Here is a 115,343-nt window from a genome sequence, read left to right on the forward strand (position 1 = left end):
ACCCTTTTAAATACTTCTGGATGATCTTGTAAAGTTTCCATAACTACTATTGACCCAGAACTAGATCCTAGAATGTAGGCTGGCTCTTTTGCAACTTCATTCACTAAAGCTGCAACATCATCGGCATCCTTTTTAATACGATACGTGCTATTCGGATTTTTTGCTTCTACTGGTAGTGGAACTGTTAGTTGACTTAACCCATAGTCTCGACGATCATACGTAATTACTGTGAACGTATCCTTTAATAATTCTGCTGTTTTTCTAAAAATATCCCCTGTCCCATTTGCTCCTGGAACAAATATCAACGCAGGCCCTTTTCCAATAACATTATATGAAAGTTTAGCGCCATTAACTGTCAAAAACGACATAATAAAATCCCCCTTTAAATAAGTTGTCTGATTTATGTCCACATCATAACCCCTTATTTAAAATGAATGAAGCACACTTTTAACATATTATGTCCCGTATCTGGAAAAATTACTTAGGTAAATTAATAACTGAATCAATACCTAATCCAGCTAATAGGCCGTCACGAGTCAGAGCCGTCAGTAGTTCTGCCATTTGTTCAGGAGATCGCGGATTATCCTCTAAAAGCCAGACACGTGTGACATGAACATGGGCACCAACAATATAGGTTGCAAGATCTTTCACAGGAATATTAGACTTATTACCTTTTAATAAACGTTCATAGCTATTAGTGGCAACAAGATACATTCTATCAACCAATGTAGGCCAACTTATTGTATTTACAAAAGCCGTATAAAGATACCTATTTTGATTTAAATAGTTAAAATAGTTTTGAAAGGGATTCTCCACTTCATCTCCAAAGTTAACCCGTGACGCGTTAAGGATTCCCTCTTCTAATTGAACACTTACCCAGCTCAAAAAATCTTCTTTGTTATCAAAGTTTCGATAAAAAGTAGATCGTGAAACCTTAGCTTTTTTTACCAATTGGCTAATAGATACATCGGAAATGTCTTTACCGCCCTTCACTAAATTAGCCAATGCTCCCATTAAGTAATTTGTACTTTTGATTTGCCGTCTGTCCAAGTTTAGCCCTACCAATCATTTTTAATTTCTTCAACCATAGTTTATACTATCCAGCATTTGAGACTCACATATTAATTTTGAATACAATTAAGAGACTGTAAAAATTAGGTATAGTTCCTTATGCAAATGGCACCTATTAGGATGTCTAAAGTTAGCGCCTAATTTGCGTTTTTGAGCGACCTTTCATATCTGCCCTCTAAAAACAGCTAGACTTCACAACATATTCTTATTAAATTTTCTAGGCTCTGTCAATTCAAAATAATTCTTTGTTTAAAGTCCCACAGAAATTTTTAATCACATCACTAAGCGTACAAGATTTTTTAAACAAGTTGGCTAATGTATCTAAGTCTTATTGAAATAACCTTTGAATTGTTTTGCATTATTGATTATTCATAATCGTCTTCTTTTAAACTTAATTCAAAAAAAGTTAATGAATAGTATAATTGATGTATTTAAGTTAGGAAGGGAGTATTTATGGCTGATTTTTATTTAATTGCACTACTATTGGTTGGAGTTATTAGTGCCAACGTTATTAAGCAGTTTATTCCTAAGGTACCCGAAACTTTCATTTTAATTTTAACCGGAGTAGTTCTATCATTCGTACCATTATTTCGTCATTTTGAGCTTGAACCAGAATTTTTTCTAATGATGATTATTGCCCCACTAATGTTTGTTGATGGGCAAAAACAATCCTTTGAAAAAATTCGTTCTAAATTTTCAGGGATTTTTTTACTTTCTGTATTCTTAGCTGTAGTTACTGCGATCGTCGTTGGCGTTACTGCTAATTGGATTGAAAAACAATGGACCTTACCACTCGCGATTGCACTAGCCGCGATTATCACCCCAACTGACGCAGTAGCTGTAAAATCACTAACTAGCGACAGTGAGATGCCCTCAGGCGTTGGCGAAGCACTAGAGCTAGAGTCCTTATTTAATGATGCGACTGGGCTAGTCCTGTTGGACCTTGCTTTATCTGTTTTATCAACTGGAACCTTTTCAATTATAAATGGCATTGTGCACTTTTTATTTGTCGCAGTGGGTGGCATTCTAGTTGGATTGATTGCGGGATTCGCCTTAGTTGCGCTGCGATTCAACCTAAACACTCGTGGTAAAAACCCTGAAATTACCACAATTCCAATCAGTTTATTAACTCCATTTGCCGTCTATCTTTTGGCTGAACATCTCGGAATGTCGGGCATTCTAGCCGTTGTTGCAACCGGAATTGAGCATAATTGGGAAGCAAATCGCTTGCGACTTTCTTCAACTAGCGTTCAACTAACCAATAATACCATTTGGAATGTTATTACCGATGTTCTAAATGACTTCGTATTTCTAATACTAGGTCTAGCTTTACCAACAATCTATGCCGACATCGTGGCTATGGGTTGGTCAGGAACTCTTCATTTACTATTAATTAGCGTTTTAGTTTATGTGATAATGCTTGTCCTTCGATACGTCTGGGCCGTGCGTGAAAAAAACGAAAGCATCGCTGAATTTTTCGGAAAGCCTAGTGATGAGCATCATCAATTTAATTCCGGTTTATTCGCCATTAGTGGAATCCACGGAACTGTGACGTTGGCAATGGCATTATCTTTACCTAATCACATTGGTGGTCATAATTTCCCATACCGTAATGAATTAATCATTATTGCCATGTTTGTGATTTTAATCAGTATGATAGTCAGTGCGGTTGTCTTAAATATCAAATTACCAAAAAAAGTTGTCGACTATGGTGAATTTGATTTAAATCAAGTCCGTAATAAGATGATTGATCAAACAATCTTAAAAATGCGTGTTTCAATTGATGATCGATCTATCCGCGATGCTTTAACCAACCAACTACAATCCCAAAAAACAATGGAAATGGATAATCGAAACAACTTATCGGATAACTACTACCTACTATTATCAGAAACTAAAGGTGTCATTGATAACTATCTTCACAGTCCTGAAGTAAGTCAACAATACAACAAGAAAACCATTGATATCTATGATAGTATGATGAATCGGATGTTAGTTGAAAAACGCCGAGTTAGTTGGAAACATATGCTCCGTCATTTATTCAAGGAAATTCTTTGGCATGCTCGATATCGTCCTAAACTAAATCGTGACAATTATAAAGTAGCGTACCAGCAAAAAATAGCTACTGATCCTAAATTCGCTAAGAAAGCTAAGCAAATTAAACAAGTTCGTCAAGAGCTGTTAGACTTAAATCAGGCCGTAGTTAGCTTAGTTGATCAATATTTAGATGACATTTTGCGGTCCCGTCTCACACAACAACGTGATGATAATAATTATATTTATATAGTTCAACATAACTTAAATCGATTTTTTGACGAAATCAACCATGAATATCGTGCTACTACTCAACCGATTGATGCTAAATATTATGCTGAAGCTTTTCAATATGAATATGATTTTATTCAACAAGGCCTTGCTAACGGAAGCATCTCGCAACCAATTGCCGGTACGTTGTACACCGAAATCAATCAAGCTCAGTTACTTCAATTACAACAGTTGCCAGTAGAATAATTAATAAAGACCAGCAAACTACGAATAGTTTACTGGTCTTTTTGAATGAAATGAGTTAGCCATCAAGTTTGATACTTGTTAATAAGTTCCCAATTAAACTATATTAGTTTACTTAAATCATTAACACACGTGCCTGCCATGGATAAATTTCGGAAAAATTAGTTTTATTATCATAATTATCGATAAGTACTTCCGCGTTTTTAAATTCAGTTGGAATGTTTATTTTTAATTTTTCACTAGTGAAGTTTCCCATAACCAATAGTTTATGTTTCCCAGCTGATCGGACATAACTATACACTTTTGAATTATCCGGCTCTAATAACTCATACGAGCCTGTCGTTATGATTGGCAATGTGTGGCGTAACTTTATCAATCTTTGATAATAGTAAAATACCGAATCTGGATCATTTAATACCTGTTTCACATTAATATCCTTATAATTGGGGTTCAGATCAATCCACGGTTTAGCTTCACTGAACCCAGCATACTTACTATCATTCCACTGCATTGGTGTTCTTGCATTATCACGAGATTTTAAATAAATATAGCGCATTACTGTTTTTGAATCTAAATTATGATGTTCAGTTAATTCCTTATAAATATTCTTAGTTTCCAAATCTTGGTAATCAGTAATATCAGTGAACTTGGCGTTCGACATCCCCAGCTCTTCACCTTCAAAAATATAGGGAGTTCCTTGCAACATATGTAGAATTGTTCCTAACATTTTGGCTGCTTTAATTCGATAATTTTCACTGTCCACTCCAAATCTGGTCACTGCTCTGGGCTGATCATGATTGCTCCAATACAAGCTATTCCAACCATTAGCATTGGCCATTTTTTCTTGCCATTCACTTAAAACTCGCTTTAAATCCTGCAATCTAAATCGCTTATCAGAAAATTTACCATACTTTCCATAATCTAAATGCATATGATCAAAATGAAATACCATATCTAATTCATGAATCCGAGACCCGTTGGCCGCGCCAATATAAAATAACTTCCAAAAGGTTTCCCCTTTGCCTCAAGCACCATTTAAAATCAGCGTTAATAACGATTAGTTCGCTGTATTCCACTAATCACAGCCAAGAAATTAATAATAAGATTGATCAAATTATGTGTACCAGCAAATCCTGTTGCATTTCAATTTATTGAATTTCCTACAAAGTATCACTCCAATAAACTAATTGTAGTCACCATCAAAATGAGTGTTCCATCATTACCTATTAAATATTTTCCGAACACCTTCTTCAAAAGAAGTAACCTTAAATTCTGGGAACTGCTGTTTAAATTTATCAGATGAAAAATTATTATCATCGCGATAGCGTGGTAAAAGTTCCAATAATTCTTTTGACTTCTGGCTAAACAAACTTCCAATTTTAAACACGACCATTTTAACTACCTTATAGCGAATCTTACGTCCTAAAACATCTTCACAAAGTCTAATTAAATTTTGATAAGTGATGCTTTCACTTGGTAGATGCCAAGTTCGACTGTACGCCGATTTGGTATTACCAATTAAAGCCATTGCTCGACTTGCATCTGGTGTCCAAATCAACGTTCTCAAAGCCTTGGCACTGATCGGAACAAATGGAGTTTTACCATTCTTAATTCGGTTAAAAATCATCGTATTAGTAATACTTTGGGTATTGTCAGGTCCATAAAATTCCGGTGCTCGACAAATCACTGCTTCAAGTTCCCCACGTTCCATAGCATTTAATACTTTAGTCGCGACTTTAGCACGAACGGTTGATTTACGACCCGTTGGAACAAATGGGCTGCTCTCCACCTGTAGATCAGAATTCTTTGCATACATGTAGGTATTATCAAAAAACACTAGTTTACTATCACTTACTTCACAGGCACGGATAACATTATCAATAATTGTTGAAAATTGAGACTCCCACATATCCGAATTCATGGGTAATCCGACTGTAAAATATACAATTTCACTACCTGAAATTGCTTGCAGTGTTTCGTCATAATTCAGTAAATTAGCTGGTTTAATTTCATCCGTATCATGAATCTTTTTAGGATTACGACTAACCAATCGCAAATTTTTAGTATAATTTTGATACAGTTCTTCAGCCAATTCATGTCCAATTTGACCGTTACTTCCTAAAATTGTTTGCATCATTTACTCCTTAACTCGTTTCTCAGTTTAATCTTTTAAATCAAATTTTCTAAAAAAATATGTTTATTTCAAATTTTGAATTAGCAATTTAGCTACCGCATGCGCTGAAAAAGGATTTTGACCAGTTATCAGTTGATCATCCTGCAACGCGAACTCTTTATAAGCACGCTTTTCTTTAAAGTTAGCTCCACGCTTTTCTGCCTCAACCTTATTCAAAAATGGTACAACTGAGCGTTTACCTGCCAATATTTCCTCTGACCTAGTAAAACCAGTGATTGTTTTGCCAGCAATTAAGTAATTGCCTTTGTTGTCCTTAATATTTAGCAATCCAGCGATTCCATGACAGACAGAAGTGACGTAGCCGTTGTTTTGGTAAATATCTATTGTAATTTTTTGTAACGCTTCATCTTCCGGAAAATCCCACATTGTGCCGTGACCGCCAGCATAGTATATCGCAACATAATCATCTGGATTAACCTCTGATGGACTAAGTGAATTTGCCAAAGCTCTGTTCTGAAAATCTTTAGTTGCATAAAAGTTCATGATTGATTCATCAACGTACTTCATACTTCGGGGATCAAGTGGCACGAAGCCTCCTTTAGGACTAACATAATCAACTTCAAAACCCGCTTTTTGAACATCTTCAGCAAATTCCGTGGCTTCTCCTAACCATAATCCTGTAGCGTCTTTTGTATCGCCATAACTTGTTACATTGGTTTCAACAATCAAAATTTTTTTCATTTTCGATTACTTCCTTCAATTACTTTATTAACATTTACCAATAAATTTTGTAATTTTTTTATACTACTCAAGTCATGTGATAGATAATAATAGTTTTTGGTGCCTTCACTGCGATACTCGATTAATTTTGCCTGGCGTAACACCTTTAAATGATGTGAAACAGCGGGTCTTGAAAGTCCTGTAACCTCAGTTAAGTCGTTAACTCTGAGACCCTTGCATACGTTTTCAGTTGCCATTAATTCAATGATAATTGATTGTCGCTTTTCATCACCTAAAGCAATCAAAAAATCACTAATGTCATTAAATTCTGCTTGTAATTCTTTTAAGTTTTCCATTTTCGTTTCCTTTGGTTTAATGTTTTAAACCATTAAACCATCATCATGAAAAATTGTCAATTATTAATGTTCAAAAGTCGAATTTCCTATAGATTCCAACTCCAGCCTAGTAAAAATTAATTACTTGTTCATTGTTAGTATTAATCATTTATCCGGGTAAAAAAGGAGAAAAAGAGAGGTTATTCTCCTTTTCTCCTAAATATATTATTGTGTAAATACTAACTCACATTAGCCATTGTAAATGCTATAATCATTAAATTGATATGTTATAGAACTGCATGGTAGCGCCGAAATTTGAAAGTGGAGGTGTTTGCCAATGCAAAAAGAATTTTGTTTTCACTTTTCATCGAATTCTGGGGGATATCAGCGTCCATGTTTTCCGGGTTCGACTGGATCGCCAAGTTTGTCAAAAATTTGAGTTTAATAAACTCACCTTTTGTCCAACTGGTGTGTATCTTTGCGACTGTTGTTATCGTCATAGTAATATGCGTTACTGTAGTTGTAATTTTAGCATGATAAAACAAAAAAACGCTTTGCTTGACCGGCAGCGTTTTTTGAAATAGTAATTCTGTTTTAAAATCATCGGTGCTATTAGGCTGTTTCTATAAGTAGCAAGCCTTATCAACACTGGAAGTCATGAATTCCCGTTCATGGCTTCTTTTCATACCCAATTGTATAACGTTAATTTTTTTTGGCAATATTTTGAGCAAAAAAAAAGAAACATTTCACTTTATTTTCTTCTACTAACCTATTTCTTTTTTCAGCAAAGGTATACCTTTCTTCTTTCATTTCATTATATTTCTCACTTATTGATTCGTTTCTAATAGCTAATTTTAAAATCCTAATTTATTTTTCTATGAACTTCAGCATGCTCTCGGTGCGTTCTAATAAGTGATTTAAAATCCGTAACCTGCATTCCGAGGTAAACTTGAAATTCGAGTAATTTTTGAAGATCACACTTAGCCTTCTCAAAATCTTCAAAATAAAGTTTAAACAATAAAACACTGGTTTTTCTGTAAAGCAAAGCATCAATTGGATCATTTTTTTCCAAATTATCTTTGCCAATTAAATCAAATATATCGTGTGCTTCTTTATAATCTTGATTCACTAATAGGGTCTGCAAACAATTTAAATTAATCTGTTCTCGAAGAATTACAACCTTTTCTCTATCAAAATCCATATATTCATTAAGAACCTTGTACGACTGTTTAAAAACATTTATTAAATCTTGTACGTCGTCCTGAAACAAAAAAATGGTGTGCACAAACAATTGAACATCAACTAATGTCCAATTTTTCATCAAAGTAAGGTGGAATTTAAGAGGAATTAGCGGCTCATATGTCATTTTAAATTTTCTTGAACCAGCAATATAGTAATATAAATATGCCTGAGCACTAAGAAGGCGAACACGCTCATTTTTCGAATTTCTAAATGTTTCATAGAAACTTTTGACAAATTTAATATCACCGGCATAGTAATGCTTAAATAACTCTTTTTGTATCTCAATTGATTGAGGACTTTTATACTCATTTTGAATATATTTAAATTCTTCTAATGAAATTTCTAATCTTTCTAAAAATGTTAAAAAGGCGCTTGCCTTTATTTCATATTTTCCGTGTTCAAATGCTGAATAAAATGACCGTGACACTACCCCATCATATATTTCATACTGTGTAATTCCCTTTAACCGACGAATTTTACGAATAGTTTCTCCTAATTTTTTCATAATTATGTCCAGTATTCAGGACTTTTTCCCTCTTTTCAATCTGTATACTGTATTATATACTTTATTCATTTCAAAAATAACAAAACAATTAAAATTAAATAAGCGTTTATCTAATTTTAAAAAATCAATTTTGAATAAAAGGAAAATTAATGGAACTTTCAACAAATCATTTAACCCAAACAATAAAAGCCGTAAGTTCTGATTTTATTGGATCCATCAGTAGCACCATGCTCTCGTTTATTTTGGGACTATATATTCTGAATCATTATTCATCAGGAATTATTTTTTCCGTATCTCAAATACTTGGGCCATTTATCGGTTTTCTTCTATGGCCTCTAATTGGAACAATTATTGATAGGTTTAATCACAAAAAAATAATTTTACTTTCTCAACTAATCAGCATCTTTGGAATAATTATTTTCGCACAACAAATTGGAAAACAAAATAATCTAGTTAGTTTATTCAGTCTTATTATTCTGATACAAACGAGTCTTTATTTTATCAACATTAGTTATGCTTCCTCTGTTTCATCAATGGTTGAAAAACGTTACATTGGAAGATTAAACTCACTAGAAAATATAGCTAAATCTTTATCCAACATTTTAGGCCCGATTTTAGGTGGAGTTTTATTTTCTAAAGTTTCGATCACATATTTTCTTTGGATTGAATGTTTCTCAGAAATAATCTCTTTACTAATTACTATGTCAATTAATTTCAATATATTTTCTAATAAGTCAATTAATTCTTCCAGACCAGACACCTCTATCTTTTCAGGATTTAGATATTTGAAGTCCAATCGAACCATTCGTCTATTAATATTTGAAAATACATTAAGCAACGTTTTCACACCCGTTATTAGTATTGGAATTCCAATAGTTGCTATTCAATTGTTAAACATCAATAGTTCAAGTTTTGGAAGCATTGAAGGAATATCCGGTTTAGGACTAATTTTAGGTGGAATATTATCTTTTTTATCAAAAAAGAAGATCTCAATTCGCCATATTCAATTTCCTTTACTTTTTCAAAGTTTAACATTTTTAATTCCAACAACTTTGTTCTTTAGCAATTCACATTGGATTAATTTCTTAATCTTAAGCATGACCTATTCATTGTTTGCAGCAAGCATTAACTATTTTAATATTCAATTTAATACCTATCAGCAAACACATGTAAAGACACATTTACAGGGAAGAGTTTTTACTATCTCACTTGTTCTTTCACAACTGTTTTCCCCAATTGGAAAAATTATCTTTGGAATTTTATTTACCCACCCAACGATGTCAAAAACAGTTGCTATTTATATAAGTACTTTCAGTCTTCAGCTTCTAGTTGTATCCATATTTACGATTTTTCTTCTTAAATTCCACACCACACTGGCCCCAAAAGAGTATAAATAAAAAACAAGCCCAAAAACCAAATAAGATTTTTGAGCTTGTTCTACATTATATTTTGAGTTTATCCCAAGTACTAAGGGGCAAATCTTTCTCGAAATTCGATGTTATCAATTAAAAACAGAATATTTTTAAGACTGTTTTCCAGAATCAGGCGTTAACCCTCGCAACAAGAACTCCATAATCTCATCAACTGTTTCTGTAATATCCAATTGAACTTCTGGTGTGGTCAATACAGCCGGTAAAATATATCCTAATAGTGTTGAAAAAATATATCTCAAAATTCGTCCCGGTTGCCACTTAACCAGCTGTCCTTTTGCTTGGTAAAAAGCCAACGTTTGCCCTAATGGTCCTTGAATTAAGTCAATAATTTGTCTATCCAGTCCTTCCAGAACTTTGCGATTCGTAAAAGCCTCTTGCGCCATAATCAGTATTTGCTTTTGATTATCAAGTGCAAACATAAGTCGGTCAGTTACCATATTTCGTAATAAATCGCTAAATTCAGCATAGTCGGTATTGATAACCGATCCAGTAAATTCATTTGCAATCTTAGGAAATACTTGTTCGATGAACGGTTTTAAAATTGCTTGTAAAATTTCATCTTTTGTCTTAAAACGTTTATAAACCGTTCCTTCCGAAACTCCAGCCATTCTAGCAATATCACGAGTACTGGTCTGTGTGAAGCCCTTACTAGAAAACAACTCCAAGCTAGCTAATAGAACACCCTTTTGCTTCTCAGTTACACCCATCTCGTTTAAACTTTCGGCAAATAACACTGAAACATTATTGTTAGCCATCACTACAACCTCCTAAACCTGACGATAACGTCGCATAAACGTTAAGTTAAGAATTAAGAAAATCGCTGCAAAGATTACCAAAGCTAGCAGATCTGGTGCAATCTGACCAATGGTATATCCCTTTTCAATTACGTTAGACATTGCGCCGGCACCGTAGTACAGTGGGAAAATTTTAGCAATTGGTTGAAGCCATCCTGCCATTGAGCTGATTGGAATGATTCCTGAGAAGAAGACTTGTGGAATTACAACAATCGGAATGAACTGTACCATTTGAAATTCTGAGGCCGCAAATGTTGAAATGAATAACCCCAGTGCTAATGCCACAAATGCTAACAGGATGTTAATCAAGAAAACGTTCCAAATACTACCCAGAATTTGAATTTTAAATACAAAGAAACTATAGCCAACAATCAACGTTGTTTGCACCAAAGCAAAGATTCCATAACCCGTTAGGTATCCGGTGATAATTTCGCCACGTTTAATTGGCGTTGCTAACAAACGATATAACGTTCCGGTGGTTCGCTCCCGTAATAGTGCGATTCCTGAAATTAAGAATACAAAGAAGAAAACTACAAATCCAATCATAATTGGTAACAATGTATCAAAGAAAGTTGAATTACTACTACCATATAGATAATGTGTTTTAACAGTATAGTTGGTGTTATTAGTTTTAGGTGCCTTCATCTCCGGCATCTTTGCCATCGCAGTGGAACCAGTTGCTGCACCTGATTTAGCAGACGGGTTTGCTGCTGCCATTGTTTTTTGGAGCTTTTCAATGACGGCTGCTTGGGCTTTTAGCGCCGTTGCTTGAGCCTTAATTGCCTTACTCTGGGTTTTAATCGCCATACCAGCTGCTTCACCCTTTAGCTTAGCTTCTGCACCAGTCAAACTCTGCTTAATAATAGTACTCTTGCTTTGGTCACTATTTGCTAACGTCAAAGTCAATTTGTCGCCGTCTTGTTTTAGATAACCATCATAATTATGTTCCCGAATAACGGTTTTAGCTTTATCATCATTTGAAACTTTATGAAACTTCATATGATCATTTTTCATCGCACCAAAAAAGGTTAGATTCTCACGTGCCGTTAAAGTTGTGTATAAGGCATCATTTTGTGCCATAAATCCAATTTTTGCTAACAACTCCCGATTTGGCATCGTCTTACCCAATACCGTAACGGAACCGTGTTTGGGTTTTAACATCCCCATAATTGTGCTAACTAAAGTTGTTTTACCAGCTCCACTTGGCCCGATTAGTCCTAGGATTTCGCCGCTGTTAACTTTTAAATTAATATTTTTCAAAACAATGGTTTTACCATAACCCTGTTGCAGATCCGTAACCTTAATTGTTTCAGTCATTTTATCCACCCCAAATTCTTTTAGTGAGTATGTGCTCACTCACTATATTAAACAAATAAAAAAGAATTGCAAGTTTAAACTCACAATTCTTAATTAAAATCCCTAGTAAAATATTAGATTAGGCGGTTCGTTGAAGATATACAATCAATGATCTAAACCAACATGTTCCATTCTTCGTCTTACCTTGTCTATGACTGGCACAAGCGGTATTGCTACTAAGCCACCTATAAAGCCTTGAAATAAATTTGTAGGCACTCCAATTAACCCCGTTGCTCGACTGTATAATAAGCTGTCTGCAATAAAATATCCTAATACCATTAGCAACCCACCAGCGATGACACTGAGAATTTTAGCTCTTAAACTATTTCGATTTTGAAACAACCATCCTGTGATAACTCCTTCTAACCCATGAACAATTAGAGAAAAAAACATGTACTGGGCATAGCCCGAGATTAAATCTAGCAAAAATCCACTTAAAGCTCCAATCACGCCACCTTTTTTAGGTCCGAGGCAGAGTGCACCAATAAATACGCCGGCGTCACTCAAGTTCACATTTCCGTGTGTAAGGGGAATTGGAATAATAAAGACTCGACTGATTACTACCGTACAAGCAATCAACATGGCCGTCATCGTTAAATCACGGACTGCCAAACGATTTGCCATGTTATTCATAGAACTTCCTCCTACTCACTTTAAATCTTGTAAGTTTTTTTCTGTAAATTCATACTGGGCACGCTGACCCCCAATTAGTTTAGGTCGTGATGATAGACCAACCACACGCGCTTCTCCAACATCTCGTTTTTCTAAACGAACCGGAATTTGGACAAATTTAACGTGCATTCCAATTTCCGTTCCGCCAATATCAATTCCTCCAGCTGCAACAATGTGCTCCACTTCAACTGGATTCTCAAAGTTCTGATAAGCTGCAACCTGAGTACCACCGCCTGCATGCATAGCCGGAACCACTGAAACTTGTTCAAAATCATGGGATTCTGCAACTTGCCGTTCTAGCAATAAAGCTCGGTTAATATGTTCACAACCTTGAACTGCTAAGTTTAATCTTCTTGGTTTCAAAAAACTTTGCACAGTTTCTACAACTATTTTACCAACTTCAAGGCTTGAACCAGTTCCTTTCCAGCTTCCTAAAATCTCACTAGTACTGCAACCTACTACAAATACTGAACCAACTGGCAATGTTACTTTATTAAAATAATCTTCTAAAACTTCTGACAATTCTTGCTTAATCTGTTCGTTATTCAAGATTTTCACCCAATCCTTCAATTTGTTTTTGTAACTCATTAATCGCACAACCCACGTTTAATCCATAATGAGAGCTTTGATCCTTGCGACTGGTTTTTAAGATTGTACTTCGGACAACTTTAGAAGCCACTTCAATGGATTTTTCCAGTAAACTATTACTAGCTAAACATCCTGTTAAAACGGCCGCAAATAAATCGCCCGTTCCATCAAAATGCCCCGTCACCTTTGGTTGCTCAAACCGCTTAACATGTCCATTTACTAACCAAACTGTACTAATAGTTTCTGTATCATGAACACCAGTTATAATTAATTGGCTATTCGGTTTCATAACTGTCTGTAATGCGTCGAAAAGTTGGATCAGTTCATCATTTGTTGGATAGTGTCCCACTTTAATATCTGCTAGCAATTGTGCTTCCGTGATATTGGGCGTAACAATATTGGCCTTGCCTAATAAACCGCGCATCGCATCAACATAGTTCGCATCAAAACCCGCATATAACTTTCCAGAGTCTGCCATTGCAGGATCTAAAACGACCATTCCAACTAAGTCTCTATCTAAAAACTCTTGCATCACCTTAATCATTTCAACTGATCCAAGATAGCCTAACAAACCAGCGTTTAGTTTAAGATTACCCAGCTTATTCCATGATTGAACAGAATTTTTCCACCAGCAGTGTAAATCTAAGATTTCAGGTTTACCAAACCCCTCTGTTTGTGCCGACAATAACATTGTTGGCACAGGTACTACTGTAAATCCAAATGTAGCTAAAATTGGCAAAGCAATCCCCATCGAAATTGAGCCCAACGAAGATAAGTCCTCCGCTACGATTACTTTTTTTTCTTGATTTTGTTCAACGTGTGCCATTATCATCGACCCTTCATGTGAATTAGCATTTAAAATTATAATCAGACCATTAAAATACTAAATTACAATAAATGGTCAAAACTAAATTTAACACAAATCTTTTAAATAAACGATTGAATTAAATGCTTAAATTAGATTTCAAAATTTAAATTTTCTGTCTTATAGCAATTAATCGTAATTTTAAAAAAATCACTATGCATCATAAAATGAAAAAGCCTCCAATTTGAGATAGTATCCTAAAGACTTTCTGGTTTTCATTCAGGATTTGTCCGTGAAAAGCAGTAATTATCTTAATATTTATTCCAATAAAAAAAAACTCAAAACCACATCAAGGTGAGTTTGAGCTTTTTTACTTTTTAAATCTAAATCATTTTACAAATACTTATTAAAGAATTCAGTTAATTTTTCGACGGCTGGATTAACTGCCTTTGGTTGATCATACAGATCATAGTGTGAAATACCTGGTAGCACCGTTAATTCTTTTTCCTTAGAGCCAGCTCGATTGTACACTTCATAACCTAAACGATATGAACCAAAGCTGCCTGGTTTATCACCAACAATTAATGTCAATGGTTGAGTTAACAACTTTTCAATTAGTAAAGTTGGATCATAGCCTAACATCAGGGGCAAGCTAGTATAACGAACTTTATTTGGTGAAAATTGATCTGCGCCACGCGATGTTCGGTAGTAGTCGACAGCTTCAATAACATCGATATCAGTAATTCCAGCTGCTTTAACTTCTTCAGCATTACTTGGAATCCAGGGAGTAATCATTGGTTCACCGCCGCGAGCCTCAATAGTTCTCTGACGTCCCATTTGTTCCAAAGTTTCAATTAACTTATCGTCTGGTCCAAAAGCCTCGCGATAAGCCTGTCCGGATGAAGCCGCAGCAACCCCAGCAACCGCTTTAATCCGTTTATCTACCTTAGCAGCGTTTATAGTATAACCACCACCCGCACAAATTCCCATTGCGCCAATTCTTTCGGCATCAACGTATGGCAATGTTACTAGATAGTCAATCGCGTACATGATATCCTCAGTTCGATTAGCTGGATCTTCGATATAACGTGGTTCTCCTTCACTTTGTCCTTGATAAGCAGCGTCAAAGGCTAATGCAAGAAATCCATTTTCAGCTAACTTACTAGCGTAAATACTTGAAGTTTGATTCATATCCGCACTTGTTGGGTGTGATACAACTAGCGCTGGATGTTGAGTATTCTCATCAAAATTTTCTGGGAAAAATAAACGGCCAGCTAATTTAAAATGACGGGCATTAAATTTTACATCTTTAGTATTAATCATCTATTAAATCTCCTTATTAACTTTTTGGTATGAAGATAGTATATGGCGATTTAAAATGGAAATTAACACCAACTTGTTAACAAGTGTGTAGTAAGTTACACTTGGGTATAAATTGGGTAGAAACAGGAGTAAATTATTATGGATCGCCGTTCTAAACGAACTATTCAAAATTTAAAAGATGCCTTCGCTAAGCTATTATCGGAAAAAAGCTTTGATGAAATCACGGTCACTGAAATTACCAGCTTAGCCGACGTTTCACGGAAAACTTTTTACATACATTACACAGATAAATATGAATTAATCGATGAATTGTCTGAACAATATTTAAAAGAACTAGATACAGTCAGTCATTCTCCCAAAGAGATATCATCGAAAGAACGCTTAAATCTCTGGCTGAACTACATTACACAAAACAAATTCATCTTTAATCAGCTACTTACAAGCGATAACTCGTATTCATTTCGAAATAAATTTTTACAATATTTATTTAAAGGCCTGCAACGTAACCCTAAAATAAAAAACGAATCTACCGAACTTTACTTCCTGTGCTATGGAATACTAGGCGTGGTTGAGGGTTTTATTACTAATCAAATTAAAGAAACGCCCGCCCAAATTGCTAAGCGGGTGGACGATTTGACTGAGGGTAAATTGGAGCATTAAAAAAGCATCAATCCCAGACCACTTGGAATTGATGCTTTTTATAATTAAAGGTTTAAACTAGTTAAGCTTTGTCTTATTTTGTACTTCAAGCTTGTCGTTGAAGTCATAAACAACTGGTTCACCAGTAGCCATTTCAAGGTTGATGATATCTTCGTCTGAAATGTTTTCGATGTACTTGCTCAAAGCACGAAGTGAGTTACCATGTGCTGCAATGATAACGTTCTTGCCGTCAAGTAACTTAGGAGCGATTTCGTCTTCCCAGAATGGAATAACACGTTCCAAAGTAACCTTAAGATTTTCACCACCAGGGATGATGCGTGGGTCTAAGTTTGCGTAACGACGATCGTTAGCTGCTGATCCTTCGTCACTTGCATCCAACAATGGAGGAAGAACATCGTATGAACGACGCCATATATGTACTTGGTCATCGCCCCATTTTTTAGCTGCTTCAGCCTTGTTTTGGCCTTGAAGCGCACCATAATGACGTTCGTTCAAACGCCATGTCTTTGTTTCAGGGATCCAAAGTTGGTCTGAGCCTTCAAGAGCATAGTGCAATGTTTTGATAGCACGAGTTAATACTGAAGTATAAGCGTAGTCAAATTCAAGTCCTGCATCTTTGATTAACTTTCCAGCGTTTTGTGCTTGTTTTACACCTTCATCACTAAGGTCAACATCAACCCAACCAGTAAATTGGTTAGATAAATTCCATTGACTTTGTCCGTGACGAATCAATACTAATTTTGCCATGTTCAAAAATCCTCTTTTCTTATTTTCGTTCATCATATTATACAATTAATGAAGTATTTTCACAATATAGCATAGCTTGAAATCCATTTACTACTTTGCTTTTTGACTGATCTCACCGCTCGAATTGTCAGCCCTACTATTCTCGATTTTACTATTCTGAGCACGTTGTGATGAACTTGTACTTTGGTTTCCATTATTGGGGGCCGGTTGAACAACTTTTCCATTATCCGGTGGCTGAACTGCTTCTCTCGTACTTTGACTATATCCACCTTGCTCTTGATTTCCAGATGTTCCAGCGGTATCCGAGCTACCAATTGAATTGTTAGAATTTATCATCCCGCTATTATTAGCATCCTGTAATTTGGTTGCCTGATCATAAAGTGTTGAATAATAACTGTCTTTAAAACTACCATCGTTGAACAACAAATCAAGCTGAGCATTGGATTGCATAAACATCTGCGACGCATTCAGCTCTTTAGCAACTTTTAGTTGTTCACTAAAATCTTTAAACTTTTTTTGAACTTTAATAACCAAACTATATTGCTTTTTACCTAATCTAGTCAGAGTTTTAGAGCCCATGGGGTAATCACGGCTAACTACCTTGTATTCTCGCTTGGCGTTGTTGAATTCTTGTCCCTTAAAAGCCGAATCTGCTTTAACAATTCTTTGCGTCTGATGTAATAAATCATTGGCCGCCTTGTCGTTACGTTTTTTTAATAAGGCATCTGAAAAATAATTTTGTGCCGCTGCGTAATTTTTATTTTCAATCGCTAATCTACCACTCACTAAATCTTGATTATATTGTCGATTATTTTCACGATAGTGAGCAATCGAATATCCACTTACGCTACCTGCAACTATAACGATTAAAATAATCCAAATCCATCGTTTCAAGGAATATGTCCCCCTATAAAAATATGCTTCCATTATAACATGCTGTGTTCGTTTAAGTGGACTAAAGAAGAGGTCTAAAGAGAACTCTGCCGCTCAACAGAACTTAACCTAAGCTATACCATTGGGCACATTTTTCATATTACTTTGTTTGAGATGTTTCCAAAATTGGCGTATAACTGAATCTGTGATTCTTATTAATAATATAGAAAGGTATTTATAATGCTTGAAAAACAATTCTATAAACAATTTTTAAAACGTTCCTTCAATATCCCCATAAAAGTTAACTATTGGGATGGTAGCAGTGACGTGTACGGTGATGGAGAACCTGAAATAACAATAACTTTCAATGAGATTATTCCTGTAAAAAGCATCACTAAAAATGCTTCGATCGCCCTGGGAGAAGCTTACATGGATAAAAAAATCGAAATTGACGGTAGCATTCAGGAGCTACTAACGGCAGCGTATGAAAGTGCTGACAGCTTTTTTCACAACAAAAAGTTTATCCACTTTCTTCCTAAGCAAGGTCATGGTGAAAAAGAAAGTCTTAATGATATTCAAACTCACTATGATTTAGGTAATGATTTTTACCAAAAATGGTTAGATCCGACTATGACATATTCATGCGCTTATTTTGAATCACCTAATGATGATTTAGAAACCGCACAAATGAATAAAGTTCGCCATATTTTGCGTAAATTGGACCCTCAACCTGGCAAGCGCCTTCTGGATATTGGTTGTGGTTGGGGCACCCTCATGCTAACTGCAGCTAAAGAATTCAATTTAAAAGTAGTGGGTGTTACGCTCAGCCGTGAACAATATAACATGGTTCAAAAGCGAATTGTCGATCAAGGACTTAGCGGTGTCGCGGAAGTTCGTCTAGAAGACTATCGTGAATTGGGCGACGAAAAATTTGATTATATTACTAGCGTTGGTATGTTTGAACACGTTGGTAAAGAAAATCTTAGTATTTATTTTGATAATGTCGCTAAGTATCTTAAAAAAGATGGTGTTGCCTTGATTCATGGTATCACTCGTCAGCAAGGTGGTGCTAACAACGGTTGGCTAAACAAGTGGATTTTCCCAGGCGGTTATGTTCCTGGCCTCGTAGAAAACACTGAACACATCATTAATGCTGGTCTCCAAATTGACGATTTAGAACCGCTCCGCCGTCACTATCAAAAAACAACTGAGCTCTGGGACCTAAACTTCAATAAGCATCGTAGTGAAATTGCAGAAATGTTTGATGAACGATTTGTTCGCATGTGGGATCTATATCTTCAAGCTAGTGCTGCTTCCTTTGAGTCAGGAAACATTGATGTTATACAGTTCTTATTGACCAAGGGCGCAAGCGGCCGCGTTCTTCCGATGACTCGTGATTATATATACGAGAAATAGGTAAAACATATTTTTTAAACACAATAAACTCTTGTATACAACAAATATCGGCTAGATTCTTTTGAAGTCAGCCGATATTTGTTGTTTTTTATGTGGATCATTAAACCTTTTTTCGATCACTGCTACTACGCTGGTACCACTTTTTTACAATCGGTTCAAACCTACGCCATAATTTTATTGCGCTTTGCATATTCAACGAATATTCAGCCACACCATAGGAACCAGAATTCCCAGTATTAGCTATTACCTCATTGGAATTTTCAAAATAACGGCCACTTACCCCATTTAATAGTGGGGATGTCGCAACAAATATTGTTGTAGCAGCTCCCTGTGACATTGTTTTCCAACCGTTTGATGTATTAATAAGTGTACCCTCTTTTTCAGTAGCTCCCATCTTCTCCAAAACTATTTTAGGCACATAACGCTGCAAATTAGTCATTATTCCACCAGGCATCAATGCATTAGCAGTAATGCCATCTTTTTCCCAAAAATGAGATACTCCAACTGTAAATAAATTAACGGCAGTTTTGGATTGGGCGTAAGCAATTTCTGGCTGATATTCTCTGAGTTTAAAATTGATATCATTCCAATCAATATCGCTGTGTAGATGAGCCGAAGAACTGACTGAAACAATTCGTCCGTGCACACGTGCTAAAGCATTATGCAGTCCGTATGCCAATGCAAAGTGCCCTAAATAATTGGTTGAAAATTGCATTTCATAACCACTGGGACTTAGTTTCAAAGTTGGAACATTCATAACGCCTGCATTATTAATTAAAATATCTAGCGGTTCTTTCCAACTTTTAACAAAATCTACGATACTATTTGGATCATTTAAATCTAATTCAGCAACATATACGTTTTTATTTTTTGTTTCTGAGCTTAACTTTCGGGCCACGACTTGCCCTTTTTCTATGTCTCGAACCGCCAAGGTAACTTTGGCACCATGGAGTAACATAACTCGCGCAGTTTCTGTACCAATTCCAGATGCAGCACCAGTAATAATTACTTGTTTCCCACTTAGATCAATTCCATTTGCAACTTCTTCAGCAGTGGAATCAGCATTAAAATCACTTATAATTCGAGTTGACATTGAATAATCCTCCTAGACTAATTTTCATCACTATCTTTAGGACCCGGCATCAAGGCATTCCAAAGAGTCGTTTGTTCACCAATATTTCGTTTGCTAAATTCTTCCCAAAGCCAGTCTTGTCCAAGCAATTTTTTTGCACGTGGGATTGCCTGTCCGTCTGGGCCACTGTAGTAACGAACCTTAGAAGTATTTCCATCATTAACCATATTAAACATCACATCAGCAGTTAATTGCGGATTAGAACGAACTGTATTTAGTGAATTAAATTTATTCCACGAAGCCATGTAGGATTCTGGCACATTTTCGGCTCGATCAACTTTATCAGGTCTAAAAATCGAAGTATTCATATTTCCTGGAAATAACGCCTTAACAACTATTCCGAATTCTGCAAGTTCAGCATGTAATCCCTCACTAAGCATTGCAACGGCTCCCTTCGATGCTTCGTAGGTCGAAGTATAAGGAAATCCAATTTCGGCGCTAATGGAACTAACGTTAATGATGATTCCTGAGTGTTGTTCTCTAAAAATTGGAATAAATGCTTTATTTAAAGCTATTAATCCAAAAACATTGGTTTGAAATTGCCGATGAATCTGATCCATGGAGCTACCTTCTAATGGCCCGGCCTGAAAATATCCTGCATTGTTAATCAAAGCATCAACATTTCCAAATTGTCTTTTTGCAAGATCTCCAAAAGCCAAATCCGCCTTTTCATCATTTACATCTAGGAGTAATGTTTTAACTCCGTCGATCTCATCATGAACATGTAAATCACTTTCCTTTCGAACTGTTGCCACAACATTCCAACCAGAATTAGCAAACATTTTAACGACTAAATTTCCAAATCCACTTGAAGTTCCAGTAATTACAACCACTTTTTTATTTGTCATGTTTTTATCTCCTCATAAACAATTTTTTAAATTGTTTGTAGTATACTTGGTTAAAGTAACTTTAAGTAAAGCGTTATGCTTTTTATGTTAAGGAGAAATAATGACAATCACAGAATTAGCAAAAAAGTTAAATATTACAACATCAGCTCTGCGTTATTATGAATCAATTGGTTTAACAATTGCCGACAGAGACGAGAAGGGAAATCGAAATTATACCGGCATACAAGTCGAGCGAGCTCAACGCGTGGCATATTTCCGTCATGCTGGAGTTCAAATTAGCGATCTAAAGGTTCTGTTTGCAGATGAAATGAGTGATAAAGAAGCTATTGCAATGATGGAAAAAGCTCATTCTAATTTAGAAGATCAACAAAGGAACATCTCAGAAACTCTAGCTTTTTTAGATTACAAACTTAATTATCATAAAAAACGTCTTAAACAAAATTAATTTGATAATAGTATGGCGATCGGTAGGAATATTAATTCTATATGTTTTCTGACTGTTTATTTTTATGCAAAACACTAATAACATAGCGTGCGATTGGTTGTGCAATAAATGCCTCAACAATTAATGCAATCGTAAAATTGCGTGGCCATTTATAAAAGAATTGCGTGACGGGTTTCATGCTTATGTTGCTTGTTCCTATCCAAGAACCCACGATAGTTAGTACTAAAGACATCAAAAATACGTTACAAATTGCAGTAATTAGCATAGTTGATCGAAAATTAGAATTTTCATCCAAAAACCATGAGCTGAGTTTTGTAGCTGGCCCTTGCGTGAGAGTCGTGAGTATTATTATAACGACCCATAATAAGGGAACCTGATGCAATACAAGTAGCCAATTATGTACCGAAAAGCCAACTTCAAATCCTGTTATAACGGGTGCAATGATGTTGACGGAAAGAATCGAAATAATTAGCATGAATAAAATAGTTTCTCTAAAACTTTGTGGTAAGCGTTGTTCAAATTCCAAAATATAAACCTCTCTTTTTGTTAATCAATAAAAAAACAGCACACCCTTCACGAATACTGAAAGGGTGTGCTGATTTCTTATACGCACTTTATTGATTTGTTTAAGTTTAACATTTTTAAAAATTCGTCGCAAAGACAAAATACAATAAATTAATTATGACCTTTGTTATGTATCCAACTCATAAATAGTAATATCTATCGTGATCAATGCAACCTGCTCTAATAATTCCTTCTTTTAGTACAACATCAAACTAAACTAATAGTAAGTACAAGTCCTTAAATATCCCATTTCTTACTTAATCTGCTACAATTTCTTTGAAGATAATAATCAAGTTGGGGGTTGAGAGTATGGATTTTGACGTTCTATTTATTGGAAGTGGACAAGGTGCCTGGAATGGTGCGATACCGATGGCACAACACGGCTTAAAGGTGGCTGTTATTGAAGAAGGTAAGTTTGGTGGAGTATGTACGAACCGCGGGTGTAATGCAAAAATAACTCTGGATCGACCTGTTGAAATTTTGCGCCAGGTTGAACAATTGCAGGGACGTGGATTTGATACTTTACCAACTTTGAACTGGCACGCTTTAATGATACATAAACACGAGGTGATTGATGGGCTTGCATACGGTAACGAGATGAAATTACAAAATGCAGGTGTCACAAACATTAAAGGGCATGCTAAATTCATAGATGTTCACACTATTGAAGTGAACGGCAAACAATATTCTAGCGATAAAATTGTTATTGATTCTGGACGTCGCCCCCATCGCTTGAACATTCCTGGCAATCAATTGTTCCATGATAGTACCGATTTTTTAGTTTTAGAAAATCTTCCAAAGCGTCTAGCGATAATCGGTGGTGGATACGTTGGAATGGAATTTGCCACAATTGCCAACGCCTTTGGTAGCGACGTAACTGTTATCCTTCGTGGAAACCGAATCCTAAGATCATTTCATAAGCCTTATGTTGACCGACTCGTAACTGATCTAAAACAAAGGGGCATCAAATTTCAATTTGATGAACAACTTGAAAGCGCCGTTCAGGTCGATGATGGTATCCAATTATTAGGAAAAGATGGTTACCAACTCACAACCGACTATGTTTTAGACGCAACCGGTCGAGTTCCAAATGTTGAAAATATGAATTGGGATGGTATTGGATTAAAATATGACACATTGCGCGGAATTCCGGTCAATGATCACTTAGAAACAAACATTCCGGGGATTTACGCATCAGGTGATATTTTAGATAAATCACTTCCTAGGATCACACCAACTGCCATTTTTGAATCGCAATATCTTTCGCGACTTTTCACAGGTATGACAACCGACGCAATTGACTATCCAGCAGTTGCTTATACGGTATTTACCTCTCCAAGAATTGCTTCAGTAGGCGTCACTCCAGAATTTGCCAATGCCCATTCAACCGAATATTCAGTTGAAACCTTTGATTATTATGATGACTGGTTCCGGCAAGTTGGAAACGAAAACAATGGTGGAGTTACAATCATATTTAATAAACAGCATATTATCGTTGGCGCTACAAGTATTGGAAACGACGCCGTTGAAACAATCAACGGATTAACCGACTTAATTGAAAATAAGGTCAGCCACAGTGATGTCGAACGTTTGATTTATATTTTCCCCAGCATTGCTCATAGTTATATGCGTAAAATTTAAGACTCAAAAAGGCTACCAAACAGTATTGTTTGGTAGCCTTTTATGTATATGATTAATCATAGAACAAACGACAATACCAATACAGTAATCAAACCGACAATTACTGACATTGCCATCGAACGAGTCCAGTAAGAGATGATAATTACTACTACTGCCCCAATAATTAAGTCTAGATTTCCATGAATAACAAAAGTATATGTTTTAGAAATAAAAATTCCTTTTACCACCAAAGCCGTGAATAAGGAAATTGGTACATATTTCATCCAATCATTAAACCATTCAGGAATTTCTCGTTTAGAAAAAAATAATAACGGGATATACCGTGGCGCAAGGGCGACACAGAAACCTAATATGATAATCATTAAATGATCCATTGCGTTATATTGCATCGTTATTTCTCCCAACTACCTACAGAATATCCGAATCCTTATCAAATTCCTCGACGACTGGCCCATTACTACGAGATCCAATATCTCTTAACAAGAAACTATTTTTATTCCGCTTTTTCAAGAGTTCCTCAATTGCAAATCCTGTAAACGAAGCCAGCAAAGTTGATGCAACCAGACCTAGCGTGCTCTTTGTGAAAATTAAACAAACCGCTGCTAATACGCCTGACAATATGCAAACTAAGAGTGATAAACGTGACTTAACTTGCATAACAATCATATAGATAAACAATGCTGTTAGAGCAAAATCAACCACTTCTAGATTGATTGACAGTGCACTACCAATCAACGCGCCTATCATGTTAGAAATTGTCCAAAAGAGTAACGACCAGTGTTCAACTTGCCGGGCGTCATTTGGCGTCCAATTTTTATCAGTAGCAAATTTCAAATAGTTTACCGCATAATTTTCGTCATTAAGTGACAAAGCAAACGTGAAAATAAAGCGATGATTTTGACCTTGCAAATACTTTGACAAACTCGATCCCAATAACGCATATCGAAGTTCAAGAAAAAACAACATCAAAATGATGGTTAAAATCGGAGCATTAACGGTTAACATCTGTGCAATTAAAAATTGCGCACCACCTGAAAATACCATCAAAGAAACCATTCCCGTTAATAAAAAGTTAAACCCGCCCGCATGAAGCAAAATTCCACACGCCAAGCCAATTGGTGTATAACTCAAACAAAGTGGCCACGCCACTTTAAAGGTTTCCTTCCAACGTGGTGTATCAACTGTTTCTTTCAAATTTCTTCCTCCAAAGCTAAGAAAAAAAGAAAATATCTCAATCTTAAGAATGTAAATACTGCGAAACTATTTTACCATGTAATTTTAACATTTTATAGGGGTCAGTAAAATTGTCACATTTACGCCCAAATCAACCCTGTTCCAAATAAACCATGAAGCCATCTTAAAAACATTGTAAGATAGCCAGCCTTTTGAACTTTATTTTGTGGTTTAACCTTAACCTGAACGCCATATTTAGTCGTTAAAAAGTGATTTTCCTGCCCGGGTTGGCTTAATTGCAAGGTCGCTATAACTTTATTTTTACTAATCGTGCCACTTATCTTATCATCTTTTACTATCTTAGGATTAAACTTATTTTCACGTAAAATCAAATCGCTATTTTTGCCCGCAAACCAATAGTTAAAATCCGAAGCGGTGCGAACTTGAACATTCTGCACCTTAGCATTTTTTATAGTTACATTTGCATCATCAATTTTAGAATCCTTATCAAAGTGGTGTACTTTATACTTTTTGCTGACCATATTCCATAAAGTTTTCGTGTCTGTGAAACGAGCCACTCCATTGTTTGCCGCGTTAGACCCCAAGACAACACTAATTACTCGTTCATTTTGAATCCAACCGGTTCCAACAAAACACGCACCCGCCTTATTTGATGTTCCGGTTTTTAACCCATCAACCTCTAATCGCTGGTCGTAATCCGACCCACCTTTTAGCAACAAGTTATGATTAGTGATTGGCATCTTATCCTTACCATTATTAAACGTATCTTTGTACTTAGAAGTGATTTGTAAAATCTCCGGAAAATTATTCAACAGTTGTTGAGTTACTACTGCCATGTCTTTAGCTGACATCTCATTTTCAGAGTTGGCTGGTGTATTAGGTAATCCATCGCTGCCAACCTGGTCCTGCAATAAACCTGCTGCATTATATATTTTGGCATTTTTGATTTTCCATGCCGCTAACTGCGCTTTCATCTCACTAACAAACGCCTTCGATGAGCCTGCCTGTGCTACGCCTAAAGCCATAATGGCAGCGTTCGCGGAGTAGATTAATGACGCGTTCATCAATTCCCGAACTGTATACTCCTTTTTATCATCTAATGGAACATTTGTTAATTCAGAATTCTTACTAACTTTCGCTAAATTCGGACTAATCTTTACTTTTTGGTTCCAATTCATTGTTCCATTTTTAATACTTCTATAAATTATGTACGCAGACAATAGCTTACTTGTTGATGCAATTGCCAATGGTTTATTAATGTTTTTTTGGTACAAAATTTGTCCCGTTTCTTGGTCAATCACTAACCCCGCTTTAGCTGAAATAGTCGGTTCCTGCTTTCCGACCGCGGCCTGCGCAATACCAGCCGTACACAGTTGTATGCTTAAAATTAGCATACCTACGATTGCAAATATTTTTTTCATGAAATCCCCCCGCAAAGCATTCTATTTTCTAATATAAGTTAAAATAACTTGTTTAGCAATAACATTTTTAGAACACAAAAAAAGGAACTATGCCATTTAAAATACCTCAATTCAAATGACAAGTTCACTCTAATAAATATCCATTGTCACACTTCTTTATACTGGATTGGAATTCTAACTATAAAACTGGTCAGCTTATCTGTTGAAATCACCTTGATTGATCCACGGTGCATCTCAACAATACTTTGGGCAATCGCTAAGCCAAGTCCAGTTCCTCCAGTTGCTTTAGATCTTGAAGTTTCCACACGATAAAAACGATCAAAGAGTTTATTTATTGCAGATTGTGGAATTGCTTCTCCGTCATTAGAAACCTCAAATACCACTTCACTATCTTCTTTTTTAGCCTTCAAATAAATATTATGTCCGCCATGGCCATATTTTAGCGCATTGGAAATTAAGTTGTTAAATAGCCTACCCAGTTTTTCAGCATCACCAGTAATCTTCAAATTTTCTGGATCACAACTTGAGGAAATCTCCATTCCTTTTTGGCTTGCTTCTAACTCAAAACTAGCCGCTAGCTGTTCCAACATGGGATTAACACTAATAGCATTAATTTTCATATGAGGATCGGATTGGCTCACTTTTGTATATTCAAATAAATCGTCTACTAAGGACTTCATTTGAATCGATTTTAAATATGCTGTATGTGTATATTTAAAAACATCATCCATTTTACGATATTGGTGGTCCTCAATTAATCGTAGATACCCAATAATTGAGGTTAGTGGCGTCCTAATATCGTGTGATACATTGGTAATCAAATCATCCTTGGACTGCTTTAATTGGTGTTCCTCGTTCATCGAACGAATAACACTATCAACCAAAGAATTAACACTATCAACAACCTTTTGATGATCTCCACTTAATTCAAAGGGGATTCGGTGATCAAAATGTCCATCAGCAATGTAATGCAATTCAGAGATAATGTGGCGTAATTGCATTTGCTTATAACGCCTTTCCAGTCGCCAGTACACTACCCACACATCGATAATCCCCATTAATACGATGAAAACATTTTGGTAACTCCATAACTGGAAACGTCCCACATGAACTGAGCTCTTAATAATATACACTGCACTAGATAAACCTGGATTGGACTTTAACGCCCCATTTAATAAAATAAAAATAGACAAATTAAGGAGTAACAACAGAATAACTGTTAATACTCCTTCACCAATTAATTCAGATTTTTCACGACCCGTCAACTTCATATCTAACCATACTCCTAATTAGAGAGCGAAACATAAGTCAGGAAATGACGAGCATTACTAGCTCGTAAACAGCAGATGTTTTGTTACACAAAACTTAATACTCGTACGCTGTCCATTCCTATGGGCACCTATGGGCGAAAAGCGCCTCATAGGAGCTGGCAAGGGCGGAATCATTTGACTTATTTCTCGTATTTTTGCTTTTCAGTTCGGAAAATAAATTCAGATTTTAATTATGTCACAGACCTAATTAATGCTGAACAATTTTGTATCCAACGCCCCAAACAGTTTCGATAACTTGATCTCCACCTGTTGCTTCTTCAATCTTATCTCTTAAATGACTTACATGAACCATAACTGTCTTAGCTGAGATGATACTTTCTTGTTGCCAAACTCGCTCAAAAATTTCATCGGCTGAGAAAACCCGATTGGGGTGACTTGCAAGTAAATAAAGAATTCCAAACTCCAACGCCGTTAACTGAATAGAATCCCCCGTCAAAGTTTTAACTTCATGTGAATCACTATTAATCGTTAATGGTCCAACATCAAGAATCTCTGGTCCCTCGCTAGTTACATCATTTTCACTACGGCGTAGCAAAGACTTAACTCGAGCCATAACCTCCAACGGATTAAAAGGCTTAGCCACATAATCATCAGCACCGCTCAATAATCCTTTAATTTTATCCATATCATCTGTTTTTGCCGATAACATTAAGATTGGTATTTTAGAATCCTTGCGAACTTCTTTAACAACTTCCATTCCGTTCATCTCAGGCATCATCACATCTAGTATCATTAAACTAATATCTGGTTCTGTGTGCAAACGCGTCAATGCTTCCTTACCATCATAAGCCGAAATTGGTTCATAACCTTCGTTCTTAACATAGATATCAAGTAATTCAACAATTTCTTTATCATCATCCACAACTAAAATTTTCATAGGCGCTCCTCTATATAACTATTTTCTATTAGTTTAGCAAAGTCCTCTTAGATTGCGGTAAAAACCAATCTGATTTTAGTAATCTTTAAAGTTTAGTGCCAGATTCCATTGCAAGTAAACGTCGTTTCATAGCTGAACCACCACGATATTCACCCACTGAGCCATCTTTTCGAATAACCCGATGACAAGGAATCACAACCATTAAAGGATTTTTCCCAACTGCAGAAGCTACAGCTCTTACTGCATCCGGATGTCCAACTCGCTTAGCCAGCTCAGTGTACGTAACCGTGGTGCCGCGAGGAATAAGTTGTAAGTTATTCCAAACCTCTTGTTGAAGCTTCGTTCCACTTTCGATGTCTAATTTCAAATTAAAGTTATCCCGTTTACCATTTAAATAATCAATAATTTGAGTCGCAGCATCTTGATTAAATTCATCACTTTCAATTAGATCAATATCCGGATAAAACTTTTCAACTTCTTTAAGATCGGCATTAGGAGATCCCACAAATAGTAATCCCTTTTGAGTTGAAATAAGATAGTACTCACTCTGATTAGCAAAAATTCTTGTGTAATAAGCTTCCATAAGCATTCTCCTCTAACTATTCTTTTTATCCAATTCTATTCCAACAATGAAAGTTAGTCATCTATATTTGCTTCATTATATTTTCAAAATCTAACATTAAAGTGTTAGTGCCTATCAAAAAAACTTACCCATTAAACACTTGTTAAGCGTTATAGATAAGTTTTAGTGAAATTCAGTTTAGCTTATCCACTCATATATCGAGCCAAAGTCCACTGATTTCTTATTTATGGTAATTTGGGGCTTGCTTTGTCATCTGAACATCATGTGGATGGGACTCAACTAATCCTGCATTAGTAATTTGAATAAACTGTGCCTTATCAGCAAGTTCTTTAATTGTTGCAGCACCCACATATCCCATTCCAGAACGCAAGCCACCTAACATCTGGAAAATAATATCAGATACGGGCCCCTTATAAGCAACTCTCGCTTCGATACCTTCTGGTACCAACTTATTGGCCTCATTAACACCACCTTGGAAATAGCGGTCTGCTGATCCTTTTTCCATTGCACCAATTGACCCCATGCCACGGTAGGACTTAAACTTTTGTCCACCATCAGCAATAACATCTCCTGGAGTTTCATCAGTACCAGATAACATGCTACCCAACATAACAGCATTTCCGCCAGCCACCAAAGCTTTCACGATGTCTCCTGAAAATTTAATCCCGCCATCAGCGATAATTGTCTTCCCATATTCACGTGCGATGCCAGCAGCATCATAAATTGCCGTGATTTGCGGAACACCAACACCTGCTACGACTCTAGTTGTACAAATTGAGCCAGGACCAATTCCAACCTTAACAACATCAACTCCGGCATCGAATAAAGCCCGAGTTCCATCAGCAGTAGCAACGTTACCCGCAATCAACGTTTGATCAGGAAATTCTTTGCGAATTTCAGCAATTTTTCTCAAAACACCTGCCGAATGTCCATGAGCTGTATCAATAACAATCGCATCAACCCCAGCATCAATTAACGCATTAGCTCGTTCAAACGTATCGCTTGTTACTCCGACAGCTGCGGCAACAATCAATCGTCCTTGCTGGTCAAGAGCGGCTTGGGGAGTCTGCTTTAAGTCAACTTTGGTTTCTTTAACAGTTTTAACTTCGTTAGCTTGTGCATCGCGGCTCATATTCTTATGCACAACTCCAAGTCCACCTTGTCTAGCCATTGAAATCGCCATAGCAGACTCAGTAACTGAATCCATCCCAGCACTAATAATTGGAATATTAAGTTGTAAATTATCTGTTAACTTAGTTGTAAGATCTACCTCATTGGGAAGCACATGGCTTTCAGCTGGAATTAAAAGTACATCATCAAATGTTAAACCTTGTTTAGTAAATTTATTGTTCCAATTATTCAATGTTAGAATTCTCCTTTTTGTTTTCTTTTATCGTGACGCTTTTTCTTTGGATCAAATTATACAATACTATAGTAAAAACGAGTTATATAAGTTCTTTTTTTCTGGCATGTGCGAGGTTGGAAAGCTTACTAGTCCGCCATCCATAAGCTCTGTTCAAGCCTTATAGTCGAAATGAACCACACAAACCAGTTCCCTCCGTTCAACAGCCTGTGAAAACTTTGACCTAACCCGTCATAAGCTCTGTCCAAGGCCTTATAGCCGAAATGAGCTACATAAGCCAGCCCCTTCCGGTTAGCCTGCAACATGAACCATGACCAAGCCCGTCATAATTCATGTCCCTTGCTAATTCTCAGGGACTAAACGGCTTACTTCACTCTCTCTTTTTTAAATAAATCCCCCGGTAATTCCGTACCTTCTCCTTAAGTACCAACGAGCCCCAAACGTTACTACCGCAATAGCAATATATCCAGCGGGTGGTAATAGTGGGTTAATTGAACTTGGTAGTGCCGCAAACAGTGTGTAACATGAAATCCAAACCAAAACAGCCAAAACCGTCATACCAATTTGTTTCCATAATGAAGGACGTGGTGCCTTCTTATCCGGATAAAGAACTCGGTACACATATCCCATCCCTAATCCACCTACAGCAGAAGTTAAAATAATTGCCAAAAATCCGGCAGGCCCAGGGGTTTTAGCAATAGTTTGTGGCTGAAACATGCTCATAACCGCATACATTGCTGAGAACAACGCAGCAAAAATCAGTGCATTATCTAATGATCTAAACCAATAATTATCATTTTGCGATATCGCTTCTTTTTTGGGGCCCCGAACAATCTCTTCAACGCGCTCGCTAGGCGTTCCAAAAATTTGACGTGCAGTTTGACCGCTTTTTTGTCCATCTAGTAATTGCTTCTCAGTATCATGGATTGCTTCTTCTTGTTTTTCATTATTCAAACCCGAATTGGCGATTTCTTTACGTAACTTAAACATGAAATCAGCATTACGCTTAGTCAATCCCGTTTTGGATGCAGTCACACCTGTATCTTGTTCTTTATTTTCCACTTGTTCCTCTTGTTTATCCGCGTTACGTGGCTTATTATCGCTCATCTTTTAACCTCTCCTTTAAACATTGAAACGGAATTCAATAATGTCCCCATCTTGAACTAAATAATCTTTACCTTCCAAACGAAGTCGTCCCGCTTCTTTAACACCCTGCATGCTTCCATATTTATCCAAATCATCAAATGAAACAGTTTCAGCACGAATAAATCCACGTTCAAAGTCTGAATGAATAACTCCAGCAGTTTGAGGAGCTGTCATTCCCTTTTTAAAAGTCCAAGCGCGGGTTTCTTTTCCACCAGCCGTAAAGAAAGTTTGTAATCCTAGCAAATGGTAAGAAGCGCGAATCAAACGATTCAATCCAGGTTCTTCAATTCCTTCGGCCTCGAGAAAATCGGCTTTATCTTCATCTTCTAATTCAGCAATTTCTTGCTCCGTTTCAGCCGAAATACCCAATACTTCAGCCTCAGGATCTTCTTGTGCAACATAATCCTTAATAGTATTAAAATATTTTGAACTTTCGGGCTCTGCCATATCGTCTTCAGCAATGTTAGCAACATACAACACTGGCTTCGATGTAAGTAAGAACAATCCCTTAACGATTGATTGCTCCATTTCGTCAAACTCAATTGTTCGGACGGCTTTACCCTCTTCTAGAACTGGCTTGATTTTTTCTAAAACAGCCAACTCAGCCACAGCGTCTTTATCTCGTCCTTTTGCCGCTCTTTGCACCTTTGAAATCCGTTTATCAATAGCATCCAAGTCCGCTAGGCTCAGTTCCATATTAATTGTTTGAATATCTTCAATGGGATCTACTTTTCCAGAAACAGTTGTAATATTATCATCATCAAAAGCTCGCACAACGTGGACAATTGCATCTACTTGGCGAATATTTTCAAGGAATTTATTACCTAATCCTTCACCTTTGCTTGCCCCTTTAACAATTCCAGCAATATCGGTAAATTCAAAGGTTGTATGCACAATCTTATCGGCAGGAATAATCTCCTGAATTCTATCCAATCGGGCGTCAGGGACTTCAACCATCCCAACATTAGGATCAATTGTGGCGAACGGATAATTCGCCATTTCAGCCCCAGCCTTCGTAATTGCGTTAAATAGTGTTGACTTACCAACATTAGGTAATCCAACGATACCAGCGGTTAATGCCATTTTTACACACTTTCCTTCCAAAATTAATTCTAACTAATATTCTAGCAAAGAAACGCTCTAATTCCTATGCAATAACCAATTAAAAGTGATAGACATCCTTAAAAAAATACTTTAATCTTAAATATGATTAAGCAATTTTGAGGGGAGAAGTTTTATGAAAAAAGGAGCATGGGGTTCAATTTTTGTTACTTGGATTGTTGCACTCATTGCAGTTATACTGCTCAGCCTAGTAGGTGGATCATCAATTAGGCCAACTTCTTGGATGGTAATTTTAATTCGAGAGTTAATCTTAATAGCTATTGCCTATTGGCTAAATAAAAACTGGGTTGGTGAAAAAGTTTTATTTGATTCCACAGTAAGCATCAAAACAGTATTTGTTTTAAACATCCCCACATGGTTTCTTCTGATTAGTGCAATTAGTAATGTGGTTGCTGGATCTGGTCACATAGATCGCATACCACTTGCGTTAGCCGTCGGTATTGGTGCCGGTGTTTTTGAAGAGTATTTATTCCGTGGAGTCATTCTACGAGGTATACTCAAACTTAGCAGCGGACCCCATCAAGTATGGAATGCCGTACTAATCTCCAGCTTTATGTTTGGCGTCAGCCATATGGTAAACATTGGCCACCAAGCGCTAGAACCAACCGTCGTTCAAGGCGCGAGTGCTATGATACTTGGATTATTTTTGGCAGCTCTTTACCTCCGAACAAAAAATATTATTTGGCCGATGCTGTTCCACGGGCTAAATGACTTTGGAGCTGTATATGTAATTGGATCGGCAAGTTGCACTAGTAATTTAGATCCAACACGTCTAATTGGAGAATTCATTGTTTTAGGTGGATTAGCTATTATTTTCTTAAGAAAATCACAACGATCTAAAATTCTAGATCCTGATTATTTCCATTAGAGTTGTTTGCTATTATTACAACTTCATAAGTGAAAATGGCGACCTTAAGTTAAAAATAACGTAAATTAATTTATACTTGTCTAAAAAATTTATATAATATTTACATAGAGCATGCTTTACAACACTTTTGATTTGGCTTTGTTTACCAACAATTGTAGTGTAAAAGGGTATGCTTTTTTAATTATAAGAGAGGGCACCGAACTACACCAATGAACAGAAAAAAAGACTACTGAATTCAGTAGTCCACAACATTATCATCATAATCTCCACGTTTCATCCATAGTAAAATTAAACTGAAAATTCCAAACAAATAACCTATTACTGAAATTACCAATAGTCCGATATGTTTCGAGCTATCCGCAACAGAAACCAATATCTTACTGCTACCTGCTGGTAACTTTGTCTTCAACTGACCTTCTGATCTCCAAAACACAGTCTTTTTACCATTAACTTTCACAGAAAAATCAACGTTTTTATAGCCAACAACCGGAATTTTAACAACTCTAGCGTGCTTTTGCTTAAATCCAAAAACAGCCTCTTGATCGGTCGCTTTGAGATTTTTGAAACTCTCTGCACCCTTAAAATCAAAATTTGCACGTAAATTGTTAAGATGAATTAACTCAGCCCCGCTTGTTTTATAACTAACTTTTCCAACGCTATTACTTTTTTCTAAATGATATTCATATAACTGCCGATCACCAGTATTGGCTTCATAATTATTAGACGTTAGATAATGCAATTTATCCGTTTTAACCTTAATGCTGGGCTTCGTATGTTTTTTAGCCCATAAATAATTTTCTCTAAACCTTTGATGAAGTTGATATGTACCCATTGTTCCAATAAAAAAGATAAACATCGACATAACTACCATGAAAGGACGCACTGCAGTACTTGTTCGATTAAAGAATAATATCAGTCCAACCGTAAAGCATATTGCAACAAGCACTAAAAAACGCATTAAAAATTGGAAAAGTTGAACCGGAGTTCCAATCAACCTAGACCACGGGAACCAATCTTGTAATAATATCAACATAACCACACTGCTGAGAATCCAAGGACTCCAATTCTCAGGCTTGCTAATCTGGGACATTGAGATCAGCAGAATACCTAACAACATCATAATTGCAAAACCCATGTTTGCTCCGTTACCACTTTGCGTAAAATCATTAGACATCATTTTGGAAAAAGAAATCCCCGGGTCAAGCGCAATCACTGAAGGTGCAGGTGATACCATCTTATTATAGAAAGTAAAAACAATAATATTGTAAATTGAATAAATTGACATCACAATAGCTAGCAAAGCACTATACATCAAAAACCTGACTTCACTCCAACTCGCTTTAATTTGTAAAATACGTATTATTTCAACCACTAAAATAAACATTGCTGCCATAACTAATGACAAAACATGAGAATTAGCAATCAAACTCATTCCGAATGCAACGTATAAAATGCCACTCTTTTCATGATTCCAAATCTTGAATAATCCTAGTAAAACTAACGGTAAAAAAGCATATCCAAATGCCTCTCCCAGAGCTACCCTTGCGTACATAACTTGCAAATGATACGCGTTAAACTGATACGCAAAAACACCCAACCATTGTACCCAGCTATCATCAGATAAATACTTAGCTAACAAATATGTATTAAAAATCGTTATCAAGTTTAAAATAAAAAAGCCTGAAGCAAATGCCAATATCACATTATGTAAAATCACCTTAGGAATCACAAAAATAAGCAAAGTTATCCAAGGATACATGGCATTCAGCGCCAATCCTTGATGACCAAATCCAATAAAATTAATCAGGCTTGGCACTCTAAAGTTTTTTACAGCTTGAAACACAGATTCAATTCTAGCAATATGCACCATACCATCATAACTATTAGCAAAAAAATGGCCGGAAAAAGCTGAATAAACCGATAAAAAAGCTAATATTACAATAAATAATAATGAAAAAAGGGTATGCCCACTAAATCGCACAATATTTCTAGTTGGCACGCTATGTCTACCAACTCTATTCATAAATAACTCCTCCTAATTAAAAAAACAACCCACACAAGCATTAAACAACGCTTATACAATGATACTTTAATTTGAGTTATCGTGGTAGTGTTTTTTAAATTCCTTGTACATGCATCAACGAGGGTAAAATTTCTTTCCCTAATAAAAAAGCTGAGAACCAAGCACTTCAGATTCCCAACATAGCAAGTTAACATTTTATCCAAAAAACAGCGACAGCTTATAGAACATAGCTTATCGATACAGTCAGGTTACCTACTGACTTCAACCACTTTTTATGCCCCCCACTATCTAGTTTAGATCGTCTCATCTCCTATACTATCTTAAAGTAGAACAGCATTTGAGTTATAAAAAAAACAATCTAAGTTTAGATTGTTTTTTTAGCTCGAAGGCACATAGACCATTCGCTTTACTATTCTTCTACATTCTCTTTTAAAATTTTCTTAAGCTTTCGTTCAAAATCTCGCCTCGGCAACATAACAATGTGTCCGCAACCCAAACATTTAAGCTTAATATCCATTCCCATCCGAACGATTTCCCATTCATTCGTACCGCAGGGATGTGGCTTTTTCATTTGTACAATTGTGTGTAGTTGGTATTCTTTATTCATACTATCCACCTCTTAGTCCAACGAGATATTTAAAACCTCTAAAATACGGTCCAAATCCTCCATTGATTCATACTCGATTTCAATTTTACCGTGTTGTCGTGATTTTGTAATAATATTTGCCTTGGCACCCATTTTATCTTGAATTCGTTCTTCTAATTCAACAATAAATGGTGATTTTTTTTCTTGCTTGTTCACTTCAGTGCTAAACGTTTTTTCTTTAACATTTAAATTATTAACAATCTCTTCTAGTTGGCGAACCGTCAATCCATCTCGAATAGTTTTCTCTGCTAATCGCTGAATTTGAGAAAGTTGTTTCAACCCTAACAACGTTCGCGCTTGGCCCATCGAAAGTTCCCCACTTTGAAGCTCCTTTTTTACTTGAAGTGGCAATCCCAACAACCTTAAATAATTTGCAATGTAAGGTCTACTTTTTCCGAGACGTTCTGAAATTTGTGCTTGAGTTAAATGCAAATTTTGGATCAGGCTTTGATATGCTTCCGCTTCTTCCAAAGGTGATAAGTCTTCACGTTGTAAATTTTCAATCACAGCGGCTTCCATCGTATCTTCGTCCGAAAAATTGCGAATAATTGCCGGTACTTTTTTCAATCCTGCGATAATACTAGCACGGTAACGCCGCTCACCAGCGATTATTTCATATCGGTCAATCCCTGGTACAGGTTGTCGTAAAATTAAAGGCTGATAGATCCCAGACTTCTTAATTGAACTTGCTAAATCGTTTAGTTTAGCCGTATCAAAAGTTTGCCTCGGTTGAAAGGGATTCGGACTAATTAGATCAGTATCGATCAACTCATATTGCCCCTGTGACGCATTTTCGATTAATTTGTTAATACTCTTCTGCTCCATTTTAAATATTACCCTCGATTGCTTTAGCTTCCAATTGGTTCCTTATTCGGTGTTCCAGGCTTACGTGGATATTTATTTGGCGTTTGGCGTGTTTTATTAACCACGATCAAATTACGAATATCGCCATCTACTGGTAACTCAAATTGCCGATTTTCGATAACTTTTCCTCCCAAAACAGAGATAGCTTCCTCTCCCTCGGATAGTTCTGTTTCAGAATTAGCAGCCTTCAGTGCAATGAAGTAGCCATCTATCTTGGCCAGTGGAATGCAAAGTTCACTCAACACGCTGAGGCGGGCAACAGCTCGGGCCGTCACAACATCAAATTGTCCACGATACTCTGATCGTTTGTTTCCAAACGTTTCTGCCCGATCATGAATTAGTGCAATATCGGTTAAGTTTAATTTTGCCACTAATTCATTTAGAAATGTAATCCTTTTACTCAATGCGTCTACAATCGTTATTTTTAAATCTGGTCTTAAAATCTTAATGGGTAGAGACGGAAAGCCGGCTCCCGCTCCCACATCACAAATCGAGGCACTATCCGCAAAATAAGTTGGTGTTTCTAATAATGGTGTTACTGAATCGTAAAAATGTTTCAAGTAAACGTCCTTCTTATCAGTAATCGCCGTTAAATTAACATTTTCGTTTGTAGCAATTAGAAATTCAAAATAGACTTCAAACTGTTTCATTTGTTTATCGCTTAAGTCGTAACCAAATTTTTGTAATGCTTTTCTAAATTCTTCTGGACTCATTTTACTCTCCCTGTGAAACATTTTCATTGTTTCATGCTCAATTCCACTCTACCCAATAATTAGTTAGATTTCAAGCCTCATCCTGCTTTTTTAGCTGTAAATTGCAAACAACAAAAACAAACCCTAAATAATGAATAGTCATCATTTAGAGTTTGTCTCGCCATTTTTTATAAACTTTCCGTGACTAGATATCCATAATCTCGGGTATGATTATATAGCTAAAACCCAAATTTGATTTCTGAACCGAATAACGGAAATATGTGAAATAAGTCAGTCTCTTTAGATTAATTTATCTAAAAAGCGATTCAATGCTATTTCACCGCTTTTATTTTGCTTAAAGACACCCGCATCACTCAAGACCCGCTCAAAAACTTCTCCCACACCATTATTAATTACTTCATCAACATTTTGCAACGTGATTTGATTATTTTTCTTTAGTTCCTCAGCCCATTTAACATGATATTTGGCAATTTTATTTGGCTGGTCCAATAACATTTTACGAACCTCTTTTAGTTCGCCTAATAACCGTGGTGGAAGAATGGCTCTTCCCATCACTTCAATTAAACCTATATTTTCCTTCTTTATGTGTTGCACATCAGGGTGCGGATGAAAAATTCCATCAGGGTATTCTTCAGAAACTTGATTATCCCGCAGAACGATATCAATGACGTATTGCTTTCCAATCATATACGCAATAGGTGTCACGGTATGGTGCCGTTCGTCATTTACCTCGGCTCGAACATCTACACTTTCATCTGTATACAGATTCCATTTCTCACGAACCCACTCGGCCGCATCTTCTAACTGTTCAGCGTTTTCACTCTCTAACCGAATATCCGTCATCGGCCACTTCACAACTCCCGCACTAACTCGATTAAATTTGTTTGGCAAATCAATCTTCTTAACCACTGGTGCCTTCATCATTGGGAACTGGTGATGACCGCCTTGATAGTGTTCATGACTTAACATCGATCCACCAACGATTGGCAAATCAGCATTGCTCCCTACAAAATAATTTGGAAATTTTTGAATGATTTCAATTAAATTGGCAAAAGTCTGACGGTTAATTATCATCGGAATATGCTCGTGATCAATAAAAATAGCATGCTCTGAAAAATAGGCATAGGGCGAATATTGAAAACCCCATTCTTTTTTCCCAACTGTTATTTTAACAATACGATGATTGCTACGTGCCGGGTATCCGACCCTTCCTAAATAACCTTCATTTTCAAGACAAAGTTGGCATAGCGGATAACTATTTTCTTTTTCGTGAGCAGCCTGTGCTATTACTTTTGGATCCTTTTCAGGTTTTGATAAATTAATTGTAATCTCTAAACCATTTGCCTCAAACTCAATATTTTTGGCAATGGCTGCCACTTGTATGTCATTTTCGGCTCTACAAAGGTTATAAAAATAATCCGTTGCTTTCGAACTTCCCTTTTGAGCATAAATTTCATTAAATGTTCGGTTAATCACGCTTGGCTGGGGAGTAATTAAATCCATTAATTGACTGACCAGGATTTCTTTTTCAGTAATTGATCCTGATATTTTATTATTTTGAATTGCAATTTCGATAAATGCTTTGCAAATTGCAGTGGGCGTTCCGTCTGTTTCTATCGGCTTTAATCTATCCCCCACTAAAGCACGAACCCTATTTGTTATATATAATTGATCGTCTTCTTCAACCGCTTTAGTTTGCTCTCCAATTTTAAAAAGTCCTTGTAACGCATCAATTTTCATTAGATTCTCCATTATATTTATGTGGTCCATCCACAATTTGGGTTTCATAGAAATCGGCTGCATATCCAAATTGTTCTTTATATTTTGGCCCAATTTGTTTAATCAAACCATCAATTTGATCTTTTTGAACAATTGCAATAGCGCAACCCCCAAAGCCTCCACCAATCATTCTTGCACCGAGCACACCATCAAACTTCCATGCAGAGTCAACAAGAAAATCCAATTCATCAGCACTGACTTCATAATCATACTGAAGCGAAATATGCGACGCATTAACGAGACGACCAAATAATTCTAACTGTTTATTATCAAGAGCCTTTTTTGCCTGAATTGTACGTTGGTTTTCAAAAACTGCGTGACGAGCACGGCTAATTAAAATACGATCGTTAATTAACGATGTGTATTGATCAAATTTGTTTACATCCAATTCACCGAGCGATTTAATATCAAGCTTAGTTTGCAAACGAACAAGTGCTTCTTCACATTCGGACCGACGCTCATTGTATTTTGAGCTTGCTAATTCATGAGGTTTATTGGTGTTCATAATTAATATTCGATAATCTCCCAAATCAATTGGAGAGTATTCATATTCCATTGTATTAGTGTCTAAAAAGATCGCCTGATCCTTTCGCCCCATTTCTACGGCAAACTGATCCATTATTCCAGTGTTTACACCGATATAGTTATTTTCAACCCGTTTACCCGCCTTCACGATTTCCAACGGATCAATGTTTAAGCTATATTCTTCGTTAAGGATTGTACCCATTAACATCTCAATCGAAGCTGACGAGGATAATCCAGCTCCATCAGGCAAATCACCTTCAAGGTAAAGATCAAATCCCGAAAACTTCTTGTCTGTTAACTTGCCAATTTCTAGAATCATTCCTCTCAGATAATTACTCCAACCGTATTTTTTGTCGAAGGATAGATTATCCACATCAAAACTGATCACTCCAGCGTCAGGTAAGTTATTTGAAAAAAGTTTAACGATATTATCTTCACGTTTAGCAAATGCACCATAGGTTCCTAAACCAATTGCACTTGGAAAAACATGACCTCCGTTGTAGTCAGTATGCTCTCCAATTAAGTTAATTCGCCCAGGTGAAAAATATAAAGAGTCATTTTCTTTACTAAACGTTAACTTAAAGCCTTCTAAAATTTGCTTAGTTTCCATTTTGCAATCCGTCCTCATTCTGTTTTATTTTAGAAATCGTTTTCAATGTTTATTTTACAATATTAATAATTCTTTTTAAAGTCTCAAACTGATTGAAATATAACAAACCTCATGGGATAATATTCATAATAAATGGTTAATAAACTTTAAGTAAATAGAGGTGTCATCATGTCATTTCATCAAAACAATTTTTTCTCTTCAATTTTAATGCGAAATGTTCCTGTAAACGTCATTTTACCCACCCCTACTGAAGCCGAACTTCAGTCAGGTTATAAATGGCCTACTATCTGGCTATTGCACGGATTAAGTGATGATGCCTCTGCATGGGCACGAAAAACTAATCTTGAAGCTTTAATTGATGCTGATTATCCTTTTGCAATTGTAATGCCACAAACTGATCGTGGCTTTTATAATAATATTAAGGATGGCCAGCAGTACTTTGACTTCATCTCAACAGAATTAATTGATTATATGCGTTACATATTTCCACTAGATTCCAGCCCAGATAAAAACATTGTTATGGGTAATTCAATGGGGGGATACGGTGCTTTACGACTTGGGTTAACTTTTCCAGACGCTTTTGCTGGGATAGTGGCACTGTCACCGGCTACGGACCTAACCGCATTTGAAAGAGAGCAGTCCGCCTTATTACCTGAATTCAATCTGATATTTAAGGACCAGGACTTAGAACATTCCTCAGTTGCCATACCATATTTACTAGAAAAGACTTCTTCTTCAACCGTTGCTCGCTTAAAAATTTATATGGCAACCGGCACTGCAGACTTTTTGCGTGAGATGGATCTACAAGCTCGAACCCGATTTGAAACAAAATTCAAAGATAATTTCACCTGGCATGAATCTCAGGGTCATCATAATTGGCGTCTTTGGAACAACGAGCTTCCCTCCGTTCTAGACTGGTGTACAGAAATATTTGACCAATAGCAATCACAGGAGGTTTATTCCGTGATATATTTATTTATAATTCTGGTAGGAATAATAGTAATAATCATTATTTTATCATTACTATTAGTTATTAAGGTGCAATTTCGCTCTAAAAACGATGGTAGTGACGAACGTCGTTTGCAACCCGCTATCAGTTCTACCGACTACTTTTTTAAAGAGAAAACATGGTTTAGGAACGTTCCCAAAGAAGTTTGGCACTTAATTTCTGAGGATGGAATCAAGTTGCAAGCTACGTTCATTAATCATAACTCTACTAAAACCGCTATTTTAGCACATGGGTACAGACAAGATGGTGACCAAAACGGTAAAGTTGCCGCCCTTTTCTATAATATGGAATATAACATTCTAATGCCTGATGATCGTGGCCATGGTAATAGTCATGGTAGATATATCGGATTTGGATGGCAAGATCGTAAAGACTACCTTAGTTGGATTACTCAAGTGATCAATCAACTAGGAAGCAATCAAAGTATTATTTTATGGGGCGTTAGTATGGGTGGTGCAACCGTATTGATGACAAGTGGTGACTTAAATCTTCCTACACAAGTTAAAGGGGTAATTGCTGATTGTGGTTTCACCAGTTTAGAAGCTGAATTGAAGTTTCAGTTTAGTCTTCGTCAAATTCCTAGTTTTCCCGTTCTCAATATCGCAAGTTTCTTATCAAAAGTGCTCATTGGATACAGTTATCCTGAAGCAAGTTCCATGACACAGCTTAGTAACAATAAATTGCCTATCTTATTTATTCACGGCGCTAAAGACAAGTTTGTGCCCTTCTCAATGCTCAACGAAGTAATCAATAGCAATGCCGGTACCAGCCAATGGTTAGTAGTTTCAAATGCAACACATGCAAACGCTTTTCGAACCGATCCAATTGCATACACTAGTGCCGTTCGTAAATTTTTATTCAATATCAATATGCTAAAATGACCATTTCCACATAAAAAGCTCTGCACAAGTAGCCAACCTCTTCAGTTTTGACGGACTCGCACAGAGCTTTTTAATTATGTTATTCCTCAATCAACTTAAAATATCGAACCTCTGAAATAAAGTCATCCATTTCCTTGGGATCATTATATAAACCAGCGTTCATTAACTCGTCTCCACCAAAGATTTGCCCGGTTGCCTCTTCTAAGTAGTCTCCATCAGATACGAGTCCCCTCAACTTGGTGATAAATGGTAGTTTTCGGGCATCAGCTAGTGTCTTAAATGTGAAGAGTAATACCTCATTTTGCTCCGAATTCACAAATTCCCAAGCCGCCTCATTAGAATCAAACGGTGATTTCAGGCGAATAAAATTACCATATTGAATTAATCTGCGATGCTTTTTATAAAATTCAATCTGAGTTTTAATGATATCTTGTTCTTCATAAGATAAGGTTGCTGGATCAAGTTCATACCCTAAAACACCACTCATCGCAACATTCCCCCTTGTTTCAATGGTGGAAATTCTGCCGGTTTGTTGGTTAGGTGATTCTGATACATGGGCAGTCATTGATGAAATAGGGTACGCTAGCGATGTTCCGTATTGAATTTTTTGACGAGCAATTGGATCTGTATTATCAGAGGCCCAGCTTTGTGGAGCGTAGTAAAGAATTCCAGCATCAAAACGACCGCCGCCTCCGGAACACCCCTCGAATAAAACTTCGGGATAATTTTCGGTTAGTTTCCTCATTAATTCGTACAGTCCAAGTACGTAGCGATGAAAGATCTCGCCTTCTTGATCTGGTTCAACCCCTAAAGAATATACTTCACTTAAGCTGCGATTCATATCCCATTTAACGTAATCTATATCAACATCATCGAGCACTTTGCTAAATTGTTTATATATATTTTCAACTATATCCGGACGACTAAAGTCTAAAACAAATTGTTCACGCGATGGTGAAAGTCCCCTGTTAGGTTCCTGCAACGCATAATCCGGGTGAGCACGAAATAGATCAGAATTTTCCGAAATCATTTCAGGTTCAATCCATATTCCAAATTGCATGTCATGATCATGCACCATCTTGGACAGCTCCTCCAGTCCGTGCGGTAACTTTTCCTTGTCCACGTGCCAATCGCCTAAGGAAGAATTATCTTTATCGCGATGTCCAAACCATCCGTCGTCCAGAACAAACATCTCAACTCCCAATGGTTGAGCATCTTCAACAATTTTCTGAATCCTTTCCTCGTTGAAATCAAACATAGTTGCTTCCCAATTATTGATTACAATTGGTCGTTCAGTGTATTGATAGCGTCCTCTTGCTACCCGTTCTCTCAAAAGATGATGATACGCCTGTGACATTCCATTTAATCCTTCATTGGAATACGCCAAAATAACTTCTGGTGTTTGAAAATGTTCAGTTGATCCTAGTTTCCAATCAAAATTCAACTCATTGATGCCAGCAACAATTCTTGTCTGTCCAATTTGATCGGATTCAACCGTGATTTGATGATTACCTGAATACACCAGCATAACTCCGATTGCTTCGCCTTTAAATTCATCAGTATTAGGATCAACAACCGCAACAAAGGGATTCATTTGATGCGAGCTAGTTCCCCGTTTACTATCAAACTGTAATATTCCTTGTCGAATTGCTTGTCGTTGTACTTGTCGTTCTGAAACATGAGCGCCTGGTAATGAAATTACCTCACGTTTTTGACTAGCTAAGTCAAGCTGCATTGAGGCAATTTTTTCTATATTAATGTCATATTCAGCTTCATTAATTAATTCAACATTTCTAGTAATAACAGGACGATTTTCATAAATTGTATAACTCATTTTTAAAACTAGTGGCACTGTTGATCCTGTTAACGTAATAATAAGCGTCTGTGCTTCATCATCGTGCACAACATATGAACTAGGGAGTCCATCTAGTTTGGGCTTTCCATTAATAATTTCATAGGACCGGTAGCGAAAATCAGTACTACGTGACCCGTTATTATTTCTAATAATAATAGCAGGTGTTCGGTAATCTCCAGTATTGTTTCCAGAGTATTCTTGTAACAAAGCATCCTTGGAAAAGTTATGGTTTGTAGAAAGTGGCAGATTACCTGAAAAACCCCGATTAACCTGCGGATATTTTCGTTCTCCATGATAATTGCGGATGCGTTCTCCAAAATACAAATGGCTTAATAAGTTTCCTTCCTCGATAGAAAGCAAATATGAAACTTGTTCATTATGTAAATGGAAAACACGTGTTTCAGCATCGAATTCAATCACGATAGTATCCTCCAAAGTATTGTTTAAGTATCATGGTAAACGTTTAGTAATTTAATGTCAACGCTTTCATTTTATTGGTGAAAAAGATGCTTCGCTATTCAGCTTAGCATCTCAATTTTAAATACTTTCCCTTTTATTCAAATCCGATGGAACCATCACCCTGATAGGTATTTCGCGATGGTAGAACAATCGATCCCGGATTAAGCGGATTGCCATTTTCCCCATTTCCTCGCTGCCTGGTTTCACAGTTGATAACGACGGAACCATATATTCAGCAGTTTTTACATCATCAAAACTGAATATTGCAATTTCTTCCGGTATTTTTTTACCTTTTTTTTGCAATCCTCTATAGACCCCGATTGCCAATGGATCACTTGCGACCACAACTGCTGTCACTTCAGGATGGTTTTTAAGCAACTCATCCGCAGCTGTCACACCGCTTTCAGTTGTCCAATTGGAGCTAATGATAATCTCTTGGTGTTTCTTAGACTCCATCCACTCCACGTATGATGTTTCACGAATATCTCGCAATACCTGTGAACTTTGACCATTTTCGTCAACGAGTGTAGCATTTCCACCAATATAAGCAATTTGTTGATGCCCTTTGCTTGCAAGGATGTCCAATTCTTCTTTAATTTGATACTGAAAATCATTCTCAATCACATCATATTTAGGAAGGAAGCGGTGTTCATCTACAACAATCAAATTTTTATTTTGTTCATAGATTTTATTCAACGATTCTTCCGTTAGAGCACCAATCACAACCACTCCGCCGTATGACGCAAGTCTTTCGTAATCAAAGTCAGCCTGTGGAAAGCGGATCAAATCCATAATCCGCACTCCCCACTCGGCAGCCTCCTTTTCAACACCATTTCGAATTGAAATAAAATATGGCTCGTTAATTTCACTATCTTTTGACAGAGTTGTGATAATCACAATACTTAAACGATCAACAGATTTACTTTTAACTGAGTTTTTAGGATTATATTGTAATTCATTTGCGATTTCTAAAATATTATTACGGGTTGCCTCTGAAACTGAAAATTTCTTATCACGATTCAAAACGCGTGACACAGTTGCCTGTGACACGCCAGCAATCTTGGCAATTTCGCGTATACCTGCCATGTGGAGTTCCTCCTTAAATAACCTTCCTTATTTACTCTAAATTGATTAATTTTTCTCTCAACTTATCGTCTTCCGCATAAATGTATAACCCCTTAATTCCACGTTTCATTAATACATTAACTGAATTTAAAACTATTTGTTCCTTTGCTTTATCTAAATTCTGAATATCATTTCTGGATCTAAATGCATCTTTGTCTTTGTACTTTTCTATTCTAACAACAACCTGATCCTTTTTTTCATCAAAGGATAATGCCGAGCCCAGTATTACTCCTACATAATCTAAGTCCGCCCCTTGAACGCTGTAAATTGATCCTGCTTCATTTATAGTCTCACTTCGTTCTGCCCAAGCAATTTTATCGTTAGTAGTATTCCATGGTAGTTCTAAGTCTTCAGTCTTTACACTATAAACGATTTCATTACCATTTTCATCCTTCGTACCAGCCTTGGTGGGAGAAAAATCATAGTCAAACGTAGAAACCATTCTAGATAATTTATTTTCTTTATTCTTATCTTTTATTATTTCATACATCTGCTTGGCTAAAGAAAAAATTCTAAAATCAAATTTATCATCTTTTTGAGGTAAGGAATCAATTTTTTTATTTTCTATAAAATCATTAATCCAATCAACAACTTGACTATTTGCCTTCATTCTAAACTGATCTGTTAAATGAAAAACATCATGATTGGGATGTTTTTTTAATAATCTGTCGATGTCTTTAGAATCCCAGTAACTTTTAAGTTTTAAATACTGATGTTGATCAAAAAACATCACAGTAACCTTACTATGTTTTATTATCTCCTCAAGTTGATTGTCATGGCGAAATCCATTATATGCATCACTTTTTGTTAGTAATAAATGTGCTTCATCTATAAAAGTTACATCAGCCTCTTTTATTTTTCCTTTTTCCATCGAGTTGATGTACTCCGTGGGTTTCTTAATAAACTTTTGTTGCAAATTTGGTAATTGCCGCGCCAAGTTTTTATAAGTTTTTAACATTTCTTTGTGGTTAACTAACAGATAATTATTTGTTTCATTCAACACGTCACTGCTTGTTTCACTTTTTGCTCTATTCTGAATATCTACATATAAAGAACTCAAAACAACACTTTTCCCGACGCCTGCTTCACCAAGTACAATAAAAAGTGCATGCTCTTTTTCATTCGCTGGATTTTTAAGGTGATCTTCAACAAAAGAAATAACCTTGTCTTTCAATTCTAACTGGGCATCCGAAAGTGATTTAAAAGGAGAAATTTTATAAACGTCTGAATTCTTAATTGCGTCTTCATTTTTTTCAAGTATCTGTCTTTTATTTAAACTACGAACAATTTCAGACAGCACCTCAGTTTCATAATAATGTTTATGATAGTAGTCACTAGTTATCGTCATTCTGGTTTGTTTTGTATTTTTCAATGAATAGCCATCACCCAGAAAATAGTTAATCAAGTCCGTCTCAAGATTAACTGTTGCTGACTTATTAAATTTTTCATGCCCTAAAATCGTCATTGTTTTGAATCTTTTAAATAAATCTTTTTCTCTTTTATTATTAAGATGTTGCCTTGTCCTTTTATAAACCGATGTAGTTTCACCAATGTAGGCTTCTTTTCTAAAACGTTTATATAGAATATACAAAACTGGAAAATCTTTTATAAAACGATCTTCACTTTTGTCTAAATAACTTTTAAAATGCTCCGTATACGGAGTATCTAAGATATGAACACTAGGCTCTTTCTTTCCCATTTTTATTGCTAACCTTCATTGTATTTATGTCTTCTGTATTATATCTTAAGATCTACTAATTTACTTAAACCAATCCCCAATAACATCCCTAGACCGCCTCAACTGCTCTGCATTTTTCTCAAAGCCTCTCGTCAAATACGCATAATACAACAAATCCACCACGTACAGTTGTGCCATTAATGAGGTTGTTGCAGCCGTTCTCAATTCCGTGTTTTCTTCACTGTCATCATGCTCCAACACAATATTTGAACGCCGTGCTAATTTACTTTTAGCATTGTGCGTAATCGAAATTACGGGCACTTTAAGGGATCGCGCTGCTTCTGCAAGTTTTTGGCTTTCTATCGTTTCTCCAGAATTCGAAATCAACACCAAGATTGATTGTGGCTGGGTTAATCCCACCGCAATTAAATGGGTGTCCATCGTTTGTACAACTGGTTTCCCAACTCGAATAAACTTTTGTTGTAAATCAGCAGCCACTATATTAGAAGCTCCTAACCCGTATGCGTACACATTGCTTGCCTTTTCAATTAATGCTGCGGCTTTCTGCACCTCATCCACGCCCAGCACAGCATTAGTTTGCTCAATTGTACGTCCGATTCTAAACTCCATCTTTTGTTTAACTACTTTCAAACTGTCATCAGGATCAATTTCCGTATACAAATTATCGTCTACTTTAATTTCAGACGATAATTGAATTTTTAATCCTGGCAAACCATCTTTGCTTAAATTCTTTGCTAGGCGAACAACCGTAGCAGAACTAACGCCCGCCTTATGCGAAATTTCATCCGCACTCATTTTGATCGTTTCTTGCGGGTGATCAATAATAAATTGCGCCACTTTTTTCTCTGACTTTGAAAAATTATTTAATTGACTGTGTAACGCGAACAATACGCTTTTCATGATTACTATCTCCAGTACATATCAACTTATGCTTATTATAGCAAAGTAATCACTTTACCGACTTATGCATTCCCACGTTGGCTTAGTATTATGGATCAAAAAACGATCTATAAACAATGAATAAATCATCATTCATAAATCGTCAACTTTTCATCGCTTTATTAAGCAACTTCGGTATTCATCAATATAGTTCGGTCATTAACTTGGCTAACATTCTTGGCCTTATTCACTTTATAATTGGCACTGTTTGTAATGATCGTAATCGTTACAGGATCCAATCCCGCTTCAGTGATTTCTTTCCAATCAACCGTTCCAATTTTTTGACCACGCGTAACCTGTTCGCCATCTTTAATAGTTAAATGAAATGGCTTTCCACCTAATTTAACGGTATCTATCCCCACGTGTACCAAAACCTCTTCACCAATTTGATCAGTAAATCCAATTGCATGACCCGTATCAGCTATCATACTAACTTTTCCGTCAACCGGTGCATACAATGCCGAATCAGCATTAGGTACAACTGCCATGCTCTTTCCCATTACTTCCTGTGCCATAATTGGATCATGAACTTCACTCAACGCAACTTCTTGTCCATCAACTGGGGCATAGATTGCAGCAACTGTGGCACCATCGAAACTATCAATTGTTTTTTCTGTTTTTGAAAGATCCTCTTTTTGGTCAGTGATTGCATCTTTGGGAATCCCGAAGAAGTACGTTGCTACAAATCCACCGGCATATCCAGCTAATAATCCCAAAACATATGCCATGATGTGACCATTATTAATCAAGGGAATTAATGCCAATCCAGATGGTCCAATCGCAATCGCACCAACGTGACCCAATCCGCCAACTACAGCTCCTCCTATTCCGCCACCAATACATGCAGTAATAAATGGCTTTCCAAGTGGTAACGTAACTCCATAAATTAATGGTTCCCCGATTCCCAAAAAGCCAACCGGCAATGCACCTTTTATCAAATTAGTTAGCTCCTTGTTTTTACGGCAACGAATCCATAGTGCTAATGCAGCACCAACTTGGCCAGCGCCAGCCATTGCTAAAATTGGTAATAATGGCGTTGATCCTGTTTTATCAATCATTTCAATGTGAATTGGCGTTAAAATTTGGTGTAATCCTAACATAACCATCGGTAAGAACAGCGCACCTAGAATAAAGCCAGCAAAGGCACCACCAACGTTTAACACCCAGTTAATCGCGCCAACCAGTGAATTTGAAATTACACCGGCCACAGGCATTACAAGGAAAATTGTAAACAGGCCAATTACTAACAGGGACAGCGTTGGAGTAATGATAATATCAATTGAATCTGGAATGATTTTGTGCAACCTTTTTTCAACGATTGAGAGAACCCAGACTGCAAAGATCACACCGATAATTCCACCCTGGCCAGCTGCCAAAGCTTGTCCATTAAATATGTTATGTAATGGTGCTTCAGGTGTCATACCATTTAACAGTGTAACAGCCCCAATCACACCACCCATCCCGGGTGTAGCACCGAATTCAATCGCACTGTTAATTCCGACATAGACTGAAAGATATGCAAATACACCATTTTTCAGAATATTCAAAACCAGAATTAATTCAGTCCAACTTTTACCAATATCGCCTGCAACCATTAAGTTGGATAAAACAGCTGCAATTCCACCAATCAGCCCTGCTCCAACAAAAACTGGAATCAAAGGGATAAAAATATTCGAGATTGACTTTAAAATTCGTTTAATTGGAGTTTGTTTTTGTTTGGCTTTTTGTTCTGCTTTGACACGCGCTGCCTTAGCTTCAACACGTTCTTTATCTGTCATTTGTGATTCATCAATTGCATCCTCAGGAAATGGCTCGCCCAACTTTACGCCAACTTCTTCCACCATTTTCTCGGCTACCTTATTCACGGTTCCTGGTCCAACAATCACCTGTAAGGTTTCGTCATCAACAACACCCATGACCCCGTCAATTGCTTTAAGTCCATCCATGTTAACCTTAGACATATCGCGGATTGTCATACGAACCCGCGTCATACAATGAATCAACTTATCAACGTTTTCAGCACCACCAACATTTTGATATATTTGATTTGCAATTCTTGTAATTTTATCTTCAGCCATTAGTTCGTTCCTCCATTTTGAACTGAATCTCTAACAAATCCCTTAGAGTGTCTCAATCTTTGTTCCGACTGAATTTTATCTAACCCAGTCAAAATCATTACAATTGCCAATTTCACGTCGTGATTAGCTTGCTCAAAGAAACTTGCAGAGGTTGCGTAATCACAATCGGTTGCCTGCATAATAATTCGTTTTGAACGTTCAACAAGTTTATCGTTAGTTGCTTTTACGTCCACCATCAAGTTTTTATAAACTTTCCCAATCCCAATCATTGAAGCAGTTGATAGCATGTTTAAAACCATCTTTTGGGCAGTCCCCGATTTCAATCGTGTAGATCCAGTCAGAATTTCTGGACCAACTGGTACTTCAATCTTAATTTCGGCATGTTTGCTAATCTCTGCATCCCTGTTACAAGCTAAACTGACAGTATTTGCTCCAACACTAGTTGCATAGTCCAGTCCACCAACTACATACGGAGTTCTGCCACTTGCTGCAATTCCAACAACTGTATCTTCCGAAGACAAATGTTGTTTTTTCAAATCATCCACGCCTAAACTTTTAGAATCCTCTGCGCCTTCAACTGCAACAGTCATCGCTTGCATACCACCTGCAATTAGCCCTTGTACCATTTCTGGATCAGTACCAAACGTCGGAACACATTCAGCAGCATCTAAGACTCCTAATCTGCCACTAGTTCCAGCACCTATATAAAAAAGGCGACCATTGTTTTCAAAACTGTTAATTATTTTTTTTACGGCCTCTTCGATGTTACTTAGCACTGTTGATACACTTTGTGCCACTGTTTGATCTTCTCTGTTCATCAGACTTAATATTTCACCTGTTGTTTGCTGATCTAAATTCATTGTTTTCTGATTTCTTGTTTCTGTTGTAAGTTTTGTTAAGTCGATCATAAATTTCTCCTTAATGTATGCGTTTTCATTTTATAACATTATCATAAGCTTTTAGAAATAATATTTCAAGTATTTTAAATATATTATTGATTTTTTGTAATATAATTTCATTGCATTGAATAAAAAAGTCCAACTTGGACAGTATTGCAACAAAGCTACTGTATAGCTGGAGTTTCTTTTTTATTACTTTCATTTCTCAAACTGGTTTCAGTAGTAATATCAGCTTCAACGATTCTATTCGTTTTCAAAGCTCACTTCACCCAATTCTGAAACCGGAATCGATCCTTGATATAAATTAAATGCTTTATTCACTGCCTCCATATTTTTCAAGCTCCATTCCGTTACATTAGCGACGTCTTTTCTTGAAATGTAGGGATTACCGGGTTTAAGCCCGACCATATTAGTTGGATCTTCATCTGTTAAAATTGCTGGTCGAATAATTGTATATTTCATTCCTGAATTTTCTAACCACTGTTCAGCATAATATTTCGAAACATAATATAGTGGTATATCATAAATATTCCACGTATCACGTGACTCTGCCCCTGCTGCAGAAATCATAATATATCGTTCTATTCCAGCTTTTTTGGCCGCTTCAACGGTTTTTACCATTCCGTCTAAATCAATCCACACTGCTAAATCGGCTCTCTCCTGACTTGCTCCTGCTGCAAACACGACTGCATCTATATTAGTCATTTTTTCAGCTAATTGATTAATAGATTCTTTCATAAGATCCATTTTAAGTATTGTTACACCCATTTTCGTAAGTAAATCTTCCTTATGCTCAGAATGAACACTACCCGACACCCTTACACCACTTTTCAAAAGCCTTTCTGATATATCTAATCCTGTTTTACCATTGGCACCAATAACTAATACACGCATTTCGATTTTCTCCTTATTTAAATGTTAAAAACAGTATATGATGTATAGTAACTATACAGTCAAGGAGTTAGTATGCTAACAATTAGTGATTTTTCTCAAATATCTGGTATTTCGCGCAAAACTCTCATTTACTATGACAAAATCGATCTTTTTAAACCTATTTCTGTAAATGAACATGGCTACCGATTTTACAGTTTTAAACAATTATCCGAAATCTCCTTAATCCAGGAACTAAAACTGTCTAATCTTAGCCTTGCTGAAATAAAACAATTAATTAAATATAATGATCCGCACCATATAAAATCAATTCTTTCGAGCCAAGTAGATCAATTACATCAACAAATCCAACGATTAGAGCGTAATTTAAAGGTCATCGAAGCAAGGTTAGACAACTTTAATGATCAACAGCCAGCTTTGCAGAAAGTTTTCGTATCCCACTTGGACGAATCTTACCAAATTTCACCGGTTAACGAATCCTGTGATGAACGTGATATGCTAAATAGTTTTTTTGAATTTCAGAAACAATCCAATTGGAAAATGCCAGGTATTTCTCTATTTGGTTATCGTGTTAACCTAAATAATCCACTTGATAAATACAAAAATGCTAACTTCAATTTTATTTTAGAATCAAAAGCTGCCGAGTCAACTCAGCGTGTGTATGGCGAATTTTATTCAATCTATTCAATAGACAAAACTTCAGAGATTCAATCAGCAATTTCTAAAATCAATATAACTGCTGAGAACTACCACAAAACATTGATTGGCCCGCTTTGGCAAATCCAAAATTTTGACTACGTTAATTTAAAATCTACTTCTAAATCAATCGTTCGTTTATCTTGGAGGTTCGAATAAACAATATAAAAAGTCGCCAATCCTCAATTGAGAATCAGCGACTTTTATTTAACTTATTAAGCTTGACCTGAAGCTTGTTTTTCTTTTAATTCAGTTACCATTTTATCGTTAAAGCCCCATACCCATGTAACGACGAAGGCCACAACCGTTGTTGCAATACTTGTCCAAAGGAACGTATAGAAGGAACCATCAATTCCTCCCTTAGGGTTAATAAACGAAGCAAAACCAATCCATGATCCGGCAAATCCCCACATCTTTCCATGTAAGAATCCGGTAATTGCACCACCAACAGCGGAACCAATCAAACCAGAGATAAATACCCGACGATACTTCAAGTTAACACCATAAATAGCGGGCTCTGTAACACCAGCAAATCCAGAAATTGCGGCACCAATACCCAATTCCTTAAGTTCTGGATCGCGAGTCTTAAGGGCAACGGCCAACACTGCAGCACCTTGACCAATCATTGTTGGAGAAACAATCGCGTTCCAGAAGGAGTATCCCTTTGTCGAGAATTCTGTAAGAGCAATTGGAGCAAGTCCCCAGTGTAATCCAAAGATAACAAGCACTTGGTAAAAACCACCAATGATCATACCGCCAAAACCACTTGATGTTTGAAGCAACCATTCAACTCCACCAGCAAGTCCCTTTGAAAGTAGCAAAATTGCAGGACCGGTAATGTAAAGTGTAATTGCACTAACAATCAAAATTGTAAACATAGGAACGAAAATCATACGTAGATATGAAGGTAAATGCTTGTGGAACCATTTTTCAACCTTGGCAGCCATCCAAATTGCCAAAATCATTGGGAAAATTGAATAACCGTAACTTTGTACTGGTACATGTAATGAGCCAATACTAAACAAATTAGTACCTTTTGCAACCATAGCTGCAAAAGAAGGATGAACCAAAACACCACCAATGGCAGCAGCAATAATAACATCCGATTTCATATTACGAGCCATTGTGATACCAACCAAGATCGGCAAGAAGACAAATACGGAATCGCCCATTGCGTTGATAACTTGATAAGGAACTGATGCGGTATTTACAAGTGGAAATACCTTACTTCCAGGAATTGTCATACTTACGAAAGCAAGCAAACCTTTAATGATACCCGCAGCAGCTAAAGCACCAATAATCGGTGACATAGCACCCGTAATTGTTCCAACTAGGTCAGAAAATCCTTTTTTTACTTTTCCCCACGGAGAAAGATTTTCTTCCTTTTTAGGCATTGTATCTTTAATTGCCTGTGCTGTTCCTTCAGCGTCCGAGAATTGTGGTCCTAACTGTTCAATCGCTGCGTCGTAAACATCACCTACTTCTTGACCAATAACAACTTGGTACTGTCCCTGAGCACGAGCTACGTCAATAACTCCTTTAATATTACGAACCTTATTATCATCAGGAACATCCTCGTCTTTAAGATAGAATCTTAATCGAGTTATACAATGAATTAAACTATCAACGTTGGCTGAACCACCAACATCTGCAAGAACTTCCCTGGCAATACGGTTATATTTATCCTCGTTGGGATCAACTTCAACTTCTTTAGTTGGCTCCTTACTGTTCAGCTTAATGAGTGCCTTTGCAACTTCTGAACCCGCAACAGCCTCTTTGGTGTCAATTGTTAATTCCGCCAATTTTTCAGCAGTATTAGTGATAACAATCATCACCGTTGCTTGTTTACCAGCATCCCTAATCTGCTTCAAATCCATGGTTCCAATTGTGTCGCCCGCGTTAATCTTTGAATCAGCCTTTACATTGATATCAAATGGTTTCCCGGCTAATTCAACGGTATCGATACCTAAATGAATTAGAATTTCAACGCCATCATCAGTTCTAAATCCCACCGCATGCTTAGTTTCCGCAACTAAGGTAATCGTGCCACTCACAGGTGATACAATCTTACCTTCTGTCGGTTCAATACCAATTCCGTCTCCCATCATTTTCTGTGAAAAAACTGGATCTTGAACTTGATCAATCGGCATTACACTACCAGAAACCGGTGCAATGATTTCTAAAACATGGTTTTCATTTGCCATGTGACTCTCCTCCTAAAGTGCTAAAAAAAGTTTACTTAACATTTACTAACTCTGTTGAACTAAATATAGCGCTTTCATTAAATAAAGTAAACCATTTTATACACTGAATTTAAATATTCTAACTTTTCTCCTGTAACAAGTTAGTTTAAACATTCCATAGCGCCTGTTATATCAACGTTTTTTAGCAATAATTGTTTAATATAATTCATCTATAACTTGTAACATCAACTTGTATTATTTACATATACAAATTTTTTTCATCGCCATTTTTAGCGCAAAACTTAAACACTACCGCAAGTTTATTTAATTAAAGAATGTCGTCTGATGTTCACGTCCTCATAAAAAAAACTTTACCGTTTCTAATTTTTAACATGCTTATTCATTTTTCTTGTTCTAACTCATTATCTCTATTTCCTTGATACTAAAAGAATTACAACTTTCCATTAATCAATTATTGACATCTTGTATAGACAAGTTTAGTATACAAAGTGTGATAGCGGTCACATTTGAAATGTGTGCCTCTTGAACTGAAATAGAAATTATTTTTTTGTTTTTTGTAAGCGCTTATTTAATAAGGAGGTTGTTAATATGGCAGAATTAAATATTCTTTCTCCTGTCAGTGGTAGTGTTTTACCATTGGATCAGGTTAAAGATGATGTTTTTGCTCAAAAATTAATGGGCGATGGATTCGGAGTTGAGCCAACCAATGGTAAAATAGTTGCACCTGTTTCCGGAAAAGTTACTTTAATTGCAGAAACAAAACACGCAATTGGATTCAAAACAGATGACGGTGCCGAAGTATTAATGCATATGGGGATTGATACAGTCGAACTTAAGGGTGCTCCTTTCACAATCTCTGTAACAACAAACGACACTGTTTCCGCAGGGCAAACAATTGCAACCATGGATCTGAATGCCATTAAATCCGCTGGAAAAGAAGCAACCGTTATGCTGGTAATTACCAACTCAAACGATGTTTTGTCTTCCATCAATGTTCACACGGGAAAAATTACTGCTGGAGAACAAGCCGCAACAGCTGAAGTCAAATCCACGGAATCAGCTGTAAGTGGAGCTTCGAAAGTTGACATTTCAAAGGACAGCAAATACGACAAACTTGCACGTGAAATCATTAAAAATGTCGGTGGCAAGGACAACACAAATAGTTTAATTCATTGTATTACGCGTCTCCGTTTTTATTTAAAGGATGAAAAAACTGCTAATGACGACGCCATCAAAAATCTTGATGGTGTTATCGATGTACGACATGCCCAAGGACAATATCAAGTTGTTATAGGACCTGAAGTAACTGACGTATATGATGCTGCAATTAAACAATTAGGTAGCCAGTTTGCTGACGATGATGCTACCGCACAAGCAGTTGCTGAAACTAAAGCAGCTGCAGGTCCAGATAACCGTTCTTTATGGGAAAAAACCAAAGACGGATTTAGCGCATTAATCGGTGTTATTACCGGTTCAATGATGCCTGTTGTTGGACTTTTAGCTGCCAGTGGTATTTTAAAGGGATTACTTCAAATGGCTGTTGATTTTCATTGGACTGAAGTAACTTCGCAAACTTATATTTTAATTTCTGCAATGGGTGACTCGGCGTTTTACTTCTTACCAGTTGTTGTTGGATTTACGGCCGCTCAACGTTTGAAGGCCGACCCAGTAATTATGGGAATTATTGGTGGTGTGCTAGTTTACCCATCTTTAATCGGAATTGCTACTGGCAAAGTAGTTACTGGTCATCTGTTAGGTATGGTTCTTAACACAAACCTATTTGGTATTCCGATTCACATGGTTAACTATACGTACAGTATCTTCCCAATCATTGCTGGAGCATGGATGGCTCATTACATCGAGCGTTGGTTAAAGAGTTGGATTCCAAAGATTCTTCAAATGATTTTTGTACCTCTATTCGAAGTAATGATCGTATCAGCTGTTATTTTAGTAGTTATTGGACCAATTATCACTCTTATCAGTACCGGAATTTCATGGTTACTTAATGCCATCTTAACTGCTAACTATCCAATTGCCGGTCTTATCATCGGTGGCTTCTATCAATGCTTGGTTATTTTCGGTTTACACTGGGCAATTGTGCCACTTATTGCCAATGATATTGCTTCAAAGGGTTACAGTTACTTAAATGCCATTGTTTCAATGACAATGGTTGCTCAAGGTGCTGCCGTTACCGCAATCTTCTTTAAGAGTAAACTAAACAACATTAAAGGTTTAGCAGGTGCTGCCGCAATCTCAGCCTTCTGTGGTATCACAGAACCTTCAATTTATGGTATTAATCTTCGATACGGACGATCATTCATCATGGCAAGTATCGGTGCCGCTGCTGGTGGCCTAGTTACAGGATTACTTCACGTAAATATGTATGGATTCACTGGCGCTTTAATCGGATTCCCATCATTCTTTACACCTGCAAAATTTGGGGGTGGAATGGGAAATGAAATTAATTTCTGGATTGCTTCCATCGTAACAATTGTTGTAGCCTTTGTTTTAACTTGGATGTTTGGATTCAAGGATTCAGACGTCGAAGCAGCAAAGAACGTTACGAAGAGAAAAACCCTTGGCAAGGACTAATCAAATGTGCAACAATTAGTTTCTGACATTAGTGCAGTTGGGTGCTTTGACAATTTTAGTCAGAGCACCCTTTTATTTACAAAAAAATGTTTCGTAAAATAAAACCATTTATATACTACGTATTATTGATCCTGCAAATTAGATTATATTAGATGAAATTAAGTAGACAATGCGAGTCTTTCAAAAAATCATTAACTTGTATATACTAATTTCAGTATGCTAAAATGAAAGCGTTTCAAAAGAGGTGATTGTAATGAAAAGTAAATACGATTTAATTCAGCAGGATATTGCCAACAAAATTATGCACCACATTTATCCTGCTAATTCTTTTCTTCCAAGTGAAAGCCAGCTTTGTGATTTATACGGTGTTTCAAGGGAAACAATTAGAAAAGCATTAGCCCTACTACTGGAACAAGGTTATATCCAGAAAATACAAGGTAAAGGTTCCATTGTTTTAGATTTTTCTCGTTTTACTTTTCCTGTATCCGGAATCGCTTCGTTTAAAGAATTAAATCAGTCTGAACATATGAATTCTAGAACTAAGTTAATTAAGTTAGAGGATATGAATGTCCCAACTGAGGTATTTCAACTTGATAAAGATAATCTCTTTCCAGCAACCTACGTCGAACGGCTACGCATTGTAGACTCTGAACCAATTGTACTTGATCGTGACTATCTTTTAAAAAGCGTTGTTACAACTCTTCCAAAAGTAGCCGCAGAAGATTCACTTTACGAGTACCTTGAAGGAAAATTGGGCCTTGATATTGGTTACGCCACTAAAATGATTACAGTTGAACCACCAACGCCCCATCAACAAGAATTATTGCACGTTCCAGATAATAAGGATGTTGTCATCGTACGAAGTCAGACCTATCTTTCTGACACTACTCTTTTCCAATTTACCGAATCAATTCACCGGGCCGATAAATTTAGTTTTTCTGATTTTGCACGACGAAAAAAAGTGAAGGGAAGTAACAGAAAATGAGTTTCAAAGACAAAGTAATTTATCAAATTTATCCAAAATCATTTTATGATAGTAATAACGACGGAATTGGGGATCTACGGGGAATTATTGATAAGATCCCCTATATTGCAAAGTTAAACATTGATATGATTTGGTTTAACCCGTTCTTCATTTCGCCACAATACGATAACGGTTATGACATTGCAGATTACTACAAGATTGACCCTCGCTTCGGAACAATGGCTGATTTCGAAGAACTTGTTGCCAAATTAAAAGAACACAAAATCGGTATAATGCTTGATATGGTTTTGAATCACACCTCGACGGAACACGAGTGGTTTAAAAAAGCCCTCGCTGGCGATAAACATTATCAAGATTACTACTATATTCGTGAGCCAAAACCGGATGGCAGTTTACCAACCAATTGGGAGTCTAAATTCGGTGGAAATGCATGGGAACCATTTGGAAATACCGGTAAGTACTACTTACATTTATACGAAAAAAGACAAGCTGATCTTGATTGGCATAATCCTGAAGTTCGCCAAGAATTATTTAAAGTTATCAACTTTTGGCGTGATAAGGGAGTAAATGGCTTCCGCTTTGACGTTATTAACGTAACTGGAAAAGATGAAAAATTAGTTGATGCACCGGCTGGAACAGAATCAAAATACCTGTATACAGATACTCCAATTGTTCAAAAGTACCTGCAAGAAATGAACAGGGCTTCATTTGGTAAAGACTCGACATCTATTACGGTGGGTGAAATGTCCTCAACTACCATCCCAAATAGTATTCAGTACACCTTGGAATCAAATCACGAACTTTCAATGGTTTTCACCTTCCACCACTTAAAAGTCGATTACGATCATGGCGAAAAATGGTCTAAAGTTCCCTTTGATTTCAAGGCTCTCAAACAAACTTTGAACGAATGGCAAGTTGGAATGGACGAAGGTAATGGTTGGAACGCCTTATTCTGGAATAACCATGATCAACCACGTGCTATTAACCGATTTGGTGATCCAGTTCACTATCGCAACAAATCAGCTGAAATGTTGGCTACAACCATGCACCTACTCCGAGGGACACCATATATCTACCAGGGTGAAGAGATCGGAATGAGCGATCCAGATTATCAAAGTATGGATGATTATGTTGATATTGAGGCACTTAATGCCTACAAGATGTTGCTGGAAAAGGGCAAATCCGCTGAAGAGGCTTTTGAAATCATTAAATCAAAAGCACGTGACAATAGTAGAACACCGATGCAGTGGGACAACTCCGTAAATGCTGGATTTTCGCAACACACCCCATGGTTGAAACCAACTAATCAGGATGAAGTAAACGTTGAAAATGAATTAGCTAACGGAGAAATTTTTGACTACTATCAAAAATTAATTAGTTTACGTAAGGGTTACCCAATTATCTCTGAAGGAAGTTACGAACCATTCTTAATGGATCACCCATCAGTTTTTGGCTACCTACGCCGATACAATGGACAAACTTTAATAGTTTTAAATAACTTCTATGGTAAGAGTACGACTGTAGCCATTCCAAAAGAACTACAGCAGAAGGCTCAAATACTAATTAATAACTATCCAGAGGACTTAGTTTTAAGTGACAATGTAGAACTGCAGCCTTATCAATCAGTTGCATTCTTGCTCTAATTATTTAGATATCAAAAAATTCAGCTGTACAATATTTAGTGTTGGTGAACGAAGTTCATCGGCACTTTTTTTGTTGTACTTAAAGTGTAAATTCAAGAGATAGCGTAAAATAATCGTTGCTTGTAACGATTAAGTACAAAAACATTCATAAATATCAAATTATGTTTAAAAAGAAAAAGCTCTCGTAATGTGTCTAACGGCATAAATACCGCTAGACACATTCCAAGGGCCGAAGGAATGTACTAGACATATGTAAGACAAACTGTAGGTAGTATTTCTTTTATCGTCTTAGAGACTAATGGCAACCCAAAGTGATTACGTCATAATCAACAGGCAAATACTTTGTTTCATCGGCATCTGGTAATGCATTTAATTGATTTAATGTCATTTTTCTCGTCTCCTTTAAATTGAATTAAAGAACAGTTAGTTAAATTAACATTTGATTAACTTATCTATGAATATTATAATAATCCCAATTCAAAAATTAATTAATGATTTTTTGTGGAGATGTAAGAATGTACATATTACCGGCTAAATATAATTATGTTAAAAAAGAAAATGAAAATATTTTTACTTATTATTTTCTAATAAATTACGAGATACCCAGGGAGGGATGGAAAATACACATTTCATCTAGCCTTGGTGATGCTCAAAACATTATCACAATAATAGCCAATTATTGTTATGCTAATAATATTTCTTTTAAGCATGTACGTGATGAAGCCTTATATTTAGAAAATATTTCTTCAGAAGCAAATTCAGCGGAATCCGGGAAACTAATCACTATCTACCCTCAAAATGAACAACATGCACTCAAAATTATGAGTGATTGTACTAAATTACTGTCTACTATGGCTGGCCCCAATATTTTAAGTGACTATCAATTTAAGAATAGTAAAAATGTTTTTTTTAGGTATGGTCTAAATTATGCATCAAAAAATAGAAATCCAGATACATTTAACCTAATTTCTCCGAAAGGTGAAAAACAACCAGATTCAGTACAACCATTTCCGAAACTTCCAAAGTGGATCCAACTGCCTCAAAATTGGGTATTAAATGTTAGTGATAACGACAATATACTTAAGTATCACCCGTTTGCGATTTTAAAGCGAAATAATGGTGGTAAGGGGCGATGAACATTAACTCATTTTTTAAGAATCGCGCAGTAATTACTCTAACACTTGCGAACGTCTTTGAAGTTCTTGGTATAAGCATTTTTAACATTGTGATACTAACCTACGCAAAAGATTTTCCCAATGCCAACTTATTTGTTTCAATAGCATCAGTTGCAAGCATCTTTCCAGGTATCCTAGGGTTGATACTAGGCCGTTTAGCTGACAATACAAGAAAAAAGTCGGCCGCACTAATACGCATAAAAATCTACCAAGCATTTATATATATTTTATTGGCAAATATAATTACAGCTAAGACTACCAATATTTTTTTCTTAGTTATTCTAATAAATATAACCTCAGACATACTAGGTATGTATAGCAACAATCTTCAAGCTCCGATCGTCCAAAAAAGAGTCCCTAGTAATCTTCAACGTACTACTCTTGGAATTAGTCAAAGTGTTTCAATGCTGGTTCAACCCATTGGACAAAGTATTGGGGTTGTTACACTGAGCCTATGGCATAGCTATGCTATAGCAGGATACATAAATGCGATTGCATTTATTCTATCAGCAATCGTACTATACTTAGGGAAATCTTCCATTAAACTATCCTCAAAATTTTCCTCAAAATCTAATAAGAGGAAAAAAAGTTTTTTGAGCATTTTCAAACAGATTTTCAAAACCTTACGAACGGCCTCTGGAGTAAATGTTCCTCTATTATTGATTTCAATTATGTTAGCTAATACCCTAACAGCTGGATTTAGTGTTATTAATAATTTATTTTTACTTGATCATCCAAATGTTTCAGGTCTACCCTATAGTGTTTCAGTATTGTGTGTAAGCATTGCCAATATTATTGGAGCTATTATTGGCAGTCTATTTCACACTAGGTTAACAGATAAGATTACTTTACAACGTCTAATTTCTTTTGAAATCATTTGTTTAGTTGTTCTATTTATAAATCTATGGGTATTTCATTATTTTTTGTTAATTTTAATTCCTTATTTTCTATTAGGATGGTCAATTGGACAATTCAATCCTAAATTAGACTCTGAAATCCTAAAGATTTCTGATCCCAACATTATCGGATCGGTATTTGGAGCAATTACTTCCATTGCAACCGTGGCCTCACCAATCGGAAGTGTAGGCCTAGTGCTTATCTACAACCTATTTCCAACTTGGATAACTTTTTCAATTGTAATTAGTATCTTGTTAGTTCAATTTATATTTACCACATCAAATTCAATGATTAGCCCGAAGAAAATATAGTTCCAATAAAAAATTTTAAAATTAACGTTTTCACGCAATAAATTACCGCGTGATACTAAAAAAGTTGACCGCTAATTGGACAATTTTTTAATATTTACATTCTATCCAGCTTTTCTTGATTATCTGTTTTTTCTTCTATTATGTTCCTTGATCAAAGTACTTCTAGAAATTCCAATTTTCCTAGCAACAACATTATAAGAATATTTTTCCTTAAGTTCCATTTCAAGATCCAACTGAGCCGTCATGTATTTTACATGGTCTTCCTTCTTTGAAGTTTGAATCATGTTTTTAGCATATTTTTTCCCTACTGAGTAATTGTTACAATTATATCTCGTTCAAATTTCGCAAAAGCACCAAAAATCGTAAAAATCAAATGGCCTGTTGTATCTTCAATAACGAATACGAACCGATATCTTGTCATCAAATAATCGTTTAATTACCTTTTGAATCTCTAACGTCTTTCTAGCAAATCGATCCTATTTTGTTACTACCAACATGTCACCTGACTTTAATTTTTTGAAACCTGATCGAAAACTGGATGATTGGTTGAGGTCCCAGTATATTTTTCATATAGAACATCATCACAACCTGCTTTCTTCAAATCCATGATTTGCGAATGTAAATCTTGACCCACAGTCGAAACGCGCGCATATCCAATTTTCACAATTTATTTTCCTCGACTAACGACCCGAAGTTTTGAAACCATCTACCGATGCTGTTCTATTATGGATCACAGAAGGTGTCAAATCTGTAAATACGAATATTTTGAAAATAAAAAGCCAAAAAGCTTCCTTACTCTAACGGTAGAATCGAAGTTACCAATCGAAAAGCCAAAAAAATAAGTAGAACTGGATACGGATACCGTAATTGGTAAAATTTATGAGACCGAGTAATTATTGAATTTACAATCAAAAAAAAGAAACCCAATTCGTAAATGAATTGAATCCCTTTAAATATTACTCTCAACACTATTTATAAAAGAGCCAAAAATTCAAAGTATAGACACTAACTGTCTACGCTTCGAATTTTTTAACTAAATATTTTAAATAACCAAAGATACAATTTACATGATACTAAGCCTTCATATTACGAACTTCTTCAATAAACCATTTGTTAAAGGCATCTGCATCAATATCAACACAGACTTGTGCATTCGTGCTGCCACCATGGTAAGCGCCACGAATGTCAGCAACCGTTTCACCAATTGCGGGACCGTCGACAACTACATCAATCCAAAGGTCTTCCGTCTTATAAAATTCTGGGTGCAACATAAACGCCAATGTATTAACATCATGCATTGGTATTCCACCTTCGTTGCCTTCATAGTAGTGGCTGAATAGACCGCCCAACATTTCACCGGCCTTACCAAGAGTCTTAATCGTATCCAGTGTTTCCTGAGTTAAAAGGGCCTTCATTGTTACATCTAAACCAACCATTACAATTGGAACGCCACTTTGGTATACAATTTCAGCGGCGTGAGGATCAGTAAACACGTTAAATTCAGCTGCACTGGTCATGTTTCCCATGCCAATTGAGCCACCCATTGCAACGATCTTTCCAATCTTTTCCTTAACATCAGGATGTTGTTTAAACAACAAGGCTACATTCGTATATGAACCAGTTGGTACAAGCGTAATTGGTCCATCGTTTGCCATAATGACGTTATACAAACGCTCAACAGCATTATTAACTGGGATTTCAGTTGGCTCATAATTAAAATCAAAACCTCTCATACCTGATTCGCCATGAACACGAGCAGCATCTTCAAATGGTTTTAAGAGGGGTTGCTCCGCGCCGCCAGCTACTTCAACGTTAGAATCGAAAAAGTGAACTAATTTCAAAGCATTCTTGGTAGTTTTGTCGACTGTAACGTTACCAGCCACCGTTGAAATTAATTCAACTTCAAACTCCGAACTGTTTAATGCAACAGAGATTGCTGCAGCATCATCAATTCCGGGATCGGTATCCAATATTATTTTGGTTGTCATCTGAGATCTTCCTCCTATTGTGAAAGCGTAAACATAATTTTTATATTATTTATTGTGCATAAAAAAAGAGACATTTGCAATGCCTCTTTTTAAGTTTTTAGATTATTTCCAAACAAAGATTCCGACTAAACCAGCCGAAAGTAGTGAAACCAAGATACCTGAAAGCAACATGTATCCAACATTTTTAGAAACAACGTCGTTCTTTTCTTTATTAACCAATCCTTTAAATGCACCAATAATCATACCAGTAGTTGAGAAGTTAGCAAAAGATGTTAAGAATACTGTTAGCATTGCAAGAAAATGTGGTTGGAATGTGTTTTTAATTCCAGCGACTTTCCCCATAACAACGAATTCATTTGTAACTAACTTAGTACCCATGTATTGAGCAAATTGGAATGCATCATGTACATTTAGCCCCATTAGCCATGCAAATGGGAACATAATGATACCCAAAATATTTTCCAGCGTAAGTGCAGGGTTAATCTTCTTCAAAAGAGCATCAATCAGTGCAGCTAAAGCAACAAAGGCAATAACGTTAGCAGTGATGATCAAGATTAAACGACCAGCACCTAAGATTGAATCTCCTAAGAATGAGAAGAATGGTTCGCGTTCATTAACGGCTGTTTCAGCCTTAACTTCTGATTCAGCAACTTCTTCAGAACCAGATTCAAGCGTGTCTGTATTTTCCGCAGGTGCACTTGCACCACCGATTTTAGCAATTGTATCTTCTTCCGGTGTAACGGTAACCGGGTTTAAAATACTTGTAACAATAATCGCGTTAACGATATTAATTGGAACAGCAGCAATAATATATTGACCGGGCATCATAAGCATGTATGCACCTAGAATTGAAGCAGTAACACAACTCATTGACATAAGTGCAATTGTAACTAAACGATCCGACTTCATTTGACGTAATTGTAAACTTGAAACAGCAAGTGCTTCAGTATTGCCAAGAAACATCATCTCAACCGCAAAGAATGATTCAAATTTAGGTTGACGTGTAATAATAGCTAAACCTTTACCTACCCACTTGATAATCCATGGAAGAACACCAATGTAAGTTAAGATATCGAACAATGGAACAATCATCAAGATTGGAAGCAAGGCACTTGTAACAAAGTTCATTTGTTTAACATGAACCCAATCAGGAAGTGCAAATGCAATACCTTGATATGAAATATCAACTAACCATTTGAAACCATCGGCAGCAGCCTTAACTCCATCTACACCAATCTTCGAGTTAGCTAAGAACCAAGCCAAGAATACATTAATCACTAACATAACACCAACTGATTGCCAGTTGATCTTCTTGCGATTTTTAGAAAATAGGATCGCAACTCCTAGAAAAACAAAAATACCCAAGATATTAATTGCCAAATACATGCGTAATCTCCTTTTCCAAAATAAGATTTGTAACAGACGTTATATTAAATATACCGATATAAATTTATTCTGTAAACACAAAATATAAAGATTTTGCAAAGAATTTTAATGGGGATACACTATATATTGTGGTACGTACCAATCTTCAATTAGACCAAAAACTTTGTATTTGTTGCTCAAGTTGCTCAACCGAATAGGCCTTCTTAAAATAATTCCAGTGTCTGGGAAAAAGATCAGTATATCTTCGGGTTGCAAATCTCTGATCCATTAAAACTACATTGCCACGATCCTTGCTAGTTCGAATCAAACGCCCCGCTGCTTGTAATACATGGTTCATCCCCGGAAGTTGGTAGGCATATTCAAATCCACGCCCATTCTTTTCGTCAAAGTATTCTTGTAAAAGTTTGCGTTCTTCACTTAAGCCTGGCAAACCAACACTCACAATTCCAACTCCAATCAACTGCTCTTCGGTTAGATCAATCCCTTCTGAAAAAACACCCCCAAGTACAGCAAATCCAACTAAATTCTTATCGGATTTCACTCGAAACGCATCCAAAAAGTCTTGTCTTTCATTTTCATTCATCCCGCCATTTTGGATCACAACGTCTGTCGCGGGATTGCGGCTTTGAAATTCCATGACAATCTGTTTCATAAATCCATAAGACGGACAAAAAATCAGGTAATTGCCTTGTTTAGCATTCACCAAAGCATTAATTGACGCTACTATATTCGGGATGTTATTAATTCTTGCCGCATATTTTGTATCAACATAAGTTGTCACGATAATATTTTGTTGCTTCATTTCAAATGGTGAACTCAATTGCATCACAAGTCCGTCTGAACTACCAAATGTGTCCTTGTAGTAATCGATTGGCGAAAGAGTTGCTGAAAAGAACAATGCTCCATGCCCCTTTTCTAACGACTTATTTAAATATGGGCTTGGATCTAATATTTTCTCTTGGATCAATAAATTACCATCATCATCTTTACTCATCAATACTCTATAGCTATTATCATAAAACTCGCCAATCTTAATATACTTATTTCCAGCAAAAAAAAGGTCTAACACACTGCTAGTCAAATCACTATCCGGTTGCTTGGGTAACCACTCTCGTGTAACTTCATTGAAGTTCAGAATTGCCTTTTCAATGTCATCTAGAGGTTCAGTAGTTGCAACAAAGTTACCCTGTGCTCTCTCTTCAAAATTATTTTTAATCAATTTAAGTTCATTATTAAGTTGTGTTAGACGTCGTTTCAACTGCTTAGATTCCACTGCTGAAGTTGATTTATCTAACAATGTTCTAACCCTTACTACTAACCCTTCATTCAGATCAGCTGAGTACATATCTCGTGAGCGGGAAACTAAATTGTGAGCTTCATCAATTAAGAAGAAATTATCATCGTCATCCCCAGCAAAAAAACGCTGTAAATACACCATTGGATCAAACAAATAATTATAATCGCCAATTATCACGTCACAAAAAAGCGATAAATCCAGTGAAAACTCAAATGGATCTAAGCTATGTTTTCTTGCATATTTTTGAATAAGATTCTTCGTTAGTTGATTTTCATTTTCAAGAACATCTAATAATCCATCTTTTACCCGGTCATAATACCCCACCATAAATGGATTTTGGTCGGGTTTAACATCAACCTCTTCAGGAAAAATCATTTTTTCCTTAGCAGTCAATGTTATTGATTTTATTTGCAGACCTTTCTCAACCATTAGGTTAATCCCATCTTCTGCAACACCACGTGTACTTTGTTTAGCAGTTAAATAGAATACTCGGTCGATTTTCCCTTCACCTACCGCTTTTATTACAGGAAATAAAGTTGATATTGTTTTTCCAGTACCAGTTGGCGCCTCAATAAATAGTCTTTGACCCGTTAAAACTGTTTTGTAAGCCGCTACAGCTAATTCCCGTTGTCCATTACGATATTCAGGAAACGGAAAATCGGTTTGATGAATACTATTATTTCGTTTATCTCGCCACTCGTTTCTCAACTTTATCCAACGCTCATATTCATGTACTAAGTTATTAAAAAAATCTTGTAGCTCTTCACGAGAATATTCGTGCTCTTCCGTTACTATTTTATCCGTCGGTCTCTGATAATACGTTAGCTGAATCTTCACCGTTTCGTAATCCAAATCCTGTGTCAGAATTGCACCATAAACTTTAGCTTGCCCCCAATATAACGTTTTAGTATTTTCAGACAAATCTTCAAACTTAGGATCTGATGTTTTGATTTCCTCTATCCACAAAGTATCATTGGCGACAACTCCATCTGCACGTCCATCAACTATGTATGGAGTTCCTGCAATATCTACTTCACGTTGAACATAATATTCTTTTTCATAGCTTTCTGGCCTCTCACTTTGCAATTTTCGGTGAATACGTGCACCCTCAAAAGCAGTATTTTGACTATTCATTTGTTCGTTTAAGTCACCTGACCGCAATACAAATTCCACCAACTGTCGAATTCCAATTTTAGGTTGCACTGTCTCACCCCCGTTTTCTTATTTTTTAATTATATGACAACGATTCAATTTTGTAGAAGAAATTCTGAAGCATGATCTGTATTATCACTACTTTCACTATAAAAAGAGGCTGTGACATAATTAAAATTCGAATTTATTTTCCGAACTAAATAGCAAAAGTGCGAGAAATAAGTCAAATTATTCCGCTTAAATACGAAAAACGAACGATGAAGCCCATCATCGTTCGTCTTTCGCCCTTGCCAGTTTCTATGTGGCGCTCTTTGCCCATAAGAATTATGAGTATTAAGTTTTGTGAAACAAAACATCTGCTGTTTACGAGTTAGTAATGCTCGTCATTTATCAATTTATGTCTCGCTCTTTAATTATGTAATTCAGATAGTTTAAAGATATCTTCTGTTGATCACTCTAAACTATTAAGCACTTTTTCAATCATTATTACCCGAAATGACGAGCCCACCAACCCTTTTTTTCGGGAGCTTCTAACATTTTTTTGCTTTGTTCAGCAAGATCATCAATCTTCTTTTCAAGCTTAGTATTTTCCTCTTGGTAAGTTTGATTCTGCTCAACCAGTTTAGTCATTAATGTTTTCATGTCTTGCATATCTTTAGTTTGTGTTTCAATGAAGTTCTTCATGGAAGCATCAATTATCATTGGCTGATTTTTATTTGAATTATCGTTATTTACATCTTTGCCTTCCATCCCCAATGTAACTTGGACAGCCTGCTTAAGAGTATGCCGATCTCCCAATAAACGGTTCATTTCTTCTAAGATTTGCATATCTTCTTCTGAGTAAATACGACGACCACGTCCATCATGTTGGAATGAATGCCCATTTCGTTCCATTTCTTTTGCCCAGTTACCTAATGTTGCCAGGCTTCCAATCCGTTCAATCTTATCAACCACATCAGAGCCAGTAATAAATTCGTCTGCTTTAATATCTTTTGCCATTTTTTCACCCATTCGCTTTATTTAGTTTCATTTTACTACAATTAAAACAAGATTTGAATAACAATTTTGGTTCAGAACCGCACCACATCAACTTCTTTTACGCATTCTAAGAGCGAATATAAACAATATCAGTCCAAGGACTTCGCTTCCAAAAATCAAAAATGCCATTGGTGCATAACTTTGTGCACCCATAATTCCAGAAAGTGGCGATGCTAAGGCCCCAATAATATTCATCAATAATCCAAGAACTGCGGAGGCCGCGCCCGCATTTGAACTTCCTTCGATACTCATTGCCATTGAGGTTGCCATCGTATTGACGATACCAACACAGAACACAACCACGAAAAGTGGAATTATTACTAGAATTGGCATTGGATCAACCAACAAACTACCAACCATTAAACAGCTAGCAAAAGTTCCAACGATCAAACCACCAAGTAATAAATCTCTGTTCTTCACGTAATCCATTAGATAACCCGGTAAGTTATTTCCAAGAATAATTCCTAAACCATTGATAGCATATAAAATACTAAATTGATGTACAGACATATGGAAAAATGACTCAAATACGAAAGAGGACGCAGCTATATAACTAAACAGTGCACCAAACACTAACCCCTGTGTCAGAGCAATTAAAACAAAACGATGGTGGCTAAACATTTTCAGCATGTCAACAAAGCTTTCCTTAATTGGCTGACTTCCACGCTGTCCAGACTTCAAAGTTTCTGGAATTGTAAATATTACACCAATTACTACCAAGATTCCAATAATGAATAGTAAAATAAAAATTCCTTGCCAACCGACAAGTGGAAGTAAAATACCACCAATGATAGGGGCAATAATTGGAAAGGCACCATTTACCGCCATTAACATGGAATAAAACTTCGTAAGTTCTCTTCCATCGTAAATATCACGGGCAACTGCTCGAGATAAAACTTGTCCTGCAGATCCTGCCAGTCCTTGTAACAACCTAATAAAAATAAATAACCATATATTATGTATAAATATTAAACTAAGTGAAGTGATCGCATAGAGTAAAAATCCTCCTATTAATGGAATCTTACGCCCATAATGATCACTAATTGGGCCCACAAACAATTGTCCAACGGCTAACCCAATTAAACAAAATGTAATGCTCAATTGTAGGGCAGAAGCTGATGAATGAAAATAGGACTGCATTTGCGGCAATCCAGGCAGATACATATCAAGTGATAGCGGACCAGTTGCACTAACTAGTCCCATAAAGAATACTAACCACACACGGTCAAACTTTGATAATTTGTGAATATTCATCAACCGCTCCCCCTTTTAATCACAATACTATTTAGTTTACATGAAAAGTTGCCAAATTCAAACATAATACGGGGAGTCATCATATGTGATAAAATTTGTAGATAACGAATAAGGAGTTCTAATGGATAAAAAAAGATCATATAATCAAAAAAATAAATACCAAAATCAAAGACTGCGTGTGGGTGACACGATCCCACTTAAAATAAAACGACTTGGCATAAACGGAGAAGGAATTGGCTATTTTCAACGGACAATTTGTTTTATAAAGGGAGCCCTTCCTGGCGAACAAGTCATTGCCAAAATCACTGATATTAAACCACGTTTTATTATCGGAGAAACTGCAAAAATAAAAATGGTAAGCCCTGATCGAGTTGAACCACGCGACAGCTTTGCAAATAATGTAGGTGGATTCGAACTAGAACATTTATCTTACGCTGCGCAGCTTGAATTTAAACGAGATGTAATCAAGCAATCACTAGCTAAATTTCGTCCAGAAGGCTACAAACAATTTGATCTTCGTCCAACGATTGGAATGGATGATCCTACTGGCTACCGTAATAAGGCCCAGTTCCAGGTTCGTCGCTTAGATGGCAAGGTACTAGCAGGAATGTATACAGAGGGTTCACACGACTTAGTAGACTTGCCCGAAGTAAGTGTACAGCATCCACTTACGATGCAAATCATGCGTTTCATCGTTGATCTTTTAGATAAATACAGTGTAAGCGTCTATAACGAACGGAAGAATATTGGCGACGTCAAGACTATCATAGTTCGTGTAGCAGTTGAAACCAATCAAGCACAAGTTGTGTTTGTAACTAATTCAACAAAACTTCCTTATAGGGACGAGATGGTAGAAGATCTTCAAGCCAAGTTTCCTGAAATCAAATCAATTATGCAAAACATTAATTCTGGGCGGAATTCATTAATTTGGGGTGACAATACTCAAAACATCGCTGGGGATTCATTCATTACAGAAAAAATGGATGGTCTTTCATTTAAGTTATCTGCCCGCGCGTTTTTCCAATTAAACCCTTACCAAACAGTAAAACTTTATAACGAAGCTCGAAAGGCCCTTGAGTTATCTGATAATGATAACCTTGTAGATGCATATTCCGGAGTTGGTACTATCGGTTTATCTCTAGCTAAAAAGGCAAAAGAAGTTCGTGGTATGGATACCATTGCTGAGGCCGTAGAAGATGCTAATGAAAATGCCAAACTGAATGGCATTGATAATGCGCATTATGAAACTGGAGCTGCCGAAAAACTGTTACCAAAATGGTTGCAAGAAGGATTTAAGCCAGACTCACTCGTTGTTGATCCACCACGAGTTGGTTTAGAGGGGCGTCTAATTCAGGCCATTTTAACTTCTCTGCCAAAACACTTCGTCTATATTTCATGTAATCCATCCACACTAGCACGTGACTTGGTACCATTGGTTGAAAAGTATCGTGTTGAATATATTCAATCCATTGATATGTTCCCTGAAACGGCCCGCGTTGAGGCTGTTGTGAAGCTTACTCTTAAATAATTTTAAAAGGAACGTGAAATAAGTATACGTGAGATGAGTATTGCCTCAATAACGCGCTCCAAACTCCTGTCAATTTAGTCCAACATAATAAACGGCGCTGCTTCCCAAAATCCGGGAAACAGCGCCGTTTTCGTTGATACTCGTTGCCAAAACGAAGTTATGTCACAGCTCCTTTTTATTTTCAGGAATAATCTTACCATCTCAAACTCACTGGATGAAATGAAACAACCACAAATTAGTGCTAGAATGAGGTCGTAATTATCTACACATTAGGAGGAATTACTATGTCCATTTCAGAATTAAGTACTTGTACAACCATTCTTGTTGGAAAAAACGCAAGCTTTGACGGTTCAACATTAGTTGCACGTAATGAAGATTCAGGCTCAGCCAACGATCCAAAACGTTTGATCGTGGTTCACCCTGATGTTCAACCACGTCAATACCAAGCAAAAACTAGTCAATTTAAGATTACCCTACCTGATAATCCACTTCGCTATACTGCAATTCCAAATGCTGTTGAGGACCAAGGTATCTGGGGTGAAGCTGGTATTAACTCCGAAAACGTTGCAATGAGCGCCACCGAAACAATCACAACCAACGAACGCGTTATTGGAGCTGACCCACTAACTAAAGAAGGATTAGGAGAAGAAGATCTTCTAACTGTAGTATTACCTTATATTCATTCTGCACGTGAAGGTGTTGAACGCACTGCTGCGATCTTAAAAGAACATGGTACATACGAAACAAACGGGATAATTTTTTCGGATGTAAATGAAATCTGGTATATGGAAACAGCCGGTGGTCATCATTGGGTTGCTCAACGTGTTCCAGATGATGCTTACGTTGTTGCACCTAACCAAACAGGTATTCAAGAAATTGATTTTAGTGACCCAGATAATTTTATGTATCCGGATGATCTTCGAGAATTTGTGGAACAAAACCATTTAAACCTCAACGATGGATTTAACTTCCGTAAGATTTTTGGCTCACATTCACAGTTAGATCACCATTACAACACACCACGTACTTGGTTTGCACAACGCTATTTTAATGCAGAATCAGTTAAGGACATGGATCCGATGAGCGATAATTTTTCATTCATTAGCCATGCGGACCACAAAATAACGATTGAAGATATTAAATATGTTCTAAGCTCACACTACCAAGATACTCCGTATGATCCATTTGCACCAAATACTGATTTCAAAACTGTTCCATTTAGACCAATCGGTATTAACCGTACCCAGGAAATGTGTGTACTTCAAATTAGACCTAACCAACCAAAAGAAACTGCTGCGATTCAATGGGTTGCAATGGCTGCAAATCCATTCAATACTCTCGTCCCATTTTTCACAAATGTTACCAATATTCCATCAAGTTACCGCGATGCTACCGGAGTTGCTGATAGTAACAATGCCTACTGGATTAACCGTATAATTGCCGTTTTAGCTGCTGATCATTATCAAGCGACTATTTCTGCAATTGAAGCTTTCCAAGAAAAGACACTTGGATATGGACATAGTAGGATTAGTGAAATCGACTATAAATATAGCGCCAACAAGGCTAATATAACTGCGCTTTTGGAGAAAGAAAATCAAATCACCGCAGATTTTATCATGACTGAAACAAAGTCGTTACTTACCAAAGTAGTTGGAACCGCTGGAAACCTAGTACCAGGTTCCTTTACACGGGATAATTATTAAAAGAGACTTGAATTAACAAGATAGTTCCTAGCATCACTAGTTCATCTAGTATGGTGGACTTTGTTCAATAAAATTGAATACTCATACGTTGACTATTCCTATGGACCCACCCTGTCTCATAGGAACTGGCAACAAAAAACGAGAATTATGACAGTTTTGAAGTCATAGTTCTCGTTTTAGATTGAGCGGAGGTAGCTAGTTCGTGCAATTCGTTTCAACAAAATAAAGTAGCAAGCATAACAAAACATTTATAATTTGCAAGCTAGGTGATGCTCGCCATGCCCCGCTCTTTTTATCTCAAATCACGAGAAATCAAATCATAATTTTCAATCTTTTTATCAATTACATCAAGTGTCTTCTGTAAAGATTTAATTTTAGCAACCGTCTTAGCACGCTGATTAATTAAAATATTTTTCCGATCAGGTATTGTATTGTCACCATCTTCGGCTAACTCAACATACTCCGCAATGGCACTCAGTGCTACACCCGCATCCTTTAAATTCTTCACAAAAATAATCCATTGGATTGTTTGCTGATCAAAATATCGAATGCCATTTTTATCACGCGGAATTGCGGGCAATGCCCCAATTTTTTCATAATAGCGAATCGTATCAGCTGAAATATTCAGCTCCGCAGCAATAGCTTTGATCCTCTTCAATTTAAATTCCTCAGACTTTCAAATTCATTTGACGTGCAAGTTCCTGAAAAACCTCGTTTGAAGTCGCACGAATGACTAGCTTTGCACCACGATCAAACGAATTCAACTTTGGATTAATATTTACGATAGCTTGATTAGAAGTGTGACTATAGTATCCGTTTGATCCGGTTACAATTGTGAGATCACTTTCCGCCATCCAATCATCAGCCATTTTTCTTTGATCAGGCAAGGTTGCGATGTGCCTAAAAACAGGATCTGGAGAAATTAATCCATTGCAAACTGGACACCTTGGAACATCATTCCTCAATATATTAATATCATAAATTCTCCCGCAGTCAAGGCAATGATTAACGTTTAGGGTGCTCCAAATGTCGGCCACATTTGGAGCACCCGCTAACTCATGAAGATAGTCAACATTGGTCGTAACAATCCCCTTCAGTAAGCCTTCCTTTTCTAAAGAAGCCATTACCTTATGTGTTAAATTGGGACCTGTCTTAAAAATCGGATCAATAAAGTCTTTGTGAAATGCCTTATAAAACTTTTTGGGCTGGCTTTCTAACGTGGATTCTTCAAACAATCCGAAAACGTCATCCATCATTTCCATATCTGGAATATCGCTATCCACTGAAATGCCAGCACCCGTCAAACTTGTAACAAATTGAGCATTATCCATTAAATCTATCAATTCTGCGACTTGTTCAGATAAATCAACTTTTGAATTTTGCATTTTTCTATTCCTCAATTTAAAACCAAGCAGGTTTATCTCCATCCGTACCTGGTTTATCTATACCAACTGAATGGTTCACTTCCAGACTCGGATCTTGAATTATTTTCACAATAAAATCTGCCACACTTTTCCTCGATACTTCTGTTCCCTTAAAAGTTTCACCCTTTTGCGTAAGTTCGTAATCAACTTCATCATTATATGTTAACCACGCCGGCCGAATTAAGGTATATTTAATATTTGATTTTTCAATCACTTCGGCTGCTTCAGCGTACGGTTTAATATAATCATCATAGATTTCTTCATTATTCCATTCACCAAACTTGCCAGGAACTTCGTTGTAAATTCCTAATACGGAAACCCATACCAGCCGCTCAATATGCGCCTCTTCCATAGCTTTGATTACCATTTCAGCCTGTAATTTGCTATCTGTTCCTAATAAGTTAGCATATACAATATCTTGACCTTGAACGGCTTTTAATATTTGTTGATAGTTAGTTACGTCACCCTGGATAATTTTTTCACGACCTTCAATAGGTTCACGTCCCAATTTACTTGGTGTTCTCATAAACAAAGTTACTTGATCGCTCGTATTTTTTAATAACATTTCTTCTACTACTTCAGCTATACTGCCGTTTGCACCTAATATTAATATATTACTCATGACTAATTACTCCTATCCATATTGATATTAGATCTAAAGTAACACTTGGAGTATGCTCTAAGTCAAGAATTTAATACAAAATAAAAAGTGATTTCAATTTAGAAATCACTTTAGCTTCGTGTAAGAATGCTTGAGTAAACTTTGAAAGTCATACTTTTCTAATTAGTCTTTAGTGTAATTACTTATTTTGCTTTTCATTAGTACTGGTACTATTCCCACCAGTTGCTCCACCATTGTTATGGCTATTATCATTAGAAACTTGTGGTTTGCTAGGCTGAGTTGATTCATGGGCCGTCCCACTTTCATTAGTGTTTGACGACTGTGCATTACTATTATGCTCGGTGCTATTTTCGGTTAATTCACTCTGCGTATTCGCACTCTTTTCGTCTGATTTCGCAGATTCTTTTGGAGCAATTGTAGTTGTAGTGGACTTGGAACTATAGTGTTGTTTTGTTTGTGCACCATTGTTAGTTGATGTAGTCGTGTTACTTTTACCCACAGTATCCTGTGTTAATTGGGTATCAATATCATTGCTACCAATATTAGGATTGCCTTCATAATTGGCAACAGTCCTATCCAAGACCAAGTAATCATTTTGAGTTTTAACGTTGGTTATTGTTCCATCGAAGTTAATCAAAAGTTTAACCGGTGATTCTGCCTTCGCTCCAACTTTATTGCCCGTAATGATAACCGTCTTATCACGAATAGTGAAAGTACAATTATCAAGTTTATTTTCATCATCAACCCACGTACCATTAGCACGATGCTTTCCAACAAACGTGTAACCTTGGTCTGTCGTGTGTTCAATATCAATTATTGAAGTCTCAGAGATCTTACTAACCAATGTCTTGTTTGCAAAATATTTATTAAAGATCTGACTGGTTGAAAGCTTTTCAATTTTAGTCTCTTTTTTCTTTGAAGAACTACTATTTTCTTTACTACTTTCAGTTTTAGAGGTTGAAGAATTTGAACTAGTAGTGACTTGTTTGCGACATCCTGCCAAGACAATTCCTGCTAAAAGAACCATTGTTATCACAGCAGATTTAATTTTCATAATTGTTACTCTCCCAATATATTAACTGTCTTTTTAGTATACACTACTTAAGTAGATGCTTCCCATAATTTTTCCTGATAAGTCTGTACTAATTTTCTATTCATGCGTTACAATTTAGTTAAACTAACTGGAGGTTATTTCATGGCTGTTAACGATACCAGAACTAAAATCCTTAATGCTTTTTCAAGATTAGTCGTTGAATATGGCTACACAAGCACAACCACATTGGCAATCGCTAAAGAAGCAGGCGTCAATGAAAGCACCATTTTCCGAAATTTCCACGATAAAGAGGGCTTACTTGATGCCCTTGTATCATTTTACCTAGATGATATCGCTAACGTAAGACAAACATTTGTACCCTCTGACAGTATTGAAGAAGATCTGATTCGGCTTGCCAAATCTTATAATGATTTCGTTAAGGAGCATCGCGCCATCATGTCTATTGGACTTTCAGAACAGGCGCGCTTTCCAGAAATAAACGTGGCATTACAACAATTGCCTAACCGTTTCAAGGAAATTCTAGATAGCTATTTCTCGAAAATGATCCAACTTAGAAAAATAAATCCAGAACTTGACATAGAAACCATTATTCTTGATTTCGTTTGGTTAAATTTTGGACACTTTTGGACACAGGCTCGTTTTGGTTCAAGTTCTATTCAGGTTTCTGATGAAGACTTCTATCAAAAGAACATTCGTAGCTTTGCAAGAGCGTTATTATAAATATCAAAAAATGCTACATAGGAAAACCTAAACGGTGTTTTCCTATGTAGCATTTTTTGATTTGATTTATCTTTCACCGTCTACAATCTGATCCAATACAGACTTAGATGGAATGAAGAACTCTGTTCCTGAAATCGGTGTACTAAAATCTAGGATACGATCGCTCTTAGTAAACATGTTGATTAACATTCGTTTCGTTACCGCAAAATAACGCGAATAACCAATGAAGTATGTACCTGTTTCGTTCTCCGCGGGGTTAGAGAATGGCACATTCATACGAACAATTTTGTGTTCAACGCCACCGTATTCATCCTTTGATGCAATATTATGAGCATTAGGTAGCTTTTCTTCTTCTTTCAGCTCTAAATCCGTATACTTACGGCGTCCAATTGCTTTTTCCTGATCTTCAGTTGAAAGGCCCTTCCAGTTATCCATATTATGCAAATACTTCTGAGCAAAGGCATACGATCCATTAATAAATTCTGGATCTTCATCGCCAATAACGGCATATTCAGATGACTCAATCACTTCTGGGTTTTCAGTTCCATCAATAAATCCGATAATGGCACGGCCTTCTAAATAACGAAAGCCCTTTGTCTCATCCTCAACCGTTGTAAAATCGCGAGCAAATCCCATAATCTGGTCAACAACTTCATAAACAATTCCTTCGTCCGCTGCTCTAACATGGAGAAATAGATCACCCGGCGTTGCAACTGCCGTGTATTTAGGTCCCTTAATTGGTTGAAAATCCTCTAATTCCTTTGGTACATTTGAGTTAGGAAACAAATAAGTCCATGCACTATAGCTGAATCCAAAGGCAATGTTCAAGTTGCCGTCAGCTCTTCGGATTCGCATACTTCGCTTGATTGCTTGAATTCGATCTGACAGTTCGCGAACCCCATCAAGATCCTCTTCATGGTCGTCACGATTTAAATTCAAAATAATAAAATCAACACTTTCACCTGCATCTTTGTAAACATCCTGTGTATCTTTTAAATCAATTGGCATTAACTTGCTCCTCCTATATTAGAATCATTCTATGATGATCATATCATTTTTAGCAGGTTTTTTAAACATAAATATCCCATCTAAAATTCTCTATAGAACCTTTGATAACCACTCAAACACTTTTTGATTGAAGAAGTTTAACGCTCCCAGTTGGCAATGCTCTTCTGCCCCATCTGCTGGTCCAAATTTCATCAAAGTTTTAGGACACTCTAAGGTGCTATACAACATCTCTGGCTGACCCTTAAAAAAGCTATCATTTGTCGCTTCTCCTATTAAAACAGGACAGGTAATTTGGTTGGCAACATTTTTTAGCGTGTAATTTTTAGTTTTATTAAACAATTCTTTAATCGTGTTCGCACCAAAAGTGAATTTTCCATTTTCAATCACCCACCGAACACTTGTACTATGCTGCATCAATTCGTTAAGTTTTACTTCTATTTCCGTGAAATCTCCGCTATTATGTCCACGAGCGGCGAAAGCATCCGCAAAGCTAAATGAAAAAACTCCATCATCCAAAACACATGCTGCTATTCGATGATCAAAAGCAGCAGCACGGGCAGCTAGCAACCCTCCAAAACTGATTCCCATTAAAACGATCTTATCTTTTTTAACTTCTGGACGGCTTTCTAAGTAATCGATTGCTGGACCAACAACCTTTTCCCAATCAGGTCGAAAAGCCAGCCCCTGTTTACGAATCATAGCACCTTGTCCAGGGCCTTCAAAAGTTAAAATATTATAACCGTGCTTCAAAGCATCAAATGCAATCTGGAAGAATAACTCTTCGCCAGTCGAGTCGTAGCCACCGTGCACCAACATCGTGGGGCGTGGCTCATCGTCAATTTTATAGAAATACCCTGACATTGTCGTATTTTCATATGGAATTGCCACTTCTTCGAATTGGTAATCAGACATAACCATTCCTTTAACAAATAAATCCCGGCTCTTCCTCCAAGAATTCATTAAACGAGGATCCTTTGGATCACCATGTAAAAAGAATTCCGCAGAACGATAATAATTTGATGCCTTAACATAATTCTCACTAGCGCTAAGCACTTCACCATTATTTTCAAATTCAGTTGCCCGATCTTCGACGCGTTGTGCCAATTTATTCCATTGTTCAAACCAGCTTTCAAAGTTTCCTTCTTCGATTCCATAAACCGTATTCAAAACTTCACCAATGTCTGCACCACCATAAGGAGCGTATCCCATGGTTCGTAGAGTTTCAAAAGAAAAGGTTTGATCATTAAATACTAATTTCATTATTTTTACCTCTTTTGATTTTAATTAGGTCCCCTAATTAGAACAAATGATAAATCGTTAATTTCAAAAAGTCAATCTATTTAGGTACCCTAATCATTATGGTATAATTTTCATTAAATAAGTATTAAGAGGTACATACAATGAATCAACATTTATCACAACATAAACTAACCGAAAAGTTTTTTTCCTTATCGATGCTATTTAATCTTGAGATGATGGGCAAAGGAGACGTTCCTATGCTGTACCAGGGTCAAGGAAATATACTGATGGCATTGGGGGAACAGGATGGTCTTTCACAAAAACAACTAGCAGATAAATTATCTATTTCCAGCCCCTCTGTAAACGAATTTGTAAATAAATTAGTTAAAAAACAAATGGTCAAAAAAGTCCACTCTAAAAAGGATCGTCGCGTAGTTCAAATTTTTTTAACGGACCAAGGTCGTTTAAGCTTAAAACAGGTTGAAAAAGAAGATTTAAGTGGATGGTCATTTCTATCTGCTGAACAACAGACTGAATTTGGAGAGCTACTTGACGTTTTATTGAAGGGATTAACTGATAGGTACAGTGATCCTAAGAGTAAGCAACAGCTAGCCAGCTTGAGACAACAATTTCTCAAACGTGTACGTGTAAGAGATTAATTACTGCACCTACATAACAACAATCACTCGATTTCATTACTTTAAACAACTATAACCTTAAAACATATGCATATTTAAAATATGAGGTGTAAATCAATACAAACGGCTCCAATTAATCACTCAATTAATTGGAGAAGGAAATGTATGAAAATGAACAAAGCAAAAAAATTCAACGAGATCATCACCGAGTTAGAGCGTACTAACAATCAAATGGCTACTGGACTTTGCTTATGAGGGTGAAAGGCTCTCTGTAGCAATTGCACTAGATAAACGTGTTAAGATCAAAATTACTTAACTGGCAAATCCAACTCTAACCTCCCACACAATTATCACAAAACAAAAAGAGTAGTAAAAAGTAAATTTCACTACTCTTTTCATATACATTTCAAGGTACACTATCTTTTATAATATTCTCCAAACGTCTGATCTAATAGCATAAATGATAAGTCTGAAGTAACTGGAACCACCGTATCAGCTTCATGCAATTCTTGCGCATCTCCAATACCAATTGAGACTGCTCCAGACGCATTAATTGCTTCAACTCCAGCAACTGCGTCTTCAAGGCCAACGCACTCTCTAGGATCAACATTAATCTGTTTAGCAGCTTCAATAAATATATCTGGTGCCGGTTTTCCATTAGATACATTTTCTGGGTTTGCAATCGCATCAAATCGATCAAACAATCCCAATTTTTTTAAAATAAAAGGGGCATTTTTACTAGCAGATGCAACCGAAAGAAGTACATTATTTGCCGCTAACGAATCTAACAGATTCTCAATACCAGGCAAAATATCCTTAGAGGTTAATTTTTCAATTTCTTTTAAATAAACTCCATTTTTCTTGGCTGCCATTATTCCAACTTCATCATCAGAAAAATCATTTGTTTTATTTGCAAATTTTAAAATTCGGTTCATCGAATCAATTCGACTTACCCCTTTTAATTCGGTTTCAAAACTGCTTGGCAACTCAACATCCAACTCCTCCTTTGCTAGCCTACTCCAGGCAGCAAAGTGAAACTTGGCAGTATCTGTGATTACCCCATCCAAATCAAATAGGACACCTTTCATCATCTTTGTTCCTCCACTTATTATTGTAAATTCACGTCTTTACCATCTAGTTGAATTCTAAGTGGTTCACCCTTCAAAAGATCAATTGTTGCACCCTTTTCCTCGACCATAACCTTTAATAAGCGTCCTCTGAAGTTCACATGAAATTGATACGAATCCCATTGCTTTGGCAAGAACGGTTTGAAGGACAATTGACCTTCATCATTAACCCGCATTCCAGCAAATCCTTGCACAATTGCTAACCAGCTTCCAGTCATTGATGTAATGTGTAGTCCATCAACCGTGTCATTATTATAGTTATCCAAGTCGAGACGAGCTGTTCTTGAGTACATTTCAACAGCCTTATCCTCATAATGTAGATCTGCAGCCAAGATAGCATGAACCGCTGGTGACAAGCTTGATTCATGGACCGTTAATGGTTCATAGAAATCAAAATTGCGTTTCTTCTCTTCTGGCGTAAACCGATCTATGAAGTACCAAATTCCTTGCAACACATCTGCCTGCTTGATATATGGAGATCTCAAAATATGATCCCATGACCAATTCTGGTTGATTGGTCGTTGTTCTTCTGGAATTGAAGATACAGGTTTAACATCCTTATCCAAGAAGCCATCTTGCTGCAAGAATATTCCCAGGTCCTTGTCTTCTGGCAAGTACATACGTGTAATAATATCTTGCCACTTTGCTAATTCACTACCATCAACTGCCAAGTCCTTTTTCTTATCGTCGCTAACTTTTGCGAGTGATTCGATTGTATACTGGAGTGTCCATTTCGCTAACAAGTTTGTATACCAGTTGTTATTTATATTGTTTTCATATTCGTTAGGACCCGTGACTCCATGGATCATGTATTTTTGATTACGTTCGGAAAAGTGAACACGATCAGCCCAAAAGCGCGAGATTGCTGTTAAAACATCGATTCCCTTTTCCTTAAGGTATGTTTCATCACCAGTATATCGGGTGTAATTATAGATAGCATATGCAATAGTGCCATTACGATGAATTTCTTCAAATGTGATTTCCCATTCATTATGATTTTCAATCCCATTAAACGTAACCATTGGATACAAGGCACCCTTCAAGCCCTGCTGCCCTGCATTATGAAATGCACCTGGTAATTGATTATGGCGATACTCTAATAAATTAAGTGTAACCTGAGGATCAGCTAATGATAGATAAAGTGGCACAGCAAAACCTTCTGTATCCCAATATGTAGCCCCACCATATTTTTCACCAGTAAATCCCTTTGGTCCAATATTTAGTCGTTTGTCTTCACCGTAGAAAGTTGAAAATAATTGGAAAAGATTGAAACGGATCCCTTGTTGTGCAGCATCATCACCATTAATTTCAACATCTGCCATTTCCCAACGTTCAGCCCATGCTTTTGTTTGAGCATCAACTAGATTCTCAAAGGAAAGAGCTTTGATTTTTGAACTAATCTCAGAAGCTTTTTCCTTCAACTGAACCTCATCAAAATCACGTGAAGTTACAACGATAGCCCTTTTTTCAAAACTTAACGAATCATTTACGGCCAATTCTTCTTCAAAATGATTTGCAACCTCCATCGTTGTTATTTCAGGGGTTCCAGTTTTCATTGTAGTCTGATGATTTATTTGTACACCAATTGTGAACTGAGGAACATCGTAATTATTGGGCTTCGTTTTACCGACTAAGTATGAAGCATCCTCTGTTACACCTTTGTCTTGTACTTGCCAAAATTTTTCATCATAGTTGGAATCTTCATTTTTTACATCAGAATCAATAGCAGAGATAAATTCAACATTTACGCTTTTTTCAGACATATTTTGAACTTCATAACGCAGATCAAATAATTCTTTTTGGGCAATACTAACGAAGCGAGTTATTTTAAAGTGTAGTTTTTTCCCTGACTTTTCGACTATAAACTGCCGAGTTAGAATACCATCCTTCATATCTAAAGATAGTTCAAAATCACTAACAGAATCTGTTGCTAAATCTAACTTCTCACCATCAATCAGTATATGCATTTTGGCGAAATTGATTGCATTAATAACCTTTCCAAAATACAGTGGATACCCATTTTTCCACCACCCAACGACTGTTTTATCAGGATACCAAATGCCTCCGATATAGATACCGTGTAAACTATCTCCGGAATAATCTTCTTCAAACATTCCACGCATTCCCATGTAACCATTACCAATACTGGTCATGCTTTCTTGTAGTCGCTTATTTTTTTGATCTAACTTATGCGTAACTATCTTCCACGGATCAACTTCAAAGATTCGTTGCATAATTTACCTCCTAAGCAAAGGGTCTGGGAGAAAGCTCGGTTTCACTCAGACCCTGATATTTTTTAGAATTAATTTATAGGATTGTTTCTTCTGTATCTTTATCAAAGTAATGTGCTTTTGTCATCTCAAAAGCCATCTTTAATTTATCACCAGGCTCATGGTAATCACGTGAATTTACTTCAGCAATAAAGTCTGTATTCCCAACCTTTGAATAGAGCATTGAATTTGCTCCCATTAACTCAGAAACTTCAACTGTTGCATCAATAACCGCAGATGGAAAAGTCTGAAGTGCTATTTCTTCAGCATGAATGTCTTCAGGACGCACACCTAATGTAACTTCTTTTCCTTCATATCCCTTATCAATCAGGCTCTTCCATTGTCCATCTGGTATTTCAACATTCACTCCATCTGAGTTAACAGCATGCTGGTTTTCAAGTTTTACATTGAAGAAGTTAGTTGATGGTGAACCAATAAACCCAGCAACAAACTTGTTGACTGGAGCATTATATAATTCAGCCGGTGTTCCAACTTGCTGAATCCTACCAGCATTCATAATTACAATCCTGTCAGCCATAGTCATAGCTTCAACTTGATCGTGAGTAACATAAATAAAATTGCGACCCAAACGTTGATGCAATTGTGCAATTTCTGTTCTCATTTGGACACGAAGTTTAGCATCTAAATTTGACAGAGGTTCATCAAGCAGAAACAGTTCTGCATCACGAACTATGGCACGTCCTAGTGCCACACGTTGTCTTTGCCCTCCAGATAGGGCTGCTGGTTTTCTTTGTAAGTATTCGGAAAGGCCTAAAATTTTAGCTGCTTCTTCAACTCTCTTTTTAGTATCTTCTTTGTTATTCTTTCTAATGTTCAAACCAAAAGCCATATTATCAAAAACTGACATATGAGGATAAAGTGCATAGTTTTGAAATACCATCGCAATATTACGATCCTTAGGTGCAACTTCGTTCATTACTTTATCACCCATTTTAAAATCACCTTTTGAAATATCTTCAAGACCTGCAATCATGCGAAGTGTTGTTGATTTACCACATCCTGATGGACCAACAAATACAATAAATTCACCATCTTTAACATGTAAATCAAAATTTGAAACCGAATATTCTTCATTTCCGGAATATTTTTTGTAAACGTGATCTAAATTAATTTCAACCATTGTCTCTTCTCCTTTAATTATCTTAGGTCTAATTTTTAAAGTTTGTTATTTTTGATTTCTTTAGAAGACTATAAGAAATCACTGCCGAAAGAGAAACACTGCATATTAACATGAGGAATGCTAATTTTAAAAAACCATTCACCATGATAAAGATTGTAAATACAATAGCTGCGGCTACTGCTCTTCCCAAGTTTGCAAAGGTAAATTTAATCAAACTTTTCCTCTCATCACCTGTGCCTCTTAAAAATGATTGTGAAATAGTAAAGGAAATTAAAAACAAACCCCAGACCAGCAAAATTGTTTGTAGAACAACATTTCCATCAAGCAATCTAAATAGCAAAATTGCTAATCCTATTAAAATAGCCAGTATGAAATTAATTAACAGGTTCGGTATCTCACTTATCCATGTTTTAAAAACATCAATAAAGTATGACTTACTGCCCATTTTTTTCCAAGAATCCACTGCCTTAAAAACGGCAGCTAAACTTGGTAATGTGAATATTCCAAACATTAATGTGAATATAACAACTACCACAACGAGAATCACACTGATCGGGAGACTCATCATAAATATTGCCGTTAAGATTACTGGAAAATTAATTAGAAACCAAGCCACATTAATTGTAAATAAAGTCCAAATCCAATTTCCGACTTCTATTAAAATTTGCTTTCCTTTAGTCATTTCTCTCCCTCAAATAATTTAAACTTTAATCCTATTTAACAGCTCCATCTGTAACACCCTTAATAATCCATTTTTGTGCAAATAGATAGAAGAGGATAACAGGAATGATAGATAAAGTAATACCAGCAAGAGCCAAATGCCATTGTTTAGTATATTCACCAAAGAAGTTAAACATTTGAAGCGGAATAGTATATTGAACTTGTGGTAAAACTAGTGATGGTAATAGATAATCATTCCAAATCGCGATAATATTCAAAATTGCAACCGTTACTGTCATTGGGCTAAGCATTGGTAAAATAATTTTGAAATAAATTTGCCAACGACTTGCACCCTCCATTTCGGCTGCTTCATCCATCGCAATTGGAATACTTGACAATGTTCCTTGATATAGAAATATTGACAAACTGCAATCGAATCCCAAATACATGAACATTAACCCCCACATATTCAACATGTGTACTCCACCAAAATTAGCTGTCAATGGAATCATTACTGATTGAAATGGGATCAACATTGATGAAATAAATAGTAATAATAGTGCACCACTAAGTTTGGATTTATTACGTTGCAATGCATAAGCGGCCATTGAAGAACAGAGAATTATCAATAAAACACTGCAAATTGTAATAATTAGCGAATTAGTAAGCGATCCAAGAAAACTTAATGCCTTAAAAGAATTAACATAGTTGTCAGTTGTTACGGGGTGCGGCAATGATAAAACAGAAGCAAATATTCCCTTAGGAGTTTTAAAAGAGTTAGTTCCTATCATATAGAAGGGAAAGAGCCAAAGTAGTCCAATCAAAATACCGACAATACCAATAATTGTTTTTTGTCGTGTTTTCATTACAGATCTACCTCCCTCTTACGGTTATAAAATACTTGCACTAATGAAATTGCTGCAACAATAAGGAAGAAGATAATAGCTTTAGCCTCAGCTAACGCGAAGTTATTTGCATTATATGCGGTATTAACAATATCCATCGCTAGCATTTGTGTTGAGTTATATGGTCCACCATTTGTTAATGAAAGGTTTTGGTCATAAATCTTAAACCCATTTGATAGGGTTAAAAACATACATACTGTGAAAGCTGGTGCAATCATTGGAAAAGTGATTCTTGTAAACCTTTGCCAGGCTGAAGCACCATCAATCTCTGCAGCCTCAATGACTTCATTCGGAATATTTTGTAAGTAAGCAATATAGATAATCATAATGTAACCACTCATTTGCCATACTGTTACAATTACAAGACCCCAAAATCCAGTACTTTCATTTGTAAGCCAATTTTGCAGCCAAGTCACATGCAATGCACTTCCCAAAGCATCGAAGCCTTGGGAAAAAATAAACTGCCAAATGAACCCCAAAATTAATCCACCAATCATATTTGGCATAAAGAATACTGCACGTAGGAAACTACTACCTTTAAATTTTTGTGTTACCAGTAAAGCCAAGCCCAGACCAATCACGTTTAGCAAAATCACAGTCACAACTACAAATGCTACTGTAAACCAAAATGCATTTCCAAATGCTTTATCATGGAGAAGCTCTATATAATTCTTAAATCCCACCATTTTAGTAAATGAGAGTCCATCCCAATTCGTAAAAGAATAGAATAGACCCTCAAGCATTGGAATAAAAACTACTAATGCTAACGCAACGAGGGTGGGTGTTAAAAATAGCCAAAAAGACAAACTTCTATTTTTCATCTTGATACCCTCTTTATTTTTTCCAATATTAAATTCAGTTAATCTCCACTACCGTTACCTTCTTGCTGGGTCTTCCAACCAGACTTCATATTAGAAACGGTCTTATCCCAACTCTGATCTCCTGAAAGGTATTTTTGTAAGTTTGGTTGTGCTACATTTGGATCCCAAGGTGTTCCAGTGTATCCTGGGAATGCCCATCCAGTTGTTTTGTTGTCCTTACTATAGTCATAAACAACTTGTGTAAGAGGATCTGGCATCTTTACATTACCGTAGCCCTTATATGCTGGAACAAAGTGAAGTGTGTTAACAACATCTTTTTTACCTGCCTTAGATGTGTACATCCAATCCAAGAAATCTTTTGCAGCCTTTTGTTCTGCTGATGATTTTTGTTTATTAACTGCCCAGAATAACGATGTTCCAACTGGTAATTTATTTTCTTCGCCCTTAACTGGAATAGGAATCATGCCTATATCATTTTTAGCAAACTTACTATCGACTTGTGCAACAGTTGGATAAATCCAATCGCCTTGTTGAATCATTGCTGCTTTACCTTGTGAAAAGTTTTGGTTTACTTGTGCAGCATAATCCATTTGCATTACTGGTTTGATTGAGTATTTGCTTTGTAAATCAATCATTTGTTTCATTTCTTCATTCTTACTGAACGCCATTGTCTTTGAGTTATACAATTTCTGTGCGTTACCATCAAAGTCTTGACCTAAGTATAAATTAAGTAAGTGATCTGATAATACCCACGCTTCCTTACCTGGAAGAGCAAATACACCTTTAATTCCTAATTTACCCTTTTCAGCATCCATCTTTTTGACAGCTGCATCTAATTTAGCATAAGTAGTTAAGCTCTTTGGATCAATTCCTGCCTTTTCAAAAACTTTTTTGTTATAAACAAATCCATATCCCTCAACGTTAAATGGAAGCCCATAAGTTTTCCCATCGGATTTTACTTCATCTAAGGTTCCCCTTTGTGCGTCCTTTGCGGCCTTAGTATCCGATAGATCTGCTGCATGTGACTTGAATTGTTTAACATCAGCTGGACCTGCTAGACTAAAAATTGTTGGTGCATTTCCCGATGAAATTCTAGTTTTCAAAACTGGATCATATTGTGTCCCACCACCAATAGAAGTAACCTCAATTTTTACATTTGGATGTGATTTTTCATATTCCTTTGCGATTTGTTTAAATTGCTTATTTGATTCAACCTTACCTTGTAAAATTGTAATCTTTACATCCTTACCTGAAGATCCATTACTACAAGCTGCTAAAGTTAATGCAGTACCTGCAACAACTGCGACAGCTCCCAAGCCCTTCAATAATTTAGATTTCAAAATAACTACCTCCCAGAACAATTATTTTTGTTTACATCTACTATTGTTAACTCAACCAGCAATCTTTGCAAGCGCTTTCTTTGTGTTATCGGTAACATTTTCCTAAAAAAAAACACGCTCAACAAAAAAGGAAGTGCTTTACACTTCCTTTTCACCATATTCTTCTACATATTGGTACAATATCAATTCCATTATTGCGATACTTGAAATTCGTGAGCTAATATTTTTTGCATTCAATCTTATTGAGTCAGTGAAGATATAAAGATTAGTATCACTTAAATTTTGAATAGTATTATTATCTGGCTCCGTAATTGAAACTATCATTGGTTTAACACGCCTACGATTAAACGTATTAATCATACTTAAAAATTCTTCATCTTCACCCATATACGTTAAAATAAACACAATTGACTTTGAATCCACTTGCTTAGCAGCTAATTCCCTATAATCCTTATCTCTTGGAAAATGTACGTTAAATCCTGCCATTGAATATATGTAATGCACGTATTCCGCAGCATGTTTACTTACACCCTTAGCAAACAGATAGATATTTGAAGATTCTGATAGTTTCGCCGTGATCTCATGTAACCTTTCGTTGGATAAAACCCGAACAGTTTCTTCAATATTTTTTAAATACTCTTCCCGATAATCCTTTTGTTCAACCGTAAAACTAACATCCTTAGTTGGTTCATTTTGATTTAGAATAGTATATTTAATGACTGTGGTAAATTCACCATAACCGGCAAAGCCAATTTTTTTAACAAATCTAAGAAAAGTCGCTGTTGAAACATATGTCGCCGCAGCGATTTCACGAATGCTCATTTTCTTAACTTCATCCATATTTTTAACAACAAAGTTAAATAGTTCCATCTCACTTTTACTCATTGTATTAAGATTTGGTGTAACTATTTCAAAAAAGTTCATTTTTTGCCCCCGCCAATAATTGTCGGTACACTACTAACAACAGTATGAATACCGCCACCACCGTTTAAAAATTCGCGTGCATTAATAGTATGTACTTCAAATTTCGGATACAAATTTTGAAGTAATCTCTTCGCCTTTTTATCTTCTGGATCATCAAAAATAGGCATGATAATTATATTATTTATAGTTAAATAATTAACATAAGTGGCAGTTAGTCGTTGACCAACAAATCTAGGCAACATTCCGTTTATCATATCAACTTGATTAGCTTCTTCTTCTGTAAGTTTAATTATTCTAGGTGTCTGTATCTTATGGATAATAAATTTTCTTCCAGCCGCATCTGTCTGGCTTAATAAGGTTTCATACGCCTCATGACTAATCTTGTACTGCGGATCATTAATATCATCTGTCCATGTTAACACGATCTCACCAGGTCTAACAAAGTTAATCATATTATCAATGTCGCCACCAGTTTCATCCATAAAGTAGCCTTGCTTTAGCCAAATTGTCTTTTTTATTCCAAAGTAGTGAGCAAAAATATTTTCAGCATGGTCTTTTGTCATACCCTTATTTCGCCCTTCAGAAAGTATCACATCATCGGTTGTAATAAGCGTACCCTCACCATCAACCATCACTGCGCATCCCTCTAATACCATGCCACTACGATAATAGTTAGTTTCACTTAGATCTAATATCTTTTGACTTATTTGATTATCTTTATCCCATGGAAAGTACAGCCCGTCAACCAAACCACCCCAAGCATTAAATTCAAAATCAATACCCCTTATTTCTTTTCGGTTAGTAATATAAAATGGGCCTACATCTTTAATCCAAGCATCATTGCTACTCATTTCAACTACTCTAATTTTTTTTGATAGCGACCTTCTTGCATTTTGATATTGAGATTGATTAACTAACATTGTAAGTGGCTGAAATTTAGCAATCATTTCAGCTAGCTTACTAAAAGCATGTTGTGCCGGTTTACCTCCGTTTCTCCAGTTATCGCTTCGTTGTGGCCATATCATATAACTTTGATCTACTGGTTCAAATTCAGCAGGCATTCTAAAACCCTCTTGACTTGGGAATCCATTTATTTCCACTATTTTTTCTCCTTAAGTTTATCTACCGTCCTTACTTATAATTGTACCTTCTCCATCCTTAATAAAATTAATAATGTTTTCTAGAGATGTAACTACTGCTTTTTGATTAGTTTTATCAACAAAATTGATGGCCGCTTCAACTTTCGGTAGCATACTTCCCTTAGCAAACTGATTTTCACTAATATACTGTTTCAACTCTTTTACATTTACATCTGTCAATTTCTTTTGATCTGGTTTGTTAAAATTAATAAAAATATTATCTACGGCAGTTAAAATTATCAATAAGTCTGCATTGACCAACTCTGCCAATTTTTCAGAAGCAAAATCCTTATCAATTACGGCTTCTTTACCTACTAGTTTATTACCATCTTTTATGACCGGAACCCCTCCACCTCCTACTGCGATAGGAATAATGTCATTATCAACCATTGTGTTTACAACCGTTGACTCTTTTACGTCAATTGGTTGTGGTGATGGCACAACCCTCCTGAAGCCACGACCCGCATCTTCGACAAAAGTTAAATTTGGATTTTTAAGCCTAACATCAATTACTTCCTTTTTACTATAAAATGGTCCAATTGGTTTTGTCGGTCTTTTAAATGCTTCATCATATTCATCAACAATTACTTGCGTAACAACTGTGGCAACTTGTTTTTTAATTCCCGCTTCTGCCAAAGCTTCATCCAAAGCATTTTGCATCCAAAATCCAATACTTCCTTGTGTCATAGCAACAGCAGTATCAAGTGGCATTGCCGGATTCTCCTTCGTACTTCCCGCAGCTTGTTGGAGCAATAAATTACCAACTTGAGGTCCGTTACCATGCGAAATAATCAGTTGATCACCATTTTTGACAAACTCAACTAAATATTTTGCTGTCTCTTTAAGCGCCTTCTGCTGAGCTTCCGCACTCGCATCTTTAGACAAGATTGCGTTTCCACCAAGTGCTACCACTATTTTTCTATTCATAATTTATTAACCCTCACTTTTATTAAAAAATGACTGAGGTACGTGCCTCCACGAACAACTCAGTCATTTTAATTTTTAATTCATAGGTACTTGTTGAGTAATACAGTGAATGTTTCCGCCGCCTAATAATATTTCACGCGCTGAAACGCCTACTATTTTTCGATCTGGGTACAAACGTTGCAATGTTTCTTCTGCCTTAACATCCATTGGATCGTTAAACTTAGGAAATACAATTCCACCATTAGCAGTATAGTAATTTACGTAACTTGCTGCCAACCTTTCTCCTTCCGTACGCGGTTGAGATCCATCTATCGAATCAACTCCCATACTTTCCTCCTTAGTGATTAACACTGGTTTAGGAAGGTATAGCTTTTCAACCTTAATTTTTCTTCCCTTAGCGTCAACTGCATTTTCTAAAATTTCCAAATTTTCTTTTGAAATTTCATATTGAGGATCATTCTCATCATCCGTCCAAGCCAAAGCAACAACACCAGGTTTTACAAAATTAGCAATATTATCAACGTGCCCATTAGTTTCATCAAGATATATTCCACGTTTTAACCAAATTATTTTTTCAAGATTTAGGTGTTCTTTTAACACTTCTTCAATTTGTTCTTTAGAAAGCTGTGAATTTCGTCCTTCTGATAATAAGCACTCTTCAGTTGTGATAAGAGTCCCTTCTCCATCAACATGAATTGATCCACCTTCTAAAATAAAATCATCCAACCTATATCGATCTGTTCGTTCCATTTCGGACATTTTTTGAGCAACGCGATCATCCTTATCCCATGGAAAATATAATCCGTCAACTAGTCCTCCCCATGCATTAAATGTCCAATCAACTGCCCGTAATGTACCATCATCATTTGTGACAAATGTTGCCCCACAGTCACGTATCCAAGAATCATCATTTGAAATTTCTACTACCTCAACCTCAGCTGGCAACATGTTTCTAGCATTGGTATATTGGTCATCATTTACTCCAACGGTAACATGTTCAAACTCTGAAATTGCCTTGGCAACCTCAACAAAAGTTTTTTGCGCTGGTTTGCCACCATTTCTCCAATTATCAGGACGTTGTGGCCATAATATATAAACCCCCTTATGAGTCTCAAATTCACCAGGCATCCTAAACCCATCTTTTTTAGGTGTACTTTCTAATGTTTTCATTTTAAAACTCCTTTCACTGATGCTTTCTTTCCGCAAATCTAACTACTACTTCACCAATCGCCGCTGTTAATAATGTGCCTACCAAAATTGGCATCTTAGTTGATATTTCTTCTTTAGATCCGTTCATAGGAACAATTGTCAGAATAATCGTACTTATCAATAATATTTCTGGAACCCACGTCATTAAATTAATTATTAATCCATTGCCTGGAACCTTAAAAGGCCGTTCATGTTCAGGATCATCACGACGTAACTTCCAAAACGCCGGAAACATCATCGTATATGATATTAAAAGAGCGACGACATTTAATGAGAAGAATGCCCAAAATATATCTTGATTAGGTATGATTGGGGCTATTACAACTAGAACCGTTGCTACAATACCATTTAATAATCCTGTTCCAACAGGCATACCGTTTTTATCTTCTTTTCCAAAAATTTTCGGAAGATTATTATCTTTAGCTGCATAATCTGCAACGTAATTTACCCCAAGAGCCCAAGAAACCATTTCTGAAGCAAGTATATACATGAACATAATTCCAATAATGATAACGAACCAATTCATATGTCCAACTAATAAGATAAAACTATCTAATAGTCCACTTGATGCAGACAACTTATTTGTAGGAATTGCGGCGCTCATTCCAAAGGCTGCGATCAGGTAAAAAAATGCTATTAAAATTCCACCATAAATAATTGCTTTAGGGATCTGTTTTTTGGGATCATCCATGTCATCTGCCATTGTTGCGACAACTTCAAATCCTAGAAAGTTAAAAATAATTACTGATAGATTGCTTAAACTAGAAACATTCATTTGAGGCAACAAGTTTTTAAATGAAAAATCATTTGCGACTCCCCGTGTCGTTGCAACATAAATACCCAATACAGCGAGTGCAACAATTGTAAAAATTTTGGCAAAGGCCGCAAGATTCATAATCCACTTACTTTCAGACACCGGTTTATTTCCAATAAATACAACCAACCAAACAAAAATTAATTGAATTAGAATGTTAGCAAACGTTCCTAATTCTAGTTTAAAAATTGTTTCTCCCACTTGAACAAATAAAACTGCTAAACTCGCCATCCAAATGGGATAGTTAATCCAGTAAAACCAAGCTAACCTTCCGCCCCACCTAGGCCCGTACGCTTTCTTTACCCAATCATACAATCCACCATCACCAGCATATGCTGTTCCTAGTTCAGAAGAGATTAGTCCATAAGGTATAAAGAACAGAATCAATAGAAAGATCCACCAAAAAAATTGTGAAGTTCCAATTGCCGCCGCTGGTGCTGCTGATTCAACAACTAGCACAACGACAACGGCCATTAACACAGCGTCAAAGAGTCTAAATTTTTTCTTTTCATTTTTCATTATAAAAACTTCCTAACTCGTTAAACTATTAACTAGTTTGTTTTATTTGCGTTCATCAACGTAATTCTTTAACATGTCAGAAACTTCATTTTCATATTTTTTAGCCACCTCTTTAGAAGCAATCTTCATTTCTGGATTTAAAAGATACACAAAGATTGATCTCATCGCAGTTTTACGATTTTCTGCTTCATCCCAAACGACTGAATAATTAGAATCAATAACTTCATCGGTTACTTCTTCTCCTCGTGTTGCAGGTAGGCAATGCATAAATTTAACGTGATTCGATGCCTTTGCCACCAATTCCTTATTAACTTGATATTTTGGATAGAAAATTTTCATTCTTTCATCCTTAGGAAGTTCTGACTCATATAGTCCATACCAAACATCAGTATATATAAAGTCCGCATCTTTCAATGCTTCATCAGCATCTTCAGTAACTAAAACACTTCCGCCTGAAATTTCAGCATTCTTACGTCCAATTTCAAGGCTTTCATCTTTAATTTGGAACCCTTTTGGTCCAAATTGAACAAAGTCCATTCCCATTTTCGTAGCCATGAACATTGTTGAAACACAAACCTGAGTTGCATCCCCGACAAAAACAATCTTACAATCACTCAATTGCTTACCTTCCGGGAGATGTTCAGTCATTGTAATAATGTCACCTAGTTCTTGAGTTGGGTGGTTGTAATCGCTCATAAAATTAACAACAGGAACTTTAGCAAATTTTCCAACCTCGGCAACTGTATGATGCCGTTCAACACGTGCACCAATAATATCTAAAATCCTCCCAAGCACTTGAGAAGTATCTTCAATGGTTTCATGACCTCCCAATTGAATTTGTCCAGGCGCTAAATATTGTGCATGTCCACCTAATTCTGTCATGGCTGCCTCTGCAGACGTTCGTGTTCTTGTTGAACTTTGTTCAAAAACCATACCTAAAGTCTTATTTTTCAATAATTGTGGATAATATCCATTTTTGATTGACTCTTTAATTTTCAACCCCAAATCAATCATGTATTGAATCTCATCCTTTGTATACGTGTTAGTATCAATAAAATCTCGCTTTGCCATAATAATTACCTCACCTTTTATTTTGTTTACGAACAAATCATAAAAGATATCCAAGATTAATAAAAGCGTTTTCACAGCTTTAAAAACGGAATATTATCTTGCGTAACATGTTTCATTTCGTGAAACATGTTTCAAATTATTATAATAACCACCAAACAAAAAAAGGATTTGAAATATTATTTTCAAATCCCCTTAGTTTTCAATTATTATAGGCTTCCCTGAAACATCAATCGTTCCATCCGTTACTTTAATATCATTATCTAAAAGCATATTTTTATAAGTTCCATCATCAATATCAACTAAAACCTTTTTAGTGGTTCCTTTTAATGGAAAAATTCCGATCCTAACCTTATCCTTAATTCGATACTTTACAGATAAAATATCCTTTCCTAAATCTTCAACGGCATATACACCACTAATTTGAATTTTGTCCTGCATTAATTCATGCAATCTCAAAAATAGCGCAGAAAAATCGAATTCAGAACTAGCCCAATTAATTACATCCTTTTCAAACAAACTTGGGGTGTGTTTTTCCACAAACTCTTGACCATTGTAAATTAGTAGAGATCCACTTTGAAACCCAGAAAAAGCTGTCCAATTAAACAGGTCGCGAATATTAGGTATTAGGCTATAGGCTCTTTCTTGATCATGATTTTCAAGTCCTCTCATTTTAATTGCGTTTGCAGGATAAATTACTGACTGGTTATTTAACGCATCCACATATTGTTGACTAGCTACCTCTCCTCGTATATATGAACGCCAAATTTGATCGATATCATAATCATATGTCATATCAAATGCGTTATATAATTCACCGTCAGAAGAAGCCCAATATCCCTTCCCCCTAATATCACGAATATAATTTGCATCTGTTGATTCTGCAAGCCAGATAAAATCATTTTTCCTTTGTTTGATTTCTTTTCGCGCTGTAACCCAAAAGTCAATTGGTACTTGGGGCGCAACATCACATCTAAATCCGTCAACCAACTCAGCATAATGTTTTAATACTTCTAACAAATAACTCCATAATTCGGGTTGACTAAAATCAAATTCTGCAACATCCGTCCATTCTGGATTTTTATTTTGAAGCATGCCTTTTTCATCATGAAGAAACCATTCCGGCTGTTGTTGTATAAGCAATGAATCTTTAGAAGTATGATTAAAAACAATATCAATCATCACCTTCATCTTTCTTGCGTGGATCGCCTCTATTAATTCTTTAAAGTCCTTCTCATCTCCCAACTCAGGATTAATAGCATAATAATCCTGAATTGCATAGGGAGATCCCAACATTCCCTTCCTATCCTTAACACCAATACTGTTAATCGGCATTAACCAAATAATATCCGTTCCTAAGGACTTTATTCGATCTAAATCCGACAAAACGTCCTTAAATTTTCCATCTTCAGAATAGTTTCTTACAAAAACACTATAAATCGTTTTACTTCGTAAATTTATATCTGTGTCTCTAGCCACTATTTTTCACCAACCTTTTCAAAAACTACACTAGCCCATGGACCTAATACAATTTCACCAGTATTTACAACATATTTTCCACAACTCAAGATAACAGAATACTTTTTACTACTTTGAATATTAACTCTTTGCGTGTGATTTCCTAAATTACTAAGGACAATCCCTTCTTCTTTTTTAAAAAATCTTTTATAACCAAAAACTTCTTCTGGTGTCTCCAGTATTATTTCTGTTCCATTCGTAAATAGTTCCCTTGATTTAACCTTTAACATTTTTCTATACAAATTTAGAATACTATTTTGTTCTTTTTCTTCGGACGCAACATTTATGTTTAAACTTTCCCCCTTAAGCCAACTTTTCGCAATTTTATTTTCTGTCCATTGCATTGGAAACCTCGCTGCCATTTTATGTACCATACTAATTTTTTTCAAAAAAGTCTCTTCGTCAAGAGAAGTTTGTTTTCTTAGTTCAATGACTTTTTGATCATTAAATTCACTAGGATCACTTAACACAGCATTTTTCATACCTAATTCTTCACCATAGTAGATAAGCGGTACGCCCCTCTGAAGATACATTCCAATAGCTAAACTTTTAGCGCTATTTGGATCATTACTATTTCCATATCTCGAAAGCACCCGTGCAATGTCATGATTACTCCAATATAGTACTGGTAAGCTGATACCATCCAACTTAGATTCAATATTTGCCATATTTTGCTTAAATTTAGTTAAATCTAGTTTTACTGGACAAAACTCATTCGGCATTTGATCAACTTTCTGAATTTGATCCGTAAATATTCTAAATGATATAACATGATCACATAAATTGTGATCCCTCACAGAATAATCCACTAATAAACTTGTCGTTGCTGAAGCAGCCTCACCCAATATATATAAATCTGGATTAACCTGTTTTAATTCAGAAACAAAACTTTGTAAATACGTCCTTACTTCATATCTGTTTGCATAGAAATCCTCTGATATCGGATATTTACCTTGACCAATTTCTAAATTTTGCTGTTCAAAATCTGCCTTTGATATGTGGATAAATGCATCCAACCTTAATCCATCTACGCCTTTTAAAACCCAAAACTTAGCAATATCTGTCATTGAACGTTGAACTTCAGGATTTTTCCAATTCAAATCTGGCATATGTTTATCAAAAAGATGAAAATAATATTCATCACTCTTATTTGGATCCTCCTCCCAAACACTTCCTCCAAAAAAAGAGCCCCAATTATTAGGCCTTTCTCTCATGTGACCTTTAGACCATAAATAATAATTACGATAAATTGAATGTGGATTTTTAATTGCATCCTGAAACCACGGATGTTGATCTGAAGTGTGATTCATAACGAAATCAATAATTATTTTCATTTCTTTTAAATGAACTTGTTTAATTAATTCTTCAATGTTGCTCATCTTTCCCATCGATGTATCAACAGCAAAATAATTCGACACATCGTAACCATTGTCTACTTGAGGTGACACATAAAAAGGATTTAGCCAAATTGTATTTGCTCCAAGTTCTTTTATATAATCTAATTTTTCAATTATGCCCCTTATATCTCCGATGCCATCATTATTCGTATCTCTAAAACTTTTTGGATATACCTGATAAATGACTGCACTATCAAACCACTTTTCCATAAAAATACCCCCAAAACTCCGTGCGTTCTTTCCATAATAAGCTTACGAAGATTAGAGGCATATAACAATGCTAATTTATATGTTACCGATAACACTTTATCTAGTTGATTTTGCAATTTCTAACTGTGGTTCAAAAAGTCGTGAACCCTGTGGCAGATTATTTTGATTAACCTTATCAATTACCATTTTTGCAACTTCTATTCCCATTGTTTGTTCCGGTTGTTTGATAGTTGTTAGTTTAGGTGATGCAACCTGATTCAAAAAAACTCCATCAAAGCCAATGATTCCAAAATCATTTGGAACGTCTCCGCCACATTTCTGAATTCCTCGTTCAATTCCTAATGCTAAACGATCACTACCACAAACAAAACATGTATCGATAATTGTATCCTTCCAATTTTTTTCAATGTATTCAGAAGAGCTGTGACTATGATTACTCATTCTATGAATTTCCGGCTTCATTCTGAGTTGTTGCATAGTCTCAATATATCCGGCTTCTCTAGAATATTCAAATGCTTCCTCCCTATCAAGACCAATAAAAACTATTTTTTTATATCCCTTTTGTAGAGCATATTTCGTCGATATCTTAGTTCCACCTTTATTATCTACATCAACCGAGTCTAATCCTTCGTGATTTTCCCCAAATATTACAACTGGTTTTTTAAAAGATTTAATCCATTCAGTATCCTTTTTCCGCATACCTGTCACAATAAACGCATCACAATTTCCAACGTCTATATTATCTCTGGTTACTAATTGTAACGAATACTGCATCTTAGAAAGTTGGGTGGCAATCCCAACCAATAGTTTCATATAGTAAGGTTCAGCAACGTCAATATCCTCCAAAATCAAAAACTTAATAATTTGTGTCCTATTGTTTACTAATGCTTTAGCAGCTATATTGGGATGATAATCTAAATCGCGCATTGCCTCATATACCAATTTCTTTAAATCATCTCTAACTTTATCTGGATGATTAATTACACGCGATACCGTCATCTTAGAAACATTAGCAAGCCTTGCAACATCATTTAAAGTCGGCATTTCACCCTCCGTTTTGTAAGCGCATACTATCTATGTAATATTATACATATATCCTAGACATTTTGGCTACTACTTATTTATCCACAAAATTAAAACGTTTCTTTTAAAATAAAAGTCCGTAAATTACTAACTTTAATAGCTCACATGTTTCAAACAGCTATACCATTTCACCTGTTTCACATCAAAAAACCATAGTCAAAAAATCACTATAGTTTTGTCTTTTATATTAGGTACCATTCATTTTATATTAATTTATAATACATTTTGCACCATTCCAACCACCAAAATTTCCACCTAATGAAACGCCACAAACACCTGATAAATTGAAATTACAGTACACAGAGACACCACAATAATATCACCAAAAAACGTCTGAATTTCCATAATGGAAAATCGTTTCTTATCAGTAATATGCTCACCCTGTCGGTGGAACTTAATACTCAGCCAACATCCATAAGCCACAATTAAACAAGCAAATGGCACTATGAATAGTACATTTTTATTCAGCATAGGTGCTGATGCTGCTAGAGATGCTGGAATCTTATTTTGTAACATTGGAGCGGATAATGCCACTAAGACTAGTGGAATAAATGCAATCCATTGTACCCACATAAATCTTGAATAGGCGGCTCCTTGCATCCATTTAGGTAAGTCAGCAATTGTTAAAGCCGTATGTTGTTGCGCTTTAATTTGCGCAGTTGCTTTTTCAACCTTTTCTTCCGTACTAATATTTTTTCTCTTATGCTTACTCATTTGACTAACTCCTAATTTTTACTACTTCTATCATACCAAATTTCTAACCTGATAAAAAAACCTGCCAGAAAATTCCGACAGATTTTTTCAGATTAACTTATTTTGCAGCTGCTGCATCCTCAGCACGAACTTCTGCTTCTTCGTCCAATGCTTGACGGTCAGCAATCCTGAAGAATGGGTAGTAGATCGCCCCACCAATCAAGAAGTTAACCAATTGTAGGATCGAACCTGAAAGGTGTCCTGTTGCAAGATAACCAGAAATAATTGGAGGAGTTGTCCAAGGAACGGCAACACCAATTGTCTTACCCACCAATCCATATTGCATAGCAAGGTAAGTCGTTACAACGGAAACCAAAGGAACTACAACAAATGGAATAGCCATAATAGGGTTCAAAACGATTGGCATACCAAAGATAATAGGTTCATTAATATTAAACAGAGCTGGTACACCTGCTAAACGACCAATAGCCTTCAAATTATCTGATTTAGCTAAGAACAACATCATTAAAGCAAGTGAAATTGTTTCACCAGAACCACCAGCATGAACGAAATTGTCAAAGAATTGTTGTGTAACAACGTTTGGCAATGTCTTGTGTTCCTTAGCTGCATTAGCATTGGCAGTCATTTGGCCTAACCAGATTGGTGCCATAATACCACCAACAACATTAGCACCATGAATACCGAAGATCCAAAGGAACGATACAAAGAATTCAGCAAGTAAAGCACCCCAGATTGTACCACCAACGGCAGTCAAAGGTTTAGCCAAAATTACAGTGATAACGTTTGGAATTGTATGGAAAGCTGTAAAGCTGATTCCTAAACGAATTGCCCACATTCCTAGAATAATTACAAATCCAGGAATTAAAGCTGAGAAAGCATGTCCAACTGCAGGTGGAACTGTGTCAGGCATCTTAAATTCCCAGTTCTTATGAATCATCCAAACAAAGGCATCAGTTACGAATAAACCGATTAACAATGCTTCAAATAATCCCATTGATCCCAATTGTGATAGCGGAACCCAAGCAGCTCCAGTCTTATCAATGTTCAAAGGAATCGTCAGCATAAATGCTGCAAGTGAAACGATACTTGCGGACAAAGCGTCAATATCATCATAAGAGCGTGCAAGCTGATATGAAATACCAATTACCGCAACCATACCAATGATACTAAACGTAGCATTAGTAGCCCAACCAACAACAGTAGCCCAGTTAGCTCCAAACGTTTTCGTCATGAAGTTAAGGTAGGCAGGAATTGGGAAGGCACTGATAATCAAGAAAACAGAACCAATGATAATCAGTGGCATAACGAGTGCAAATCCGTCACGTAGCGCTACTAAATGACGGGAAGCAGCAACTTTTCCAGCAAGTGGCATTAATTTATCTTGCAAGAAGCTGCCCTTCTTGTTATTATCACTCATCGCAAAAACCTCCTAAATATATTGTATTTCGGTATTTGCAATAAAAATTGCAAAAGCTACAAAGTAAAATAATCACTATCGCAAATACCGATATGTATAAAATTTTGGAAAGTAACTGAATACGTTTCCAAAACTAATTATATCATTTGGTGCATACCTTTGAAACCGATTTCAATAAAAAAAGTATACTTTTAATTATCACTAGTCTATTTTAAAACCATTTTAAAATCGCTCCATGGTGCAATATTATCCAGAATTAATTCTTCACCCTCTGCGATGTGTCCAACAACATTAATCCTTCCGTTGTTATCTAAATCTTGCAAGGCAATTTGGGTTTCAGCTTTATATTGACCATACTTATTATTCATCAATAAAACATCACCTTTTTTAATTGGTACAACATTATTAGCTGGGACATCACTATCCTTGTACCAAACACGCGTCATTGTGCTTCGTAAAACGAAGTCTGACTTGTCTCCACGATATGTGTGTAAACTTTCAAAAATGATCTTCTTTTCCAAATCAGTAGCATTTTTACTTGGTTCAATACGCAATTCTGGCATGGTTGCATTAAATGCATCAGCAGCCTCTTTTAAATCTTCTTCAGATGGAACAGCATTTGCTATTAAAATATCATCAATCAAACCTAGTAATTTATAATGAGTAATTTGTGTTGCTAACGAAGAACCGCGATGTAACTCAAGTGATACCATGCCATCCTGTAATGGCCATGGTCCAAATGTACCAGATGGTGCGTTTACGAATGCTGCCGTATTTAAGTTGTAATGTCTGTATTGACCAGATGTTTCCTTAAAATACTTCATTCCCAATCCGGTAAAACGTTGTGGGTAAAAGTTGTGCGAACCAATTAGGTTAGAACGATCTGGTGAATAATCCATAATTTGGTCAATGTAGTGTGTACCCCGACTCATATTTACTTCTATTTTGAGTCCATAAGGATTATGCGTCATGCGGGCTTCTTCCATACCAGTAAAGCCTTCATCAAGACGGACGCCCCACGCACCAATTTCGTTAAAGAACTTCAAGTCATCGTATGAAACACCCAACTGTTTAAACAAAGCGGGATTAATATCGACCATTGTTTCCATTCCCAGTGAGTTTCCGTATTCGATTGCGGCTTTAAAATCTGCCACTACTGCTTCCTGATCGCCTTTAATTTGTAATAAAGAAGTAAAAATACGTTTAAATCCGTATTTATGTGCCAAATCTAAATAATCCTTTGTCTCCTGTAAGCTCATTTTGTCTGGATAAATCGAAACACCTAATTTTCCCATGTAAAACACTCCTTTTTTGAATTGGACTACACCAATGTATCCGTTTTCATTATAGCACAGCATTCCCTATTTTTAATGAATTAAACTAAATTTGGTATTTTATCCTATTTTTAAAACGGGTACTGGAAAAACTAATGTAAAAGGAAATTCGAGATGAAGTTCCATTCCACTCCACCTTCTATTTCCTATTTACTCCACTTTTCCAAATTTCATACCAACAAAAAACTCGAAAAGCCATTCAGCTTTCCGAGTTTTTTCTATAAATGTTTGATCATTATTTTTCAATATAAGCATTCTTCCAGTTATAAGGAATACCAGCTGTGTTGTAAACTAGTCCCTTAATTTTACTATTCATCATTTGTGGAATCACACCATTAAATAATGGTACAACTCCCTGATTTTTCATCAAAACCTTTTCTGCTTGAACCATGTCATCCCAACGTTTTTCAGGATTATTGGCATCAGCATTATTTGCTGAATTGATTAATTTATCATACTCAGCATTCTTCCACTTACCATTGTTAAAACTATTATCACTTGTAAATAGCCCTAAATCAGTGATTGGATCCGCAAAATCAGCACCCCACAATGTTAATACCATATCAAATTGCCCCTTAACCGAACGCGCCAACCTTGTTTTATATGGCACTGTCTGGATTGAAACCTTTAATCCAGGCAATTTTTCAAGTTCGTTTTGAACAAACTCTGCAGTCTTTGTATCACTATCAGCGTCGTCTGTTAACAGATTAATTGAAATTGACTTCTTTCCTTCTTCTTTAAGACCTTGCTTCCATAATTCTTTAGCTTTACCTAAATCATAGCTAACTCCGTCTTTAATGTACGCTTCTTTGGCAAAATCTTCGCCCGTCTTAGGATTCTTAGCTAATCCATCTGTTACAAATCCCTTGGGGTTCGTTGACCCATCTGCTAAAACATCATTAGCAAGTTGTTTTCGATCAATTGCATATCCAATTGCTTGTCTAATTTTTTCATTTTTAAATTCTGCCTTTGTTTGATTGAACTCAAGGTAAGCATTCCGAGCTTGTTTTCTTGAAATAAAATCCCTGTTATTTTTGAGATTCTTAACTTGTGTTCCTGCCAAAACTGTTTCATCTAATTGTTTGCTCTGGAATTGATTTAAACCAGTTTGGGGATCCTTTACGGCCTGATCATTAATACGATTTAACTTAACTGCTTTCTTATCCCAATACTCATTATTTTTAACCATCGACCATTTCAAATTAGTACCAGTCCAGCCCTCCAATTTAAATGGACCATTGTAAACTTGGTATTTAGAGGCTGTACCATATTTACTCCCGTATTTTTCAACTATTTTTTTGTCTTGTGGGAAAAATGATGGAAATCCTAATAACAATTTAAAGTAACTGATTGGTTTGTCCAATTGAATTATTAATTTATGTTCACCATCAGCTTTGATTCCCAAACTTGAGACAGGTTTTTTTTGAGCCTGAATTTGATCAGCATTTTTAATTCCGCTGAATAAGTATGCATATTGTGCACCCGTTTTTGGATCATTCGTACGTTGCCATGAGTAAACGAAGTCTTGTGCTGTTACAGGATCACCATTACTCCACTTAGCATCTTTCCGAAGATTAAAAGTATATGTTTTACCATCTTTTGATACTTTCATATCCTTAGCAACGCCCATTTCTGCCTTATTATCTTTCCCCAACCGCAATAATCCTTCGTTGGTATTACTCATAGTGGTAAAACTAATTTCATCAGTTCCAGTCGAGATATCCATTGTTGGCAATTCTGATTTTTCTGACCAATTAACAACTTGTTTATCAGCCATCGATTGATTTTTAGATTTGCCACAGGCTGCTAACAAAACTGCTAGTGTAGCCGTAACCATAATTACCATTATTTTTCTCTGTTTCATCTAATCCCCTCCAAGCTTAAATTAAAAACAGTTAAACTATTACTAATTAAAAATTAATATAAATATACATTAATTTTAATTTTAAATCAATGTATTTTAAATTTTCCTTGTTTTCGATGTATATGTGTAGACTTTCATACTATTTATCGGAATAATTAGTTTTAAATAATATTACGTGCCCACACGGAGGTTATGGACATGCAACAACAAATTATGGAACTAATCAATAGCTACGGATATTTCGGGATTGTATTATTAATCGCCCTTGAAAATATTTTTCCCCCAATTCCATCTGAGATCATTCTAACGTTCGCTGGTTTTGTAACACTTTCTTCAAATCTAGGGATCATTGAGAGTGTACTTGCTGCTACTGTAGGCGCCGTCATTGGGGCTATTGCACTATATGCATTCGGTCGTATTTTAACAAGAGAACGCCTCGTTAAATTCGTGGAAAGTCGCATCGGAAAAATGCTACATCTTAAAATCACTGATATAGATAAGGCAGAGGCCTTGTTCAGCAAACATGGTCATAAGACTGTTTTCTTCGGACGCTGCATACCTGTAATCCGAAGCCTAGTCTCCATTCCGGCTGGTATGACAAAAATGCCGTTACACTCTTTCCTACTCTTCACTACACTTGGAACCTTAATTTGGAATACAGTATTAATTATCTTAGGACGCCTAGCAGGACACGCTTGGACCCAAGTTTCTAGTATTGTTGATTCATTTTCAACAGTTATTACAATCGGTATTGCAGGTGGATTGATCGTTGGTGCGTTTTTTTATTATCAAAAGCGGGTTAGAAGTACAAAATAATTAGTTTTCAAATATAAAAAAGGCCCTAAATACTGAAAATTCAGCATTTAGAGCTTTTTAATTTTGAAGAATCGTACGCAACTACTAAACTGCCTATATTAGGCTAATTCATACTTTGTATTTATCGATTTACCAACTTTCAAGATCATCTTTCTCCTTGCTAGAGACTGTGTAACAGTTAACACCTGGCGAAACAATTTCCAAACGATCATCAAATAGTTCAATCTTAATATCAGAATGTAATAAATAATCACGATGTACGAAAGCATTCACTACTGCCTCACGAAAAGCAATGCTAGGGAAATCTAATTCCAAAAATAAGCCCCCCCAAGTTGACTATATTATACATTAATAACTAAAAGTCTAATCGTGTTCATTTTAATTCATTAAATTCCTACGTTTGTAATATAAGTGATAGAATGAAAGCGTATTAATAATTCATTTGGAGGCGATCTTATGCATCAACATCCTACTCATAATCATCATTTATCAAAACATGTAAAGCAAAGAATAGCACCAGTTGTCGCGTTTGAAATTATTGGAACCTTCGTTGCGCTAACAGATATTTTAAAAGCAAAAAAATTCAAACATGGTAGTCGTTTTCTCTGGTTACCAATCATTTTTATTCAGCCAATTGGGCCTTGGCTTTATTTCGTATTAGGACAAGCTAAAGACTAAATTATCATGTTTTCACTTGATTCAAAAAGACGTTTCTTTTGGTTAGTTATTTCTATAATAATTAACTCTGCTGCTAACGCACTAACTGTTTCCACAAATATGGGTAGTGCTGTTTGGACCGCTTCTGCTGTTAACCTATCACACTTGGTGATGCATACTAGTGATCCAGCTATAGCCAACCAGTCACTTGGTCTAGTCTTAGTTGGTTATGGCATTGCCGTAGCATTTCTAGCGATGTTACTAAGCTGGCGTATTGATCTATGGCGCCTTTTTCGTAACATCCTTTTTATTGTGCCATTTAGTTATTTAATTCAGTGGATCGTTCCTTTTTGGTCAAATACGCTTGGAATAAGCCATTTGCATGCATCATTTTCCCATCCTTGGGAACTAGCACTTTTGGTATTTTTAGATATGATCGGTTTATTTGGTATTGCAGTAGCGGTTTCCTTGTATCAACGCGCCAATCTCATCATGCATCCCAACGATGATCTATCATATATCATTCGCTTCAAATATTTAAAAGGGTTAGCGGCCACTGCACAATGGATCAGTTACATACCACCGATTCTAATTACCATCATGTGTGTTCTCTTAAATCATTATATCTGGGCAGTTAATTTTGGAACAGTCTGGGCATTTTTAACCCAAGGATACGTTCAAGGCTGGGCCGACCATCATGTTGTTCCAACTTTCAAGCACCATTTTTCCTACCATTCAAAATAATTTGATGTTCCTTCACATTGAGTGCTAGTATAGTAATGATTTTAATCAGGTGGGGAGCAAAAAATATGAAAAAAATTGCAGTTTACTGCGGAGCTGCTTCTGGAGCAAATCCCGTTTACGAAAGGGCTGCCAAGGAGCTAGGCGAATGGTTGGTAGCAAATAATTATGGTTTAGTGTATGGTGGCGGTCAATTTGGTTTAATGGGTGCCATTGCCAGAGCCGTTTTGGATAACGGTGGACACGTAGATGGGATTATTCCTAAAGAACTAGACGCCAGGGGCGCAACTTTGAAATCCGTTACAAATTTAGAGGTTGTGGAAAACATGACGGTTCGCAAGGGCAGGATGATGGAACTTGCTGATGGTTTTCTTGCACTACCCGGAGGACCTGGAACTTTAGAAGAAATATCTGAAGTCTACTCTTGGTCGATCATTGGTGATAACAAGAAACCATGCGTCCTTTATAATATTAATCATTACTATGATCCGCTAAAAACAATGTATCAACAGATGACCAGCCAGGGATTCTTGACACAACAGGCTCACGACAAATTATTATTTAGTGATTCAATGGATAAAATCAGGGAATTTATGGAAAATTATCAACCACCAAAGATCAGAGAATATTAAAACAATCCATCATCATAAAAGACAGCATCGAAATAACTGCTTACGGAACTGCAACTATTTTTTGCAACAAATAAATAAAAGCAGCTTTCTCTAATTTAGACAATTGATTTTCTGTAATCTACAGAAGATTGGTTATCTAATTTTGTGAATATACGTTTACTATTCCAAAAACTAATGTAGTTTTTCACCATTTCAATTACAATGTTATTGGAACCGATTGGTTCCTAGTGATTGTAGAACGTTTCGACCTTTAGGCAGGAGTGAAACGATTCATTGGTGCGTTATCTGCGGGTGTCCCCTTATGAGACATACTTCGGGTAACGCCTTTTTTGCGTGATAATTCAAAAAATTCCCGTGATTTATAGGTTGAACCTTGACCGCTATGCAAAATAGTACCTTCAGGTAAGTTGTTCTAATGTGTCCAAGGCTAATTTTGTATCAGGATGTTCAGAAATTTGGTAAGCAATGATCTCTGAATTGAAGGTATCCATTATTGTTGATAGATAAGTGATATCAATTGTCAACTCTTGTAGAGGATGGTATGAAATCCAATCACGATCAATTGTATTTTTGAATGTTTTATATAGATTACCCGGTTTATTAAAACGTTTTTGTTTAAAACGACAAACCCAACCATGTCGCGACATGATTTTTTGAATTTTACTGACACTACACTGAATTACAACCCTTCTAATGAGCAGTACGTGAATTTTCCGATACCCATAAAGAAAGTGGCTTTGAGTGCAAAGTTGATGTATTCGACTTTCAACTTCTGTAAGTGTATATTCATTTTTTTATTTAAATGACGATAATACGTTGCTCTAGAAATGTCTAAAATTTCACAAATCCCAGTAATAGAAATATGGTCACTTAATGTTTTAATTAAATGGATCGTCGATCTGTTTAACATAACCTTTCCTTGATTAAATATTTTTTACAATTTTTAATTCTTCTCGCATCTGTTTAATTTCAATGTCATTACGAACTTCAGTCGGTAATTCTAGATCACCTTTATTGTATTTATATTGTTTTTCTGGAGATTGTCTAAGACGATAGTACTCACCATTTTACAGCCAATTCCGCCATTTATAAATGAGTCCATCACTTTTAAGACCCAGCATCTCACATATTTTTCGTCCACTTATACCAGAAATTAGAAGCCTAATGGCTTCTAATTTTGTTTCATACGAATAATGATTATTGCTCATATAAAAAACACCTCCGAATAAACTTTACTTTTTTCAAAAGTGCTTATATATCTGTATCAATTATAACTTCAGTTTCCAACCCTCTGCTTTTTATTTTATAGTCAGTTGTTTTTCAATTTTTAAGAAGTATTCATCATGTTTAACATTGTTATCTGTCCATGAATCTATGAGTTCTTGATGACTATACATATTACGTAAATATAATTCAGATGTTAATAACAATTTTTCTACAGAAGCTAATCCGCCTTGAGCATTGGACCAAGATCTAAGGCTATCCAATAATTTCATATAATTTCCAGTGAAATTTCCAGAAACGTACACAAATCTTAGTAAGTTATGAACATCGATGCTTTTTGGAACAAGTTGCCACCAGGTAGATGTTCTACTAGTATCACGATCACGGACATCGTCTATATATCTTTTTACCTTATCCGTATTCCCAGCAAGTGAATAGCCTTTATTGTATGCCTTAGTATCAAAGATAATAAAGTTACCATCGTTATCCCATGCAATTCCATCAGGCTTATTGGAACCTCCCAGAGGTTTGCCATCAAAGTCAAGGTGCTTAAGGACTAGCTCCATAGTTAACTGCTCAAATTGTGAATACTCAGAGTTCTGATCAGAATCAAGCGCAAGCTCTACCAATTGTAAATATCGATGATCAACGTTTTTTAGCATAGGTCTTAATTCATCTTGTTGTTGCTGTACTTGATCTTTTTGTGGGAGGTCTTTAGCGTTAATCGGTATTTCAAAATCTGCCAACCTATCAACTAATGTATACTTTTTAACTTTACTTGAATCTGAATCAATCTGGAGCCCAATACCATTTAGGCCTGCAATATGATCTTCAATTTCTTCTGGTGATACAGTGATCCCATCAAGAACCTGGTTTTTATTCACACGATTATTATTAACCTTATCGGCTAGTTCTATTGATGTGAGCTTATTCGACTCGCTTAAAGCTTTTAATATAAGTGCCCTAACTGTTCGAATATATGTGATGTTCCCTTTAGTTGCAAGCATGTCCCATGTCACGTTTTTAGTTGAGCGAGAATGACTAGACTTTCCAAGTGCTATTCCAAGTTGCTGGCGACCGATACCGGTAATTTTATAAATTGGAATAGCAAACTCTTCTTTTTCATTAGTTTGCTTATTTGTGTACGGTATTACTTGTGCATCAATGTTTACTAGATTTAGTTTTTTTAACACGTTAGCAAGTCCTCGAATATATTTATCACTGGTTGATTCCCAGTTGCTTCGAATCTGAGAAATTAATTTTTGATCATTGTTTTCATAAGCCTCAATCATGCCGTTGATGTATAATTCTTCACCAAAGCTAGTAAACCCGGCCTCTCCTGCGAAGCCAAACCTTTCTCCTAGCTGAAACTTATTCAGACCTTTTGTCCCTTGGAGCGCTTTTAAGAATCCAACAGCATATGGATAAGAGATAAATGTTTGCTGGAATATTTCAGTCTCTTTTAATGTAAGCTCTTCATCATCATTATGTGGCGCATTGGCAAGTTTTTTACCGATTGTCGTGATTGTTACATTGCCTGTTTTTCTATCCCAGTCCAGTAACCCCAGACCAACAGCTTCTCCAATAAAGTTTCGAATTGGCCATTGTCTCATAGAGCTTTTAAAGCTTTCTCCTTTATTATCTGTAGCCAACGTATTATCTTGATTTCTAGCAGGTTTCTGACCTTTAAGGATAGCAGGTAGAATACTCTTAATTCGCCATGATGCAGGTTTTCCAGGCTCTTTTTTTTGTTCAGCTGAAAGGTCGTCCACCGTTAAAGTGACTGGATTAGTTGTTAGCTTATTAAATAGTTTTTCCTTAAGCACATCGTCATCTATAAAACGCCATTCAAAAGATTCTTTTATTTCTGTTTGTATTTTAGAGTTCACGATAAAAACACAGAGTATATTTATCATAGACCTTAGACTACCCACATCCTGACCTAAGCCAGTAGAAAAGCGCTTTGTTTTGCTAGGATAATAGTTAATACTTATAGTCAATTGAGTTCCTCCTCGATATAGTTAATATTATTTTGTTTCATAATATCAAAAAAACAACTATACGTATAGCTGTTAAGTGACTAATAGTTGGTAATTAGAACTTCTCTGCTGCCAAGTGAAACGGTATTATGAGAGGAGTTTTGATAACCATATTGTAGATCGTGTATGTTATATTGTGTACTCCATTTTTTTAATAGCGTGTTTGTACGTCCTTTATGTTCTATTACGTTACTGAGTGCAAATCTAATGCCACTGCTATTTAATCCATCTAGAACATCATACAGCTCTTTCTCTTGTTTTTCAGTCCAATTCACAAAACCTCTATTCCCGTCGTTGTATGATCCTGTTGTTATCAAATAAGGGGGATCAGCATAAACAAAGGATTTTTTGGTTAACTTGGAAAAATCAAAGTCTGAAAAATATTCATCAGTAAAGTGAGCGTCCGCATGATTTAGCTTGTTTACAAAATTCCTAAGATTTTCTGCCATTCGATCTGAAAAGTGACTTCGATTTCTGCCAAAGGGATTATTATATTGTAGCTTATTATTAAAGCGGAATTGATAATTAAATGAATATGCAACTAAAACATATAAATCAAGTGGATTCGGATTACTATTGTACTGCTTTCTGAATTTAAGAAATCCTTTTTCATTTGTCTTTGATAATTTATACTCATCTATACGTTTTTGAATAAGGTTTAATAATGTCTCCGAGTTCTTATTCTGAAAATATCGAAACATGTCATTAATTCGGTTATTAATATCATTGAAATATATAGTTTTGGCTTCGGAGTTAATACCAACATTACCAGCGCCACTAAATAAATCAACAAAGGTGTCAACTTGCTTTGGAAATAATGGCTCAATTTGTGGCAATAGTTTGTACTTGCCCCCAATGTAGTTTAAAGGGCTTTTTATATATCCAAGACTTGATGGACTTGCTTTCGTAACATTCTTAACATTTTTTTCTCTAGACGCTTTGTTCAAATGGTTTTTTGGTTGAAAATAATATAGTAGTTCAAACAATGAGTCGTCGGGGCTAACAACCTTGGACTTATATTTTCTATACTGGATTCTGTGAACTTCAACGGATCCTTTTACTGCGACCTGTTCTATCATATTGGTAAGTTCTTTTTCTGGTATTATTCCGTCAGTTGAGTAGCTAACAATCACGTGAGAAAACTGGAGATTTTGTAGCAATTGTTTCATAGCCGGAAGAGCCTTCCTCTTGACTGCAAAATCTGATTTCAGTTCCACATAGTCTCTCTGTCCTGTAATACCATGTAGTTCAGGGTTATCATTTCGGGCAATGGTTTCAAGTACGTGATAGTTTGGCGCATATTGGCGATTATTATATGGAGTGTCAATATATAATATGTCGCCACTTATTTTTTTTACTAGTTGCATGGAGTCCATTGAATATGACGTGTTTACGCTATTATTATCAATAATTTTTGTAGCAGTTAATTCCAAGGGATTATAGGTTCTTTTATCCCAATGTTTTAAGAATGCACCATAGGTTCCAGTAATGTTTGAAACGTAGGGGATTGCACGTAATAATACTCCAAGCAGATAATCAAATTCATCTTGGCCTATAATGTTATCTCGTTTCCATCTATCAATGGTGTTTCGTATAAAGTCGATTCTTTTCGCATTTTTTATTTGAAAGTACATACGTTTCTCTGATCCTGCAGGAGAGTATTCTCTAGTAACAAATCCGCCATTGTAATCTGATATATCAACTAATTGTAAGTATTTAAGCGGATCATTAATACCTATTTTTTTTAGTTTATTGAATGATGGTGTTGTGTTCAGTGCTATGCCCCCTAGGGATAAAGCCTGAGAAAACTTCATTAGGTCGTTAGTTGTTACCGCAAATTTGTTCTTAAAGTATTCTGCTACGATATTGGACCCAGCAAATAAATCTACAAAGCTAACCTCGTTTCCACTTAGATGTGGGGTTAGTAAGTTATCAATTTCTTTTAGTAAGTGAGCCTTACTGCCAATAAATCTCATTTTTTCACATCCTCTTACATCCTTATTGAGAAATTATAACATCTTAGTGGAAGAGTACAATACTAAATTTCTTTTCAAATTTATTCGTAGGGGCCATTTCTAATTTATATAAATAAACAGACCTAGTGGAGAGACAAGTTGTATTACCAATTAAAGACTCAAACGTACTAAAAGAAGTCCAAGATACGTTATTAAATAATTTTAAAGCTGGCTCACAAAATTACACAGTTTTTCAAGTTGGCAAAACGACATTATTAAGAGTGCGCGACTTCATGAGCCTAAAACTAACTGATGTATTCGACAACAACATGAACGTTCGTAAGAATGCGTTTATTCACGATAAGAAGACGGGAAAGGCTAACACTCTATATTTAAAACCAGTTGAATCAGATTTACTGAAGTATAAAACATAGTTAAAAAATGAGGCGATTCATTCAAAATGGCTTTATCCGTCAACTACCCATATGGATCAGCATATTACCGAAAAGCAATTTTATAAAATTATGAACAAAGTAGGCGATCTACTGGGTATAAATTACCTGGGTACCCACACCATGCGAAAAACGGGAGCCTATGGAGTTTATGTACAGTCTAACTACAATATTGGATTAGTTATGATGCTGTTAAATCATTCAAGTGAGGCAATGACGCTGGAATACTTAGGACTTGATCAAGCAAGTAGGAAAAGTATTTTAAATCATATTGACTTCGGATAAAGTTAAATCATTATGATATTGATATCATACCCATAAAGTTTATAAGAATGTGAACAGCAATTGGATAAACAATATTTTGATCGGTTCTTTCATACAGTATGGACAAGAACAATAGAGGAAGATAAGTAATTAAACCAATGAAAATGGATTGAAAACTTATATTTCCTGTAATTATATGTGAGAGTATAAATAATAACGTTGGTGAAATTATTGACACATACTTCTGTACAATGATGTTGCGTGAAATATTTAAAGTTGGGAGGAAAACACGTTGAAAAAAATATTGAAAAATAAGTTCTTCTATAATCGGTGAAATTAAGACAACAGTAAGCATAATTGAAAACATTAATAAAAAAGGGGGGCCATTGCTCTTTGAAGTGCGACTTGTGTCCCATATTGAGCGCCTGTTTGCGGTAAGTGTAACATGAAAATGATGATATTGTAGGTAATTGAAATAGCAACACAAATCACAACTTTTAACCAAGATTGTTTTTTTATAAGTTGTTTGAAGCATCTTTGAAGATAATCCCACAAGATGAAAACTAATATTAATAGTTGTACTCAAAATCTAAAAACGGATATTGAATCAATAACTATAGGATTTACCAGTAGATGTGAATCGGTTACATATTTTAGTATAAAATAAAAAAATTATTAATAATCAGGTCAGTTATCGGGAAAAAAATAATCCCCAAAAATATTTTTTTGATATACTCCAATTATCGAACAATGTAAAGACCCCCTTTATTATAAATAAACAGCACTATGTTTTGACATAGTACTGTTCTGGTACTCATGTGTTAAAAATATAAATTGCTAATTAAAAAACGAAATAAAACTTGCAATGGTTAAAAATTGTAATGTGAATTCCACCA

Annotated in this window: 102 protein-coding genes and 3 pseudogenes (1 of these 105 cut by a window edge); 25 read left to right on the forward strand and 80 right to left on the reverse strand. The window is 36.1% G+C overall.

Translation table 11 applies throughout. The features are described 5' to 3' along the window. Nucleotides 1-368, reverse strand: the beginning of a protein-coding gene (locus tag PECL_RS07750; RefSeq protein WP_014216032.1) for an alpha/beta fold hydrolase. Its footprint begins 466 nt before the window's first position; 368 of the gene's 834 nt are visible here — the first part of the coding sequence; the start codon lies at nt 366-368; its stop codon lies beyond the left edge, outside the window. Between the two features lie 109 nt (nt 369-477). Continuing rightward, the gene (locus PECL_RS07755) at nt 478-1,050 is read right to left on the reverse strand and encodes a TetR/AcrR family transcriptional regulator (RefSeq protein ID WP_041534659.1); all 573 of its coding nucleotides are present in this window, start codon (nt 1,048-1,050) and stop codon (nt 478-480) included. A gap of 474 nt (nt 1,051-1,524) precedes the next feature. On the opposite strand from PECL_RS07755, the gene PECL_RS07760 reads away from it, so the two are divergent. Then, a complete protein-coding gene (locus PECL_RS07760) occupies nt 1,525-3,582 on the forward strand; it encodes a cation:proton antiporter (RefSeq protein ID WP_014216034.1) in 2,058 nt (685 codons plus the stop codon). A 175-nt stretch (nt 3,583-3,757) separates the two neighbouring features. Here the strand turns inward: PECL_RS07760 and PECL_RS07765 are convergent. The 5 genes and pseudogenes from PECL_RS07765 to PECL_RS07785 form a co-directional block, all read right to left on the reverse strand. Beyond that, a pseudogene (locus PECL_RS07765) lies at nt 3,758-4,543 on the reverse strand (alpha-amylase family glycosyl hydrolase); the annotation flags it as partial. A gap of 255 nt (nt 4,544-4,798) precedes the next feature. Then, nucleotides 4,799-5,713 (reverse strand): NAD-dependent epimerase/dehydratase family protein, encoded by a 915-nt coding sequence (locus PECL_RS07770; protein ID WP_041534660.1) that lies wholly within the window; start codon nt 5,711-5,713, stop codon nt 4,799-4,801. 63 nt (nt 5,714-5,776) lie between these two features. After that, nucleotides 5,777-6,454 carry a type 1 glutamine amidotransferase domain-containing protein gene (locus tag PECL_RS07775; RefSeq protein ID WP_014216036.1) on the reverse strand — a complete coding sequence of 226 codons (678 nt, stop codon included), beginning with the start codon at nt 6,452-6,454 and terminating at the stop codon, nt 5,777-5,779. Then, entirely contained in the window at nt 6,451-6,789 is a 339-nt protein-coding gene (locus PECL_RS07780; RefSeq protein ID WP_014216037.1) for an ArsR/SmtB family transcription factor, read from the reverse strand. The genes PECL_RS07775 and PECL_RS07780 overlap by 4 nt, the downstream gene beginning before the upstream one ends. 841 nt (nt 6,790-7,630) lie before the next feature. Further along, complete coding sequence (locus tag PECL_RS07785) at nt 7,631-8,515, reverse strand: helix-turn-helix domain-containing protein (protein WP_014216038.1); 885 nt, start codon at nt 8,513-8,515, stop codon at nt 7,631-7,633. A 149-nt stretch (nt 8,516-8,664) separates the two neighbouring features. On the opposite strand from PECL_RS07785, the gene PECL_RS07790 reads away from it, so the two are divergent. After that, entirely contained in the window at nt 8,665-9,912 is a 1,248-nt protein-coding gene (locus PECL_RS07790) for an MFS transporter (RefSeq protein ID WP_014216039.1), read from the forward strand. Between the two features lie 125 nt (nt 9,913-10,037). Here the strand turns inward: PECL_RS07790 and PECL_RS07795 are convergent, their stop codons facing one another. The 6 genes from PECL_RS07795 to PECL_RS07820 form a co-directional block, all read right to left on the reverse strand. Further along, nucleotides 10,038-10,703: a TetR/AcrR family transcriptional regulator gene (locus tag PECL_RS07795; RefSeq protein WP_014216040.1), complete on the reverse strand. Its 666-nt coding sequence runs from the start codon at nt 10,701-10,703 to the stop codon at nt 10,038-10,040. Nucleotides 10,704-10,715: 12 nt separating this feature from the next. Continuing rightward, nucleotides 10,716-12,059 carry an ABC transporter permease gene (locus PECL_RS07800; RefSeq protein ID WP_014216041.1) on the reverse strand — a complete coding sequence of 448 codons (1,344 nt, stop codon included), beginning with the start codon at nt 12,057-12,059 and terminating at the stop codon, nt 10,716-10,718. A gap of 144 nt (nt 12,060-12,203) precedes the next feature. Beyond that, nucleotides 12,204-12,731, reverse strand: a complete 528-nt coding sequence (locus PECL_RS07805) for an ECF transporter S component (RefSeq protein WP_014216042.1) — start codon at nt 12,729-12,731, stop codon at nt 12,204-12,206. Nucleotides 12,732-12,746: 15 nt separating this feature from the next. Beyond that, nucleotides 12,747-13,319: a TIGR01440 family protein gene (locus PECL_RS07810; RefSeq protein WP_014216043.1), complete on the reverse strand. Its 573-nt coding sequence runs from the start codon at nt 13,317-13,319 to the stop codon at nt 12,747-12,749. Further along, complete coding sequence (locus tag PECL_RS07815; protein ID WP_014216044.1) at nt 13,312-14,184, reverse strand: PfkB family carbohydrate kinase; 873 nt, start codon at nt 14,182-14,184, stop codon at nt 13,312-13,314. Before PECL_RS07815 ends, PECL_RS07810 begins: the two co-directional genes overlap by 8 nt. A gap of 372 nt (nt 14,185-14,556) precedes the next feature. After that, the gene (locus tag PECL_RS07820; protein ID WP_014216045.1) at nt 14,557-15,486 is read right to left on the reverse strand and encodes an alpha/beta hydrolase; all 930 of its coding nucleotides are present in this window, start codon (nt 15,484-15,486) and stop codon (nt 14,557-14,559) included. Nucleotides 15,487-15,624: 138 nt separating this feature from the next. Here PECL_RS07820 and PECL_RS07825 point away from each other — a divergent pair, with 138 nt between their 5' ends. Continuing rightward, nucleotides 15,625-16,146 carry a TetR/AcrR family transcriptional regulator gene (locus tag PECL_RS07825; RefSeq protein WP_014216046.1) on the forward strand — a complete coding sequence of 174 codons (522 nt, stop codon included), beginning with the start codon at nt 15,625-15,627 and terminating at the stop codon, nt 16,144-16,146. Between the two features lie 57 nt (nt 16,147-16,203). Here the strand turns inward: PECL_RS07825 and PECL_RS07830 are convergent, their stop codons facing one another. Together PECL_RS07830 and PECL_RS07835 are read right to left on the reverse strand one after the other, a co-directional pair. After that, a complete protein-coding gene (locus tag PECL_RS07830; protein WP_014216047.1) occupies nt 16,204-16,893 on the reverse strand; it encodes a 2,3-diphosphoglycerate-dependent phosphoglycerate mutase in 690 nt (229 codons plus the stop codon). Between the two features lie 90 nt (nt 16,894-16,983). Beyond that, nucleotides 16,984-17,787, reverse strand: coding sequence for a hypothetical protein (locus PECL_RS07835; protein ID WP_014216048.1), 804 nt, complete (start codon nt 17,785-17,787; stop codon nt 16,984-16,986). A 219-nt stretch (nt 17,788-18,006) separates the two neighbouring features. Here PECL_RS07835 and PECL_RS07840 point away from each other — a divergent pair, with 219 nt between their 5' ends. Further along, a complete protein-coding gene (locus tag PECL_RS07840) occupies nt 18,007-19,182 on the forward strand; it encodes an SAM-dependent methyltransferase (protein ID WP_014216049.1) in 1,176 nt (391 codons plus the stop codon). A gap of 100 nt (nt 19,183-19,282) precedes the next feature. Here the strand turns inward: PECL_RS07840 and PECL_RS07845 are convergent, their stop codons facing one another. Both PECL_RS07845 and PECL_RS07850 read right to left on the reverse strand, forming a co-directional pair. Continuing rightward, nucleotides 19,283-20,275, reverse strand: coding sequence for an SDR family NAD(P)-dependent oxidoreductase (locus PECL_RS07845; RefSeq protein ID WP_014216050.1), 993 nt, complete (start codon nt 20,273-20,275; stop codon nt 19,283-19,285). Nucleotides 20,276-20,292: 17 nt separating this feature from the next. Continuing rightward, nucleotides 20,293-21,162, reverse strand: a complete 870-nt coding sequence (locus PECL_RS07850; protein ID WP_014216051.1) for an SDR family oxidoreductase — start codon at nt 21,160-21,162, stop codon at nt 20,293-20,295. 100 nt (nt 21,163-21,262) lie between these two features. Here PECL_RS07850 and PECL_RS07855 point away from each other — a divergent pair, with 100 nt between their 5' ends. Then, nucleotides 21,263-21,607, forward strand: a complete 345-nt coding sequence (locus PECL_RS07855) for a MerR family transcriptional regulator (protein WP_014216052.1) — start codon at nt 21,263-21,265, stop codon at nt 21,605-21,607. 37 nt (nt 21,608-21,644) lie between these two features. On the opposite strand, the gene PECL_RS07860 is transcribed toward PECL_RS07855, so the two are convergent. Further along, nucleotides 21,645-22,133, reverse strand: coding sequence for a hypothetical protein (locus tag PECL_RS07860; RefSeq protein WP_041534661.1), 489 nt, complete (start codon nt 22,131-22,133; stop codon nt 21,645-21,647). Nucleotides 22,134-22,480: 347 nt separating this feature from the next. On the opposite strand from PECL_RS07860, the gene PECL_RS07865 reads away from it, so the two are divergent. Then, on the forward strand, nt 22,481-23,812 hold the full coding sequence (locus tag PECL_RS07865) for a dihydrolipoyl dehydrogenase family protein (protein WP_014216054.1): 1,332 nt from the start codon (nt 22,481-22,483) through the stop codon (nt 23,810-23,812). A 56-nt stretch (nt 23,813-23,868) separates the two neighbouring features. On the opposite strand, the gene PECL_RS07870 is transcribed toward PECL_RS07865, so the two are convergent. From PECL_RS07870 to ychF, 9 genes are all read right to left on the reverse strand, one after another. Next, nucleotides 23,869-24,201, reverse strand: coding sequence for an AzlD domain-containing protein (locus PECL_RS07870; protein ID WP_014216055.1), 333 nt, complete (start codon nt 24,199-24,201; stop codon nt 23,869-23,871). A gap of 19 nt (nt 24,202-24,220) precedes the next feature. Then, nucleotides 24,221-25,006, reverse strand: coding sequence for an AzlC family ABC transporter permease (locus PECL_RS07875; RefSeq protein WP_014216056.1), 786 nt, complete (start codon nt 25,004-25,006; stop codon nt 24,221-24,223). A 119-nt stretch (nt 25,007-25,125) separates the two neighbouring features. Beyond that, nucleotides 25,126-26,427: a D-alanyl-D-alanine carboxypeptidase family protein gene (locus PECL_RS07880; protein ID WP_014216057.1), complete on the reverse strand. Its 1,302-nt coding sequence runs from the start codon at nt 26,425-26,427 to the stop codon at nt 25,126-25,128. 146 nt (nt 26,428-26,573) lie between these two features. Further along, on the reverse strand, nt 26,574-27,698 hold the full coding sequence (locus PECL_RS07885) for a sensor histidine kinase (RefSeq protein ID WP_014216058.1): 1,125 nt from the start codon (nt 27,696-27,698) through the stop codon (nt 26,574-26,576). 247 nt (nt 27,699-27,945) lie between these two features. Continuing rightward, a complete protein-coding gene (locus PECL_RS07890; RefSeq protein ID WP_014216059.1) occupies nt 27,946-28,635 on the reverse strand; it encodes a response regulator transcription factor in 690 nt (229 codons plus the stop codon). Between the two features lie 85 nt (nt 28,636-28,720). Beyond that, on the reverse strand, nt 28,721-29,218 hold the full coding sequence (locus tag PECL_RS07895) for a methylated-DNA--[protein]-cysteine S-methyltransferase (RefSeq protein ID WP_014216060.1): 498 nt from the start codon (nt 29,216-29,218) through the stop codon (nt 28,721-28,723). A gap of 220 nt (nt 29,219-29,438) precedes the next feature. Beyond that, nucleotides 29,439-30,581, reverse strand: a complete 1,143-nt coding sequence (gene guaB / locus PECL_RS07900) for an IMP dehydrogenase (RefSeq protein WP_014216061.1) — start codon at nt 30,579-30,581, stop codon at nt 29,439-29,441. Between the two features lie 384 nt (nt 30,582-30,965). Further along, complete coding sequence (locus tag PECL_RS07905) at nt 30,966-31,688, reverse strand: DUF1129 domain-containing protein (protein WP_014216063.1); 723 nt, start codon at nt 31,686-31,688, stop codon at nt 30,966-30,968. 15 nt (nt 31,689-31,703) lie between these two features. Then, nucleotides 31,704-32,810, reverse strand: a complete 1,107-nt coding sequence (gene ychF, locus PECL_RS07910) for a redox-regulated ATPase YchF (RefSeq protein ID WP_014216064.1) — start codon at nt 32,808-32,810, stop codon at nt 31,704-31,706. A 154-nt stretch (nt 32,811-32,964) separates the two neighbouring features. Between ychF and PECL_RS07915 the strand changes: the two genes are divergently transcribed. Continuing rightward, on the forward strand, nt 32,965-33,717 hold the full coding sequence (locus PECL_RS07915) for a CPBP family intramembrane glutamic endopeptidase (RefSeq protein ID WP_014216065.1): 753 nt from the start codon (nt 32,965-32,967) through the stop codon (nt 33,715-33,717). Between the two features lie 235 nt (nt 33,718-33,952). On the opposite strand, the gene PECL_RS09770 is transcribed toward PECL_RS07915, so the two are convergent. The 6 genes from PECL_RS09770 to PECL_RS07945 form a co-directional block, all read right to left on the reverse strand. Beyond that, on the reverse strand, nt 33,953-35,740 hold the full coding sequence (locus PECL_RS09770) for a glycosyltransferase family protein (protein ID WP_014216066.1): 1,788 nt from the start codon (nt 35,738-35,740) through the stop codon (nt 33,953-33,955). Nucleotides 35,741-36,149: 409 nt separating this feature from the next. After that, a complete protein-coding gene (locus PECL_RS07925; protein WP_014216067.1) occupies nt 36,150-36,347 on the reverse strand; it encodes a DUF951 domain-containing protein in 198 nt (65 codons plus the stop codon). 12 nt (nt 36,348-36,359) lie between these two features. Beyond that, entirely contained in the window at nt 36,360-37,211 is an 852-nt protein-coding gene (locus PECL_RS07930; RefSeq protein ID WP_014216068.1) for a ParB/RepB/Spo0J family partition protein, read from the reverse strand. 23 nt (nt 37,212-37,234) lie between these two features. Continuing rightward, on the reverse strand, nt 37,235-37,963 hold the full coding sequence (rsmG, locus tag PECL_RS07935) for a 16S rRNA (guanine(527)-N(7))-methyltransferase RsmG (RefSeq protein WP_014216069.1): 729 nt from the start codon (nt 37,961-37,963) through the stop codon (nt 37,235-37,237). 279 nt (nt 37,964-38,242) lie between these two features. Next, nucleotides 38,243-39,703: a UDP-glucose--hexose-1-phosphate uridylyltransferase gene (locus tag PECL_RS07940; RefSeq protein WP_014216070.1), complete on the reverse strand. Its 1,461-nt coding sequence runs from the start codon at nt 39,701-39,703 to the stop codon at nt 38,243-38,245. Further along, nucleotides 39,693-40,877: a galactokinase gene (locus PECL_RS07945; protein ID WP_014216071.1), complete on the reverse strand. Its 1,185-nt coding sequence runs from the start codon at nt 40,875-40,877 to the stop codon at nt 39,693-39,695. Before PECL_RS07945 ends, PECL_RS07940 begins: the two co-directional genes overlap by 11 nt. A 168-nt stretch (nt 40,878-41,045) precedes the next feature. Here PECL_RS07945 and PECL_RS07950 point away from each other — a divergent pair, with 168 nt between their 5' ends. Next, nucleotides 41,046-41,819 carry an alpha/beta hydrolase gene (locus PECL_RS07950; RefSeq protein ID WP_014216072.1) on the forward strand — a complete coding sequence of 258 codons (774 nt, stop codon included), beginning with the start codon at nt 41,046-41,048 and terminating at the stop codon, nt 41,817-41,819. Nucleotides 41,820-41,840: 21 nt separating this feature from the next. Next, nucleotides 41,841-42,767, forward strand: a complete 927-nt coding sequence (locus PECL_RS07955; RefSeq protein WP_014216073.1) for an alpha/beta hydrolase — start codon at nt 41,841-41,843, stop codon at nt 42,765-42,767. Nucleotides 42,768-42,846: 79 nt separating this feature from the next. On the opposite strand, the gene PECL_RS07960 is transcribed toward PECL_RS07955, so the two are convergent. The 7 genes from PECL_RS07960 to PECL_RS07990 form a co-directional block, all read right to left on the reverse strand. Further along, complete coding sequence (locus tag PECL_RS07960; protein WP_014216074.1) at nt 42,847-45,042, reverse strand: alpha-galactosidase; 2,196 nt, start codon at nt 45,040-45,042, stop codon at nt 42,847-42,849. A gap of 117 nt (nt 45,043-45,159) precedes the next feature. Further along, nucleotides 45,160-46,167, reverse strand: a complete 1,008-nt coding sequence (locus PECL_RS07965) for a LacI family DNA-binding transcriptional regulator (protein WP_014216075.1) — start codon at nt 46,165-46,167, stop codon at nt 45,160-45,162. A 31-nt stretch (nt 46,168-46,198) separates the two neighbouring features. Further along, nucleotides 46,199-47,905: a DUF2075 domain-containing protein gene (locus PECL_RS07970; protein WP_014216076.1), complete on the reverse strand. Its 1,707-nt coding sequence runs from the start codon at nt 47,903-47,905 to the stop codon at nt 46,199-46,201. Nucleotides 47,906-47,965: 60 nt separating this feature from the next. Further along, on the reverse strand, nt 47,966-48,805 hold the full coding sequence (locus tag PECL_RS07975; protein WP_014216077.1) for a MurR/RpiR family transcriptional regulator: 840 nt from the start codon (nt 48,803-48,805) through the stop codon (nt 47,966-47,968). A gap of 161 nt (nt 48,806-48,966) precedes the next feature. Further along, nucleotides 48,967-50,922, reverse strand: coding sequence for a glucose PTS transporter subunit IIA (locus PECL_RS07980; RefSeq protein WP_014216078.1), 1,956 nt, complete (start codon nt 50,920-50,922; stop codon nt 48,967-48,969). After that, the gene (gene murQ / locus PECL_RS07985) at nt 50,922-51,830 is read right to left on the reverse strand and encodes an N-acetylmuramic acid 6-phosphate etherase (RefSeq protein ID WP_014216079.1); all 909 of its coding nucleotides are present in this window, start codon (nt 51,828-51,830) and stop codon (nt 50,922-50,924) included. The genes PECL_RS07980 and murQ overlap by 1 nt, the downstream gene beginning before the upstream one ends. Nucleotides 51,831-52,064: 234 nt before the next feature. After that, entirely contained in the window at nt 52,065-52,715 is a 651-nt protein-coding gene (locus PECL_RS07990) for an NAD(P)-binding oxidoreductase (protein ID WP_014216080.1), read from the reverse strand. 72 nt (nt 52,716-52,787) lie between these two features. Between PECL_RS07990 and PECL_RS09775 the strand changes: the two genes are divergently transcribed. Next, nucleotides 52,788-53,567: a MerR family transcriptional regulator gene (locus PECL_RS09775; protein WP_014216081.1), complete on the forward strand. Its 780-nt coding sequence runs from the start codon at nt 52,788-52,790 to the stop codon at nt 53,565-53,567. A 56-nt stretch (nt 53,568-53,623) separates the two neighbouring features. Here PECL_RS09775 and PECL_RS08000 read toward each other — a convergent pair whose 3' ends face one another. Further along, entirely contained in the window at nt 53,624-55,612 is a 1,989-nt protein-coding gene (locus PECL_RS08000) for a glucose PTS transporter subunit IIA (protein WP_014216082.1), read from the reverse strand. A 588-nt stretch (nt 55,613-56,200) separates the two neighbouring features. Between PECL_RS08000 and PECL_RS08005 the strand changes: the two genes are divergently transcribed. The 5 genes from PECL_RS08005 to PECL_RS08025 all read left to right on the forward strand — a co-directional run bounded on the left by PECL_RS08005 (nt 56,201) and on the right by PECL_RS08025 (nt 63,215). After that, entirely contained in the window at nt 56,201-58,204 is a 2,004-nt protein-coding gene (locus tag PECL_RS08005; RefSeq protein ID WP_014216083.1) for a glucose PTS transporter subunit IIA, read from the forward strand. A gap of 253 nt (nt 58,205-58,457) precedes the next feature. Continuing rightward, nucleotides 58,458-59,189, forward strand: coding sequence for a trehalose operon repressor (gene treR, locus PECL_RS08010; RefSeq protein ID WP_014216084.1), 732 nt, complete (start codon nt 58,458-58,460; stop codon nt 59,187-59,189). Continuing rightward, nucleotides 59,186-60,832 (forward strand): alpha,alpha-phosphotrehalase, encoded by a 1,647-nt coding sequence (treC, locus tag PECL_RS08015; protein ID WP_014216085.1) that lies wholly within the window; start codon nt 59,186-59,188, stop codon nt 60,830-60,832. The genes treR and treC overlap by 4 nt, the downstream gene beginning before the upstream one ends. A 515-nt stretch (nt 60,833-61,347) precedes the next feature. Further along, nucleotides 61,348-61,968 (forward strand): class III lanthionine synthetase LanKC N-terminal domain-containing protein, encoded by a 621-nt coding sequence (locus PECL_RS08020; protein ID WP_014216086.1) that lies wholly within the window; start codon nt 61,348-61,350, stop codon nt 61,966-61,968. Then, the gene (locus PECL_RS08025) at nt 61,965-63,215 is read left to right on the forward strand and encodes an MFS transporter (RefSeq protein ID WP_014216087.1); all 1,251 of its coding nucleotides are present in this window, start codon (nt 61,965-61,967) and stop codon (nt 63,213-63,215) included. Before PECL_RS08020 ends, PECL_RS08025 begins: the two co-directional genes overlap by 4 nt. Before the next feature lie 508 nt (nt 63,216-63,723). On the opposite strand, the gene PECL_RS10375 is transcribed toward PECL_RS08025, so the two are convergent. Further along, a complete protein-coding gene (locus tag PECL_RS10375) occupies nt 63,724-63,879 on the reverse strand; it encodes a recombinase family protein (protein WP_014216090.1) in 156 nt (51 codons plus the stop codon). Nucleotides 63,880-64,017: 138 nt separating this feature from the next. Between PECL_RS10375 and PECL_RS10035 the strand changes: the two are divergent. Beyond that, nucleotides 64,018-64,089, forward strand: a pseudogene (locus PECL_RS10035) (hypothetical protein); the annotation flags it as partial. A gap of 199 nt (nt 64,090-64,288) precedes the next feature. On the opposite strand, the gene rihC reads toward PECL_RS10035, so the two are convergent. The 5 genes from rihC to PECL_RS08055 form a co-directional block, all read right to left on the reverse strand. Then, the gene (gene rihC / locus PECL_RS08035; RefSeq protein WP_014216091.1) at nt 64,289-65,203 is read right to left on the reverse strand and encodes a ribonucleoside hydrolase RihC; all 915 of its coding nucleotides are present in this window, start codon (nt 65,201-65,203) and stop codon (nt 64,289-64,291) included. A gap of 102 nt (nt 65,204-65,305) precedes the next feature. After that, complete coding sequence (locus PECL_RS08040) at nt 65,306-66,589, reverse strand: NupC/NupG family nucleoside CNT transporter (protein WP_014216092.1); 1,284 nt, start codon at nt 66,587-66,589, stop codon at nt 65,306-65,308. 145 nt (nt 66,590-66,734) lie between these two features. Then, nucleotides 66,735-69,089: an ATP-dependent DNA helicase gene (locus tag PECL_RS08045; RefSeq protein WP_014216093.1), complete on the reverse strand. Its 2,355-nt coding sequence runs from the start codon at nt 69,087-69,089 to the stop codon at nt 66,735-66,737. Between the two features lie 435 nt (nt 69,090-69,524). Continuing rightward, the gene (locus PECL_RS08050; RefSeq protein WP_014216094.1) at nt 69,525-70,037 is read right to left on the reverse strand and encodes a MerR family transcriptional regulator; all 513 of its coding nucleotides are present in this window, start codon (nt 70,035-70,037) and stop codon (nt 69,525-69,527) included. An 87-nt stretch (nt 70,038-70,124) separates the two neighbouring features. Further along, nucleotides 70,125-71,330, reverse strand: coding sequence for a multidrug effflux MFS transporter (locus PECL_RS08055; RefSeq protein WP_014216095.1), 1,206 nt, complete (start codon nt 71,328-71,330; stop codon nt 70,125-70,127). Between the two features lie 121 nt (nt 71,331-71,451). On the opposite strand from PECL_RS08055, the gene rlmD reads away from it, so the two are divergent. Further along, nucleotides 71,452-72,858, forward strand: a complete 1,407-nt coding sequence (gene rlmD, locus PECL_RS08060; RefSeq protein WP_014216096.1) for a 23S rRNA (uracil(1939)-C(5))-methyltransferase RlmD — start codon at nt 71,452-71,454, stop codon at nt 72,856-72,858. Between the two features lie 284 nt (nt 72,859-73,142). Next, the gene (locus PECL_RS08065) at nt 73,143-74,561 is read left to right on the forward strand and encodes a C69 family dipeptidase (RefSeq protein ID WP_014216097.1); all 1,419 of its coding nucleotides are present in this window, start codon (nt 73,143-73,145) and stop codon (nt 74,559-74,561) included. Nucleotides 74,562-74,853: 292 nt separating this feature from the next. Here PECL_RS08065 and PECL_RS08070 read toward each other — a convergent pair whose 3' ends face one another. The 4 genes from PECL_RS08070 to PECL_RS08085 form a co-directional block, all read right to left on the reverse strand. Then, a complete protein-coding gene (locus tag PECL_RS08070; protein WP_014216098.1) occupies nt 74,854-75,219 on the reverse strand; it encodes a MerR family transcriptional regulator in 366 nt (121 codons plus the stop codon). A gap of 10 nt (nt 75,220-75,229) precedes the next feature. Further along, nucleotides 75,230-75,946 carry an SIR2 family NAD-dependent protein deacylase gene (locus tag PECL_RS08075; RefSeq protein ID WP_014216099.1) on the reverse strand — a complete coding sequence of 239 codons (717 nt, stop codon included), beginning with the start codon at nt 75,944-75,946 and terminating at the stop codon, nt 75,230-75,232. 16 nt (nt 75,947-75,962) lie between these two features. After that, nucleotides 75,963-76,607: an SDR family oxidoreductase gene (locus PECL_RS08080; protein ID WP_014216100.1), complete on the reverse strand. Its 645-nt coding sequence runs from the start codon at nt 76,605-76,607 to the stop codon at nt 75,963-75,965. A 178-nt stretch (nt 76,608-76,785) separates the two neighbouring features. Next, entirely contained in the window at nt 76,786-77,661 is an 876-nt protein-coding gene (locus PECL_RS08085; RefSeq protein WP_014216101.1) for a lipoprotein, read from the reverse strand. A 141-nt stretch (nt 77,662-77,802) separates the two neighbouring features. Between PECL_RS08085 and PECL_RS08090 the strand changes: the two genes are divergently transcribed. Further along, nucleotides 77,803-78,381: a TetR/AcrR family transcriptional regulator gene (locus PECL_RS08090; protein ID WP_014216102.1), complete on the forward strand. Its 579-nt coding sequence runs from the start codon at nt 77,803-77,805 to the stop codon at nt 78,379-78,381. A gap of 66 nt (nt 78,382-78,447) precedes the next feature. Here the strand turns inward: PECL_RS08090 and PECL_RS08095 are convergent, their stop codons facing one another. Together PECL_RS08095 and PECL_RS08100 are read right to left on the reverse strand one after the other, a co-directional pair. Continuing rightward, the gene (locus PECL_RS08095) at nt 78,448-79,389 is read right to left on the reverse strand and encodes a Dyp-type peroxidase (protein WP_014216103.1); all 942 of its coding nucleotides are present in this window, start codon (nt 79,387-79,389) and stop codon (nt 78,448-78,450) included. A gap of 90 nt (nt 79,390-79,479) precedes the next feature. After that, entirely contained in the window at nt 79,480-80,649 is a 1,170-nt protein-coding gene (locus PECL_RS08100; RefSeq protein ID WP_014216104.1) for an alpha/beta hydrolase family protein, read from the reverse strand. A gap of 140 nt (nt 80,650-80,789) precedes the next feature. Here PECL_RS08100 and PECL_RS08105 point away from each other — a divergent pair, with 140 nt between their 5' ends. Continuing rightward, the gene (locus PECL_RS08105; RefSeq protein WP_014216105.1) at nt 80,790-81,287 is read left to right on the forward strand and encodes a MarR family winged helix-turn-helix transcriptional regulator; all 498 of its coding nucleotides are present in this window, start codon (nt 80,790-80,792) and stop codon (nt 81,285-81,287) included. A 395-nt stretch (nt 81,288-81,682) separates the two neighbouring features. On the opposite strand, the gene pgmB is transcribed toward PECL_RS08105, so the two are convergent. From pgmB to PECL_RS08205, 20 genes are all read right to left on the reverse strand, one after another. Beyond that, on the reverse strand, nt 81,683-82,354 hold the full coding sequence (pgmB, locus tag PECL_RS08110) for a beta-phosphoglucomutase (protein WP_041534795.1): 672 nt from the start codon (nt 82,352-82,354) through the stop codon (nt 81,683-81,685). 20 nt (nt 82,355-82,374) lie between these two features. Then, on the reverse strand, nt 82,375-84,627 hold the full coding sequence (locus PECL_RS08115; protein ID WP_014216107.1) for a glycoside hydrolase family 65 protein: 2,253 nt from the start codon (nt 84,625-84,627) through the stop codon (nt 82,375-82,377). A 73-nt stretch (nt 84,628-84,700) separates the two neighbouring features. Further along, the gene (locus PECL_RS08120; RefSeq protein ID WP_014216108.1) at nt 84,701-85,804 is read right to left on the reverse strand and encodes an ABC transporter ATP-binding protein; all 1,104 of its coding nucleotides are present in this window, start codon (nt 85,802-85,804) and stop codon (nt 84,701-84,703) included. A gap of 28 nt (nt 85,805-85,832) precedes the next feature. After that, nucleotides 85,833-86,486, reverse strand: a complete 654-nt coding sequence (locus tag PECL_RS08125; RefSeq protein WP_041534662.1) for a hypothetical protein — start codon at nt 86,484-86,486, stop codon at nt 85,833-85,835. A 31-nt stretch (nt 86,487-86,517) separates the two neighbouring features. Beyond that, a complete protein-coding gene (locus PECL_RS08130) occupies nt 86,518-87,330 on the reverse strand; it encodes a carbohydrate ABC transporter permease (RefSeq protein ID WP_014216111.1) in 813 nt (270 codons plus the stop codon). Then, a complete protein-coding gene (locus PECL_RS08135; protein ID WP_014216112.1) occupies nt 87,330-88,190 on the reverse strand; it encodes a carbohydrate ABC transporter permease in 861 nt (286 codons plus the stop codon). The genes PECL_RS08130 and PECL_RS08135 overlap by 1 nt, the downstream gene beginning before the upstream one ends. 38 nt (nt 88,191-88,228) lie before the next feature. After that, entirely contained in the window at nt 88,229-89,530 is a 1,302-nt protein-coding gene (locus PECL_RS08140; protein WP_014216113.1) for an ABC transporter substrate-binding protein, read from the reverse strand. A 138-nt stretch (nt 89,531-89,668) separates the two neighbouring features. Beyond that, entirely contained in the window at nt 89,669-90,454 is a 786-nt protein-coding gene (locus PECL_RS08145; RefSeq protein ID WP_014216114.1) for a MurR/RpiR family transcriptional regulator, read from the reverse strand. Beyond that, the gene (aguA, locus tag PECL_RS08150) at nt 90,451-91,554 is read right to left on the reverse strand and encodes an agmatine deiminase (RefSeq protein ID WP_014216115.1); all 1,104 of its coding nucleotides are present in this window, start codon (nt 91,552-91,554) and stop codon (nt 90,451-90,453) included. The genes PECL_RS08145 and aguA (PECL_RS08150) overlap by 4 nt, the downstream gene beginning before the upstream one ends. An 18-nt stretch (nt 91,555-91,572) precedes the next feature. Further along, entirely contained in the window at nt 91,573-92,520 is a 948-nt protein-coding gene (gene arcC, locus PECL_RS08155; RefSeq protein ID WP_014216116.1) for a carbamate kinase, read from the reverse strand. Nucleotides 92,521-92,595: 75 nt separating this feature from the next. Continuing rightward, complete coding sequence (aguA, locus tag PECL_RS08160) at nt 92,596-93,690, reverse strand: agmatine deiminase (RefSeq protein WP_014216117.1); 1,095 nt, start codon at nt 93,688-93,690, stop codon at nt 92,596-92,598. A 13-nt stretch (nt 93,691-93,703) separates the two neighbouring features. After that, nucleotides 93,704-95,062 (reverse strand): APC family permease, encoded by a 1,359-nt coding sequence (locus PECL_RS08165; protein ID WP_014216118.1) that lies wholly within the window; start codon nt 95,060-95,062, stop codon nt 93,704-93,706. Between the two features lie 42 nt (nt 95,063-95,104). Then, on the reverse strand, nt 95,105-96,133 hold the full coding sequence (gene ptcA, locus PECL_RS08170; RefSeq protein ID WP_014216119.1) for a putrescine carbamoyltransferase: 1,029 nt from the start codon (nt 96,131-96,133) through the stop codon (nt 95,105-95,107). 192 nt (nt 96,134-96,325) lie between these two features. Beyond that, nucleotides 96,326-97,609 (reverse strand): alpha-amylase family glycosyl hydrolase, encoded by a 1,284-nt coding sequence (locus tag PECL_RS08175; protein WP_014216120.1) that lies wholly within the window; start codon nt 97,607-97,609, stop codon nt 96,326-96,328. Further along, nucleotides 97,609-99,255: an alpha-amylase family glycosyl hydrolase gene (locus PECL_RS08180; protein WP_014216121.1), complete on the reverse strand. Its 1,647-nt coding sequence runs from the start codon at nt 99,253-99,255 to the stop codon at nt 97,609-97,611. Before PECL_RS08180 ends, PECL_RS08175 begins: the two co-directional genes overlap by 1 nt. Before the next feature lie 96 nt (nt 99,256-99,351). Next, complete coding sequence (locus PECL_RS08185) at nt 99,352-100,299, reverse strand: LacI family DNA-binding transcriptional regulator (protein ID WP_014216122.1); 948 nt, start codon at nt 100,297-100,299, stop codon at nt 99,352-99,354. Nucleotides 100,300-100,593: 294 nt separating this feature from the next. Beyond that, nucleotides 100,594-101,052, reverse strand: a complete 459-nt coding sequence (locus PECL_RS08190; RefSeq protein ID WP_014216123.1) for a hypothetical protein — start codon at nt 101,050-101,052, stop codon at nt 100,594-100,596. 97 nt (nt 101,053-101,149) lie between these two features. Continuing rightward, nucleotides 101,150-102,469, reverse strand: a complete 1,320-nt coding sequence (gene celB / locus PECL_RS08195; RefSeq protein WP_014216124.1) for a PTS cellobiose transporter subunit IIC — start codon at nt 102,467-102,469, stop codon at nt 101,150-101,152. 206 nt (nt 102,470-102,675) lie between these two features. Next, a complete protein-coding gene (locus PECL_RS08200) occupies nt 102,676-103,764 on the reverse strand; it encodes a DUF871 domain-containing protein (protein ID WP_014216125.1) in 1,089 nt (362 codons plus the stop codon). 274 nt (nt 103,765-104,038) lie between these two features. Continuing rightward, entirely contained in the window at nt 104,039-105,667 is a 1,629-nt protein-coding gene (locus PECL_RS08205; protein WP_014216126.1) for a peptide ABC transporter substrate-binding protein, read from the reverse strand. Between the two features lie 198 nt (nt 105,668-105,865). Here PECL_RS08205 and PECL_RS08210 point away from each other — a divergent pair, with 198 nt between their 5' ends. After that, nucleotides 105,866-106,483, forward strand: a complete 618-nt coding sequence (locus PECL_RS08210) for a DedA family protein (protein WP_041534663.1) — start codon at nt 105,866-105,868, stop codon at nt 106,481-106,483. 129 nt (nt 106,484-106,612) lie between these two features. On the opposite strand, the gene PECL_RS10305 is transcribed toward PECL_RS08210, so the two are convergent. Next, nucleotides 106,613-106,798 (reverse strand): putative DNA binding domain-containing protein, encoded by a 186-nt coding sequence (locus PECL_RS10305; protein WP_041534664.1) that lies wholly within the window; start codon nt 106,796-106,798, stop codon nt 106,613-106,615. A 141-nt stretch (nt 106,799-106,939) separates the two neighbouring features. Here PECL_RS10305 and PECL_RS08220 point away from each other — a divergent pair, with 141 nt between their 5' ends. The 3 genes from PECL_RS08220 (at nt 106,940) to PECL_RS08230 (ending at nt 108,513) form a co-directional block, all read left to right on the forward strand. Then, nucleotides 106,940-107,161 carry a PLDc N-terminal domain-containing protein gene (locus PECL_RS08220; protein WP_014216129.1) on the forward strand — a complete coding sequence of 74 codons (222 nt, stop codon included), beginning with the start codon at nt 106,940-106,942 and terminating at the stop codon, nt 107,159-107,161. Between the two features lie 6 nt (nt 107,162-107,167). Beyond that, on the forward strand, nt 107,168-107,884 hold the full coding sequence (locus PECL_RS08225; protein ID WP_014216130.1) for a hypothetical protein: 717 nt from the start codon (nt 107,168-107,170) through the stop codon (nt 107,882-107,884). 65 nt (nt 107,885-107,949) lie between these two features. Next, the gene (locus PECL_RS08230; protein WP_014216131.1) at nt 107,950-108,513 is read left to right on the forward strand and encodes an LOG family protein; all 564 of its coding nucleotides are present in this window, start codon (nt 107,950-107,952) and stop codon (nt 108,511-108,513) included. 95 nt (nt 108,514-108,608) lie between these two features. On the opposite strand, the gene PECL_RS10400 is transcribed toward PECL_RS08230, so the two are convergent. The 5 genes from PECL_RS10400 to PECL_RS08245 form a co-directional block, all read right to left on the reverse strand. Then, complete coding sequence (locus PECL_RS10400; protein ID WP_148265555.1) at nt 108,609-108,704, reverse strand: IS3 family transposase; 96 nt, start codon at nt 108,702-108,704, stop codon at nt 108,609-108,611. Between the two features lie 207 nt (nt 108,705-108,911). Next, a complete protein-coding gene (locus PECL_RS10405; protein ID WP_081478620.1) occupies nt 108,912-109,271 on the reverse strand; it encodes an IS3 family transposase in 360 nt (119 codons plus the stop codon). Continuing rightward, the gene (locus tag PECL_RS10410) at nt 109,193-109,423 is read right to left on the reverse strand and encodes a helix-turn-helix domain-containing protein (protein ID WP_411431284.1); all 231 of its coding nucleotides are present in this window, start codon (nt 109,421-109,423) and stop codon (nt 109,193-109,195) included. The genes PECL_RS10405 and PECL_RS10410 overlap by 79 nt, the downstream gene beginning before the upstream one ends. A 388-nt stretch (nt 109,424-109,811) precedes the next feature. Further along, nucleotides 109,812-111,737 carry a restriction endonuclease FokI C-terminal domain-containing protein gene (locus PECL_RS08240; protein WP_014216132.1) on the reverse strand — a complete coding sequence of 642 codons (1,926 nt, stop codon included), beginning with the start codon at nt 111,735-111,737 and terminating at the stop codon, nt 109,812-109,814. A gap of 80 nt (nt 111,738-111,817) precedes the next feature. Continuing rightward, on the reverse strand, nt 111,818-113,752 hold the full coding sequence (locus tag PECL_RS08245) for a Dam family site-specific DNA-(adenine-N6)-methyltransferase (protein ID WP_014216133.1): 1,935 nt from the start codon (nt 113,750-113,752) through the stop codon (nt 111,818-111,820). A 125-nt stretch (nt 113,753-113,877) separates the two neighbouring features. Between PECL_RS08245 and PECL_RS08250 the strand changes: the two are divergent. Beyond that, nucleotides 113,878-114,468, forward strand: a pseudogene (locus PECL_RS08250) (tyrosine-type recombinase/integrase). A 10-nt stretch (nt 114,469-114,478) separates the two neighbouring features. Here PECL_RS08250 and PECL_RS10415 read toward each other — a convergent pair. Continuing rightward, nucleotides 114,479-114,982 (reverse strand): CPBP family intramembrane glutamic endopeptidase, encoded by a 504-nt coding sequence (locus tag PECL_RS10415; RefSeq protein WP_081478621.1) that lies wholly within the window; start codon nt 114,980-114,982, stop codon nt 114,479-114,481. Nucleotides 114,983-115,343: the final 361 nt, after the last annotated feature.

Source organism: Pediococcus claussenii ATCC BAA-344, assembly GCF_000237995.1.
Taxonomy (GTDB): domain Bacteria; phylum Bacillota; class Bacilli; order Lactobacillales; family Lactobacillaceae; genus Pediococcus; species Pediococcus claussenii.

Coding starts and splice junctions, on each gene's coding strand:
- PECL_RS07760 (WP_014216034.1), top strand. CDS start 1,525: ATGGCTGATTTTTATTTAATTGCACTACTATTGGTTGGAGTTATTAGT.
- PECL_RS07770 (WP_041534660.1), bottom strand. CDS start 5,713: ATGCAAACAATTTTAGGAAGTAACGGTCAAATTGGACATGAATTGGCT.
- PECL_RS07775 (WP_014216036.1), bottom strand. CDS start 6,454: ATGAAAAAAATTTTGATTGTTGAAACCAATGTAACAAGTTATGGCGAT.
- PECL_RS07780 (WP_014216037.1), bottom strand. CDS start 6,789: ATGGAAAACTTAAAAGAATTACAAGCAGAATTTAATGACATTAGTGAT.
- PECL_RS07785 (WP_014216038.1), bottom strand. CDS start 8,515: ATGAAAAAATTAGGAGAAACTATTCGTAAAATTCGTCGGTTAAAGGGA.
- PECL_RS07790 (WP_014216039.1), top strand. CDS start 8,665: ATGGAACTTTCAACAAATCATTTAACCCAAACAATAAAAGCCGTAAGT.
- PECL_RS07795 (WP_014216040.1), bottom strand. CDS start 10,703: ATGGCTAACAATAATGTTTCAGTGTTATTTGCCGAAAGTTTAAACGAG.
- PECL_RS07800 (WP_014216041.1), bottom strand. CDS start 12,059: ATGACTGAAACAATTAAGGTTACGGATCTGCAACAGGGTTATGGTAAA.
- PECL_RS07805 (WP_014216042.1), bottom strand. CDS start 12,731: ATGAATAACATGGCAAATCGTTTGGCAGTCCGTGATTTAACGATGACG.
- PECL_RS07815 (WP_014216044.1), bottom strand. CDS start 14,184: ATGGCACACGTTGAACAAAATCAAGAAAAAAAAGTAATCGTAGCGGAG.
- PECL_RS07820 (WP_014216045.1), bottom strand. CDS start 15,486: ATGATTAATACTAAAGATGTAAAATTTAATGCCCGTCATTTTAAATTA.
- PECL_RS07825 (WP_014216046.1), top strand. CDS start 15,625: ATGGATCGCCGTTCTAAACGAACTATTCAAAATTTAAAAGATGCCTTC.
- PECL_RS07830 (WP_014216047.1), bottom strand. CDS start 16,893: ATGGCAAAATTAGTATTGATTCGTCACGGACAAAGTCAATGGAATTTA.
- PECL_RS07840 (WP_014216049.1), top strand. CDS start 18,007: ATGCTTGAAAAACAATTCTATAAACAATTTTTAAAACGTTCCTTCAAT.
- PECL_RS07845 (WP_014216050.1), bottom strand. CDS start 20,275: ATGTCAACTCGAATTATAAGTGATTTTAATGCTGATTCCACTGCTGAA.
- PECL_RS07850 (WP_014216051.1), bottom strand. CDS start 21,162: ATGACAAATAAAAAAGTGGTTGTAATTACTGGAACTTCAAGTGGATTT.
- PECL_RS07855 (WP_014216052.1), top strand. CDS start 21,263: ATGACAATCACAGAATTAGCAAAAAAGTTAAATATTACAACATCAGCT.
- PECL_RS07865 (WP_014216054.1), top strand. CDS start 22,481: ATGGATTTTGACGTTCTATTTATTGGAAGTGGACAAGGTGCCTGGAAT.
- PECL_RS07870 (WP_014216055.1), bottom strand. CDS start 24,201: ATGCAATATAACGCAATGGATCATTTAATGATTATCATATTAGGTTTC.
- PECL_RS07880 (WP_014216057.1), bottom strand. CDS start 26,427: ATGAAAAAAATATTTGCAATCGTAGGTATGCTAATTTTAAGCATACAA.
- PECL_RS07885 (WP_014216058.1), bottom strand. CDS start 27,698: ATGAAGTTGACGGGTCGTGAAAAATCTGAATTAATTGGTGAAGGAGTA.
- PECL_RS07890 (WP_014216059.1), bottom strand. CDS start 28,635: ATGAAAATTTTAGTTGTGGATGATGATAAAGAAATTGTTGAATTACTT.
- PECL_RS07895 (WP_014216060.1), bottom strand. CDS start 29,218: ATGGAAGCTTATTACACAAGAATTTTTGCTAATCAGAGTGAGTACTAT.
- PECL_RS07905 (WP_014216063.1), bottom strand. CDS start 31,688: ATGAGCGATAATAAGCCACGTAACGCGGATAAACAAGAGGAACAAGTG.
- ychF (WP_014216064.1), bottom strand. CDS start 32,810: ATGGCATTAACCGCTGGTATCGTTGGATTACCTAATGTTGGTAAGTCA.
- PECL_RS07915 (WP_014216065.1), top strand. CDS start 32,965: ATGAAAAAAGGAGCATGGGGTTCAATTTTTGTTACTTGGATTGTTGCA.
- PECL_RS09770 (WP_014216066.1), bottom strand. CDS start 35,740: ATGAATAGAGTTGGTAGACATAGCGTGCCAACTAGAAATATTGTGCGA.
- PECL_RS07925 (WP_014216067.1), bottom strand. CDS start 36,347: ATGAATAAAGAATACCAACTACACACAATTGTACAAATGAAAAAGCCA.
- PECL_RS07930 (WP_014216068.1), bottom strand. CDS start 37,211: ATGGAGCAGAAGAGTATTAACAAATTAATCGAAAATGCGTCACAGGGG.
- rsmG (WP_014216069.1), bottom strand. CDS start 37,963: ATGAGTCCAGAAGAATTTAGAAAAGCATTACAAAAATTTGGTTACGAC.
- PECL_RS07940 (WP_014216070.1), bottom strand. CDS start 39,703: ATGAAAATTGATGCGTTACAAGGACTTTTTAAAATTGGAGAGCAAACT.
- PECL_RS07945 (WP_014216071.1), bottom strand. CDS start 40,877: ATGGAAACTAAGCAAATTTTAGAAGGCTTTAAGTTAACGTTTAGTAAA.
- PECL_RS07950 (WP_014216072.1), top strand. CDS start 41,046: ATGTCATTTCATCAAAACAATTTTTTCTCTTCAATTTTAATGCGAAAT.
- PECL_RS07965 (WP_014216075.1), bottom strand. CDS start 46,167: ATGGCAGGTATACGCGAAATTGCCAAGATTGCTGGCGTGTCACAGGCA.
- PECL_RS07970 (WP_014216076.1), bottom strand. CDS start 47,905: ATGGGAAAGAAAGAGCCTAGTGTTCATATCTTAGATACTCCGTATACG.
- PECL_RS07975 (WP_014216077.1), bottom strand. CDS start 48,805: ATGAAAAGCGTATTGTTCGCGTTACACAGTCAATTAAATAATTTTTCA.
- PECL_RS07980 (WP_014216078.1), bottom strand. CDS start 50,922: ATGGCTGAAGATAAAATTACAAGAATTGCAAATCAAATATATCAAAAT.
- murQ (WP_014216079.1), bottom strand. CDS start 51,830: ATGATCGACTTAACAAAACTTACAACAGAAACAAGAAATCAGAAAACA.
- PECL_RS07990 (WP_014216080.1), bottom strand. CDS start 52,715: ATGCGTGTATTAGTTATTGGTGCCAATGGTAAAACAGGATTAGATATA.
- PECL_RS09775 (WP_014216081.1), top strand. CDS start 52,788: ATGCTAACAATTAGTGATTTTTCTCAAATATCTGGTATTTCGCGCAAA.
- PECL_RS08000 (WP_014216082.1), bottom strand. CDS start 55,612: ATGGCAAATGAAAACCATGTTTTAGAAATCATTGCACCGGTTTCTGGT.
- PECL_RS08005 (WP_014216083.1), top strand. CDS start 56,201: ATGGCAGAATTAAATATTCTTTCTCCTGTCAGTGGTAGTGTTTTACCA.
- treR (WP_014216084.1), top strand. CDS start 58,458: ATGAAAAGTAAATACGATTTAATTCAGCAGGATATTGCCAACAAAATT.
- treC (WP_014216085.1), top strand. CDS start 59,186: ATGAGTTTCAAAGACAAAGTAATTTATCAAATTTATCCAAAATCATTT.
- PECL_RS08020 (WP_014216086.1), top strand. CDS start 61,348: ATGTACATATTACCGGCTAAATATAATTATGTTAAAAAAGAAAATGAA.
- PECL_RS08025 (WP_014216087.1), top strand. CDS start 61,965: ATGAACATTAACTCATTTTTTAAGAATCGCGCAGTAATTACTCTAACA.
- rihC (WP_014216091.1), bottom strand. CDS start 65,203: ATGACAACCAAAATAATATTGGATACCGATCCCGGAATTGATGATGCT.
- PECL_RS08040 (WP_014216092.1), bottom strand. CDS start 66,589: ATGTATTTGGCAATTAATATCTTGGGTATTTTTGTTTTTCTAGGAGTT.
- PECL_RS08050 (WP_014216094.1), bottom strand. CDS start 70,037: ATGGCAAAAGATATTAAAGCAGACGAATTTATTACTGGCTCTGATGTG.
- PECL_RS08055 (WP_014216095.1), bottom strand. CDS start 71,330: ATGAATATTCACAAATTATCAAAGTTTGACCGTGTGTGGTTAGTATTC.
- rlmD (WP_014216096.1), top strand. CDS start 71,452: ATGGATAAAAAAAGATCATATAATCAAAAAAATAAATACCAAAATCAA.
- PECL_RS08065 (WP_014216097.1), top strand. CDS start 73,143: ATGTCCATTTCAGAATTAAGTACTTGTACAACCATTCTTGTTGGAAAA.
- PECL_RS08075 (WP_014216099.1), bottom strand. CDS start 75,946: ATGCAAAATTCAAAAGTTGATTTATCTGAACAAGTCGCAGAATTGATA.
- PECL_RS08080 (WP_014216100.1), bottom strand. CDS start 76,607: ATGAGTAATATATTAATATTAGGTGCAAACGGCAGTATAGCTGAAGTA.
- PECL_RS08085 (WP_014216101.1), bottom strand. CDS start 77,661: ATGAAAATTAAATCTGCTGTGATAACAATGGTTCTTTTAGCAGGAATT.
- PECL_RS08090 (WP_014216102.1), top strand. CDS start 77,803: ATGGCTGTTAACGATACCAGAACTAAAATCCTTAATGCTTTTTCAAGA.
- PECL_RS08095 (WP_014216103.1), bottom strand. CDS start 79,389: ATGCCAATTGATTTAAAAGATACACAGGATGTTTACAAAGATGCAGGT.
- PECL_RS08100 (WP_014216104.1), bottom strand. CDS start 80,649: ATGAAATTAGTATTTAATGATCAAACCTTTTCTTTTGAAACTCTACGA.
- PECL_RS08105 (WP_014216105.1), top strand. CDS start 80,790: ATGAATCAACATTTATCACAACATAAACTAACCGAAAAGTTTTTTTCC.
- pgmB (WP_041534795.1), bottom strand. CDS start 82,354: ATGAAAGGTGTCCTATTTGATTTGGATGGGGTAATCACAGATACTGCC.
- PECL_RS08115 (WP_014216107.1), bottom strand. CDS start 84,627: ATGCAACGAATCTTTGAAGTTGATCCGTGGAAGATAGTTACGCATAAG.
- PECL_RS08120 (WP_014216108.1), bottom strand. CDS start 85,804: ATGGTTGAAATTAATTTAGATCACGTTTACAAAAAATATTCCGGAAAT.
- PECL_RS08125 (WP_041534662.1), bottom strand. CDS start 86,486: ATGACTAAAGGAAAGCAAATTTTAATAGAAGTCGGAAATTGGATTTGG.
- PECL_RS08130 (WP_014216111.1), bottom strand. CDS start 87,330: ATGAAAACACGACAAAAAACAATTATTGGTATTGTCGGTATTTTGATT.
- PECL_RS08135 (WP_014216112.1), bottom strand. CDS start 88,190: ATGAAAAATAGAAGTTTGTCTTTTTGGCTATTTTTAACACCCACCCTC.
- PECL_RS08145 (WP_014216114.1), bottom strand. CDS start 90,454: ATGAACTTTTTTGAAATAGTTACACCAAATCTTAATACAATGAGTAAA.
- arcC (WP_014216116.1), bottom strand. CDS start 92,520: ATGAATAGAAAAATAGTGGTAGCACTTGGTGGAAACGCAATCTTGTCT.
- aguA (WP_014216117.1), bottom strand. CDS start 93,690: ATGAAAACATTAGAAAGTACACCTAAAAAAGATGGGTTTAGGATGCCT.
- PECL_RS08165 (WP_014216118.1), bottom strand. CDS start 95,062: ATGAAAAATGAAAAGAAAAAATTTAGACTCTTTGACGCTGTGTTAATG.
- ptcA (WP_014216119.1), bottom strand. CDS start 96,133: ATGGCAAAGCGAGATTTTATTGATACTAACACGTATACAAAGGATGAG.
- PECL_RS08180 (WP_014216121.1), bottom strand. CDS start 99,255: ATGGAAAAGTGGTTTGATAGTGCAGTCATTTATCAGGTATATCCAAAA.
- PECL_RS08185 (WP_014216122.1), bottom strand. CDS start 100,299: ATGCCGACTTTAAATGATGTTGCAAGGCTTGCTAATGTTTCTAAGATG.
- PECL_RS08190 (WP_014216123.1), bottom strand. CDS start 101,052: ATGAGTAAGCATAAGAGAAAAAATATTAGTACGGAAGAAAAGGTTGAA.
- celB (WP_014216124.1), bottom strand. CDS start 102,469: ATGAGTGATAATAACAAGAAGGGCAGCTTCTTGCAAGATAAATTAATG.
- PECL_RS08200 (WP_014216125.1), bottom strand. CDS start 103,764: ATGGGAAAATTAGGTGTTTCGATTTATCCAGACAAAATGAGCTTACAG.
- PECL_RS08205 (WP_014216126.1), bottom strand. CDS start 105,667: ATGAAACAGAGAAAAATAATGGTAATTATGGTTACGGCTACACTAGCA.
- PECL_RS08210 (WP_041534663.1), top strand. CDS start 105,866: ATGCAACAACAAATTATGGAACTAATCAATAGCTACGGATATTTCGGG.
- PECL_RS08220 (WP_014216129.1), top strand. CDS start 106,940: ATGCATCAACATCCTACTCATAATCATCATTTATCAAAACATGTAAAG.
- PECL_RS08225 (WP_014216130.1), top strand. CDS start 107,168: ATGTTTTCACTTGATTCAAAAAGACGTTTCTTTTGGTTAGTTATTTCT.
- PECL_RS08230 (WP_014216131.1), top strand. CDS start 107,950: ATGAAAAAAATTGCAGTTTACTGCGGAGCTGCTTCTGGAGCAAATCCC.
- PECL_RS10400 (WP_148265555.1), bottom strand. CDS start 108,704: ATGGTGAAAAACTACATTAGTTTTTGGAATAGTAAACGTATATTCACA.
- PECL_RS10410 (WP_411431284.1), bottom strand. CDS start 109,423: ATGTTAAACAGATCGACGATCCATTTAATTAAAACATTAAGTGACCAT.
- PECL_RS08245 (WP_014216133.1), bottom strand. CDS start 113,752: ATGAGATTTATTGGCAGTAAGGCTCACTTACTAAAAGAAATTGATAAC.
- PECL_RS10415 (WP_081478621.1), bottom strand. CDS start 114,982: ATGCTTCAAACAACTTATAAAAAAACAATCTTGGTTAAAAGTTGTGAT.